Raw genomic sequence first — 115,343 nt, 5'->3', positions numbered from 1 at the left:
AATTATTCAACCGGTTTTTAGGTTTGTAAACCGATCTTCTTAAAATCGCCTAAAGATAAAATAATCGAATGACTTAAGGAACATCGCAATGTTATTTATAGCTTGAATAAAGCTTAAATGTTAAAAATATAGTTACATTTTTTATCTTAGTTTAAGAACAATTTAAAACAAAGCCATTTACTTTGAAAACGCTCAATTACAAACTTCCTGAAAGATTAGAAAAAACACTCACAAGTGATGATTATTATGAAGACGGGGGAATGGTTATTTCTCAGCTGAATTATCAGGATAAAGATCTTAATATAATTTTTAACCTCTATCCTAGTTCTGACAGACAAGCAAAGCAGACATGGGAATTAAAAATTATAAATATAGCATTCGAAAATTTTTCAAGAGCATGGACATCTCATTTCTCATTCTATTCTGACCATTTTTTACTTTATGAATTAACAGATGCTAAAGGAGACCTTTATTATAATGGAAAAGCAAAAAACTCAGAAAAACTGTTCATAGACCTATATAAAACCCATTTAAAAAACTATTACGGCGATTTTCCTTTTGCCTATGGCATAAATGCCGCTATGGATATTTTTAAATTGTGTAAGGATGGTTCAGGGATGTTTGCTCGTGGTCCAAAACAGGTTTTAGAGAAATATCAGATATGCCTGGCCAAGCACAACATTCAATCAAATTTTGTAGGAAGCTCACCTAAACCTGAAAATAAACTAAAACTCTTAATCTTTGGTGAAAGTTATTTTATTGGGGAAGAGTTTTTATTTACAGAAGTATAAAATAATTGGTTCTATCAATATCGCTGTAAGTTTTAAGTAAGGTTTTTAGAATAGCAATATTTTTTTTGGAGCGCAATGCCATTTGCTATTTTTAATTTAGTCTTGCTCTCTACTTTATCACGATAGAAACCTGTGAAACAAGCAGGCACACAATAAAACAATAAAGAATAGTGCTAAATCGGGATGCCCGTTCCGATCAGGGCTAGAAACTTAGGCCTGTAGCACGGAAAACCGATATAGTAGCAGAAAAATGACCAAACTAAACCTGACCGAACGGTCCCGGTTTTTCATCGGGAAGGTAGAGCAGGAAGAAATTAACCGATGGAATACTGCAATTGCTTTCCAAAAAAAATAAACGACTATAACACACATTGTTTTATATTCAGGTTTATTGCGGCATTACAGATATTTTTATTGAATCGGATGACGAACTTTTCTATTCAAAAACATTGTCTAATAAAATTTTAGTTATAAATTTATTTTTAAGAACTTTCCTGGTCAGAAAATCTAAATTTGACCAGGATATTCGACATTAACGCTCACACAAATGAAAAGTAACCCTAAAATCAAACTTCAATTATCTACCTTTCTCTTTCTTTCCATCTTTATATATGCCTGTTCGCCAAAACTGTATCTGGATGAAACCAAACGTTATCAGGCAGGGACATTAACTGATGCCCAGATGGATTCGTTGTATACTTTCTTGAAACAAAACGAAAGGCTTAAGCTAAAAGATACCATTATCATCAAATACGATTTCAATAAAGACGACTGTTGGAAAGACCTTAACTATCAGAACGCAGAATTCCTGAACAATGTAAGATGGGCCTTTCAAAAAAACATTCTTGAAAAAGCCGAAGCCAGACCAAAAGTTGCCATTTACCAATATCGTGAGGATGGAAAAAGTTTCAGTCCGATTAAATCAAAAGGTTTAGAAATAGAAACCGATTCGGGTTTTCTTAGAAAATTATTATTTAAAGAGGCTACTTCCTGTGGCACCTCGGCAATTATCCTTCCCAACGGTAAATTTTTACTGGTAAAATCAGACCCGCAATTCTCTGCGCTGATATTAAACGCAAAAGACATCGAGAAAAAATTACAGGATAATCTGGTTAAATAAGACCAGAAACTATCCAGGTTTGAGTTAGAAACGATTTAACAAAATTTAACTAAAAAATTAGGTATAATACTGTAATTTAGTTTTAGTTAATCGCTTTCAAATTAACAACTGGAAATTTATGCTCAAATTCCTTTGCTCCACGCCCATAACCCTAAAAACGGATCATCTTTTCGGTGATCAGATTTTTGTTGCTCAATCAATATCTCAATTTTAAAAGATTATATAATAAAAGTACTTCCTTGTTAACACAGCATTGAACCAGGGAAAATAATATGCGCTCTCCAGGAAGGTACTCCAGGGTACTTTCCTTTTAATCTGAGTTCGATAATTAAATACTGATTTGATTATCTAAGCTCAGTTTTGGGTTAAGTCGGTCGTCACCCTGACCTGTAGCGCAGCGGAAAGCTACGCAGTAAATTTATTTCAGGGTCTTTCCTGCCAAAAAAGATGCTGAAACAAGTTCAGCATGACGATAAGATTAGAAATAAGCCTTGTCTGATAGTTATTTTTACAATTTAATAATCGAACTCAGGTTCATAGGTTGTTCTTTTGGCTGTTAGCCTCTTTTAACAGGTAAAAAACAGGAGACGAAATCAATAATAGTTTACAAAATAGCCACAGGTTAACAGAATATGCGCTAAATTTATCTGCCAATCTGTGGCTAAACCATCAATTATCATTCTATTGAAACAGAACCTTACTTTACTCTTGACTTTATTTTCCTTTACCGGTTTAGCGCAAACAATAAAAACCGATTCAACCAAAAAACTCGAAGAAGTTACCGTTAAAGGCTATTACAATTCACATTCATTATTAAGATCGGTATCAGCCGTAACTTTGATTGATAGCAATTTAATCGGAAATCAGCAGAGCAGTTCCTTAGTGAGTACTTTAAATACTATTCCTGGTGTAAGAATGGAAGAACGTTCGCCAGGTAGCTATCGTTTATCGCTTCGTGGCAGTTTACTCCGATCTCCTTTTGGCATTCGAAATATTAAAATTTACATTGATGATTTCCCGTTAACTGATGCAGGTGGAAATACCTACCTTAATGCCTTAGATGTTTCTGCGGTAGGGATGATGGAGATTTATAAGGGACCAGAAGCCAGTATTTTTGGTGCAAACACAGGTGGTGCTATTTTGATTAATCCCCCCGCCATAAACCACAATGAAATTAATATTTCAGCAATTGGAGGTTCTTATGGTCTTTTGCATCAAACGGCATCAATCAAACAACAATATAAAAAGTATAGTTTCAGTTTCAGCGAAGGATATCAGAGAAGCGATGGGTATCGACAAAACAGTGCAATGGGTAGAAAATATTTTCAAACGCTGCAGCAATGGAATTATAGCAACGCTGGCAGTTTAAAGGCTTTTGCTTTTTACAGCGATTTAAATTACGAAACACCAGGTGGATTAACGGCTACACAATTAGATCAAAACCCTAAACTGGCCCGTCCGGCAACATCAACACTACCTGGCGCCATTTCACAGCAAGCTGCCATTTACAATAAAACCATTTTCGGGGGAATATCCAATTCGTACCAGATCAATAAATACCTAAAGCATGTTATTGCTTTGTTTACCTCGTATACCGACTTCAAGAACCCGTTTATAACTAATTACGAACAGCGCTACGAAAGTACGCTTGGACTAAGAACATTTTTAGAATACGCTCAGGCAAAAGAAGACATTAAATTTAATGCTCAAATAGGATTAGAAAGTTCTGCTACCAAAAGTCAGATTAAAAACTTTAATAATAATAGTGGGGAAGCTAGCTCAATGCAAGCTTCAGACCGCTTAAAAGCCAGCCAGGATTTTGCTTACTTCAGATTAAACTTCGACATTAACAATAAATTTCTGATCGAACTTGCATCGAGTTTAAACTTTTTTAGCTACAACTATGAAAGTTACTTCCCTGTAACAATTGCAACAAAAGAGCGCAAGTTTAATACGCAATTTATGCCGAAGGCCACCTTATCTTACTTAATCGCAAATGACATCTCTGTCAGGGTCTCTGTAAGTAAAGGTTATTCAACGCCTACTATCGCAGAAGTGAGGTCGTCTGATAACAACATCAATAATGACCTGCAAGCAGAGTCAGGCTGGAACTATGAACTGGGCTTAAGGTATAAAACGGGTAATAACCGTTTTTACGCCAACGGAAATGTATTCCATTACGAGTTAAAAAATGCTATTGTAAGAAGGCTAAATCAAAACGACGCTGAATATTTCATAAATGCAGGCGGAACAAAACAAGAAGGAATTGAGCTGGAAACAGCCTTGTGGATTATCAAAAACAATACTTCATGGTTAACAGGATTACAACTAAGAAGCAATTATACCTGGAGCCGATTTAAATTTGAAGATTTTGTAAGCGGCACTAGCAATTATGCGGGTAACCAACTTACCGGAGTTCCAAAAAACATATGGGTTAATAGTCTCGAATTTAACTTTAAGAAAGAACTTTATTTCTTTGCTCAACACAACTACACCTCAGCCATTCCGCTAAATGATGCCAATACCACCTTCTCTAAAAGATACCATCTGCTTGAAGTAAAAGCAGGAATAAAAAACCTAAGGTTAAGCAGAACCCGTCTTGATTTATTTGCAGGCTTAAACAATCTACTAAACGTTGATTACAGCTTAGGCAATGATTTAAACGCCGCAAATGGGAGGTATTTTAACCCAGCCCCAGGAATTAATTTTTATACTGGCCTTTCTATTAAATTGTAATCTTTAAATCGCATCATATAAATCAAACATTTACATGATGCGATTATGCTACAGGCTAAAAAGCCTCCTGTTTTTCATTTTCTCTAATTATCACATCGCTAACGACTACGTCTACCCCATAACGCTTTTTCCCATCTTTACTGTCGTAACTATTTGCCTGTAACCTGCCCTCTACCCTTAAGCCTGTACCCTTTTTAACCTGAGCTTCGGCAATTTCGGCTTTTGCATTCCAGAAAGTTAAATTGAACCATTGTACTTTTTTTATGTCCTCTCCTGCAGCATTTCTATAGCTTTCGTTTATGGCCAGGTTAACTCTTGCTAATTTCTGATTTCCAAAAGTTTTAATCTCTGCATCTGCTCCTGCAAATCCGCTCAATACTACTTTGTTAATTGCACTTTCCATGATCTTTAAATTTTAAGTTTCTAAATGTTTAACGAACAGTCATCACCTCGATAACCGACAGGACAAAAGTGCCAAGATGATCAAAAATTAGTCGGTTCGTAAACATTTATAGTCGTTTATAAACGTTTATACACGGAAAACATGCATTTAAAGCTTCAATGAGGATGTTTTATATTTTTTTTATTCCACCATTTTATTTTATAAATTAGGTCATCATCCCATAATAAAAAAAAGAAATTATTATGGAACGTTTATGTTTAGACTGCGGAACCCTGATTAGAGGAAGGGCCGACAAAAAATACTGCGATGATTCTTGTCGTAACAATTACAACAATCGTTTAAAGATTGAGGATAATCTCGTGATTAAAAGGGTAAATAGCATACTAAGAAAGAATCGTGCTATCCTTGCTGCTCTTAATCCAAATGGCAAAACCAAGGTTACCGGTAAAAAGCTAATTTCGGCAGGCTTTAATTTTGAATACCATACTTATAGTTATGAAACCCAGAACAGCAACACATACATTTTCTGCTATGAATACGGTTATTTGGTTTTAGGTGATGACAGGTATCTGCTGGTAAAAAGGGAAGAAAAGCTTTGGTTGGCCTAGTTTAAAACGCTTTGATTTGCTAGTGTTATTTCCAGCATAAAAAGACGCATATAATCTCCCGCAAATTTCGCAGAAAGCGCTGATTTGTAATTTACTCAGCGTTAATCTGTGTGATCAGCGAGAAATTAATAACCATTATACAATTAACTTATCACTGGATTTAAACACCTAAAATTTGTAGCAGGCTAATCTTATGATTTTTTTATTCAGGAGGAGATAGTTAGTTTTATCAACTTATGATAAACTATAACAACAAGCTTTTTAAACCCACAAGCAATACAGAAAATGGAGAAACGTCAAACGAAACCATTTTTAGATATAAACAAACAGGAAATATCCTTACTGCTGAATATACAGGTGGAAAAATTATTTTTGGTCATTTGATTGGCTTAGTTGATGAAAACGGCAACATCGAAATGCGCTATCACCAGGTAAATAATCAAGGGGAACTCATGACCGGAATCTGCCATTCAAAGCCAGAACAATTAGCAAATGGCAAAATCAGACTTCATGAAACCTGGCAGTGGACATCGGGAGATAAATCAAAAGGACAATCAATTATCGAAGAACAATAAAGGTCTGGTTGATCAACAAGCTGAAACCGTTGCGGTAAATTAAATACAAGCCCCATTTTTGTCCAATTTCTTTCATCTCCAGTTTTATTAGCCAATATGCCTCCAAAAGAAAGTCCAATTAATCGAATACCGTTTATATTACGAACCGCATTCAATTTAGTTTACAGCCCGCTTAATTATCAAATAAATAACCTGCAAATAGAAGGTGAAAGTCGGGAATATGCAGCCTGTACTTTTGAATTAAACGGTCTAAAAATCAAGCACCGCCTTTCTAAAATTACCCCAACCAAGACTGGTCAATTTGTAACCATATGGAAGCGGAATGAAGCAGGAATTACTACTCCGTTTAATGATCAGGATGAATTTGACCTCCTAATAATATCTGCTAATAATGCTGACCTATGTGGCCAGTTCATTTTTCCAAAAGCCATATTGGTACAACATAAAATTATTACCAAAAATGGAATAGAAGGTAAAAGAGGGATTAGGATTTATCCTCCCTGGGATACAGTAACAAATAAACAGGCTGAGAAAACCCAACAGTGGCAAGCACCTTATTTTCTCCAGATTGACCTCAATGAAAATATCGATCTTGCAAGGGCAAAGAAATTAATTGGCAATGGAATTAAACAAACAGGATTTTAAAATCCCGGTCAAACTTAGCAAGTTTCGGGTAGTTTACCGTTTCTTTCCAAACTACTTTTGGATATAAATTATTCAAGACCATGAAAGCACAAGAAGAAATCAATTTCAACCGGATAGCCGAAGCCATAAGCTATATCAAGGCGAATTTTAAAACACAGCCTGGTTTAGAAGAAATTGCAGAGAAAGTAAATTTAAGCCCTTTTCATTTCCAAAGATTATTTAGCGAATGGGCCGGCACTACCCCTAAGCGTTTTTTGCAATACATTAGCATTGGTTATGCCAAAGAAATGTTGAAAGAAAACCAAAGTTTATTCGATACCGCATTAGAAACCGGCTTATCGGGAACCAGCAGGTTGCACGATCTTTTTGTAAACATTGAAGGGATGACACCGGGAGAATACAAAAACGGCGGCGAAAATCTCCACATCAATTATAGTTTTGCAGAAAGTCCGTTCGGTAATATCATTGTAGCCAGCACCTCAAAAGGAATTTGCCATATCGCTTTTTATGACGACGAAAATATTGCTTTGGCAAATTTGCAACGCCAATTCCCAGCAGCTCAATATCAGCAGATACTGGATAAAGAACAACAGAATGCATTATTTATTTTCAGTCACGATTGGAGCAAATTGCACCAGATTAAACTACATTTAAAAGGCACTGATTTCCAGTTAAAAGTTTGGGAAGCTTTGTTAAAAATCCCTATGGGTAAATTGGCCACTTATGGTAACATTGCCAAACAATTACAAAATCCTAATGCATCCAGAGCAGTGGGTACAGCGATTGGCGATAATCCGGTAGCCTTTCTCATTCCTTGTCACCGGGTAATACAATCAAGCGGTGCTTTGGGCGGTTACCATTGGGGAGTGAACAGAAAAACAGCCATGATTGGTTGGGAGGCCGCAAAAACTAATGTCTAACCCTGTATGATCAAACATGCAGATATTTCAACGGAAGAACTCAAAAAACATTTAAAAAACAAAGATATTTGCCTTGGCGGAAATGCCCGGTTGAAGATTTACGGATTACTTAAATGCAGATCGGGAAAGCGGATGAAGAAAGAAAACCGTGTATTTTTCCGTTCTGTAGATGAAGCGCTTCAACATGGTTACCGCCCTTGCGGGCATTGCTTAAACACAGCATATAAACAATGGATTTATTCAACACTACAATAGATGTTAACCAAAATCTGCTCCCATACGATGGAACAGTAAATTATTATGGAAAATTATTTCCGATACAAGAAGCTGATCATTATTTCGATGTGCTGATGAATACTATTGAATGGAAGAATGACGAAGCTTTTATTATGGGCAAACACATCATCACCAAAAGAAAAGTAGCCTGGTACGGAGATGAAGCCTATTCTTATACCTACTCCAATAAATCGAAAATGGCCTTACCATGGACAAAGGAGTTACTGGAGCTAAAAAAAATATCAGAGGAACAAACAGGTACCGCATTTAACTCTTGTTTACTTAATTTATACCACAACGGTGATGAAGGAATGGCTTATCATAGCGATGACGAGAAGGCCTTAGCTAAAGATTCTGCCATTGCATCATTAAGTTTCGGCGCTGAGCGAAGATTTCTTTTCAAACACAAAAAAACTAAAGAAACGGTAACCTTATTTTTAGAAAATGGAAGTTTATTGGTGATGAAAGATGAAACACAAACCAATTGGCTGCACCGCCTTCCACCAACCAAAAAAGTAAGTAAACCAAGGATAAACCTCACCTTTAGAACAATGGTGGTTTAGCTTAAATTGGACTTATTTAGGGGGAAAAATATTGTCATCCTGAAGGGTAATTTATTATATAAAAATCAATGTGAGTGACGTTTAATTAATTTCTTTTGCCCTAAGGCGCGGTCTTGCCTCGGCTCGCCGCCACCGAAAGGCTCTTTCTTTTTGGCATCAAAAAGAAACAAAAAATGCCGGCTGAAAATTTTTCTTTCGAAGCTAGGGCGTTGGCTTGAGGAGTGCGGCCCGAAAAATTTGTTAGGCCGGGTCTAAGTAGAACGGTGATACGGTGCTACGGCCTAGTTGGGCGGAAATACAAATCCGGCATAAATCGTTCATATTTATATTATTACCAAATAACATCAAAGGTAGCCTGCCGAAGGACAAATATTTTGTTTCGACTAAAAAAGCCCTTCGACAGGCTCAAATTAGCAGGATCCAATAGAAAGATCGTCATCTCGACCGAAGCACAGCGGAGTGGAGAGATCTTTGAGCTATGTTATTGAAATCGAAGTTAAAGATTTCTCCTCCGAAGGAGTTCCTTTGGAACACTACGGTTGAAATGACGATACTTCTAATCGACTCATCTCTTGTAATTTATATTGGTGTTGATACAATAAATTATCCCTCAAACTGACAACAATTCTAATTGAGTTAAAACATAGTATAGCCCCAACCAATAAAACTTCACAAAATCTTAGTGCTTAAACTCCTTAATATCTACAATGCGGTCATCATCAGCATTTTTCTTTAAGAAAGATGTTCCATTTGCATTCGCTACCCAGGTATAATCTCTTTGAATATTTCCAACAAGGGTTTCAGTTTCATTTATTAATGCTGCTGGCAATGGCAGGTTAAAAGTTTCGCCCGTTGCCGTATTTACCTGGTACAAAGAATTGGCGGTTAAAAAGGCTAGTGTGGTTTTATCACTAGAGTACATAAAAAATTTCCCCTGGATACGTTCGTCAGGATTTTGTCTCTTAATAGGATAAACCCTTGAATTTATAGTTGTGATAAAAAAATCGTTATTCACCAAAATATTACTACGTGTTAATTCTTCTAAACCGTTTGTATATTTTTTATCTTCAGCACCTTTTGATGGTTTATTCAAGCTCACCACTTCGGTTTTTCCATCATTAACAGAAATGATATAAAAAGGAGCCATTTTACCTGTTTCATTGGCTACCTGTACTAAAACAGCTGTTTTTTGTGTGTTGATGAATGATGCAACAATAAATTTCTGCGCAGCGGCATTTGGAGCATCGTCAACAATTATAGTGGTGTCTTTATATTGAATGGCAAAGCGATCGGCTGCTGCCATAGCACCAGAATCTGTTTTTACGATAGTAAGTACATTTTTCTTCGATTTCGGGAAAACATTAAAATCGTCACTGGCAGCAAACGATCTTGCCTTGTAGGCTTTTTCAGATTTACCGCAGCCAATTAAAACAACGGAAAGTAAGAGTGCATAAAGCGTAATTTTCATAGGTATTGTTATTTATTTTTTTGCTAATTTATAATCTTTATTGCGCTTATTTTATCAAAGTCACCAGAAAATTACCGCATCTGCTTAAAAAGTGCAACAGATCGTGTTTTATGTCTGTATTTCCCTGTCTATTAATTATAAAGACCACAACCTCTGGCATTTGCTTCTCCTTCAGATTCAAACGCCTTACTTTCTGTATTTAGATGGTAGAATTTGACTACTTCAGACTAAATTCCTTATTTTTGATTAACAGATAACCAATGGCAAACACATCGAATTTTCTCGCTAAAAATAAAAGCGTAATCTTATATGGGGTTTTCCTGGCTGCACTACTGTTTTTACTGAAATGGCTTGAACTTCGTTTCATTATCATCAACCATGCGTTCGAAATTTATGCTGGTTCGATAGCTGTTATTTTTACAGCTTTAGGCATTTGGCTTGCGCTTAAATTAACCAGGCCCAAAACCATACTGATCGAAAAAGAAGTTTTTACCGGGAAGCCTGAAGCATTTATCCTCAACGAAAAAGAACTGACCAAACTCAATATCAGCAAAAGAGAGCTGGAGGTTTTGCAGCTCATGTCTGTAGGTTTAAGCAACCAGGAAATTGCGTTAAAGTTATTTGTTTCCTTAAACACCATAAAAACACACAACGCCAGGCTTTTCGAGAAACTGGAAGTTAAACGCAGAACACAGGCCATAGAAACAGCCAAAAGACTCTGTATTATCCCTTAGTGCACTGACGCATTGGTATTAAAAAGCAATCAATCTGAAAAATCACCCTAAAGTATGAGGGTTAAAAAAAATAATCGAAGCAATTTTGTGGTGTAAACCTCTTAAATTATAAACAGATGAAAAAGAACGTAATTGTATTTGGATTAATCGCCGGCTTAATTGTATCAACCTTGATGGTGCTCTCTATGGCGAGATGTTATAGCGACCCGAATCTTGAACACAGCATGCTTATCGGTTATGCCTCAATGGTATTGGCTTTTTCCTTTATTTTTGTCGGCATCAAAAACTACCGCGATAAATACAACGATGGATTAATCACTTTCGGCAAAGCATTTAAAATCGGGGCATTGATCAGTTTGGTAGCTTCTACCATATATGTTATTGTCTGGTTGATTGATTATTATGTATTTATGCCTGATTTTATGGATAAATATGTTGCCCAGGCACTTAGAGAAGCCAAAGCAGATGGTGCATCGGCAGCTGAGCTGGCAACTAAGACAAAAGAACTGGCTTCCAGTCAGGAAATGTACAAAAACCCAGTCATGGTAGTTCTATTTACTTATATGGAAATACTGCCTGTAGGAATATTGATCTCATTGGTAGCAGCACTCATTCTGAAAAGAAAACCAAGCACTCCGTTAAGTGTAAAAACCGCTTAAGATACCTGTTAATCTGATCTCCTTTTATTAATTTTAAGCCACTAAAAAACAGCTATGTATACGATACCCTTTACCAATATAGATTGGAGCCAGATAGAAAAAGTAGAATACCCTGGCGAAACAGGCACAGCAACATGGCAAACCTTAAACCTGGATGGCTTAAGGATCAGGATTGTAACCTACTCTGCGGGCTACCTTGCCGATCATTGGTGTCAGAAAGGCCATATTGTACATTGTTTGGCAGGTAGCTTTGTAAGTGAAATGGAGGATGGAGCAACATTCGCGCTTAGCGCGGGGATGACGTATGTGGTTTCTGACGATTTAAGTTCACACCGGTCAGTATCACAGGAAAGCGTGAAACTTTTAATCATTGATGGCAGTTTTTTAAAACCAAAAGACACTTAAGGTGATTTATTAATTATCACCCCATTTCGCAGTTATTATAAAAGATAAAATGATGCTGGTTAAATCACTTTTGGGTGAATTTCTTCATGAAGCAGAAAACACCCGCAAACTTTTAAATGCAATACCAAACAGTGCTTTGGATTTTATACCCTCAGCACACTCCTGGACTACGGCCCAGTTGGCATCGCACATTGCTGAAATCTACGATTGGTATCCAGGAACTTTTCACGGCAACGAATTTAACATGGATACCTATAAGCGTGACGAGGTAGATATCAGCGATATCGAAAACATTATAGGCAAATTTGAACGGGCCTTTAAAAGGGCCAAAGAAAGTATCGAATCGGCCACAGACAAAAGCATGTTCGAAGACTGGAAAATGACCGCTGGAGGTAAAACGGTTCTCCAGCCCATGCCAAGGATCCAGGTAATACGGGGCTTTTTAATGAACCATATTTATCACCACCGTGGCGAAATGATTGTATACCTGCGTTCAACAGGGAATAAGGTACCAAGTATGTATGGGCCCATTTACGAAGACAGTCTTAGATAAGGTTCACAAATTATTATCTTAATTTTGAACAAAAGATTATAAATGAAGATTTTTGCCGAAACCGAACGTTTAATTTTGCGTGAATTGCTACCTACAGATGCTGAGGGCATGTTTGAAATGGATGGTGATCCTGAAGTGCACCTTTACCTGGGCAATAATCCTGTAAAATCAATCGAACAAAGTATCGCAGAAATAGAATTTATCAGAAAACAATATATCGAAAACGGTATTGGCAGATGGGCTGTTATCGAAAAAGCAACAGGCAATTTTGTAGGTTGGTCGGGCTTAAAACTAATTAAAGAATCTACCAATAACCATATTAATTATTATGATCTGGGGTATCGGTTCAGTAAACGGTTTTGGGGCAAGGGCTATGCTACAGAAGCTGCAGTGGCGACACGAGACTATGGTTTTAATGAACTAAATCTGCATGAAATTATTGGCATAGCAGATATCGATAACCTGGGATCTATCCATGTTCTGGAAAAAGCGGGTTTAAAACGGATCTCTATTTTCGATTACCATGACATAAAACATCACTGGATGAAGATTGAAAAACCAATTTAGCGCTTTCAAAAAGCAATTTTGTCTTTTTATGGTTTAGTTTTTGATGTTAAAAAGGAAAATCATTTAAACCTTACATTATGAAACACCTAATCTTCTGTGGAATGCTGCTCTTATTATTGAGTTCTTGTAAAGAAAAATTAGATCCAGCGAGCTTTAACAATACCAAGTGGGAGTTAACAGCGCTGCCAGGTTTAACTTTACCTACAACAGCAAAAGCAACGCTAAACTTTGCCGACAGCCTTAAAATCAGTGGAAAATCATTTTGTAACAATTACGGTGGCCAGGGAGAAATTGCAGATAATAAAATAACCGTTAAAAATGTTTTTGGCACAAAAATGTTCTGTCAGGAAACTGATGCAGCCGAACGTGCTTACTTACATGCCCTTAATCAGGTTAATGGTGCTAAAATAACTGATAATAAGTTACATTTGCTGGATGGCGATAAAACCTTGCTGGTTTTCACCAAAACAAACTAGAATCTTTACATGCATAAAAAAGGCTGAATAAAGTATTTTTACTATTTTCGGCCTTTTGAGTTTAACGCAGGAGTGATGCCATCGATAACAGAAGATCTGAAGTTTTTTTTCTCAACCATAAGAAAAGCATTTAATTTATTTCAACAGAATGATCCCTTACGCCTGGCCGGTGCTACTGCTTTTTTCACCAATTTCGCCTTACCCCCGATATTAATTATCCTCATCAGGCTGTTTGGTATGTTTACCGATAGGCGCTTATTGGCTACACATCTTTTCGAACGGCTGGCCAGTATTCTCGACAATGAGAGTATTTTACAGATCAGAACAACCCTAAGAAATATCCGTGGTATCGATCAGGCCTGGTATGTTACTTTGGTCAGTTTTATATTTTTCCTTTTTGTAGCTACCACCCTATTCAATGTGATTAAAAACTCTTTAGAGCAGATTTGGAATATAGGCCAAAAAGATAAAAAAGGGATTGTTAATACCCTTAAATCGAGGGCTATATCCGTTACGATTATCTTATTTGCCGGCATATTATTTTTTATAGGCTTGCTGGCCGATAGTGTGCAGGCTTATATTGGCGCCTATCTAAAAAACGGTTCTCCTTCTTTCGGATTGGTCTTAACTTCGATCATCAACCAATTGGTTTTTGTAATCATCGTAACCACCTGGTTTACCATACTTTTCAGGTATTTAACCAATGGTCGTCCTACATGGCGGGCAGCAATTTCTGGAGGTCTGTTAACCGGATGCCTTTTTACAGCAGGAAAGTATATTTTAAGGATTTTATTGCCATTGAGTAACATCAGCAACATTTATGGATCAGCAGGTTCGATTATTGTAATTATGCTTTTCGTATTCTACTCTTCGTTGATATTTTATTTTGGCGCATCTTTTATTAAAGCGTTAAGTGTCGGTCGGGCTACTCCGATTGTACCAAAAAACGGATCGTTTGCTTATGAGTTAACAGAAATTGAACCAGAAAAAGAGGATTAATAAGAAAGGGAGATAAAATTAATTTTATCTCCCTTTCTTATATTAGCTAGGTTCACTTAACTAGTATCGTCATGCTGAACTTGTTTCAGCCATCTATCACACTAAAAAAGACCCTGAAATAAATTCATGGTGACGATTCGCAAGGAGCTGTTACAAAATCCTATAACCTAAGCCAACTGTAAATAAGTTTAACTTAGTACCAGGATAACCTGCTTTATTGATTTTTGATAAGCCAAGTTCGTAACGTGCATCGAAGCTTAATTTTTTAAGGTCTAAGCCCGCTCCAAACTGCCATGCCAAGGCCTGATTTTTAAAGTCGGCTCTGAAAACGCTTCCTGCAGCCTGACCAAAACTCTGATTTTCATCTAATATTAACGAAAACATCGGTCCGGTGTTTAAACGGAGGCCAATACCAGCAGCACCAAACTTAGTACCTACCAATAATGGCACATCTAAACTTGTAAAACGCACTTTATTTACTTCTCCCGTTGACTCACTTACTAAATCTGCTTTTTTGCCCGACACATAAAGCTCTGGCTGGAAGTAAACGCCTGCAGCACCTACCCTGGCCCAAAGGCCACCATAAAAACCTGCGCGGTTGTTACTGTTAAAAGTGTTTTCACTATCAAATTTCGAAAAATTTGCACCAGCTTTAATGCCCAGCTGGAAAGATGGCAATACCTGTGCGCTGGCAAATAAGCCAACAAGCAAAAAGGCAACGGTTAAAGATAAAAATTTCATATGCGATTAATTTTAGCTGGTGGCGTTGTTAATGGCTTCCTGTTCTTTTAAAGCATCAACATTGTTTTTATCACCAAAGTTTTGTGTTTTACCTGCAAAGTAATCTAAAATTCCTGAGATAGTATCTAAGTTATCAGCTAAATTTTGATGAATATCCGGTAAATCTTTTTCCAGGCGATTATCGCCCAATTCGATATTATCTACTTCAATTTTACCAATTTTCTGAATAAGTGCCTGCTGAGAGTTTTGTAAGTCTTCTAATTCACGCACAATCTTTTCCATTAATTCAAACTTCTTTAAAGTGTTCATAGGTTCTTATTTTTAGTTAACTATTCCTTATAAACCCCTTAGCGCTGGTTTTGTTTTATTTCGCCAATCTTTTAACAAAACAGATTTGGAAATATCGAAAACAACTAATAAATTAGTTTAAAATTATCTGTCATGAAACCATCATGATTTTTCAAATTGTTAAAATGTAGCAGATAAATCATGATAGCTTCATTGCCACTAAAAAAACAATTTTATACAAATGAAAAAGCTCCTTACATTATTGGCCTTAGTTGGTTTAAGTTTAGCTGGTTATGCGCAAAATACAAGCGCTGTCGATAAGGAGAAACTTTTCGATTTCTATCAGACCCAGCGTTATGCCGATGCTGCTCAATACCTCAAAGGCATTTATGGAGAAGAAGTAAACGATTTTAAAACCCTCAGCCAGATCGGCTATTGCTTCTTAATGGCAGGCAACAATGTTGAAGCAGAAAAATTTTATAGCAAAGCTTATACGCTGCAGCCACAAAACCTGCCTATTCTTTTCAGTCTTGGCAGTATCAATAACAAAAGGGGAAATACTGAAAAAGCCAAGCTGTACTATGGCGAAATTGTAAAAATAGATAGCAATAATTTTAATGTGCACAAACTGCTGGCTAATTTGTATAGTTCTCCAAAGGACGATTCACTTAAACTCATCTACCTCTTGAAGGCTAATCTGATCAATCCGTTAGAGGGTGATGTTGCTACCGATCTGGCTGAGGTGCATGCTGCTTATCAGCAATATGAAAAAGCTTATGATGTACTTAATATTGCCATTAAGGGCGATAGTGATAACCTGGTGCTGCAAAGGGCTAAACTTCCTATTGCCAACCAGCTTAAAAAGTACAGCGAAGTAATTGCATCGGGAGAGAAACTGTTGAAAGATGGTGCTGATGCGGGGGTGATAAAAGATGTTGCAAAAGCTTATTACTATACAAAGAAGTACCAAAAGGCAATTGATCTTTTTAAACAATTGGAGGTGGCAGCGATGGAAAATGAAGCTACCTTGTATTATACTTCACTCAGTTACCGCGCTTTAAAAAATTATTCGCAGGCGGCTATATATACCAGAAAAACCATCGATGAGGCCATTTCGCCCAATACTTCCAGTTATTATTCTTTATTGGGACTGGTTTATGAAGAAAGTAATCAACTGGCTTTGGCAAGCGCAGCCTATAAAAAAGGTTTGCAATTTAAAGCAACAGCAACTTTATATTATCGTTTGGCGGTATTTTACGATACCCGTTTAAAGCAGGAAAAAAATGCGCTTAAATATTATAACCTCTATTTAAAAAGCAAGCCCAGCTTAACCGATGACAAAGAAGAAATTAAATTTTCAAAGGATAGAATTGCGCAGCTAAACCTTACTGATTAAACCAGATCCTCGAAAACAGGTTTTACATTGTCCCAAAATTCATCTAAGGCAATTATTCTGGGTTTAAAAAAGGAGATTAACGTAGGCCAGTGCTGTTGATTAAAAATGCTCACTCCGGTAATGCTTATCGAAATCTGTGATACCGTTTTACCGAAATCATCGGTTGCATCTTTAATCCAGTCCCATTCTTCATTTACGGTATTAGCAAACATGAGCTTAAACTCTTCAAATTGTTCAAAAATGAGATGCCTGATATCGGTATCGGGATGCGACAGCTGAATGCTGATAAAGGCTTTTTTACCATCAACATCCATTTTAAAGAAGATATTCTTCACACCCGTTTTGTAATTTGTCCAGTTTACGGTAGAACCGCTTGCTGAAGGGACGGGTTTCATATATTGCCCGAAACTGATCCAAAACTGTTGGCGCAGGCGAGCTGCTTCTTCTTTACTGTACATTTATTTTTTACTGCATCTGATAGAGACTTTATCATATTTCGACTAAACCGTCATTCCCGCGCAGGCGGGAATCTTAAAGCTAATTGCATTAAGATTCCCAATCAAGTTGGGAATGACGACCCGTTGAAAATTTATAATAGTGATATAATCTCTTTTAACGAAGCTGCAATTATAAGCGATTAATATTTATATTCAAAATGGTAGCTACCTGAGCCTATTTCTTCTTTTTTATCGGTTTTCGGCAATACTACCGTTGCGGTTGCATTGGCAGGAACAGTTACATCGAGCTTAAAAACACCATCTGCAATCGTCCACGATGATTTAACAGTGCCGTACACCGTCTCCAGCTCTGCCGACGCGCTGGTTAATTTCCCTCCTGGTCTTGGTGCAATTAAAATGGTTTTGTAACCTGGTTGTGCTGATACCGGATTAATGCCAGCGATATTTTTATACATCCAATCGCCAATGGCTCCATAAGCATAATGATTAAAAGAATTCATATCTGCCGTTTGGAAAGATCCATCCTGTTTAATACCGTCCCAACGCTCCCAAATGGTGGTTGCCCCCATTTTAACCGGATATAACCACGAAGGGTAACTCTCCTGTAGCAACAGGTCGTAAGCTACATCCTCGTGCCCAAAGCGGCTCAATACATGACAAAGGTAAGGAGTGCCCAAAAAACCTGTAGTCAGGTGGTTTCCGTAATCTTTTACATTGTCTACCAATCTTTGTGCAGCCTGTGCACGTAAGTTTTCAGGCAACATATCAAACTGTAAGGCCAATACATACGCAGTTTGGGTGTTAGAGATCAGCTTTCCATTCGGCGTCATATTTTCTTTGATATAAGCCGCTTTAATCTGCTCCAATAGTGCAGTATATTTGGTTACATCATCTGTTTTGCCCAATACCTTTGCTGCATTTATAAGCAACTGTGTAGAATGCGCATAAAATGTTTGGGCAATCATGTACTTGTCCGTCACCGCTGCGCGGCCATCATTATCATCATTAGGACGATAAAACAACCAATCGCCAAAGTGAAAACCGGTGTTCCAAAGGTTATTTTTAGCCACTGAAGAAATATAATCAACCCACTTTTTCATACTTCCATACTGCGCTTCCAGTATGCCTTTATCTCCATACGAAACATACATATCCCAAGGGATAATAGTGGCAACATCGGCCCAACCTGCAGAACCTGCGTCATTTTGGTTCAGCACATTTGGCACTACAAAAGGAACACTGCCATTAGGAAGCTGATCTGCAGAAACATCTTTTAGCCATTTGGTAAAAAAGCCCGATATATCCATGTTATATGCAGCCGTTGTGGCAAATGCCTGTGCATCGCCTGTCCAGCCCAAACGTTCATCTCTTTGCGGACAATCTGTCGGCAYATCAACAAAATTTCCTTTCTGTCCCCATGAAATGTTATGTTGCAATTGGTTTAGCAAAGGATTTGAAGTCGTGAATTTTCCGCTGGTTTTCATATCCGAATAAACAGCTACAGCGGTAAGGTTTTCCAGTTTCAGTTCGCCGGGGTATCCATCTATTTTGACGTACCTAAACCCCTGAAAAGAAAAATGAGGTTCAAATACCTGTTCGGTTCCGCCTTTTAAAATATAATTGTTCTGTTGCTTTGCCGACCGGAGATTAGTGGTATAAAAATTTCCTTCTTTGGTTAATACCTCAGCATGGCTAATGGTAATTTTGGTACCTGCCGCACCTTTGGCTTTTAACATTACCCAGCCCACTAAGTTCTGTCCAAAATCAACCACGGTTTCACCTTTTGGGGTTTTAAATATTTTTAAGGCTTTAAACGTTTCATGTTTGGTCACCTGCGGTCCGCTCATCCCAACCAGCTTTTCCGGGCCCTTGGCGAGTTCCTGCACAGGTTTCCAGTAAGTGTTTTCTTTAAAACCAATATTATTCCAGCCTTGGAGCTCTAAACGGGCATCGTAGGTTTCTCCGTCATAAATATTGGAAGCAAGTATTGGCCCATAACCTGTTCTCCAACTGTTATCGCTTATAATGGTTTCTGTGGTTCCATCAGCATATTCCAATTCCAGTTGCAGCAATAAAGCCCTGGTATCGCCATAAAATTGTTTTTGATTATTAAACCCGATACGTCCCTTGTACCAGCCATCGCCTAGTGAAACGCCAATTACATTGGCCCCTTTCTTTAGCGATTGCTTAACATCGTAAACCTGGTATTGAATATGATCTTTATAACTTGTCCACCCTGGTGCAAAATAAGTATCGCTAACCCGCCCGCCGTTAATATTGGCCTCATACAAACCCTTGGCAGTAATGTAAGCCATTGCAGATTTTACCTCTTTTTTCAGGTTAAATTCTTTTCTGAATAGTGGACTGGCCAGAGAAGTATCTTCTCCTGCTACTGCGATCCACTTTGCGCTCCAGTCTTCAGGTTTTAAACCTGTTTGAAAGAACTGAACCGGCGACCATGCAGATGTATTTCCGTGGTTATCTTTTACCCTAACCTGCCAGTAATATTTGGTTTTTGACGATAACCCAGGGCCATCATAGGCAATCAATACCGATTGATCATCTTTTACCGCAGCTTTCCACAAAACTTTATCAATATTTGCTGTTGTACCCAGTCTGATTTCGTAATTGCGCTGTTTGGTATTTTTTAAATCCGAAATGATTTTCCAGCTAAATCTGGGTTTTGGATTATCAATACTAAAAGGATTTACTAAATGCTCAACGGTGAAATCTTTTACCGAGATTTTCTGTGCTAAAACATTCGTTGTAAATAAAAGCAATAAGGCAAGGGCAGTTATTGTGCCTGAGGTACGGGAATTCCTGTTCATATTGGTTAGCGTTAATTTTTTAATCTTAACTGTACGATAATCAGAAATATTATTTAACCAACCATCCTGTACTGTTATGAAAAATTAAGCGTTAGCACAACGACAATAATTTAATAAAGCACCACTTATCAACACTAAAAACAACAAGCGAGCAGCAAAAATACGGATTATCGATTCATTAACCGGGCAACGTATTTGCCAATAATATCGAATTCTAAATTTACGGTATCGCCAACTTGAACTTCCTGTAAATTGGTATGTTCGAAGGTATAGGGGATGATAAATACCGAAAACTCGTCTGGCTCAGAATTTACAACAGTTAAGCTGATACCGTTTACACAGGCAGAACCTTTTTCTACGGTTACATTTCCGGCCGAAGCATCATATTTAAAGCGGTACTCCCAGCTACCGTCCAGTGCTTCACGTTTCACGCAAACAGCAGTCTGGTCTACATGGCCCTGCACAATATGACCATCTAAACGGGCATTCATCTGCATGCAGCGCTCAAGGTTAACTTTACTGCCTACTTTTAAACCATCGAGATTGGTTTTGTTTAGCGTTTCATCTATAGCGGTAACGGTATGTGTCCCATCATTTAAGGCTACCACTGTCAGGCACACCCCATTATGGGCTACACTTTGATCGATTTTCAGCTCATGGCTAATTGCAGAAGCTATGGTAAAGTGAATATTGGTATGGTCGTTTTTAATGGCAGTAACTTCGCCGAGTGTTTCTATAATTCCTGTGAACATTTTTTTATTTATTAAAATATCAGGTTAAAACTTAACCTATTTTTCGCTTTATGCTTTTCCGCCCAACTAAGCCATAGCACCATATCCTCGTTCTACTTAAATCCGGCCTAACAAATTTTTCGGACTGCACTGCCCAAGCCAACCTACTCGCTTCGAAAGAAAAATTTTCAGCCGGTGTTTTTTGTTTTTTCATGAGCTTTATGTTTTCATCGGCATTCAAGCTAGCTACGCTGGTCTTTTTGACATCAAAAAGAAAGAGCCCATCGGCGGCGGCGAGCCGAAGCCAGACTGTGCCCATGGGGAAAAAACAATTAACTATTAAACGATGAATTAAAACTCGAAATGACGATTATCGCAATAACGGATTTTATTATTTATTAGCAAGAAAGATACTGAAACAAGTTCAGCATGACGATCTCATTAAAAGTATATTAATACTTCAATCTATTTTTTCTCCAATCGGAGCTATTTTTAACTGCTGCACCACTCAACTTCACCTCTTTTTTATCAAACAGTTTTGCAGCAATTACCGCAGCAATTAAGGCTTCTGTTTCATCCTGTACCTTTAAGCTTTCTGGCTTAAAGTATTTACCTACAAAATGCGTATCGAAATTACCCGTTTTAAAAGCCTCGTGCTGCATCACAAATTTACCAAAACCCAAAGTAGTTTCTATCCCTGTAATATCATATTCTTCAATTGCTCTCACCATTCGTTCAATCGCTTCTTCCCTATCTTTCCCAAAAGTGATCAGTTTGGCAATCATCGGATCATAATAAATCGGGATTTCCATGCCCTGCTCAAAGCCATCATCAACCCTTACCCCATTGCCTTTAGGTGTACTGTAAGTCTGCAAGGTGCCAATATCAGGCAGGAAATTATTGGCCGGGTCTTCGGCATAAACGCGAAGTTCTATAGCATGCCCGCTGATTTTTAAGTCCTCTTGTTTAAAACTAAGTCTTTCGCCTGAGGCTATTTTTAGCTGTTCTTTTACCAGATCTATACCTGTAATTAATTCGGTTACAGGATGTTCTACCTGCAATCGGGTATTCATTTCCAGGAAAAAGAAATCGAGGTTCTCATCCAAAATAAACTCAACGGTACCTGCGCCGGTATAATTTACCGAACGGGCCACATCTACCGCACACTTACCCATTTGCTTCCTGATTTCTTCAGTTAAAACCGACGAGGGTGCTTCTTCTACTACTTTTTGGTGACGACGCTGTACAGAGCATTCCCGTTCAAAAAGATGAACAATATTGCCATGGGTATCACCCAAAACCTGTATTTCGATGTGCCTTGGCGAGGTAACATAACGTTCGATAAAAACAGCCCCGTCGCCAAAAGCTGAGGTAGCTTCACTTACCGCAAGCTGCATCTGTTCTTCAAAATCTTCAGCCCGCTCTACAATACGCATACCCTTGCCCCCGCCACCTGCAGCAGCTTTGATCAATATGGGGAAACCAACTTCGATGGCGCGTTGTTTTGCCTCATTTACATCCTGTATAGCTTCTTCCGTTCCCGGCACCATCGGGATATTATATTTTAAAGCCGCTGCCTTTGCAGATAATTTGTTACCCATGGTTTCCATGGCCTGCGGTGAAGGACCAACCAGAATAAGTCCGGCATCGGCAACTTTTTGCGCGAAACCGGCATTTTCAGACAAGAAACCATAGCCTGGGTGAATGGCCTCTGCACCAGTTAATTTACAGGCTTCGATAATCTTCTCGCCCACCAGGTAACTTTGATTAGATGGAGCTGGCCCAATACAAACCGCTTCATCGGCATAACGTACATGCAGCGCATTACGGTCTGCTTCAGAAAAAACAGCTACTGTTTTGATGCCCATTTCCTTCGCAGAACGCATAATACGCAAAGCGATTTCGCCACGGTTCGCGATAAGCAGTTTGGAGATTGGGATTAAGGGTTTGGAGTTGTTAGACATATTATTTTATTTCCACCACTTTTCAGATTCTTTTCTATTGGCAATTTTGTATGAGTCAGAATTATTGCTACCACCATAAGCTAATCTATAAGTTTCCCAACCACTCTTAAGATATTTATCATTTACGCTAAATTCACCTGCACCTATATCAAGATCGCCACAGCTTGGGATTCTGAAATCCCCCCAGTTACATTTTTTAGCAACTTTAGTTTTATAACTCGTCCAGATTCCTTCAAATGTATTATTTGAAAAACCATCTGCAACAAAATTTACAGAATCATAAAACATATTTCCTTTTATATCTAAAACAAAATTTGTTTTCATTTTCCCCTTTATCGTGCCTGAAGAAATTATATTCTGATCTTCAAAAAACACAATATCAACAATAATACTGCCTCGTTTAAATTTAGGATTATCGCTTTCTTTTCCGAACTGTGCACTGGTAATCTTAATTTTTCCCTGAAAGGCACATAAATTATTTTTTACCTTGGTTTTTCCATAAGCAAAGTATTCATTTGGATTTTCCATATCCTTTACAACAGAAACCAAATGAATATAAAATCTCTGGTAATTATCTCCAATAAAGCCGATAGGTTCTGGAGTTTTAATTTTTTTATTTTCATTTTCATTTTCTACATATAGGTCGGCAATGCTATCCCTGACCCATATTTTCGAAAAATCATATTTTGCACTTTGATCTAAAAAATTTGTTTGAATAACTTCTTGAGCCTTAATCTTCGCTGAAAATGCAACCAACAAAAATATCCCTAAAAACTTTATTGTTTTCATATATTGTTTTTGATATTTGATTATAGAGGTAAAATATGAGTTTCCCCTTAAAGGTGCAAAATTATTTCAATAGCTTGATCGATCATTACAGGAGTAAGGTCTAAATGGGTAACCAACCTTATGGTACTGGCACTGGTGGTATTGCAATGCAGTCCTTTTTCTTTCAATTGGTGTACAATTTTCTCTGCCGATCCTTTTTCTACTTCAAAAATAACAATATTGGTCTCAACTGGCATTACCGATTTTACATATTTTGCCCTGGCCAGTGCATTTGCCAGAGCCTGCGCATGGGCATGATCGTCTTTTAAGCGTGTTACGTGATGATCGAGCGCATAAATGCCAGCAGCAGCCAAAAAACCTGCCTGACGCATGCCTCCACCGAAAGCTTTTCTAATTTTTCGGGCTTTATGAATCATTTGCTTGCTGCCCAATAGCACAGAGCCAACTGGTGCACCAAGTCCTTTGGATAGGCAGACCGAAATCCCATCAAAATATTTGCCATACTCGCCCGCCTCATCCCCTGTTGCCACAAGTGCATTAAAAATACGCGCACCATCTAAATGCAGTTTCAATCCTTTTATATTACAGAGGTGATGGATCGGGGCAATCTGTGATAAGGTATAACAGCTTCCGCCACCTTTATTTACTGTATTTTCTAAAACAACCAAACTTGAGTTGGGGTAGTGGATGTTATCTTCATTGATTTCGGGTTCAATCAGCTCTGGAGTCAGAATTCCGCGTTCGCCATGCAACAACCTTACCGATGCGCCAGAGTGATAGGCAATGCCTCCAATTTCGTAGCGGTAAACATGTGCGGTCTGATCGCAGATCACCTCGTCCATGGGCTGGGTAAAACACTTGATCGCAATCTGGTTGGTCATCGTTCCTGACGGGCAAAATAATCCGGCTTCCATATTAAAGGTCGAAGCCAGTTTTGTCTCCAACGCATGCACCGTTTCGTCCTCACCAAAAACGTCGTCGCCCACTTTTGCATTCATCATGGCATCTAACATTCCGGCAGAAGGTTTGGTTACCGTATCACTCCTGAAATCTAAAAATCTGTTGTTCATTTCGCTATCTGGTTGTAAAATATTGTTGAGGTTAAAAAAAAAGACCAATGCCCTTTCTGGTATAATTTTAAGGTTTTTCGGCGATTAAACGCCCTATATAGTGTATTTTTTACACACTTAATTTTCGACAACAACAAATTGTTAAAAAATTATTAAAAAAAAGGATACAAAATATAAGACTTTTTATACTTTTATCGTGCTAAAACCAAAAATAAATAAAATGATAGTAATTGCAGACGGCGGATCTACCAAAACAAATTGGTGTTTGATTAACGAGGCCGGCAGAAAAATTTACTTTAACACCGAAGGTTACAATCCATATTTTTCAAAAGGAGAGTACATTGTAAAGTCTTTGAATGAGTCTCTTCCAGACCACTTGGAAAGAGAGAAATTAACAGCAGTTTATTACTACGGTGCCGGCTGTTCTACACCTGCAAATGTTAAGATTGTGGCCGATGCCATGCAACAGATCTTCACCAATGCAACCATTTTTGTAGGCCATGATTTACTTGCTTCATCTAGAGCACTCCTTGGAAACGAGCCAGGATTTGCTGCTATTTTAGGCACAGGTACAAATTCATGCCTTTATGATGGATCTGAAATTACCATGAACATCGATTCATTGGGGTATTTCCTGGGTGATGAAGGTAGCGGTTCGTACATCGGTAAACGCATTTTAAGCGATTACATGAAAGGTTACATGCCGAAAGGGCTACGTGAAGCTTTTTACGACAACTACGCATTAACCAACGAAGATATTTTCGATAATATTTATAATAAGCCCCTGCCAAACCGTTTCTGCGCAAGCTTTAGTAAATTCTTATACGATTTTAAAGATAACTACGAAGATTATGCTTTTGCTACCATTGATTATGCTTTTACTGCGTTTTTCGAAGCATTGGTAATCCACTACCCTAACTACAAAGACCACAAATTAAACTGTGTGGGTTCTGTAGGTTATAGTTTCCGTGATATTTTAAGTATAGTAGCCGACCGTTACGAAATGGGCGTGGGCAAGATTATCCGCTCACCTATAGATGATCTGGTACATTATCACCTGGAGTTAGCGCCGAAGGCTTAGTCCATAATCCTAAGTCTGGAGTTCTTAGTCCGGAGTCGGATTACAACCATATAAAAATCCCCGATTTGAAATTCAAATCGGGGATTTTTATATCTATCTAAAAGTATCTTTCCTGCTCTTCATCTTGTGTCTCACGTCTCAGATCTAATGTCTCACATCTAAAAAGAGATCTCCTTACCAAAAAGCTTCGCATATTTACGCTTATCAAAACGGTACAAAGTAGCCGCGCGATAAGAAACACCTTTTTGTTTTTCATCAAGCTCTTTTAGTACACCAAAACTCACAATCTTTTTTCTAAAGTTCCTTTTATCGAGTTTTTTGCCCAAAACCAGTTCATAAACATGCTGCAACTGCGTTAAAGTAAATTTCTCTGGCAAGAGTTCGAAAGCAATTGGCTGGTGTTTAATCCGGCGTTTTATTTTTTCTAATCCTTTATCGTAAATTTTCTGGTGATCGAAAGCCAGTTTAGGTAGATCGGTAATCGGCAGCCAATTGGCCCGTTTGGCATAAGTACTGATCGGGCGTAGCTCTTTATCTCCGCCCAAACGGATCAAAGCATAATAAGCCAAAGTAATTACCCTTCCTTGCGGGTGCCTGTGCGGATCGCCAAAAGCATAATACTGCTCCATATAAATACCGCGCAAACCGGTAAGTTCGTACAAAATGCGGGAGGCTGATTGATCTAAACTCTCATCAGGACCAACAATGTTACCGGGCAGTGCCCACCAATCTTTAAACGGTTCTTCATTCCTTTCGATCAGTAGGATTTTTAATTCCTTACCATCAAATCCAAACAAAACGCAATCTATCGAGAATACAGAATCTAAATGAGGTAAAATTTGTTCCAAAGTAAAATTTAGTTATTTTAAGCAGATAAAGGTATGACTTTCAATATTAAGTAAAAAAAATAAAATAAATTACTTAGTGTAAAAAATACACACTATATTCGTATTATAAAGATGGAGCCAAATATAAAAAATATAGCCGTATTAACTTCTGGAGGCGATGCCCCTGGAATGAATGCTGCAATCAGAGCTGTTGTACGTACCGGAATTTACCATGGCATTAACATGTTTGGTGTAATGCAAGGTTACCAGGGTTTAATTACCGACAACATAAAACCAATGGACGCCCGTTCTGTAAGTAATATTTTACACTTGGGCGGTACCATATTAAAAACTGCACGCTGTTTAGAGTTTAAAACAGACGAAGGTCAACAGATTGCTTACAATAACTTAAAGAAGAACGGTATTGATGGACTAGTGGTAATCGGTGGCGACGGAACCTTCACCGGAGCGAAACGTTTTTCGGAAACTTTTGGAGTTAAGGTAATCGGTATACCAGGTACAATTGATAACGACTTAGTTGGATCTGATTTTACCCTGGGTTACGATACTGCTATTAATACAGTAATCGAAGCGATTGATAAAATCAGGGATACTGCCGATGCGCATGACCGTTTGTTCTTTATAGAAGTAATGGGCCGCGATTCGGGATGTATTGCATTAAGAAGTTCGATTGCCAGTGGTGCAGAAGCTGTTTTGTTACCTGAAAGAGAAACCAGCGTTAACGAATTGATTAATAAACTGGCCTTAGGCGCAGCTACAAAAAAATCATCGAGTATTGTTATCGTGGCTGAAGGTCATAAACAGGGTGGCGCTTACGATATTGCTAAGAAGGTAAAAGAAACTTTTGATCATTACGATACCAAAGTAACCATACTTGGCCACCTTCAACGTGGTGGCAGCCCAAGCAGTTTCGACAGAATTTTGGGCAGTCGTTTAGGTTTTGCCGCGGTAAATGCGTTAATTGCAGGCGAAACGGAGCAAATGGTAGGCTTAAAGGGAAATGAAATAAAATTAACCAGCATAAGAGAGGCTTTAACCGCTCATTCTTTTAAACTCGAGCCCGATTTAATGGAAATGACAGAGGTACTTTCAATATAATATGATAGCAGTTGTTTATAGCGGATCGAAAACAGCATTTTGGAAAATAACACAAAATGGACAGGTAGTGGCACATTGCAATACTACTGGCTTAAACCCTTGCTTTGTTGATCCAAAAACAATCTTACAGATTTTAAACAAAAAAGTTGCTTTGGTTAATAATGCAGAAAACATAAAGAAAATTTATTTCTTTGCAGCCGGAGCATCATCAGCAGACAGAAAAGAGGAATTGGCCAAAACCCTTGCATCATTTTTCAAATACAGCAAAATTGTAGTAGAAAATGATTTATTCGGTGCCGCCAAAGCCGCCTGTTATGATCAGCCAGGGATCGTTGGYATGCTGGGCAGTGGCGCACATTGTGCTTACTTTGATGGAAAAAAGCCAATAAACAATAACTTTGGACTGGGTTATATCTTAGGCGACGAGGGTTCTTCAAATTACTTTGGAAAAATACTCCTAAGGGAATTTCTGAGCCTTAAAATGCCTAAAGACATTGAAACCAAATTCACATTAACCTACAATCTAGACCGCCCGCAAATATTAGAACGTATTTACAATAAGCCACAGGCAAATATATTTTTAACTTCATTTTTCGATTTCTTTACCCAAAACAGTAAACACGAATATATCCGTAAGCTGATTGATGGAGGATTTGAAAAATATATCGAAACTTATGTTTTGCCTATGGCAGAAAAATACAACGACCGGGAGATACATATTGTAGGTAAGGTAGGTGCCGAGCTCGAAGACCGGTTAAGGTTGGTAGCGGGCAGATACGACATAAAAATTAAAAGCATTATTAAAGAACCAATACAAAATTTATTAAAACATTACATTAATTAACAGAACAATGAGCAAAATTGGAATAAACGGCTTTGGCCGTATTGGCCGACTGGTTTTCAGAGCCGCATTAAAAAGAGGATTAGATATTGTAGCGATTAACGATTTGATCGAGCCAGATTATATGGCATACATGTTAAAATATGATACTACACATGGCAAATTTGATGGCACTATTGAAGTTGTTGATGGTAATTTAGTGGTTAATGGTAAAACAATCCGCGTAACCGCAGAAAGAAATCCAGCTGATTTAAAATGGGATGCTGTAGGTGTTGAAGTAGTGATCGAATCTACAGGTTTATTCTTAACCCGTGCCGATGCTGAGAAACACATCGCTGCCGGTGCTAAAAAAGTAGTTTTCTCTGCTCCTGCTAAAGATGGCGATATCCCTACTTATGTAATGGGCGTAAACCACCATAAATTAACTGCAGATCAAACTATTGTTTCTAATGCATCTTGTACTACAAACTGTTTAGCGCCAATTGCTAAAGTTTTAAACGATAACTTTGGTATTGTTGAAGGTTTAATGAGCACAATCCATGCTGTAACTGCAACTCAAAAAACAGTTGATGGTCCTTCTGCTAAAGACTGGAGAGGTGGCCGTGGCGGTTTCTCTAACATTATCCCTTCTTCTACTGGTGCTGCTAAAGCAGTAGGTATGGTTTTACCTGAATTAAAAGGTAAATTAACTGGTATGTCTTTCCGTGTTCCTGTGGCTGACGTTTCTGTTGTAGATTTAACTGCACGTTTAGAAAAACCAGCTACTTATGAGCAAATTAAAGCAGCTATGAAAGCAGCTTCTGAAGGCGAATTAAAAGGTGTATTGGCTTATACTGAAGACGAAGTTGTTTCTTCTGACTTTATTGGCGATGACCACGCGTCTATTTTTGATGCAAAAGCAGGTATCTCATTAAATGATAATTTCGTTAAAGTGGTATCTTGGTACGATAACGAATGGGGATATTCTTCTGCACTAGCTAAATTTGTAGAATATTACGCAAGTTTGTAACAAAAAAGTGCTTTAAGCGCTTTACAAGGCTATATAAAAGGCAACATTATTCATTTAATGTTGCCTTTTTGTTTTAAACACAATTTTCACCTATAAAATTCAATTTCAAAACCATATCTAAAATTGTTTTTATTCAATATTCACATCAAAAATTCACTTAATATCTTACAAAGACCAAAAAATTGCCAATAAATTTCATAAAATTGACTTTTTACCAAGAATTAAACAAACGTTTGACTAAATCGTACCATAAATTGACAATATTTAACAATTACTTAACATATTTTTCTGCTATATTTGCAACATAGTCGTTTTAAACACCAAAATCCCTTACAAAAGGGTCGGTAAATAAAAAATGACAAAAAAAATACTTAAATTTTTCTTAGTGTATTTTTTACACTATCAAATTTTTTACTATATTTGTAGAGTAATAAACGGAACGATGTTTATCACCACAAAAAAAGATAAATCATTTTCTTGAAAAACCCCGGTTTAGATAGAAGATTAAAGACAAAGCCTGGCTCATAACAGGTTTATATTTGGTTAGAAAAAAGAGACAAGTCTGGATAGATTGTCTCTTTTCTTATTTAAGGGGTATTTGCACCTGATTTATCTTCAAATTGCTTACTTCAGGCTTCCATCTGGATATTTATAAAACTTTTCATCTAACACACTCATCTTCTGACTTATTTTTTCATCGTAAAGTTCTTCAACGTTATTTTGCCTCAGCTTTTCGACGAATTCAGTTTCCCTTATGTTTCTTGGGTTTATCAGAGAGATTGCTTCTTCCAAGATAGCTGCCGTATTTGTTTTACCTGTTTTCTTTAAGAGTCTGAGTGTTTCGTAGCAGTTCTGCCCAGATGAATTGACGAAATATTGGTTTAAGCCTCCATTATTTACTTCCGTTTCAAATTCATCAATATTAGCTACCGGTATTATTTTATCCCGCTCAATTCTTTTCACTTGTTGCTTAACATTTTCATGCGAATCGACCTTGCTTTGAGTATTACAACTAGAGAATGCCGTAATGAATAATAATGCTTTAGTTATTGAAGTAAATTTCATGTTTTAGATAAAAAAATGTAATTAAACTGAAAGGCCTGAAGGTGAACTTTTTAACCCCTCTATTTTCATAAAAAAATTATCATACTGCAGGCATATTCTTTTTTCTGAGCAACAAATAACCAAATCCTGTAATTAAAACAAATACGATCAAAGAATTAATATGCAAAAAAGACGACTCATAAGCCATTCTCCAGGAAGAAACAGAATCTTTTTGGAGGCCGCTAATCCACAGCATTATATCACTAATAAATGTTGAGGATAATAACAATAACCCAAAAGCTAAACGCCAATACCTCGATTTCTGGAAATAGGTGAACCAAAGACTTTGTGTGGAAAGTAAATACACCAATAGCGGAAACACTGCCGGGAACCAATAAGGTCCGGTAAAGCGGTTTACGAACTCATATTGAACATAATCCCCACTTAGCCAGTCAGCACAGAAAATTACCGGGAATTGCAAAAAATATATAATACCAACAACTCTGATCAACCAAATAACAGACCTATCAAACTGCCCGATAAATTTATTTTTTCTAAAAAAGAATATTACGATACTCCAGCAAGCATAAATAAACATTTGCTCCTGCAAAATATAGCGCGGCAAAATAGAGTCAATCATTAATGAGCGTTAAATTTAGATAACACAAATTAAGTTATTTATTTGGTATTGATTAATATACGAGTATTTAAACTACTTCAATTCCCAAATGCTTATAAGGCTTCAGGATTGCATTATCAGAATCTGTTTCAGTAATAATTACATCTACATCGGTAACCGGGCAAACATAGTAAGACTCTACAGTATTTATTTTCTCGAGTGCGGATAGCGCGATGGTTTTTTGCGCCTGGTTAATCATGATGTTGTTAAGTTGGGCATCTTCATATATAATGGAGGTAATACCCATACTATAGTGCAAACTACAGATACCAAGCATACAAACATCGGCCCTGACCTTTCTAAAAGTATCGATAGTTTCTTGCCCCATGGTGGTAAATGCCGTTTTATGCAACCTTCCGCCGGCAAATATCACTTCGGCATTGGGGTGGTCTTCCAAAATATTGGCAACAGGAAAGCTATTGGTAATAATGGTGATTTTTAAATCTTTAGGCAATGCGGCAGCCAGTGCTACTACCGAGGTGCCACCATCGAAAAACACTACCTGACCATCTTTCAAAAACGCTAAGGCTTTGTTTGCAATAATCTGTTTGTGCTGCTGATTGTACTTTTCCCTATCCCGGTAATGCTGTGGAATAGGCGAATGGGCAATTGCGCCACCCCTAACCGCCCTGAGCAGCCCTTGCATATCGAGCTCCTTAATATCACGGCGAACCGTATCTTCTGATACGTTTAACAATGTGCTCAATTCGTTCAACCGCACCTTGGTGTCTTTTTCCAGGGTATTAATAATGATCTGTAGACGCTCTTCTTTTACCATACTACTGCAATATATTGCAAATATATAAATTTACTAGGATTATAATTTGCAATATATTGCAATATTAAATATTTTTGTTGCAAAATATAGCAAATCATGAGAAAAATAATAGGCATTGATATGGACGGCGTTCTCGCCGACATAGAAGACCATATACTTCAGACCTACCAGGCAGAAACAGGCATTTCGCTTACCCGCAACGATATAAAAGGCAAATCGGAAGAAGAACTTTTTCCGGATAGGGCTATGGTAATGAAGATCTGCAATAGAACAGGCTTTTTCAGAAACCTGCCGGTAATGGAAGGCGCTGTTGAAGCCGTAAAAAAATTAATGGAAGACTACGAGATCTATATCGTTTCAGCCGCCATGGAATTCCCCTTATCGCTCTTCGAAAAACGCGAGTGGCTTGCAGAGCACTTCCCTTTTATCAGCTGGAAGAATATCATCTTTTGTGGCGATAAGAGTATAATAGATACCGATTATTTAATTGACGACCATTGTAAAAACCTTGATTTTTGTAAGGGAAAAGCCTTAATGTTTACAGCATTTCACAATGTAGAAAAAGATCATCACCAAAGGATAAATCACTGGAACGAGGTATCAGCATTATTGAAGGAACTTGAAGAGACAAAACTTGAAATTGTCTAGTCAAACATTTAGCCTCTTCATATCCACATGCCAGGGATAAAAAAAGGATGTAGCCACTGGCTACATCCTCTATCTAAATTAACGCTCTCAACTAGAAGTTGATATAAGGCTCTCACCCCTTATGCCTACAATATTACGGCAGAAAGATTAAGATTTGATGAAGATTTTAATTTAAAGCAACAAAAATTATTAGTCACCTCCACAGCCACCGCAGCTACCGCAAGAACTTCCGCAGGATGAACCACAAGAACTGGCTCCGCCGCCGTATCCCCCTCTAACTGGTATATAAGCACTGGCAGGCTGAAACAAAATAAGCCTCCCTAAAAAGAGAGGCTTACGAATGTAATCTAAATCGTCCCGTTGATTTAATTTTTACTTACCCAAATTTAAATACAAATATGATGTTTAGTATATGCAATTTAAGGTTGTACATCAATATGTAAAAAGTGTATAATGTTATGTAAACATAGCGTTTAAAATGAGTATTCTTCGCACAGATCGACCTAACCCATTATGATCAACCGTTAACTACACCAGCTCTCTTACCAACTTACTGCGTATGCGGCTAAGGGTTTCCAAACGCATACCTAAATAACTGGCTATACACCTTAATGGTACTCTAGATATATCAAAAGAGTTTAGTTCCAAAAATTTCTCATAACGCCTTTCTGCCGAAGGGATTCTAGCTATTATGGCCCGTTCTGAGGCGGCATGATACTGGAGCGCTAAAATCTTTCTACCAATAACATTCGTTTCCTGATAACTAGCGTAAAGCTTATCAATCAATAAGTGTGGAATGGCAACCAATTCTGAATTTTCCAATGCCTGCAAATATTCAATTGAGGGCTGAACGTTTTCATCGGGATGTTGAATCGCTCCAATAAATTCGTTCCCTAAACTGATCCAAGTGGTAATCTCTTTATTACCATCTTTAATAAAACCTCTTACCAAGCCTGATACTACGAAAAAAACATAATCATTATTATCAATGGGAGATAAAATGTATTTATTTTTCTTGATCAGAAGAGTATCTACATTTTTTTCTATTTCCTGGATAAATCCAGAGGTTATAGGGCATAAACTGCTGAAATAATTTAATACAGCGTTTACTAAAAATACCTTTCGGGATTCGAGCATACACAAATAGGGATAGACTTAAGACCCTTAATTATAGCGTTTTTTAACGGAATATAAAAATAAAGTAGATTATTAAGGCAATTATGATGTTTAAACACCTTTATAATGAGGATTTCTTAATATTTTGAAACACAAACTGATTTATCCGGGTAAAAATGCGGAGTTTAGTCTTATTAAACAACGAATAGAATATGCATGGCAGAGGCTGACAATCTTAAAAAAGAACGTAACAAATAAAACGAAACGTTTTTACAACATTCATTTCGTTCATCTTTTTCACAAAAAAAGCAAATGCGCGCAGACCACATGCAGAATAATAGACACTCAGTAAAAAAGAAAGTCCGGGTGGAAGGCACCCGATTATTAGAAGTAACATTTTGGCCTTCTGCTTTTTGCAGTTTGCAGATAATACCCAATAGATATTTCGTGTGAGCCATAATCATAGCTGCCGAATTTATTTAAACTATAATCGTAACCATAGCCAATCCGGAGGTTTTCGCGGACAAAAAACTCAGTAATCAACCCGATGGCACTCCTTGCCCTTAAATCGCTTTGTAATGCTGGCTTAGGATAAAATTTTACGGAGGTTCTATATGCAGCACCTAACCAAAGTTTTTCTTTGATCATTAAAAAAGCATTAAGATCCAATGAGGTTGGCCCGTTCAAATCATCTTTGATCAAAAAAGTAGGTTTGAACATAAAATCATTGTTCATTGGAAATACCATTCCCGCCGTTAAATAAAAATGCGGCTTAGAAGTAATACTTAAAAGATTATTATCCCTAAAAACAGGAAGGTATTGTGTAAGCAGGTTATTGGCAGAGAAACCGATAAAAAATTTTTCGTTCGAATAATGTACACCAGCCCTAATATCGGGTACAATTCGGCTTTCATATCCTGTCGGAATCTTATTGTCGCTGGTTTCATTTGGATCTAATAAACTTCCGTTAAGCCCCATCTGCATTACTCCCACTCCAACGCCAAAAGCAAGTACATTGGTTTCGGTACGGTCTAGCTTAATGCGGTAAGCAAAATTCCCTGATAGGTTTAACGAGTTCTGTGCGCCAATTTTATCTTTCGACACCAATAAACCCAAACCTAAACTTTCTTCCTTAACCGCTTCATCTACCGATATGGAAAGCGTTTGGGGAGCGCCCTGAATACCTGTCCATTGCGCCCGCACAAAGGCCTGCATATACAGTTCTTCTTTATAGCCTGCGTAAGCGGGATTGATGTATAAACCATTGAACATATATTGTCCAAACTGGGCATTCTGTTGCGCGAACAGGCACAGGCCGATTAAATTAAACAATACCGTTAAAATTATCTTTTTCATATCCTCACATTTTAGTTCCATTTACCTGATAACTGTAACATAACCTTTAAATTCCTGCCATTTGGAAGTTGTGGTTTTTACTTTAAGCACATAGAAATACGTTCCATCTACCAAACCATTCGCGGTCCAATCGTTTAAATAGCCGTCTTTCTCATAAACCGTGCTTCCCCAGCGGTTAATAATGGTAAGCTGGTTTTCGCTATAGCGGTCTAAGCGTTCAATAAAAAAGGTTTCATTTTTTCCATCGCCGTTTGGCGTAAACACATTAGGTATTTTAAGTCCTGTAATTTCTTTGGTATCAACTGATATATTGTTAGATGGATCGGGATCTATTTCATTGATGGTAACCCTGGCACTATTAACAACATTACCAGGTTTCATTGCTCTTACATTAATGATCAGCTCAACAAAACTGCCATTGGCAAGTGACGGGATCGCCCAGGAAACTGTCTTGGTTTGATCGTTATAACTTGCGGTACCCACAATAGTTGGATCAACACTTACGAAGGTTAAATTTTCTGGAAGGTCATCCTTTACCTGTATGTTGGTAGCCTCACCGATCCCGTTGTTGCGCACTAATAAATTGTATTTAAATACCTCGGTATTGATTACCTGTCTGCTTTCAGATCTTTTAACTATGGAAACATCTGCTGATATGGCTGTCTCCATCACCACTTCCATTTCTTCTGACAGATCGGAGCTACAGCCACCTAAGCTAAAAGTAATAACGGTATATTTCCCTGCAGTATTTACAACATAATCTTGCTCAGTAGCTCCCAAAATGGCGTTTCCATTTCTGAACCATTGATAAGAGGTAGCACCTGTGCCATTGGCCCTCAGTTTAACAGTAACGCCTGGTTTAAGGTTAAGCGTATTCGGATTGCCAGATTGCGCAAAGCATGCTGCTGCAGAAAGCAGCAGCACACCGAACACAATTATCCTTAACCTATTAAACATCATAATGGTTAAACCTTATGGCGCTACAGCGATAGTTGCTTTACCTGGTTTAACAGTAACAGTGATTGCTTTGCCGGCAGTTGCAGTACAAGTTGTTGCAGGTACAATCTGAACACCACCTGTAGCATAACTTCCGATAGCTGTGAAAACATACGCGCCTGGAGCCACGCCAGCCTTAAGTGTAAAAGTATCTCCAGAAGCAGAAGCTGCACCTAAAGTTGTAATATCAGCCACTGCGGTACCGCCGAGAGTTGCAGACCAAACATAAGTCATGGTTACACCAGTTGGCAATGTTATTGAAGCATCCTTGCTCGCCGTAATTACTGTGGCGGCTGTTTGATCGGTACAATAAACACTTCCGGGAGCTGCAACAGCGATAATAGGCGTAGGTAATTTTTCTACAACGGTATTATCAGAGGCATCACTAGGACAGAGATTCGCATCTGCTGGCTGAACCTGAACAGAATAAGTATGGTTTCCCACTGCTAATCCTGTTGCGATCTGATAAAAAGCATTTGAACCATTATATACTACCGTAGCTTCTGCAGTTCCGTCAACGGTCCATACAATTTTATCGCCATTAACAGGTGTATAACCGGTGAAAGTTGGATTCAATTTTACTGTACCTGTTCCGCACAGGTATACATTTGGCGTTTGTGCAAAGGCACCCAGCGGCAATAAGAACATTAAGAATACAAAGATTCTTAGATTGCGTTTTGTAGATTTTTTTGTCATAATGTTAATTTGTTAGGGATGAATAATTTATTTTCTTTTTTAATTAATAGATACTGTAGGTTTATGTGGCACAAGCTTTACCCTAAAACTAAAAGGGATAGCCCGTTCGCAGCCGTTTGCATTTTTAATGGTTAATACCCCTTGATATACTGCTACCGGTGTATTTGATGGAACATTGATCGTAATTTCATTTGCTGGCAAAGTTTGATCTGAAACGGCAGGAAGTAAATTTCCGGCCCAGGAGATGCTATAACTAATGGGGTCGAAAACCGGATTAGTGTAAGCAATTTTGGTTGTAGTAAGTCCTTCACAAATACCAGGATTTGGTTCAAAGGTCAAATTCGGTAATGGATTTAAAATAACATCTACAGGCTCTCGACTTGCATTTTTACAACCTGTTAATTGATTAACGGCCTCTACATAGTAAGTAGTATTTGTACTAAGAGCAGGGGTAGTATAGCTATTTCCTGTTTTTAGTGTTGTCCCTCCTGACACCACTGAATACCAGTTGTAGGTGAAGCCAGCATCAGGTGTTGTAACCGAAAGTATTGCTGAAGATCCGCTGCAAATAGTTGTGCCAGGAACGCTTAAAGTTGGTAGTGGATTTACTTTAAGTGTAACCTTTAGGGGATCCGAAATTTCGGTTGAACAATACGTTTTAACTCCCCTCACATAATAATCGTATGAACCAGCAGTAAGTGTTGTTGGCGGCGCAAAGGTTGAACCAGATCCGACCTCATTCCCTCCGGTTTCAGCATCGTACCATTTATATGTGGTACAGGCCTGCAAATTGTTAAGCGTAAAGGTAGCCGTTGAACCTTGACACACTTCTTGCTCATACTTATTATTTACGATACCTGCGCTTATAGGCTTAGCGGGCTTGCGTATTATTTCATGCACCCTTATAGCGTCAAGAGCACCAAGAACGCCTCCCGCAGAAATCTCCAAACGATCATAAGAAGTGCTTACTGGAAAAGTCATTACATACTTATCGGTACTTCCGGTTAACAGATCAATACTCAGAAAAGTACCCGTTTTCTTAAACGGCGGACCAGCTTTTACCCCATTGAGATAAGGCTGAACAGTAAACCCGGTCAATAGATCAGCCTCAAGAAGAGCTGAAGGGCTAGAAAGAATAATAGTCACCTCATCTCCAGGTTGCGAAGGATTGCTGTAGATTGGAGATAAAAAAACCTTATTAAGAACAGAAACCCCCGTATTCAACGCCGCGAAGGTCTCTACATCTCCATCAATTGCGCGCTCGGGCTTATCAACAAAATCAGTAACATTAAGAACTCCGCCCACTACCGTTGGAATCACACCAGAAAGCACATCAACTACCTCATTACAAGCTAGTGGCGTAGTGGTATTTTCCATAACATAAGCATGGAATACCTTAATGGAAGAACCTAAGGCCACTATGCTGGAAAGCTTTACATACACCCCGTTAAATGCTTGATGTGGTGTTAAGGCAATCTCGATTTCCCCTGTTCCACTTATAACTTCCGCAATATTTACAGAATTATAAATAGGTGTTTTTACAGCATCCTGCCCTGCAAAATTCCCCAAACCAATAAGTGGCCAAGAGGCAGAAACATCATGCATATTTGTAAAGGAACCGATCTCTACTCCTGTTAAAACCCCCACTAACTGACTGGGAACAGATATTTTGACTATCACTGAAGTATTAGCTGCAAATGTACTTGTCAGTCCTCCATCTTTAAATTCCAAAAATTGAGTTGTTGCAGCAGCATTTAGGAGCCCTAAACCTACTTTTAGCGTCGATGCATCGGTAACCACACCATTTACTGCGTTGTCGGCATTTTCAATCTCCCCGTAAAATAGTGCAGGACCACCTAGTATACCTAGTCCTTCTCTGAGATAACCCTGATGGCTTGCATAAGTTCGTTTCGGTTTTAAACACTGCGCACGTAAAAACACAGGTAAAAAAACGCACACAAACACCAGGAAAGATAGACAAGAGCGCCTTTTCAATGTAAGTTTGGGATGACGTAAAAATTAAATTTTGTTTGTTTGCTTGTGATACAAAAGTACTACGGGCCAATGCCACATTATCCGTTCACTTTATTCATTAAAGCCTTTACCAAAACGTAAAAACCTGTTTTGTTGATATTTATCAACAAAAACAAAGTCATCCGAACCTGATTTGTATAGCTGCTTCCAGAACAAAAATTTTAGCCTATCTGTTAAGCCTTAAACATCCTGCCGATCTCTTGCATCACCTGAGGTGGTATGCCCGAATTTGGCTATTGCTGTACGAAAAGAAAAGAAACTTTAAAATGAGTTAGGAAGGCCATTTTGTAGATGATCAATATATCTATAATAACCAAAAAACTAACCCATTTTAGGGAATTTGGTTTTATGACAGCGAAAGTTTTAGAAAAAATTTCGGTATTTATTAATGCGGGGAATTTCAGCGGTACCAGACAGAGCAGGCACCAAAGTGTGATTAACAGCTCGCACCTTAACCCAAGCTTCGATAATATTTGAGCCCACACCGATGGAAGAGATTTTAAAGCCAGAATTAAGCTTAAACACTAACCAACAATACTTTACAACAATGTTTTATACAAATATTTTTAGCTTAAAAATTATTTAAAAAATAATACTTGCAAGAAACAATGGTTATTGTATCTTTGCACCCTCTCTGGAAGCTTCCACTCCAGAGTTTAAGAAAGCCTTCCAGCAATGGGAGGCTTTTCTTATTTTAAGGCATTTTAGAAAAAATTGAAGTTTTGGCGTGATATAGTAGCAAACAATCTTTTATTTGCTCTTAAAAATCACTACCGCCAAGGGTGGCAAATCGACAATTATTGAATATTCCTGTCCGTTATAACCCTCTGGGTCAGGAACAATGTCCCCGCGATTATTAATGCCGCCTCCATAATAAACAATATCATCAGTATTAAAAATTTCTGTCCATTTGGTTTTAAAAGGAACACCAATTCTATAATTTTCACGCACCACCGGCGTTAAGTTTATTGCAACAACCAAAGTATCTTTTGCTTTTGGTCCTTTGCGCATAAATGTGAAGACAGATTCGTTTGCATTATCGGCATCGAGCCATTGAAAGCCTTCATAACTAAAATTGAAATGATACAATGCGGGTTCTTTACGGTACAGAAAGTTTAAAGCCTTAACGGTTTCCTGCATGCCCTTGTGCGGCGCGTATTGAAGCAAATGCCAATCTAGCGATTGCGTAAAGTTCCATTCGTTGGTTTCGCCAAACTCATTCCCCATAAACAGCAGTTTTGCTCCCGGATGGGTGAACATATAACCATAAAGCGCCCTTAAATTTGCAAATTTCTGCCAGTCATCTCCAGGCATTTTATACAACATTGGCGATTTACCGTGTACGACTTCATCATGAGAGAAAGGCAACATGAAATTTTCGGTAAAGGCATAAGTCATGCTAAAGCTCAACTGATGATGGTGGTGTTTCCGGCCGAGGGTTTCTACTTTAAAATACTTTAAGGTATCGTTCATCCAGCCCATCATCCATTTCATGCCAAAACCCAATCCGCCAGCATGTACCGGATGGGTTACACCAGGGTAAGTACTGCTTTCTTCGGCAATGGTCTGTACACCCTCAAAATTTCCATAAACGGCAACATTCAGGTCCTGCAAAAACTGTATGGCCCCAAAGTTTTCACTTCCACCATATTCGTTTGTTGCGGCATCTCCATCTTCTCTGGAGAAATTGAAATATAACATCGATGCTACGGCATCTACCCTTAGGCCATCTGCATGATATTGGTCAATCCAAAACAACGCATTACTAATCAAAAAAGAGCGTACTTCGTTTCGATCATAATTGAAAATGTATGATTTCCAGTCTGGATGGAAGCCTTTCCGCATATCGGCGTGTTCGTACAGATGTGTTCCATCAAACTCATATAAACCATGTCTATCGCCTGGAAAATGAGAAGGAACCCAATCCAATATTACCGCAATATCTGCTTTATGGAGCTCGTTAATCAGATACATTAAATCCTGTGGAGAACCATAACGCGAACTTGCACCAAAATAACCTGTAATCTGATAACCCCAGCTAGGGAAATACGGAAACTCCATTACAGGCATCAGTTCTACGTGCGTAAAACCCATTTCCTTTACATAAGGCACTAGCCTGCCAGCAACTTCCCTGCAGTTCAAAACACGTTCTGGATTATCCGGATCGCGCTCCCAAGAACCTAGATGTATCTCATATACCGAGATGGGTTGATCCAAAGCATTTATTTTTGCTCTTTTTTTAAGCCAGGCTTTATCTTTCCAGGTATAATCGGTATCCCAAACAATGCAAGCTGTTTGTGGCGGATGTTCCCATCTTCTGGCATAAGGATCGCCTTTTAAATGCTCAGATTCATCAAAACCTTTAACAAAATATTTATAAACTTCGCCCTTTGCAATTCCGGGGATAAAACCTTCCCAGATACCCGATTTATCCCACCGCACGCTCAGCGGATGTGAAGCGTTGTCCCAATCGTTAAAATTACCCACTACACTTACACGGATGGCATTTGGAGCCCAAACCGAAAAATAAGTTCCAGCGGTTCCATCAACGGTAATTAAATGTGAGCCCATTTTCTCATAAAGCCTAAAATGCTTTCCTACAAGAAAAAGATCAATATCGTAATCGGTAAATAAACTGTGTATCCAAACGGATTTCTGTTGATCAGTTTTTGGTTGGGATGATTTTTTTACAAGAACTTTTTTTGCTGCTGGCATAGGTATTTTGGTTAGATTAGATGAAACCCCAAATACCAAACAGCATTTGGGGCTCAATGTTTACAGACTCAAGATCTGTATTTCTAAGAAGTTCTTATTGCATTTAAAATGCAGGATATTCTGATCATCGGTATAAAAGTCTTTCACCTCTTTATTGTCGATAATGATCTTTTTGACCTGGAATTTTACGCCAATAACATTGCAAACATAAAATTCATAATTAGGCGTATACAATCCTTCATTACGCTGATTCACTTTAATGGCCTGAGTATCGCCTTTTACAGTGAATTTCTTTTCCAGATAAATATCCTGCTCGTAAGCAAAAGTATCGCCATGATCTTCGTACATGTATGAATTAACCTCGTAATCGCTGTGATAAATATTCAATACCACTTCGGTAATAGATTTTTCATCAACATATTGCATTACCGGATATTCTGGCAAAACTGTACCTGCCCTTACAAACATTGGCATACTATCTATCTTTGCATCAACCGTATATTCGTTACCGCCATCCAGGATTTCGTTGGTCCAGAAATTATACCAGGTACCTTTTGGGAGGTAAACTTTTCTAGATATTGCACCCTGTTCTAAAACCGGGCATATCAATAGTTTATCACCATAGCAAAATTCATCCTGACGGAAACTGTTGCTGATATTTTCTTGCTCAAGCATCACTAAAGGCCTTAAAATAGGAAAGCCATAACGATGATGCTCCCAGAAAACTGAATATAGATAAGGCATTAAACGATATCTTAATTCGATAAACTTACGGTTGATATCTTCGAAAAACTGGCCAAAGCTCCAAGGTTCCCGTTCAGCGGTATCGCCGGCAGAGTGTGCACGCATGAAAGGAGAAAATGTACCTAGCTGGATCCAACGGGTAAACAATTCGCCATCTGGCTCACCACTAAATCCGCCGATATCTGTTCCACAGAAAGGCACACCAGAAACTGATAAACGCTGGCACTGTATATTTCCGATCTTTAAATGCTCCCAGGTTGCGATATTATCGCCGGTCCAAACACTTGCATAACGCTGCATGCCCGCATAACCAGCCCTTGTAATGGTAAACGGACGTTTATTGCGCATCAGTTTTTTTAAGCCCTCGTAGGTAGAACGCACCATCTGCATGCCATAAACATTGTGTGCCTTACGGTGTGAGCCGCGGTAACCATCATAATTATGGCGGACATCGTTGGGGAAAGTTCCTGAACCGAAAACAGCTGGTTCGTTCATATCGTTCCAGAAACCTGCAACGCCCATATCTACCAGCTCTTTATATAAATTACCCCACCAGCTCCGTACTTTTGGATTGGTGAAATCGGGAAACTGACAGCGTCCTGGCCAAACATGCCCTTCCATATAATAATCGTCGCTGCGGCGACAGAAAAATCTTTTCTCTTTGCCTTCTTTAAAAACCCAGTAATCGTCATCTACCTTAATTCCAGGATCGATCATTACAACGGTTTTAAAACCATCATCAGATAGCTCTTTGATCATTCTTCGCGGATCTGGAAAGTATTTTTTATTCCAGGTAAAACAACGGTAGCCATCCATGTAATCGATATCCAGATAAATGGCATCGCAAGGGATTTTACGTTCCCTGAACTGTTTGGCTATTTCTTTAACTTTTGTTTCAGGGTAATAACTCCAGCGGCACTGCTGATAACCCAAAGTCCATTTTGGTGGCATCGGGTGTGTTCCCGTTAAAGTTGCATAACGTTTAACAACATCCATAATATGCGGGCCATGGATATAATAGTATTGCAGTTCTCCGCCATCGGCCCAGAAACTGGTTTTATTTACATCCTCCGACCCGAAATCGAAATACGATTTAAAGGTATTATCGAAAAAGATACCATAGGCGGCCTGATTGTGCAAACCGATATAAAAAGGTATGGTACGATAAAGTGGGTCCTGGTTCCAACCGAAAGAGTAAGCATCGGTATTCCAGTTTTCGAAACGGCGCCCCCGCAGGTTAAAATTACCAGATTTATCGCCCAAACCGAAGAAATTTTCTTCAGGGTGGCATTTTTTGGTTGCGTAGATATAATAACCGCCAAAATCTACATTTTCTTCCCAGTGCATAGAATTGGCTTCATCAACCATTACTACATTGGTAATATTATCAGAAAAAGAAATATGGAAGTTTGCTTTTTCTATTTTACAGGTTACCGCATGGGTAGAGATCGTGAAATGATCATCATGTTCCTGCATTTTAAAAACAGACACTTTTTGATCTACTTCGGGTACGGCATAAGAAAAATCCTCTAAGAAAACGCCATGAGGAGCCAGGCGAACGCGGATAATATCGTCGCTTACCACCCGAATTTCTACTCTTGCATCGCCATCAGAAAAATAAAAACGGTTGCCCTCCTTTTTTACTTTTTTAACTGCACCGAGGTATTGTTTAACAATTGGCTTTACCGATATATCAACTGGATTGTTTAAATGCTGTATTTCTTGCTCCTTTTCGACCAGGTCACTTGTCTCGTTAGGTTTGTCGTTTTGCGCTTCCATCCTTATTTATTCAAAATTTTAAATTCATGGTTCTTAAACCGGGATGTGCTTAAGAAAGTACTATAATACAAATATTTTACAAAAGGGATGTAGCTTTTTATGAAAAGATTGTTTTCAATAGTGTGATTTTTACACTAAGCCATGTTATTTCACAATTTTGCCATAAGATTTAGTATCGTCCTTTGTTTGATAGAAAGCTAGATTGTAAATTATTTATAAACATAAATTTATAAACAATTTTGTTTATTTTTGAATATGGAAAAATTGATCAATAAGTTTAAAGGTATCCACCCCGGCCTTATACTGGAACGTGAGCTTAAAAAAAGGAGGCTTAAAAAGGGCCCATTGGCGCTTTCCTTAAACGAATATCCTCAGACCTTAAATGATATTACAAAAGGTAAGAGAGGAGTTACAGCTTCACTTTCCATTAAGCTAGATCAAATTTTGGGTTTAGAAGAGGGCACCATGCTGATACTCCAGGCTTACTATGAGATACAGAAAGAAAAAGATAAACGGAATGCAGCCGATAAACCTGATTTATCAATTCTCAGAAAGATACTTTTTTGGGATACAGATTTTGATAAAATAAACTGGAAAAGCCAATATAAATCTGTTATTCAAAGGGTATTGGAGCGGGGAAATAGTGATGAAAAAAATGAACTAATTAGATATTACGGACAAGATTTAGTGAATAAAGTAGCCATTAATAGTATTGACCAAACCGGTCGAGATATCTAAAAATCAAATTATGTATTGGAATACCGTTAACGAACTTTTAAAAAGCTGCTTGCTTGAACTTATGCAAGCAAAGGAGCTATCTAAGTTTCGGCTGGTTGGTGGAACAGCGCTTAGTCTTTATCTCGGTCACCGTTTATCGGTCGACATTGATCTTTTTACAGATGCAGAATATGGATCAATAGACTTTGATCGAATTGAGAAGTTACTCAGGAATAAGTTTGCCTTCGTTCAAGGTAATTTTGGTCAATTTGCAGGTCTAGGAAAGTCCTATCTTATTGGTACGCATAAAGAGAACATTGTTAAGCTGGATCTCTTTTACAGCATGGACCCCTTTTTTGAAGATCATGCGGATCATGATAGTGTGCGTATGGCAACCATACCTGAAATCATTGCAATGAAGATGGATATTGTACAAAGAGGTGGCAGAAAGAAAGATTTTTGGGACTTACATGAATTGCTAGATAATTATAGTGTAAGTGATATGATTGAACTTCATAAAAAACGTTTCGAATGGACTCACGATGAAGAAATGATCAGAAAAAACTTCACTAACTTTCTTACAGCTGACGATGACTTCGATCCAATATGTTTAAAAGGGAAAATATGGGAGTTCGTTAAAGAAGATTTAACAGAGGCGATTGATAGCAGCAACAAGGATAAACCAGTCGTATAGTGGCACAAAAAAGCCCTCTATACTTTTAGCGTAGAAGGCCCTTAAAACTCAATTAACTGGTTATGGATTAAAACTAATGGCTACGTAATAGATAGCGCCTGCCGATGGATTTCCGTAAGAAGTAAAATAATATTTGTTCAGCACGTTAGAACCGCCAAGTTTAATGATTGATTGTACTGAAGGGATCCGTAAACTCACCTGCGCATCTAAAGAGCTGTATGCAGGTACCTGACCTGAGGCAAAAGAAGAATTCCAGTAGAATTGGTCTTGCCAACGATACGCCAAATTAAAACCAAAGTTTTTAATAATTTCTTTATTGCCAAAACCCAGGTTGTAACGAATTTTTGGAGTATTGAAATCGTTAATGTAATTAACTGGTAAATCGCCGATTTCGTTATAGGAAACGTTACCGCTGATGGTATATTTACCCACTAAATAATCTAAACCTAAAGCTGCACCATAAGAGGTTACTTTACCTTCTGCATTAACTGGAACACCGAATTTCACAAAACTTCCGTTAACATTCTGATAAACATCTACTGCTGTGATAAAATCTTTATAAATGTTATAATAACCATAAGCATCAACCAATAAATTTGGAAGAAGCAATCCTTTATAACCTAACTCATAAGATTGAACACTCTCTGGACGGACACCTTTTGAATCAAAAGTATATTGTTGCAACAATGCAGGGTTAGGTGTTCCTGTTGCCGCTGCCGAGGCTAAGAACGCGCGGTAACTTACGTCGGTATAAGGCTTATTACTATCAAGATGGTATTTAGAAAACATAATTTCTGGCAAACCGCCAATCAATCTTTGAGAACCTCCACCTACCGAAAGGTCGATGTATTGATTTTGTGTGGTTGGGTTACGGTAACCTGTTTGGTAAGAAACCCTGATGTTGTTATTTTTGGCAACAGTGAACACACCGGTTACCCTTGGTGTAAACCGGCCTTCAAAATTCTGGCTTTTATCATAACGACCTGCAAAAGTAAATTTAACCTTATCGTTAAAAAGTTTTTTACCGATCTGTGCAAACGCACCATATTCTTTAATATCGATGGAATTTGTCAAGTCATTAAAAATTGTTCCAGCCGAATTTAAGTCATATAAACGGTATGATGCACCAACCTGAAATTCTACCACTTTATCAAAAAGATTGGTAAAGTTGTACATTCCCTCATAATGGTAAAGGTTAGATTTATCATCGAATTTTGCACCATAAATACCTTTACTAGGGTCTGAGGCACTGATGGTGGTATTCATAATCTGATCCTTAGCCTGTATAAACTGCGGAGAACCAGGTGCGAAACGCCCCTGATCGGCAACACTTCTGGCAAAAGCCTGTGCTTGTACATCAGTTTGACCTGCCGCTCTTGCACCTACATAATTACCAATATATTGTGGAAACCAGCTTGTTGATGGTTTTGATAATTCATTAATATAACTGCCCAAAATAGAAGAAATATAAGAATCACCCGAACGTTCCTGCGTAGTATAGGCTTTAAGGAAGAAATCTTCACCTTTTAATTCTAATTTATATTGCCCGATATTAAAATTGCGGAGCGAATAACGGTCAGAACCGGTATATACCGAAGTTCCTGTTCCCCAATTGGCCTGTCCAACTATTTGTACTGTATTGCTGATGTTGTAATATAATGCACCAGATGCTTTTAACGATTTGGTACTATAATCAACCAGGTTTTCTTCATTATAACCAGTTCTTGAAATATTTTGATTAGGGATTAAACCTGCTTTCAAACCAACATAAAAAGGAAAATAATTCTGTACCGGACCACGCAATGCAGATGGTAATCCCGCCAAAAACCCCGCTTGCTGGGCTGCATTTGGAATGGCGGTACCAAAAGTCCCGTCCATTAATGTTTTAATGTTTGGTATTAAACCACCAGACCCTGCATTAATTCCGGCAATAGTTGCATTTTGAACACTTAGCGCCACATTACGCATATTTTGGCTTACCTCATCACCGTAAACGTTGATTCCGTCGTAATTTGGATCGCTGTTTCTATCGCCAGATTTTGCAGTTCTTGCTACCCTATCGAAGTTTGAATAATTATTTCCGTACCAATCTTTAGCCTGAAGGAACGAAAATGCCGCTTTTACGCCAAACTTATTGTTCCATGATTTTGCCATGCGCACATCCAACTGATTGAAAGGCTGCACACTGCTATTGTCATCATTTACATGGTTTACCCCTGTTTTATACTGAAAGCTTGCGCCTGGATATTTAAAAGGATCTTTTGAGGTCATCAATAGTGTACCATTAATACCACCTGCACCATAAAGAGCAGATGAAGCACCTGGCAGAAGTTCAACATTATCTACATCGAGCTCAGTTATACCCACAATATTACCCACTGAGAAGTTTAATCCAGGGGCCTGGTTATCCATTCCATCTATATATTGATTAAAACGGGTATTACCATTTGAATTGAAACCACGCGTGTTAATCGACTTGAAAGTTAAACTCTGCATACTGCTTTCTACACCTTTCATATTGTTCAAAGCATCGTAAAATGATGGTGCGGCAATTTCCCTGATAGAAGCAGCACTCATCCGCTCGATAGAAACCGGTGATTCTAAAATACGCTCAGGAGTACGCGATGCTGAAACAACCACATCCCCTCCCAAAACCACTGCCGTTTCCAGTTCCAGGTTAATTCCCGTAGCATTCCCGGTAATCTGCTGTTCTACTGTACCATAGCCCACGTAAGACGCCACAAGCGTAAAGGGAACTTTAGCTGTTGTTGTAAATGTAAAACTACCGTTGCTTGTGGAGGCTGTACCGCCAGAATGGCCTTTGATGGTTAAACTCACGCCAGCTAGGCCTTCTTTCGATTGCTTGTCTTTTACGGTACCGCTCACCGTAATACTCTGTGCCTGTGCCGCAATATTACCTGCGTACACAAATAATAACACATAGAAGATCTGTGTAAAAATTCTGCTCATAAACGATTGTTAATTTGGTTGTTTGTATTATTAGTTATATAAACTTAAATTCTTTTTTTGAATTAAACAAATTATGTTAGCATAATAATTTCAATTCGAATTATAATTTTGATTGATATACAGTTTGTTGTATTTTGCATTAAACATAAACCGTCATTTTGCCCTATCTTAGCGAAAGACTTGTTAGCTAACCATTATGAATAAAATTAAAGCCGTATTCTGCATCATTATTCCGATAGCATTAGCTTTTTTATTTAACACCAAATTAGGTAGTACACCTCCACTGCTAAAATTCCTAGATCCGTTTATGGGTTTCTGGCAAAATGCAGAGAACAATCATTTTATGTTTAATCATAAAGCGAAAATCAAAGGGGCAATAGATAAAATCGAAATCGTTTTTGACGACCGCATGATTCCACATATTTTTGCACAGAATGATCACGATCTGTATCTGGCACAAGGTTATGTAACTGCCATGCACCGCCTTTGGCAAATGGATTTCCAGACTCGTTTTGCAGCGGGTAGAATTAGTGAAGTAGTTGGCGATAAAGCGATAGAGGTAGACCGTTATCAACGCCGGATGGGCATGGTTTATGGCGCAGAAAACTCGTTAAAAGGTATGATGGCAGATCCTAAGGCAAAAGAAATGATCTTAGCTTATACCGAAGGGATCAATGCATATATCAAAACGCTTTCTAAAGCCAATTATCCTTTAGAATACAAAATACTCGATTTTAAGCCTGAAAACTGGACGCCTGTAAAATGTGCGCTGCTCCTAAAACAGATGTCGGCGGTATTAGCCATGGGTTCTGACGAATTTTACATGACAAACATCTTGAAAAAATTCGGCCCCGAGGTGACCAAAAATCTTTTCCCGGATTATCCGTTCCGCGAAGACCCGATCATTCCTGTTGGCACCAAATGGGACTTTTCTCCCTTACCGATACCTAAAACACCAGAAAGCTTTACCCAGGCTCAAACCGGAGAGGTTAAAACAACCGAAAAAATAGAGGGCATCGGCAGTAATAACTGGGCTTTATCTGGAGCCAAAACTGCATCAGGATACCCGATTTTGGCAAACGATCCACATTTGGATTTAACACTTCCTTCAATCTGGTACCAGATCCAACTACATGCACCTGGCGTAAATACTTATGGCGTTTCATTGCCCGGCGCTCCGGGCGTAATTATAGGTTTTAACCAGAAAATAGCCTGGGGCGTGACCAATGTTGCCGCCGATGTACTGGATTTTTATCAGATCAAGTTTAAAGATTCCAGCCACAACGAATATTGGTACAACAATAAATGGAAAGCCACAACAAAGAGATTGGAAACGATTAAAATCCGTGGTGGAAAAGATGAAATAGATACCGTTTACTACACGCATCACGGGCCCGTGGTATATTTCCAGAAACCAAAATACGGCAGGGCAGATAATGTGCCTGTTGGCGACGCTTTGAGGTGGATCGCACATGATGAGTCGAACGAGCTCATGACTTTTTATTACCTGAACCGTGGGAAAAACTATAACGACTACCGTAAGGCTTTAACTTATTATACCGCACCTGCACAGAACTTTGTTTTCGCCAGTATTGATAACGATATTGCCATCACACCAAATGGTAAATTCCCCCTAAAGTGGAAGGATCAGGGCAAGTTTATTCTCGATGGTACCGACCCCGCTTACGATTGGCATGGCTGGATCCCAAATGCACAAAATCCAACAGTTAAGAATCCGCCACGTGGTTTTGTAAGCTCTGCCAACCAGTCTTCTACCGATACTACTTACCCATATTACATCAACTGGGAATTTTCGCCTTACGAGCGTGGCAAAAGGATCAACGACCGCTTATCGGCCATGAACAAGGCTACATTGGATAGCATCCGTTTGATGCAGACCGATAATTATAGCATTATGGCACAAAACCTGGTTCCTGCTTTGTTGCCCTTATTGAATAATGAGCAATTAAACGCAACACAAAAAGAAGCATTGGCTTACCTGAACAAATGGAACAAACGTTACGATGCCCATGAAATTGCAGCCAGCGTATTTGAGATATGGACCAAACGCTTATCACATGATATCTGGGCGGACGAATTCGAGGTTAAAGGCATTCCGATGCGTTACCCTTCTAGAGACCGTACGGTGGAAATGATCTTGAAAGAACCCAATGCAACATGGTATGATAATATCAATACCAGCAAAAAAGAAACATTATCTGACCTGGTTAACGAAGCTTTTAAATATAGTTGCGATAGTTTGGAAAGACGCTTTGGGCCGATAAACAAAGATTGGGACTGGGCAAATGTAAAACAGACCAATGTGCCACACCTGGCCAAAATACCAGGATTCGGCTCGAAAGTTTTACAGATTGGTGGCGCGAAAACTGCCATTAATGCTTTGAGCGAAGCCAACGGACCTTCATGGCGGATGGTGATCGAACTGGGTAAAACGCCAAAAGGACATGGGGTTTATCCAGGCGGCCAATCAGGCAATCCCGGAAGCAAATTTTATGATAATATGATCGATACCTGGGCAAATGGCAAATTGTACGATCTGTTTTATATGCAAAGTCCTGATGATAAATCGGGTACGATTATTTCTCGTTTAAAAATTTCTAAATAGGCTAAAATGGTTTTCATTGTTATATTAATAATCTGTTTCCTTTTACAAATGATTGCCCCCTGGTGGATCATTATTGTAATTTCATTTGCTACCTGCGGCATTATTGGCAAAACAGGAAAAATAGCCTTTTGGCAGTCTTTTCTTGCTGTTTTCTTACTTTGGATCGGATATGCTTTATTTAAAAGCTTGCCTAATGATAACGTCCTTGCTGGCCGTGTGGCCGTGATGACTGGTGTAAAATTGTGGTGGGCACTGCTGTTGGTTACGGGAATTTTAAGTGGCCTGGTTGCCGGTATTAGCGGTTACTGTGGTTATCAGTTCCGCATGGCGATGTTGGCAAAAAAAACTGACGAGAAAATAGCATAATGCTTTGTACTTTTGCCTTGTGAATTTAACAGCTAACGATATATTTTCTGTAAAAAGTACCGATGCGTTTAACGCCCTTGCCTTAAGCGTTTTTAAGTTACAGGCGCAAAACTGCAATGTTTACCGTGAATATATCTTTCATTTAGGTGTTGATGCTGATGAAGTGAGCGAAATTGCACAGATCCCTTTTTTACCCATCAGTTTTTTTAAAAGCCATTCCATTCTCAGCAGTACCGATCCTGTCGAAATTACTTTCAGCAGTTCAGGCACAACGGGTATGGTACAGAGCAGCCATCATGTAACCAATGTGAAATTATATGAACAGAGCTATCTACAGGCTTTTGCACAATTTTACGGGGATATTACTGAATATTGCTTTTTGGCTCTGCTCCCATCCTACCAACAGCGAGCTGGTTCATCATTAATCTACATGGTGAACGATCTGATCGAAAAGAGCAAACACCCACAAAGTGGTTACTTTTTATACAACCATGATGAACTGCTGAAAACCCTCCTGGATCTTAAATCAAAAAAACAGAAAACCGTTTTAATTGGTGTTACTTATGCCCTGCTCGATTTTATAGAACAGTTTGAAATCGATTTCCCCGAGCTGATTGTAATGGAAACGGGAGGAATGAAAGGGAAACGTAAAGAAATGGTTCGGGAAGAACTTCATGAACAATTGACCAAAGGGTTCGGCGTAAGTGCGATCCATAGCGAATATGGAATGACCGAGCTACTTTCTCAGGCTTATTCTTTGGGTGAAGGTATCTTTAACTGCCCCAGCTGGATGAAGGTTTTGATCCGCGACACCAACGATCCTTTAAGTTTGATGGCGAATGGCAGGACTGGTGGTATCAATGTAATCGATCTGGCCAATCTCAATTCTTGTTCATTTATTGCTACGCAGGATTTGGGCAGAATAAATCCTGATCAAAGTTTTGAAGTATTGGGCAGGTTTGACAATGCCGATATCAGGGGTTGTAATCTTTTGGTGCAGTAAACTTTAATTTACCTTATCCGAACAGCTTGCGCATAAACCGGTAGCAATCAGGTTAAGGTGTTCTACTTTAAATCCTGCCGGAACTTTTAATGCCGGAATTTTAACGGTATCCAAACAGTAAATTTTATGACAGTTATCGCAGTTAAAATGCACATGTTCATCATGGTGTTCGTGTGCACTGCAGCCATCAGAACAGATGGCATAATTGGCTGTGCCCTGCTGATCTAAAACCTTATGTATAATCCCTTTTTCTTCAAAAGCCTGCAAAACACGGTATAAAGTAACCCGGTCAGCATTCTTGCCCATCACCTGCTCCAAGTAAGGCTGAGATGTTGCAGAATCTCTTCCACTCAAAATCTCCAGCACCTGCAAACGTGGGGCAGTTCTTTTTAGTCCGTTTTTAACCAAAAGTTTTTCGAAACGTGCTGTTTTGTTTTCCATAGCAATACAAAAATAAGCAATTAATTAATCAGTTTGGCATGCTTGATGCTTATTGGGGGTGCATAGCTCGCATCTTTTTGCTCTAATTTCAAAACCCCTCTAACCCGGATAGGTTTTTCACTATACGGTACTGCATTTTCCATCTCTATCATAATCATTACCGGAATACCATTTTGCCCACAAAAATAACATTGGTTAATGGGCAGGGTTGCCAAAAGAAATTTTTGTTGTTTCTGTCCGCTTTTTATAGGGATCAGGTAACCTGTTAAATCAAACTCCCTATTCTCAAAACGTCTGATCGATTCAGTAAACAGGGGCAAAAGTTCGTTCTTTTCGGTGAGTTCAAATTTCACCGAGCCGATTACATCCCAGTTCAAAGATCGCAACTGATCTTTTGGGTTGTGCTTTTGCGTTTGTGCACTAACTGAGCAAACGGAAAACAGAAAGAAAATAAAATGCAAATATCTCATCGTTTTATAGCATCTAAAAGAAAAAAAGTAGATCGGCTATCACCAGAATCGTTGATTATAAATTTGCCTTTCAGGGTAATGGGCTCTTCGGTCCAGGTAATCGGTTTTAAAGTCTTCACTTCTATCATCGAAGGGATATCGCCCGTGCCGCAATACGGGCAGGAGGCAATGGGCACAATAGAAAACATAAACTCGCTGAAGCTATTGCCAACTTTAGTAGGGATAATATACCCAGGGATTTCAATGATCTTGTTGTTGATTGCCTTTAATGCAGGTGGAAAAACAGCCTGCCAAACCAATGGTTTTACCTGCTTATCGTACTTTAAGCCAATCAGGTTCCAGGTGGGCGTGCGCATATCGGTATGTACATTTACCTGCGCAACAGCTGTAAAAGAGATCAATGTCAATAAAACCGTTATATATTTTTTCATCATAACTGTTTTGCATTTAAAAGAAAAAACTCGCTCCTATCATCACCCGAATCGTTAATAACGAATATCCCTTTCAGTTTGATCGGTTTTTCGGTAATGGGAATAGCCGTTAACATTTTCACCTGCACCATTGATGGAATATCGCCCGAGCCGCAGTACGGACAGGAGGCAATGGGTACAATAGAGAACATAAATTCGCTAAATTTCGACCCTACCTTTGTGGGAATGATGTAACCAGGCAGCTCAATAACCTTATTGTGTAATGCCTTTAATGCAGGTGGAAAAACGCTTCCCCATTTCTTCGGAGCAATTTCGGCATCATACCTTAAACCGATCAGGTTCCAGGTAGGCGTGCGCATGTCGGTATGTACCTTAACCTGCGCCGCTACTACGTGGATAACTAAACATGAAACAACCAATAAAAGCAATTTCTTCATCGTATTAACCTCAACCGGGTTAGCTGTTTTTGGTTAAAGTTTCGGCAATATCAACCTTGTAAATCTGCATAGCAGGAATAAGCGAGGCTAAAGCGCCGATAAACAGCCCGATCCAGATTAAATATACTTCCTGTGGAATTGCAGTAAGCCCTGTTAATTTTGCCTGAGAAGATTCCTGATAGGCACCGATTACCTCAAGGGCAACATGCCCGATCAACAAACCCAAACAGGCGCCGATAAATGTAACCAAAACCCCTTCAAACATGACCAGGAAAAAGAGTTTCGATTTTGATGCACCAAGACAGCGCATAATGGCCAGGTCGTATTTCCGTTCTTTCATGGCGTTATAAAGGCTGATAAAAATACTCAGGGCAGCAATCCCCATAATAAATATGGCGAACCATTGTAACGTATCAATCCCAACACCGATCAGTGAAAACAACCTTGCACTTTCCATCGCCGGAGAGGCCGCCTGCATGTTTGTACTTTGGTTAACCATCCGCGGGAAAAGAATCACCGACATTGGCGATTTATACTGGATCAGCAAGGCTGTAATCTGTTTATCGTTAATCTCTTTGGCTTCTCCTCCAGAAACGTGGCTATGGCCCTCAACATGCTTCTCTTCATGCATTTTATAAACACTGCCAATATTAGTGAGGATCAGATTATCGGTTATATTTCCTTGTGGTTTTAAAATCCCTTTTACCTGATAAGCATGTTGTTTATGAACATCACCATTCCCGGTTAAACCATGTGCGCCGAAAAAAAAACCGCCAATCTTGAGCCCTGATGTTAATGCAACAGTGCTACCAAGGGTTACTTCTAAATCTTTATGCCAAAAACTGCCCTTTTGGATAGATAAACCGTAAAGATTGGAGAAAGTACTATCAGTGCCAACAATCCGGTAGCCGTTATAATTATCGCCCAATGCCAATGGAACAGCCCTTTTAACCATAGGGTTCTGCATTAATTTGTAGGCATCTTTAGCCGGAATATTTCCCGTTGGGTAATCGATATGGTAAACGCTACTTAATATCAACTGTAAGGGGCTTCCTTTTGCCCCCACAACCAGATCGATATCCTTGGCATTTTTTTCCAGTTTGTTACTAATCTGTGTAGAAGCCAAAAAGAGAATAGACAGGATGCTTACACCAAAGGCAACTAAAATAATATTCAAAATTGTTGTTAGCTTATTCCTGACGAGGTTTTTGCTACTGATTTTAAAGATATTCATTAGAGTAGATAGGTTTTAGTAATGTGGTCCCGAACCCTTCGGTCGTGCGTGGCGATGATCAGTGCAGCTCCATTATCTTTAGCCTGGGTAGTCAGTAGCTGGATTACCTGATTGGCATTTTCATCATCTAAGCTAGATGTAGGCTCATCAGCAATCAGCAGATCAGGTTTGTTTACCAATGCACGCGCCACCGAAACCCTTTGCAACTGCCCCTGACTTAATTGGTCAGGATAATTTTTAGCCAGCTCAGCAATACCCAGATCGTGCAAAAGTGAAAGATTCCGTTCATGATCTACAGGTAGCCCAGCCATTACCGCAGCGAGCGCTAAGTTATCGAGCACATCAAGTGAACGAATAAGATGTGGCCTTTGAAAAATGATTCCGATATGTCTTCCCCTGAACCTATCCCGCCCTCTTGCAGGCAGCGTATATAAATCGGTTCCATTAATTAAAACCTCACCCTGGCTTGGCTCCAAAAGACCAGAAATAATATTGAGCAGTGTGCTTTTCCCACTACCAGATGCACCGAGTAAAAGCCATTGCTCCATATCTGCGATTGCCCAGTCAGGAAATTTTAATCTTCTCCCCTTCTCATAAACATGTACCAGTGAACTGATCTTAATCATGATGTAACACCTTTTGCACTTTTTTTACTGCCAGATTTTTGATGGCATAACGCCTGTACAGTTCTATTCCATCATTTGCACCGTGCTTACAGGCAGGGTTTAACATGGTGATGAACAACAACGCCGGGATAAACAGGATTTTATAATTCTTTGACATATTAGTTAATAAGGATAAATTTTTAGTACTGGTGATCGATGGGACAAGACTTGAGCATTCTTAAATTGATATAATGGGCAGTCGCAATGGTAAATCCACCAAGCGGAATCAAAATCGGTTCCAGCAGCTCAATTCCCGAAAAATGCCCGAATGCAATGCAGGCAAAGCCTGAAATAAGTACCAGGATTGGCATAATACGGTGATGTTGTTTCCGGTAGGCAGCACTTAAGCTCCAGATACCAATAATCAATGAAACTGCAATCATCGTAATTTCAACTGCTTCATTGGCCAGGAACCCCATACCCCACATCGGCAAAACAGTGATCAGGAATGGTAATGCCGCGCAATGTATGGCACAAAGTGTTGAGGCGGTAATGCCGATCCGGTCGAGGTTGATTTTATAGCTCCGTAGTTTCATTAAAATAAATTTAGTCTGCAAATATAAAAGCAATATAGTTGCATTTAAAATAATCAGAACTATATTTGCAACATAATTGCATTAACATGATAAAGAAATTACCTGTAACCGTATTGAGCGGTTTCTTGGGCAGTGGTAAAACGACACTGCTCAATGCTATATTGAGGAATAAGCAAGATTTAAAAGTGGCCGTTATTGTGAACGATATGAGCGAGGTAAATATCGATGCCGCTATGGTTAAAGATCAGCATGCCTTATCTAAAACCGATGAAAAACTGGTAGAGATGAGCAACGGCTGCATCTGCTGTACCCTGCGGGAAGACCTGATGATCGAAGTGGAAAAACTGGCAAAAGAAAACCGCTTTGATTATCTTTTGATCGAAAGCACGGGAATATCTGAACCCATTCCTGTTGCACAAACATTTTCTTTTATTGATGAAGCTTCGGGTATTGACCTGAGCAGATTTAGCCAGTTAGATACAATGGTAACTGTTGTAGATGCTTATAATTTTTACAGGGATTTTGGTTCGGCAGATAAACTTGCTGACCGCAACATGGTTGATAATGTGGCTGATAAACGCACTATTGTAAACCTACTTACCGACCAGATTGAATTTGCCAATGTAATTTTATTGAACAAGACCGATCTGGTAAGTGATACCGATATTAAGGTCCTCAGGGCACTAATTTCCAAACTGAACCCAAACGCCAAGATTTATCAGACGCTTTTTGGAGAAATAGATCCTGCCTTAATTTTAAACACCAGACTGTTCGATTTTGAATCCGCATCTGAAGGAGCAGGATGGAAAAAAGAATTAGAAGAAATCCATCAGCCCGAAACCGAAGAATATGGAATAAGTTCTACCGTGTTCCGTTCTAAAAAGCCTTTTCACCCTGAAAGATTATGGAATTACATCAATAAGGAATTTCCGCAGAATATTATCCGATCAAAAGGTATATTCTATCTTGCTGCCATGCCAGAGCAAGCAATTAATTTTTCGCAGGCAGGCGGTTCCTTACGCATCGACCCTGCAGGGGTTTGGTGGGCAAGCATGCAGCAGCATGAACGTGAACAATACGTGGACTACCTGGAAAACAGAACTGAAATTGATGCAGATTGGGATAATGATTTTGGAGACCGTAAAAATGAACTTGTTTTTATTGGACAGGAAATGAACAACGATGAGTTAAAAAAATCGCTAGAATATTGTCTTTTAACTGATACAGAAGTTAAAAATTACAAAACAAAAAACACCTTTAAGAACCCTTTCGAGCGTGTTTTACCTTAAAATGAAATAATAGTCGATGAAATGAACAAAATGGTAGTTTTTCGGTGCTATTCTTAGGTTTTATTTTGCGTAAATTTGATTTACCCAACCAAACTTACGCTTATTATGGAACCCACAGAAGAATTAACTTTAGTTAAAACCCGCTTATCTTGTCCGAAGTGTAAAAATTTCGAAACCTACAGGGTACCCAGGGGTTTTCTCTTTAAAACGCTTATGCCATGGATTTCAGTTAAGAGGTACAAATGTTATAAGTGTTTTAATAAGTTTTACGTATTTAATTAGCATCTATAAGTTAGCATCTCATTTAAGCCACGGAAGTGGCTTTTTTTGTTTCAGGATGAAATGTTCTGCTAAAAGCAGATCGCATTATTTAAGCGCGGTATGCTGCAGTTTTTTAAACACATATTCCTTATAACTTGCACCAATGGGCAATTCTTTTGTGCCAATTTCAATGTCGTAAGCGGTAAAAGCGGTTATTTTTTTCAGGTTAACTATAAAGGAGCGGTGTATACGCAAAAAAGCCTTGTCCTGGAGCTCAGTTTCCAAATCGCCGATCTTATATTTCGCTGTGATTTTTTTATCCGTACAATGAATTACTATGTAATCTTTTAAACTCTCCACGTACAATACCTCTTCCTTATTCAGGTTATGGAACTTACCTCCCGCTTTTATGTAAATAGATTGCTGCGCGGTAAGGGGTGAAAACACCTCAGATTTAACGTTTGGGCGCCTTAATCTTAAATAACGGTCTACAGCTTTAAAAAAACGGTCGAAAGTAATGGGTTTTAGCAGATAATCGATCAGATCGAGGTCGTAACCTTCTATTGCATATTCGCGATAAGCCGTTGTGATAATTACGGCAGGTGGATTTTTTAAGGTTTTAAGAAAATCAATCCCGGTAATCTGGGGCATTTTAATATCCAGGAACATCAGATCAACGGGCACAGTTCTGAGCATCTCTAATGCTTTGATTGCATTTGAGCAGGTACCCACAACCTCAAAAGTATCTAGCTGGTCAATGTGATTTTGTATCAACTGAATGGCCAGGGGCTCATCATCAACTAAAAGACACCTTACTTTCATAGATCTTATCTTTTTTACTTGTATTGTTTTTTAGGTTTATATGTAGTAAAACTACAAAGATATTATCGTGGGTAGTAATGCTCAAATCGTATTGTTTAGGATAAAGCAGCTGAAGCTGTTTGGTTATGTTATTTATCCCGATCCTATTTTCTTCTTTCTGCCTTCCCGGCATAAAACTGTTTGAAACCATAAAACGGAAACGGTTTTCGTTCAGTTTTAAATCTATATTGATTACAGGCAGGCCAATATCTTCGCCAGCACCATGTTTAAAAGCATTTTCGACCAGGGAGAGCAAAATTAAAGGAGCAATAGTGGCATCATCGTCTATCTTATGTGTAAAATTGACCGCTAAACGGCCACCATACCTTAGTTTTTCGAGTTCTATGTAATTTTCAATCAGCGTAATTTCTGCTGATAAAGGAACATACATACTGTTACACCTGTACAGTACATGATCGAGTATTTCAGATAAACCTGCAATTGATTTTGAAGTAATTGGAGAGTTAACCAATGAAAGCGAGTAAATATTGTTCAGTGTATTGAAAAGAAAATGTGGGTTTAATTGTGCCTTCAAGGCCTTTAACTCTGTTTCGGCCCGTTCCTTTTCTAAAGAGAGTTTATGTTGTTGTATAACATATTGTTCTTTGATTAATTTAATAAAGGCAAAAATCCAGGCGGCAGAAAACGTTAACGGAAAGTAGTGTGTAATAAGCTTGGGTACGTCCATTGCGATTTCAAGGATAGTCTCCTGGCCAAATGGTGGTGTTCTTAAGAAAGGTTCGAGCACATGCACCACCACTATTCTCGAACAAACACAGATGATATAACTTCCTACCAGAAAGTAAATGGCAACCACATAATAGGTTTTGGCCGTAATTAACCTTGGAATGATCAGGTAGGTTAAAAAATAGGAAGCAATAATGGTGAAGGAAATGTAGTAGGCATGCCGGATCAGGATTTTATGAAAATCATTGTATTCATCAATATCATAGCGGTTAAGAAACACAATAGAGGTAACCAGCCAAAAAATTATATGGCTAAGAAACCGGTGTGTGGAACTGAACTTGGCTATCCTCTCAATTAATGGCATCAACACAAATATACAATTCTTACCTATCCGAATTTGCACCGTCGACGAACACAACAAAAATGCATACGGATACATCCAAATGGATGCTGAAATGAGTTAAGGTCCAAAATACCTCTTTTTGGATGCCATACTTACCTATACGCCTTCAAACGGGTTTTTGCTTTGTGCTAACATCCATATTGCAGGAAATTTAAAACAAACCATGAACCAGATTAAGCGATTGTGTTTCCTACTCCTTTTATTATCAGCCCTGAAAAGCGTTGCGCAAACCGAAGTTAAACTTACCGGAAGGGTTATAGATGAAAAAACCTTAAAACCGCTCGAAAACGCGGGCGTCAAACTTTTATCGGTAGCTGATCAAAAAATTATAAAAAGCACAGTTACAGATAGCAAAGGTGAATTTACACTCCTCACCCAACCGGGCAGGTTTCACATTAAAATCGAATTTGTTGCCTATAAAACACAACTGCTCGAAAACAGAGAAATAACCCAGAACCTTAAACTTGGAGACATTATCCTGAAAGAAGATGTTCAGTTGTTGAAATCGGTCGATGTAACAGCAGAAAAAACTACGGTAGAATTAAGTTTAGACAAAAAAGTATTTAACGTAGGTAAAGATCTAATTTCAAAAGGTGGCTCTGCCAATGATATTTTAAACAATGTGCCTTCCGTAAATGTAGATGCCAATGGCGCCATAAGTTTACGTGGAAATGGAAGTGTACAGGTACTCATCAACGGCAAGCCATCTATGCTGACCAATAACAATGGTTTAGAGCAGATACCCGCCAGCAATATCGAAAAGGTGGAGGTAATTACCAATCCATCTTCGAGGTACGAAGCCCAGGGCGGAGGGGGTATTATCAACATCGTATTAAAAAAGAATACTTTGAGTGGCTTTAACGGCTCAGTGCAGGTAGGTGTAGGCGATCCGGCAAATTACAACGGCAATTTAAATCTGAGCTATAAAACCGAAAAAATCAACCTTTTTAGTAACATCGGTTATCGGTACCGGAACCTCTATGGATCGGAGCAACGATACCAAAGCGTGTTAAACAATGGGATACAGACTATACTAAAACAAAATAACGAGCAGGGAAGAAATGATGATCTTTACAATGTGTACCTCGGAATGGACTATTACATCAATTCCAAAAACACCTTAACCGGAAGTTTTTATCATGATTTGCTGGTGAATAAAGATACCACCAATTACCTGTACAATTATTATAATAAAAACAATATACTCGATAGTACAATTAACCGTTTCGAGAATTACAGAGAGCCACAAAAATACAATCAGCTCGAACTGAATTATGTAAAAACCTTTGATAACAAGGATCAAAAGTGGAATACGAGTTTACAATATGTTTTTTGGAATGATGATGAAAACCAGGACATCACCCAGCAAAAAACTTTCCCAGTTTTAACGAACACAAGCCGTTTAACATCAAGAGATATTGAAAGCAGCGATGCGATATTTATTCAAAGTGACTTTGTAGGCACTTTCTCTGGCGATTCAAAATTCGAAGCCGGGGTAAGGGCGAATATCAGGTCCATCCGAAGTGACTATTGGGCCAAAGCGGACGATGTACTGCTCCCAGCCTATGACAATAAGCTCAAGTACAATGAGAACATTTATGGTGCTTATTTTCAGTATGAGAACAAATTCAAAAAGTTTAACTACCTGCTGGGTTTAAGGGCTGAACTGTCGGATATCGGTATTTCAGACCGACAGGGCTCCTTCCAGGCTTTAAAAGATTATATCGATCTATTCCCTACCGCAAATATCACCTATAAGCTGCAAAAGAGTACCGATCTGCGTTTAAGCTATAGCAGACGTATAAACAGGCCACAGTTCTGGCAGTTAAATCCGTTTTCAGGCTTATCGGATACCAGAAACTTAACAGTGGGCAACCCCGATCTAAACCCCATGTACACCAATTCGTTCGAACTGGGCATCCTGCAAAGATGGGGGAAACTCACTTTCAACCCATCGCTTTATTATAAACATGCTACCAATTACTTCGAATTTATACTCAAGCAATCTGTTAATGGTTTTGTAAACACTCCTGTTAACCTGGATTACGAAGACCGTTATGGGCTAGAAATTTCAACTACCTACAACCCGCTATCCTGGTGGCGGTTATCGTGGGATTTTAACTATTACGCTTTTAAGCAACAGGGTACCTTTGAGAATAAAGAATATGGATCCGAAGACCATACCTGGTTTACCCGCATCAACTCGCGGATGAAGTTTCCGAAGAGTTTTTCCATAGAATACAGTTTTAACTACAGGGCCAAAAACACCGATATTCAATCGGTCAATAAAGCGCAGTATCGTGCTAATATCGCCCTCAGTAAAGACCTGTTTAAAGATAAAGTTTCAGTTACCTTAGCGGTAAACAACATTTTCGATTCGTTTATCGATAAGCAGATTACCACAACAGCTACCTATTATTTAGAATCGAGTTTTAAGGGTATCGGAAGATTAACCACCGCAACATTGGTTTACCGCTTTAACCGCAAGAAGGATGAAAAGGACAGGTTGCCAGATCAGGAGTAGGTATAGAAAGCATGGAGCAGATTAAATTGCAATCAATTTATCTCCTGTCGAGTAACATCGTTAAAAATTTCGTGCATTTTATTTTTGGTATCGATTGCCCTTTGAGTATTGAGCACGCAAAAAATAAGTGCAAAGGGAAAAATCATATAATTAATACCTAAAAACATTCCAACCATAGCAAAAATCATCAAAATTGGCCCAAATATGGATACCGAAAACAGAAATTTTAGACTTTGCCTTTTGCTGGTCTCGATGATTTCGAAACTTCCGCTATTCACCCTATCCCAAAAGTAATATGTAGAAACAAGTTGGTCATTACTTCTTTCTTTAAACAGGATCTTTTCATGAGCCCCTTCAACTACTTCATAATCCAGCGCTTCCAACTCCTGGGTTATTCGATCGAATAAAACCTGATGCGGAAGATCAACTTCCCGTTCAATTTTAAATTCGAGTCCAATGAATAGATCTTTTATTATCAGTTTCATTGGGCTCGAAATATTATTCGGCGATTAAAAGGAAGTAATTTTTCTTTCCTTTTTGTACCACGACGAATTTATCGTTTATCAGATGATCTGCATTAAAGACTTGGGCCATTTCAGCTACCTTTTCTTTATTTACCGAAACACCTCCACCCTGAATGGTTTTTTTAGCCTCTCCCTTAGATGGAAAAACAGTAGCCTTTTCTGCAAGTAAGGTAGCCGCATCGATCCCCTCTGTTAGTTCAGATTTAGAAATGTTAAACTGTGGAATGCCCTCAAACATTTCTAACACCTGGCTTTCTGACAAACTCTTCAAAAATTCTAACGATCCGTTACCGAATAAAAACTCAGATGTTTTAATAGCAGTTTCCAAAGCTTCCTCCGAGTGGGTTTTTATGGTGATGTCTTGAGCTAAAGCTTTTTGCAGGATACGCAGATGCGGAGCGGCATCATGCTCCTTTTCCAAGGCTTCTATTTCATCTTTATTTTTAAGGGTAAAAATGCGGATCCATTTTTTCACATCATCATCTGATGCATTTAACCAAAATTGGTAGAATTTATATGGAGAAGTTTTCTCTGGATCCAGCCAAACCGCACCACTTTCGGTTTTACCAAATTTAGTTCCATCTGCCTTTTTAATCAACTGTGTAGTAATGGCATAAGCTGTACCAGCATCTTTTCTTCTGATCAGCTCCGTACCGGTAACAATATTGCCCCATTGATCAGATCCGCCCATCTGTACCAAACAGTTTTCATTTTTCCATAAATGATAAAAATCGTAACCCTGAATCAACTGGTAACAGAACTCGGTAAAAGATAGGCCAGAATCACCTTCCAAACGTCTTTTAACACTATCCTTTGCCATCATGTAGTTCACGGTAATGTGTTTACCTACATCCCTGATAAAGGTAAAAAGATTCATATCCTTAAACCAATCGGCATTGTTAACCATTACAGCGCCATTTCCACCTTCTTCAAATTTTAAGAATTTAGATAATTGCTTTTTCATCCCTTTCAGGTTATGCTCAATCATTTCAGGTGTCTGAAGATTACGTTCATCAGATTTTCCCGATGGATCGCCTACCATACCTGTAGCACCACCAACCAAAGCAAACGGTTTGTGACCAGCATTTTGAAAATGAATCAGTGTCATGATCTGCGTTAAGTGTCCAACGTGCAACGAATCTGCAGTAGGGTCGAAACCGATATAACCAGAAGTCATACCCTCGTTTAACTTTTCCTCAGTATTCGGCATAATATCATGCAACATGCCACGCCATCTTAACTCTTCAACAAAATTCGTCATTGTACAAACACTTTAATAATGTGCGTGCAAAGATAAAATTTTAGCTTAGTTTAAAGCAAATTAGTTGGTTTTGTAAATGAGTTATCGCAATTGCGCTTTGCAGCCCCGTAACCTTACCAATATTTTACCATTGGCTCTTTACAACCATATAAGAAAACATTACCTTGCAAAATGAACTTTTTATCCCATTATTATTTCGACCGGACAAATAATGATGCCAATGTGGTAATGGGAACGGTTTTGCCAGATCTGATTAAAAATGCTGCAAAAGAGGCAAATCTATACCCACAGAAGAATGAATTCCTGTTTAAAGGAAATCCTGATGAAGAAAACCTGCTTTTTGGCTGGAAAAGACATTTAGCGGTCGACCTGCTTTTTCATTCCTCTAATTTTTTCCTTGAGAAAACCACCGAGCTTAAGCAGCTCATTAAGCCCATTGTAGAAAATACTGCAGTCCGCCCCTCATTCCTCGCACACATTGGCTTAGAACTTTTATTGGATCATTTATTGGTAACACATAATCTGGTTCAGGTAAATCATTTTTATGATAAACTCGAAGCGGTAAAAAAAGAATCCTTGAGCGATTTTCTGGAGCACTGTAACCTGAAAGATCCGGAGGTATTTTTCAATTTTCTAGAAAAGTTCATCAGCAGTAAATACCTGTTGAGTTACCAAAAACTCGAAAATATCAGTTATGCCCTTAACAGGATCTGTATGCGTTTGTGGCCGGAAACGTTAAATGAAAAGCAGTTGCAGCAGCTGACTTTTGAACTTGGGATTTTTAAAACCGTTCTGGAAAAAGATTACATGGATATTTTTAAAGAGATTGAGAAAAAACTGGTTTGATTATTTTGATATATTTGGGCAAAAACCAAATAACTAAATGAAAATTAAACTAATTCTCTCCCTATTAATCATCGTTTTGCAGTTCAACACCTTCGCTCAACAGCAGATTAATGTTATCAAAAAACCAACCTGGAACATCCGAGCCTCTTATGATAGCAGGTACGGTACAAAAGTAGATTTATCCGGTAACGCCATCGCCATGATTGTTGACGTACCTAAAGCTGACTTTGCAGTGGTTACCGTTGATGATAAGCTCAGTCAGAAATGGCTTACAACACTTACTGGTTTTCCAATGGCAATTGGAAAATTTAAAAGCAACATTATGGTTGTTGCCTCCACAGACCGTAGCTACTTTAAAAGTTTTACCAATCAATTTATCGCTTATCTGTTGGAAGAAAAGACTGGCAAAATACTTTCTCAAAAGATAATTTATGATGGAAGTAAGGATTTTGTGGAAACACCAGAATTCTTTTTTTCTGAGGATGGCGCTTATTTTAAGATGGCGACAAGGCTAACAGCATTAAAACGCAAGGTGCATATAGGCTTACCGGTGGTTGGTTTTTTAACTGCCCTTAAAATGGATAAGGATTTTAATGAATCTCAGAGCTACACCGTAATCGATTTTAATGATAAGCTGGAACAAATACAAAAAATGGAACCCGACATGCCGGATGGAGATACCTGGAAGGCATCTTGTGGCGATGATGGCAGTTTTATTATCAGTACGGTAGATGCTTCGAAGGGAAAATGTAACGTTGCAATTTATTTGAGCAGTAACCCCAGCCCACTTAAAACCGTGAGCATTCCTTTGGATGCTTTTAACCAGGATGAAATATCGTCGATAAGTTTTGCAAGTAGTAAAAAGCCCCTGGTAAATTACATTGGCATATTCTACAAAAATACGAACAAAGAACGCTCTACGTTAATTGCAAGAATCGATTTCAATAACGGTACCTATACCTCAACAAAGGAAGTTTTTGATAAAGCCCATGTTAAAGAACTGCAAAAGTCTTTTGTACCGGCCAACAAAAAATTCAACGATCTGACTTTCTCAGATATTAAATACATGAATATCAGACATATTGCAGAATACAACAATACGCTTCTCGTTACTATTTCCCCAAGGTTCTCTGTTACGAGCAGCCATGGTTCTATTACATCTGAGGGATCACTTCTGATGAATGCCTATGATGTTCAAATGAAACCACTTTATCATCAATTCTTGCCCCGTGATTATACAAGTAGTATCGCGGGAGAGGGATCAGAGGTTTCCTTCAACCTGGCAGAGAAAACCCTTCGAATCTTAGCTAACCAAAAAGATGGTCTTACTGCAGTTGCTACCGTATATGCTGAAATGAACCTGGAATCAGGTACAATAAACAAAATCAATCTGATATCTAAGGACGACATCAAAAATTCTTATTATGCCAATACCGAGTCCATCAGCTGGCTAAATGGTAGTTTTATTATTCCATTCGTTGAGCGTATGGGCATTTTTAGCAAGAAAGTAGATTTACAGCTTTTACAACTAAAATATTAATCACTCTGCTCCTTTTTCTATATTTGTCTTATGTCGCTAACTGCAATAAAAGAAGAAATGGATGCCCTGGTGGCCGAATTAAACCAGCACAATTATAACTATTATGTGTTGGCTATGCCTACTATTGGCGATTATGAGTTTGATAAAAAATTAAAGCACCTCGCCGAACTCGAAAAAGCAAATCCTGATTTTGCCGATCCAAATTCGCCTACGCAGCGTGTTGGTGGAGATATTACCAAAAATTTCATTACCGTAAACCACAAATACCCCATGTTATCGTTGGGGAATACCTACAATGAGCAGGATCTCCGCGATTTTGATGAACGTATCCGTAAAGCGATTGGCGATAATTTTGAATACGTTTGCGAATTAAAATTTGATGGCCTATCCATTAGCCTTACTTATGAAAACGGCAAACTTTTACGTGCAGTTACCCGCGGCGACGGCACCAAAGGTGATGATGTAACCAATAACGTAAAAACCATTCATACCATCCCACACCAGATCAAATCGGCGATTGCGCCCGAACATTTCGAAATCCGTGGGGAAATTTTTATGCACAAAGCGGCCTTTTTACGCTTAAATGCTGCCCGTGAAGAACTTGGTGAAATCCCTTATGCAAACCCTAGAAATTTTGCTTCGGGCACTATAAAAATGCAGGATAGCAAAGAAGTGGCCAAACGGCCCTTAGATGGTTTTATTTATTTCTTATACACCGATAAAAATGAATTTAAAACCCATTGGGAAAGTTTAAATGCCGTAAAAGATTGGGGTTTCCATGTTTGCGAACATAACCGACTAGTTTCTAACATCGATGCAGTACTGGAATTTATCCACCATTGGGAAAACGAGCGTTTTAAACTAAGTTATGATATCGATGGTATTGTAATTAAGGTGAACAGTTATGCACAACAGCAAGAATTGGGTTTCACCTCCAAATCTCCACGTTGGGCCATTTCATACAAATACAAAGCAGCAGAGGTTGAAACTGTATTAGAAAAAGTAACCTATCAGGTAGGGAGAACAGGTGCAGTTACGCCGGTTGCCAATTTAAAACCTGTTTTATTGGCCGGCACCACGGTTAAACGCGCTACATTGCATAATGCAAACGAAATAGATCGTTTAGATTTACATGAAGGCGATACCGTTTATGTAGAAAAAGGTGGTGAGATTATTCCAAAAATTATCAAGGTAAATTTAGATAAGCGATTGCCTGGCGCTACAAAGGTTCAATATTTACACAACTGCCCCGAATGTGGAACAGAATTAATCAGAAGAGAAGGAGAAGCAGTTCATTATTGCCTTAACGATGAGGGTTGCCCGCCGCAGATTGTTGGAAAAATTCAGCATTTCATTTCACGCAAGGCCATGAACATTGATGGGCTCGGTGATGAAACTATTGAAACCTTTTATAAGCATGGCCTTGTAAGGCACATCAGCGATTTATATACCCTGTACCAAAAATCAGATCAACTGAAAACCTTAGACCGTTTCGGAGAACGATCGATCGAGAACATGCTTGCAGGAATTGAAAAGTCGAAGGAAATGCCTTTTGAGAAAGTACTTTTTGGCTTGGGTATCCGATATGTTGGTGAAACAGTTGCAAAGAAAACTGCCGCTGGCGTAAAGAATATCGACAACCTTTCTAAAGCTACTGTAGAGGAATTAATTGCCATTGATGAGATCGGCCAGCGAATTGCAGAGAGTATTGTTGAGTATTTTGGAAAATCTGAGCATTTACAGCAGGTAGAATTATTAAAATTAGCCGGATTACAGTTTGAAATTGAAGAAAAAGTAATTACGCTTGATAGTGATAGACTTATTGGAAAAACATTCGTAATTTCGGGCGTTTTTGAAAAATTTAGTCGCGATGAACTAAAAGATATGATTGAGGCTAATGGAGGCAAGATGCTGAGTGGTATTTCGGGCAAATTGAATTACCTGGTAGCAGGCGACAATATGGGTCCATCGAAATTAGAAAAAGCGAATAAACTAAACGTTCCGATCATCAGCGATGCCGAACTTTTAGAGATGATAAAATAAAATGAGAGAGTGATTGAATTAGTGAATGATAGAATGTCCAAGGCATTCATTCAATCTCTCATTCAAAATTCAATAATTATAAATTAAAATGAACAAATTTCAGGGTACTGGGGTAGCATTAGTTACACCTTTCAACACAGATGGATCAGTTGATTATAACGGCTTAAAAAACCTGATTAATCATTTGGTAGACGGAGGGATAGATTACCTCGTTTCTTTAGGTACAACCGGCGAAACCGCTACAATGACCAAGGACGAGAAGAAGAAGGTGTGGGCCTATACTGCTGAAATTAATAACAATAGATTACCGCTAGTTGCCGGCATAGGTGGCAATAACACTTTGGCCGTTGCTGAAGATATTAAATCTTTCGATGCTAACGGATACAGCGCCATTTTATCGGTTAGTCCATATTACAATAAACCTACGCAGGAAGGAATTTATCAGCACTATAAATACTTAGCAGAAATTTCTCCTTTAGATTTGATTTTATACAACGTACCTGGCCGTACCGGAAGCAACATGAGCCCGGAAACTACCTGCAGACTGGCGTATGATTTTAAAAACATCATCGCGACCAAAGAAGCTTCAGGAAGTTTTGATCAGTTTAACCAGATTATGAGAGATAAACCTGCAGATTTTCTTTTAATCTCTGGTGATGACCCGGTTACCTTGCCAATGATCGCTTTAGGTGCAGCAGGGATTATTTCTGTAATCGGGAATGCTTTACCTAAGCAATTTTCTGATATGGTGAAACTTTGTTTAGCTGGCGATTATAAAGCGGCCTTGCCTGCTCATTTAAGCTTAATAGAATTTACCCGTTTGGCTTTTGCCGAGGGCAATCCGGCAGGAATAAAGGCGGCATTAAAACATTTAGGTGTTTGTGGCGATACAGTAAGGTTGCCATTGGTTAAAGCTTCTGTAGCGTTAGAAAAATCGATTATTGCAGAGATAGAAAAACTAAGCGAGGTGGCTTAAACACTACCCCAATTAATATTTTTAGAACAGATTGTTTGATTTTGCTGAAAAGTAAATGAAGACAATCTGTTTTTTTGTGTGTAAATAAAAAATTACGCAAATAAATCAACTGACAATCAACAACTTAAAAAAAAATTAAAAAACTATAACGCTACAAAAGTTTCAGGTGTATTAAAGGCACCATTATTGAATTGGCTTCGATACACACAAATTAAACACACAATGAAAAATGTATTATGTATTGCCATGTTGGCCGTAATGGTCAGCGGCTGCGCCTTACGCGCTAAGCTGAGCAGTGAATCATCCAATATCCATGTTGGAATGAACGAAAATGATTTTAAAGATTCTCATCGCCGGGCCACTTTAGTTTACCTGGCCAATGATTCGACAATCTACGAAGTTTTTAAAGGTTCGGGAGAAAGATCAACGTTTTCTGATTTCTATTATTTTGCACAAAAAAAACTATACAAATTTGAGCAAAAAACGCATTACTTCAATAACACAACCGTGAAAATAGAAGAATCAAAAGCTAATCAGAAATAAGGGAGATAACCATGAAAAAAATATTGTTAATTGCTTTTGTGGCAGTAATGGCCATGGGGTGCAAAAGCAGGTCGTATGTTGAATCTTCAATAGTAATTGGGATGCCCGAAAATGATTTTAAAAAGGCTAATCGTTCCGCAGAACTGATGTTGGCCAATGATGATGGCACAAATGTTTACCGCATGACCTCAAACTCATTTATCCCAAAACCCGAACCTTTTACTTTCTTTTATTTTTATCAGGGTAAACTTACGCGCTTCGTGAAGTCAGACCGTTTAGATGACTATAAATTTATCCATTAGGTAAAAAGAGAGATTGAATACAATATAGATTTGTCATCCTGAGCTTGTCGAAGGACTTGTTTAATGGTGTTTCGACAGGCTCAACATGACAGAATCTGAAGAGAAATTGTCTTTATAATACAAGCACTTTTTTTAAGATGCTAAGCAATCAATTTATTTCTTCTTTCCATCAGCAGGTTATCCTGCCAAACGCCTTTTGCCTTTCCTATTTTTTCGCGATAGCCCACTACCCTGAACCCCGCTTTTTCATAGATTTTCAATATGGCCGAATTTTGCAAAAATATCCCGGCCTGAAGCATCCAAATACCTTTATTTTCACTCTCTTTAACAAGTGCGTCTAACAGTAAAGAGCCTATTCCCTGGCCTTTATAGCCATGTTTAACATACACTTCTGTCTCACCTACCCTACCAACATCATAATTCGCCGACACTGGCAAAAGCGCGCTCCAACCTATAATTCCTTTACCTTTACAGGCCACAAACCTACAAGCCTTAAGGTGTGACGAATCCCAGTTTTCCCAGGAAATATCAGGGGTCCTAAAACTCGCAGTACCAGTATCGATTCCTTCCTGATAAATGGCACTAACCTCACCCCAGTCTGCTGCACGCATTATTCTTATCATAGTTTTAATCAATTTTGGCCAATATCAGCCTATGAAATCTAACAGTTTATGTTTGTTGCACGAAATTAGCCAAACATGCACCTTATAGCACATAATACAGAAGCAAGTTTGTCCTGTATTATAAATCAACACAACTATACAATAAAAAGTACCTTAAGAGTGCCTTTCTGTAACAGAAACGTTAAGCTGAAGTTTTTTCTTGATCGAGGGTTTTCGAATATTCAACAGGACTCATTCCTACCAGTTTTTTAAAGGAGCTATAAAAAGCACTCCGTGAAGAAAAACCTGCGCTGTAAGCGAGTGCCTCTAGCGTAAAGTTCTGCATGATATCAGGGTTCCGGATGCTTCCTTTAATCCAATTTACACGATATTGATTGATATAATCAATAAAGCTCTTATTGAAATAGCTGTTTAAGACAATAGAAAGTTTATGACTGCTTAAACCAATCTCTTTAGAAAGAGATTGAAGCCTGACATCTTTATGCCTGAATGATTGATGTTTATTGATATGCAATTCTAATTTTTGTCCCCACTCTTCCAATTCCTTATTTTTATCTTTCCCTGAAAAATTTTTCTTGATGGATAAAAGTGTTGAAGCTTTAACATTTAGCAGCGAGGCAACCAGCTCTAATGGCAAGCGGTCTAAATAGCCTGGATTCGTTTTGGCAAAATACAGATACCTTTCTTTTGCGTTTCCTACCCGTATAATGTGCGCTCTTTGCTGCGCATCTTTATAATATTTTTCTAAAACAACCCTGAAAATATAATTCAGTTCGAAATGATGTGAAAAAAGACGGTTGAGTTCATCATTACGCATGGCCAGCAAATGGGTATCTTCAACGGCCACTACATACTCCTGCGAATAACCCGACCCATGAAGACCTGATATGGAACTAACAAAATCATTTTCAACTGAAATGTAGGTTGTTATTTTTTGCTTGTTGTGCGTAGTACAACCCATTAAGGCCCCTTTAACGATAAAATATATGTATTCACACACTTCATTCTCATTAAAAAGTATCTGGTCTTTGCTTATTCTTAGCTGCAGGAGGTGCTTTTCGAACTCCTCAGTCAATTTACTATCTATTGGATGAACAGCGCCCATGATATTCAGGACATGACTGACATCTTCACTAGCTGGCCGAGTATATTGCAAATATTTTGACACCATAAACAGTTAATAACGTTAGCATTTGACACCCAAAGTTACCTTACTCTGGTACCAAATAAATATCATATAATTTAGCACATAAATTCAGTGTTTAATTGTTCTCCTTGCATTTAAACAGTTTACTAATATATCGGCAAAGGTTGCAATACCAACCCTTCAGGGCAATATCTGATCACTTATAAAGGAACACAAGCGCTAAAGTATGAAAGCTAAGGAAACTTAAGGATGAAGGATAATTTGTCTTATATATTTTACAGTAATAAAAATATTTGACAGATTGATTAAAAATAATGAATGGTTATAACAAAAAAAGCCTCTAATGAGGCTTTTTTTGTTATAATATTTAGATCGCTTAAGCTTTGTTTTTAGTTTCCTGAACTTCTAAACGGATGGCCTGAGCTAAATTTTTCAAATCCTGCATACCTTTACGTATACGGGTTCCAGCTGCGCTGTTACCTTTATTATAAAATTTGTCTGCATCAGCTTCTAAAGCCGCCACTAAACTTTTTACTTCTTCGAATTTTTTCATTTTTAATTACTCCTATGGTTCTTTAAGGTTTTAGTTTTAATTATCTTACTCTAATTTAAAGGGTTTGGTGAAATAAAAAAATTTTTAGAACAATAAAAAACAGCCCTCTACGCCATTTTTTTCCACATTCTATTCTTTTATAAACATATTCTCCACAAAAGAATTACATCAAGTAACTGAAATACAGATTTTTACAGAAACAATTTCAACAAAAAAGCCCTTTAAACGCATTTAAAGGGCTTTGTAAAATTTATATAGACCTTAAACGGTAGCGAAAAGATTCTCTTTATAATATCCGTTTTCTAATTTTTCAGCTACTTCACTAAAAGCATCTAAAGTACGTTGTACATCTTCTAGTGTATGAACAGCTGTAGGAATTAAACGGAGTTCGATCATACCTTTTGGAATTACCGGATAAACAACGATTGAGCAAAAGATGCTATAGTTCTCGCGTAAATCGTAAGTAATTGCAGTAGCATCAGAAAGTTCGCCTTTTAAGAAAACCGGTGTAACTACCGAATCGGTAACACCTAAATCGAATCCGCGCTCACGTAATCCTTTTTGCAGGGTCATTGCAATTTCCCAAAGTTTATCCTTCAGCTCAGGTTGGCTTTTTAGCAACTCTAAGCGTTTTAACAAACCGATTACCATTGGCATTGGTAATGCCTTGGCAAAAGTCTGAGAACGCATGTTATACCTTAAAAAATTAGTGATCTGTTCTGTTGAAGCAACAAAAGCACCAATACCTGCCATAGATTTGGCGAAGGTTCCAAAATAAACATCGATTCCATCAATACAGTCTTGTGCTTCGTGTGTACCTGCACCGGTTTTACCCATTGTACCGAAACCATGTGCATCATCAACCAGGATACGGAAGTTGAAATCTTTTTTAAGATCAACAATTTCCTTCAATTTACCCTGAGCTCCGCTCATTCCAAAAACACCTTCGGTAATTAAAAGAATACCACCACCAGTTTCTTCAACCAGTTTGGTAGCACGCTCTAACTGCTTACGGGCACTTTCAATATCATTATGTTTGTAAACAAATCGTTTACCCATGTGCAAACGTAATCCATCTACAATACAGGCATGCGATTCTGCATCATACACCACAACATCATTCCTGTCAACCAGAGTATCGATAATAGATACCATACCCTGATAACCGTAGTTTAATAAAAATGCATCTGGTTTGCCCACAAACGCTGCAAGTTCTTGCTCCAGCTGTTCATGATAGCTTGAATTACCGCTCATCATACGGGCACCCATAGGGTAAGCCATACCAAATTTTGCCGCAGCTTCTTCATCTGCCTTTCTAACTTCCGGGTGATTGGCTAAGCCTAAGTAGTTGTTTAAACTCCAAACCAAATGCTCTTTTCCACGAAACTGCATGTGAGGTGCAATTTCTCCCTCTAATTTTGGAAATGAGAAATACCCATGAGACCATTTCTGGTGTTGCCCTAGTGGCCCCATGTGCTTTGCTATCTTATCAAATATATCCAATGTATTATGTGTTTTTTATAATAAAATTTTGCGAATTTAAGCTTTATTCGTCTTAAAATCAACCTAATGATCTTTTAGGTGTTAATTAAGATTTTTAACACTCCAATTTTATGCCAAAAAAGCCCCGATTTTACTTCGGGGCTTTAAAATTATATTTGGTTTGTTTTAATCAACGTTATCGTGCAAGAAAGAATTGTTAGGTCTGATCTCAGTACCACCATCCTGATCGTTGCTTAAAGTAAACCTACTCACCTGCGATTCAGAAGAATGCTGAACTTGTTGCAACTGCATTTGCTTGCGTTTATAAGCAGGTTCGTTTTCCAGTTCCTGTAAACCATTGGTAGTACGCAATTTCATGCTTAAATCTTTTAAACGTAAAATACGTTCTTTAGATTTTTTCAATTGCTCTTCCATCGATTCATCACTTTTGTCATCATCTAAACCTACAACCGGCATTTCAATTTCCGGCTCAGGCATTGGCGGCATTTGGGCAGCCGGTGTTTCGAACACAAAATTAGTTTCAGCTAATTTTACCTCAAACTCAAAGCCGGTTTCCTGTGCTTCTTCTACCTGAGGTTCTTCTTCCATCAAGGTATGGCGAACCACATTATTTTCTGGCTCCTGAACTTTTTGAGGTTCCGATTTATTGAACATACCACCAAAAAGATCTGCCTGCGAAACTTCTTCCTTCGTTTTTAAAACAGGCTCGTAAGATGGCGTTGTTTTAGGCTGAATGAAAGAGTTTACTGGTTCAACGGGACGAACTAGCGGCGCTTCTTCAGGTGTTAAAAGTGATATTTTCTTTTTATTTTTTTCTTCGTTTACGCGTTCTTCTGATGTTTGGAAACCTGTAGCAATAATGGTTACTGAAAGTTTATCGCTTAAAGATTCGTCGGTACAGTTACCCCAGATCAAATCAGCCGATAAACCAGCTTTTTCCTGAATGTAATCGGTAATGATCGAAACTTCATCCATGGTTACTTCGCGCAGACCAGAACTAATATTCAATAAAATATAACGGGCACCTTCGATTTCATTATCCTTTAACAATGGAGAAGCCAAAGCGCCTTCTACGGCCTGTAACGCACGGTCTTCGCCCTCAGCGGCAAAACTACCCATAATGGCTACGCCACTATCTTTCATTACAGTACGCACATCCTTAAAATCCACGTTGATATAACCTGGAACTGTGATGATCTCTGCAATACCTTTTGCAGCCGTGGTTAAAATATCGTCGGCCTGGCCAAAGGCAGAGCCTAAGGTTAAGTTTCCGAAGATTTCACGCAGGCGATCGTTAGAGATAACTAAGTAAGAATCTACGTATTTTTTCAACTCTTCCATTCCTTCATCTGCCTGCAGTCTACGTCTTTTTCCTTCGAAAGAAAATGGTGTAGTAATGATGGCAACAGTTAAAATATCAAGTTCTTTAGCTGCTTTCGCAATGATTGGAGAAGCTCCTGTTCCGGTACCACCACCCATTCCTGCTGTAATAAAAAGCATTTTGGTCGTACTACCTAACATGGCCTTAATATCATCTATATTCTCTATAGCTGAGTTTTTACCAACCTCAGGAATAGAACCAGCCCCCATCCCTTCGGTTAAGCTAGCACCTAATTGTACCTTGTTAGGTATTGGGCTAGATTCCAAAGCCTGGGCATCTGTATTACAAATAATAAAATCCACACCAGTAATACCAGACAGGTACATATGGTTCACTGCGTTGCCGCCACCGCCTCCAACACCAATTACCTTGATGATTGAAGACTTATCTTTTAACATTTCGAACTGCATATCTTTATGAATCAGTTGTTTAAAAATTTTTAAATTCTGTTCATTACTCAATGTAATATTAACACTTTTTCAACAGACGTTTTCCACAACTGTTGATAATGTGGAAAACTCATCTTTTGTGGAAAAATAATTAACTTTTTAAGTAATCTTCATCGCTTACATTCATGTCATCCTGAATGAAAGTTCTTGTTTTTGCCAGTAATTTATCAAACAAACCTGGTCCGCGTTTCTCTTTTTCTTTGGCTGTTTTTGGTTTTTCTACAAAAACGCCAGGCTGTTTCATTTCTTCAATTAACTCTTCTGCTTTTTGGATTCCTTTGATCAGCAAACCTACACTGGTTGCATACATCGGGCTTTTCAGATCATCATAAATGGTTTTAGGCATATCTTCATATTTAGATAAATGCTCGTTCGGGTAACCAATACGACAATCTAAACCGGTTACATATTCAACTGCCTGAGATAAGTGTTTTAATAAAGCACCACCACCGGTAATTACAATACCACCGATCAGTTTTTTCTCATATCCTGAAGATTTGATCTCGTAATATACGTGCTCAATAATTTCTTCCATACGCGCCTGAATGACGTAAGCCAGGTTTTTAACCGAAATTTCTTTTGGTTCGCGGCCACGTAAGCCAGGAACACAAATAATTTCGTTTTCTTTATTTTCTTCAGCCAATGCCGAACCAAAACGTGTTTTTAATAACTCAGCCTGGTTGCGCATTACAGAGCAGCCCTCTCTGATATCTTCGGTAACACTATTGCCACCAAAAGGGATAACTGCCGTGTGACGGATAATACCTTCGTGGAAAATGGCAATATCTGTAGTACCACCACCAATATCAACCAATGCAATACCAGCTTCTTTTTCTTCCTCGCTCAACACCGATTCAGAAGAGGCCAATGGCTCAAGAATTAAATCCTGAGTTTGCAGACCTGCATTGTTTACACATTTGATGATATTTTTTACAGCCGTAACCTGACCAGAAATGATATGAAAGTTAGCTTCAAGGCGAACCCCTGCCATACCGATCGGATCTTTGATTCCCGGCTCGTTATCGATGGTAAATTCCTGTGGCAATACATGGATGATTTCCTCACCCGGCGGCATTACCAGTTTAAACATATCATCAATCAGCTTATCGATATCTTTTTTACCGATTTCGTTGTTTAATTCTCTTCTTGTTAAAATTCCTCTGTGCTGTAAGCTCTTAATGTGCTGACCAGCAATACCCACATTTACCACCTGTATCTCTACATTGGATTGTCCGCTTGCTACTTCAACTGCTTGAGCAATACCCTGCACGGTTTTTTGAATGTTAGAAACCACTCCACGTGTCACACCCGCCGATTCTGCCTTGCCTATTCCTAAGATTTCTATCTTACCGTGTTGTGTTCTACGACCAACGATAACACAAATTTTTGTAGTACCGATATCCAATCCTACTACGATGGGCGACTGACTGGTAAATTTTGCCTTGTCCATATTCGTTAATTTTGCTGAGTTTTATACTGTTTTTCCAATGCCCTGATTTCTTTCTCTCTTGCTTCTTTCTCTTTCTTCAGTTGGGCCTCAGATTTTGCCGGCTTTGGCTGTGTTGTTACCGTTTGCTTCGGTTTTTCTTTTTTATCCGCTGGCTTTGTTTCCTTCGGTTTGGCGGCCTGCGCAACCGCTGGCTTTTTTACTTCTGTTTTAACTGGTACTGTTTTTTTAGGCGCCTCCTTTTTCACTTCCGCTTTTTTAGGCTCGGGCTTTTTTGGCGCTTCTCTTTTAGGCGTCTCCTTTTCGGCTTCATCTGCCTCTGGCCGGTCATCCATCGCCGCCACAATTGTGCTGTTGATCAGTGAATCGGTTACGTTTCGTTGTATCCTCAAACTATCGGCTGCAGAAATTGTTTTTGCTTTTTTCCCTAATTCTGTCGAATCTCTTTTTTCGCAAACAATCTGGTTGGTATATTTAATATTGATGGTTTTATAAGTATCCCAACCTACCTGCGGCATTGCTTTTTTATAGAACAGCAACAGGTTCTTCATTTTCTTTTCAAGCGAATCGGCATTACCCAAAACAATACGTTGATTACCTACCCTTGGGATCAGTTCGATGTCGTTTTTCTGATCAACCACAATCTGTTCGATCTGAGCATCCCAAAGGGTATCTTGCTTAATATACTGCGCAGTTTTATATAAATCTCTTGCCAATTGCGTATGCAGGGTATCAACTCTGCTTCCAAAAACCTCTGTAATATGCCCTGTAGCCACAAGCACATTGGCCGTGAAGTTTGATGAAATAGGCATTTTCAGTCCATCATTATCAATGTAAAAATCCTGCCCGTTCTCGTTCAATATGCGCAGAATAGGCTGACGTTGTTTTACTTCAATATGCAGTACCCCATCCATATCTACATATACTTTAGCAAAACCGATGTAAGGGTTAGACTGTAGTTTTTTCTCGATCTTATGAATATTGATATTCTCGAGATTACGACCTAAAAGAATACCTTGATCTTCTTTTAAAATGGCATCAATTTCTTCCCGCTCAATAAAGTTATCAGCTCCGGGAATCAGGATCTTAACATCGGTACATTTAACTGTYTGTTTCTTCACATTGATAAAACTCAAAAGCACCACCACCCCTGCCAAGCTGATCAGCCAGGCAAAGCCAGTAAAAATTGCGCTCCAGTTTATCCGTTTAAGCATTGTTTAAAGTATTTTTAAGGGGTTCGATAATCGTGTCGATATCTCCCGCACCTACTGTTAAAATTAATTCAGGTTTTGTGTCCTTAACATGCTGAACCACAAAATCTTTTCCACATATTTTTTTATCTACCAAAGTGATTTTATCCAATAAAAACTGTGCATTTATCCCTTCAAGCGGCAATTCTCTTGCGGGATAAATCTCCAACAGCATCAGTTCATCAGCCGTGCTTAAAACTTTTGCGAATTCATCAGCAAAATCCCTTGTCCGTGTAAAGAGGTGCGGTTGAAAAATCACCGTTAGCTTTTTATCTGGATACAACTGTCTTACCGCATCAAAACAAGCCCTCAGTTCTTCAGGATGATGTGCATAATCATCAATATAAATCTGATTGCCATTATTCACAATATATTCGAAGCGGCGTTTAACACCCTTAAAATTGGCAACCGCTTGTTTTACTTTTTCTGCATCGATACCCAATTGCAGCGCAATGGCAATGGCAACCGTTGTATTTTCGACATTGTGCTTACCGGGAAGCATTAAACTAATGTCTTTGATACTTTGTGTACTATCGGCATAATCGAACACAAATTTCGACCCTTCTACCCTTAAATTTTCTGCCTTTGCAGTTGCCGTTGAACTTGCCGCATAACTGGTGCTTTTTTCAAGTGGCAATCCTTCGTGCGCATAGAGCACACCTTCGGCTTTAAGCTGACCGGCAAACAACCTGAACGATTCTTCGAGATGGCTCTTGTCACCGTAAATATCCAGGTGATCTGCATCCATAGAAGTAACCACGGCTACATCCGGGTGCAAGGTTAGGAAAGAACGGTCGTATTCATCGGCCTCTACCACTACAACGTTGTTCTTACCGAAAAGCACATTACTGTTATAGTTACTGGTTATCCCACCTAAAAAAGCGGTACAATCGTAGCCAGTATCTTTTAAAATATGCGCAACTATAGATGATGTTGTGGTTTTGCCATGTGTACCCGCAACTGCGATACAGAACATTCCTTTACTGATGATCCCTAAAACCTCAGAACGTTTTTTAAGTGCAAAACCTTTATTTATAAAATGGTTTAAAATTTTAGCATCTTTTGGAATCGCTGGAGTGTAAACCACAAGGGTATCATCATGATCATCCAAAAATGCACAGGGCAGTGAAGAGGCTTCATCAAGATACGTAATGAGAATGCCTTCCTGCTCTAAGGTTTCAGTCAGCTTAGTCCTGGTTTTATCATAACCACAAACTACCTGTCCGCGTTTAGCAAAATAACGGGCAAGCGCACTCATGCCGATACCACCGATACCTACAAAGAAAACCCTATTTATTTTACTTAGTTCCATTTTATTTTAAGCTAAAAGTGGAAAGACCAAAGCTTAAAGCTTGCCTTTCTATTGTTTTATTTTTATTTTCTATCGCATTAAGATTGTGCTTCATACCTTGTAATGACAATCTGTCTCTTCTTTGGTCTTTCTACTTTAGTCTTTCCGCTTTATTAGTTTCAGTACTTCGTTCGCTATAATTTCGTCTGCCGCTGGCAATGCCATTTCACCTATGTTTTCTGAAAGTTTTTCACACTGTTCTTTGTTATTTAATAACGCCAGTGCTTCTTTAACCAAAGTATCTTCTGCAGAGCGGTCGTTAATTAATATTGCTGCTCCATTTTTAACCAGGGCCATCGCATTTTTGGTTTGATGGTCTTCTGCAACGTTTGGCGAAGGCACTAATATCACTGGCTTTTTAATCAAACAAAGTTCTGCTATGGTTCCGGCTCCTGCCCGGCTCACAATTACATCTGCTGCTGCATAAGCGAGGTCCATTTTATTTAAAAACTCAAGAATGCGAACATTGGGATGATATGTTAAACCCAATCTTTCAATAATCCCTTTGTAGTAATATTTACCTGTTTGCCAGATCACCTGCACATCTTGAGCAAGGATATCGGGTAAATGTTTTTCAATCGCTTTATTCAGTGTGCCTGCGCCTAAACTTCCACCGGTAACCATAATGGTCTTTTTCAATGGATCGAGCTTTAACAGTTCGGCACCCTGAAAATGTTTTCCTTTAATATCAACTACTTCCTGGCGGACAGGATTTCCTGTTTTTAAAATCCGATCAGCTGGAAAAAACTGATCCATATCATCAAAGGCAACACAGATTTTTGAAGCCTTTTTACCTAACCATTTATTAGTTATTCCGGCATAAGAATTCTGTTCCTGGATGAGGTAAGGAATTCCTTTCAACGAAGCTGCATACAATAGTGGGCCCGAGGCATAACCACCAACACCTACTACGGCATCGGGCTTAAAATCATTGATAATCTGCATGGCTTTGCGAACACTACCGATTACCTTGAACGGGAGCGCGAGATTTTTAATAATCGAGCCGCGTTGCATCCCACTAATATTTAACCCTATAATTTTATATCCGGCTGCAGGAACTTTTTCCATTTCCATGCGGCCTATTGCACCCACAAACAAAATCTCACAGGTTGGCACCATGCGTTTTAGCGCATTGGCTATGGCCACGGCGGGAAAAATATGCCCGCCGGTGCCACCACCTGATATGATAATTTTTGGGGAATTATTCATTTTATATTTAATTATTGAATGATAGAATTTTGAATGAGTGAGTGCTACAGGCAATCCTCCATTCTTTCATTTCAATCATTCGCTCTTTCAATCACTATTTATTATTACTTACTGTTTTTCTTGCTTTAGCTACAATTGCCAAAATTTCATTTACTTCTTTTAATAATGGTTGAGCTTTAACTAAATCCGAAATTCCAGATTCGGTTAAAATTTCAATCCAAAAAGCTGTTTCATCAGCCTCTTCTACAACTATGCTAAGTTTTGCGTAAAACTCAGCTTTTGACCTACTTCTACAAGCTGCTCTATAATTTGATCCAACTGAAGAAGAGGAACGCATAAATTGCCTACCTAATATTCTTGCTTCTTCTGTTTTCGGTAATGCTTGATAGAACTTAATTGAATCTAAAACCAACTTTTTTGTTCTTGCTTTTATCGCTGTTACAAAATCTATTTTACTAACATTCTCCATCATTTATTAATTTTAATTTCAACTTTAAAACTTTGGGATGTTTTATTCAATTTCTAATTCACTCAATTATTAATCATTGCGTAAATTCAATCATTCACTAATTCAATCATTAATTAAGCTATTGCAGGTATTTCACCTATTATTATTTTATTTTTTACTTTCTCTTTTTCTTCTTTTGTTAACGCATTTGCATTTTCTTCTACATCACGGCTTACGCTGAGTATAATCCCGAAGGCCACACTGGTAAAGATCATTGATGTACCACCCATACTTACCAACGGAAGCGGAACCCCTGTTACCGGCCCCAACCCTACCGCTACCGCCATGTTTGCAAAGGCCTGTATGGTCAGACTGAAACTCAGTCCGGCTGCCAGGAGCGCGCCGAAGGCCTTGGGCGCCCGGGTTACGATCTTGATACATCGGTATAAAAGCACCAGGTATAGTATCATAATTACAATTCCTCCCACAGTTCCCCATTCTTCAATAATAATGGCGAAAATAAAATCGGAATACGGGTGTGGTAGGAAATTGCGTTGTGTACTATTACCTGGTCCTTTACCAAAAACACCACCAGTAGCCAAAGCAATTTTTGCCTGGTCTGCCTGGAAAGTTTTATCTGAATGCTGCATTTCAGGATGCATGAACGTATTGATACGCGACATGTACGTTTTTCTTCTTGGGCCCAAAAAGAAAACAAACAACAGGAGCACAAAGCCACCTGCACAAACAATCGCGATCTGTTTAATACTGATCCTACCGATAATTAACAGCAAAATACTTACACCAAACAGCATTAATGCTGTAGATAGGTTGGCCAGTGCGATTAAAACAAACACCACACAAACCGAACCCATAATTGGTATAAATGATTCTTTAACATTTTTAATATTTTCTTGCTTTTTGGTTAGCATCCTGGCCAAAAAGGTGATCAATGCCAGCTTTGCTAAATCAGAAGTTTGAAACGTCAATCCGATTACCGGTATTTTAACCCATCTTGATGCATCGTTCAAATTTGTTCCGAATATTAATGTATAAAACAGCAACGGAATGGTAACGATCATCAATACCTTTGAAATACCCGCATAATAACGGTAATCGAGCAGGTGGGCAATATAGATCATCCCGATACCCATCAGCACAAAAATTAAATGTTTGGTGAGCAAAAGCTTTTCTACCGTTTCTCCTTTTTTATATGCCAAGGTACCTGTTGCACTATACACTGCCATTACAGATATAAGCGAAAGCAGGATGATGATCAGCCAGATCCACCTATCGCCTTTTGTTTTATTAAGTAGTGCTTGGAACATATATTGTACCTCCTATTATAATTCTCTAACTGCCGCTTTAAACTGGTTACCGCGGTCTTCGTAATTTTTGAACAGATCGAAACTGGCACAGGCTGGCGATAACAAAACCGCATCGCCACGTTTAGCCAAATGGAAAGCAATCTGTGCTGCTTCATCTGCCGAAAAAGTATTTACAATTACTTCTACATCATCCTCGAAAGCATCGTGAATACGTTTGTTATCCTTACCCAAACAAACGATAGCCTTAACCTTACTTTTAACCAGATCTTTAAGCATGTTGTAATCGTTTCCCTTATCAACACCGCCCATAATCAATACTACATCACTGGTCATACTCTCTAAAGCATACCAGGTAGAGTTCACATTGGTGGCTTTACTGTCGTTGATAAAATCGATCCCCGAAATTTTGGCCACATGCTCTAACCTGTGCTCAATATTTTTGAAATTGCCCATGCTTTCGCGGATGGTCTCATTTCTTAATTCTAAAACTTTAGACACAATGCCTGAGGCCATAGAATTGTAAATGTTGTGCTTGCCCTGTAAGGCTAAATCTGAAATAGACATGGTTAGTTGGTTATTTGGTTCTGTAAGGATATGTATAGTAGTTTCTTCTAAATAAGCACCCAGTTCTACTTTTTTAGTAATTGAAAAGGGAAAGGCTTTCGCCACAGGCTTAATCAACTCGATGGCTTTTAGGCTCTCTTCGTCATCTGCACAATAAATGAAAATATCTTCTGCTGTCTGGTTTTGAACAATCCGCATTTTAGATGCAGCATAATTCTCCAGTTTATAATCGTAACGATCTAAATGATCCGGTGTAATGTTAAGTAAAACTGCTATATCGGCTTTAAATGCGAACATATCATCAAGCATGAAACTTGAGATTTCCAGTACATAATATTCGTAATCTTCTGTAGCCACCTGTGCTGCAAAACTCTGTCCGATATTACCAGCCAGACCCACATTTAAACCCGCATTTTTTAGGATGTGATAGGTTAATAAACTCGTAGTCGACTTACCGTTTGAACCCGTAATGCAGATGGTTTTTGCATTGGTATATCTTTTGGCAAATTCAATTTCCGAAACCACAGGAACACCTTTTGCGACCAATTTTTTAATAATTGGGGCTGTAGGCGGAATACCCGGACTTTTAATTACCTCTGTTGCATTTAAGATCAGTTCTTCGGTATGTTTTTCAGATTCGAACGGAATGGAAAGTTTTTCTAATGCAGCTTTATATTTGTCGGTAATTACACCGTAATCGGAAACAAAAACATCGAAACCTTTTGCCTGAGCCAATTTTGCAGCGCCAACTCCACTTTCGCCGGCACCAAGAATAACCACACGGCCGTGCCCGGTCATCGCTGACTTAGTATTGCTTGATGTGATATTATTCGTGCTCATTATTATTTTTTAGTATCAAGTGATAAGTATCAAGACCGGATACCATCACATTTTAATTTTTTTACCTTATTTTTTATTTACCACTAAGGGTATTTTAATTATTATTCTATCTTTTGCCTTTCAGCTTTAGTCTTTTGGCTTTTTACCTCAGTTTCAATGTTACAATGGTCATAATTGCCAGCATGATTCCGATAATCCAGAAGCGGGTTACAATTTTGGCTTCATGATATCCTTTTTTCTGGTAATGGTGGTGTAAAGGCGACATCAGGAAAATCCTGCGGCCTTCGCCAAATTTCTTCTTGGTATATTTAAAATAAGACACCTGCATAATTACCGACACCAGTTCTACCAGGAATATTCCACATAAAATCGGAATCAACAGCTCTTTGCGGATCATGATGGCAAATGAGGCGATGATTCCCCCAATGGCCAAACTTCCGGTATCGCCCATAAAAATCTGCGCCGGGTAAGAGTTATACCAAAGAAAACCTACGCAGGAACCCACAAATGCACCTGCAAAAATCATCAGCTCTGCAGAGTTTGGGATATACATAATATTGAGGTAATCGGCCATAATGGTATTACCCGATACATAAGCCAAAATACCCAGGGTGATCCCGATTACTGCCGAAGTTCCTGTAGCTAAACCATCAATCCCATCGGTAATGTTTGCCCCGTTCGACACGGCGGTAATGATAAATACCGTTACGATCAGGAAGATAAAAAATGCATATTTATGGTAATCGGCACCTAAAAACTTTAATACCTTTGCATAATCGAACTCATTGTTCTTATAAAAAGGCATATTGGTTTTAGTCGATTTTACATCTTGTGTATAATAAAAGGTTTCTCCTTTTTGGCGCAGTACCATCGGAACCGTAGAAGTACTTTTTACATCGTCCTGTACAGTTTCCCTTACCACAATATTTGGATGGAAGTACATGGTGCAACCTACAATTAAGCCTAAACCAACCTGACCAACTACTTTAAAACGACCTGCTAAACCTTCTTTATTCTTTTTGAAAACTTTGATATAATCATCTAAAAAGCCTACAGTGCCCATCCAGATTGTGGTGATTATCATTAAAATCACATAGATATTGGAGATATTGGCAAACAACATGGTTGGAATAAGAATGCCCAGCAAAATAATAATACCACCCATTGTCGGTGTACCTTGTTTTTGCATCTGTCCTTCTAAACCTAAATTCCTTACTGTTTCTCCAACCTGTTTTTTATGTAGGTAATCAATCAACCTACGTCCGTAAACGGTGGTAATTACCAATGATAAAATAATAGAGATAGATGCACGGAAAGTGATGTACTGAAACAACCTTAACCCAGGTATATCATAATGCTTATGCAGGTATTCGAATAATAAATATAACATTAGCTGATTGGTTTTAATTGTTCAAGTAAAATTTCTTTATCATCAAAATGGTTCCTTACGCCATTAATTTCCTGATATTTCTCATGCCCTTTACCAGCAACAAGAATAATGTCTCCTGGCTGCGCTAAATGGCAGGCTGTTTTTATTGCTTCTTTTCTATCTAAAATGGATAGGGTTTTACGCTTATTGCTTGGTGACACACCTGCTTCCATTTCGCTGATAATCGTCTGTGGATCTTCCGTTCTGGGATTGTCGGAGGTCAGGATCACTTTATCGCTCCAATCGCATGCTACCTGAGCCATAATAGGGCGTTTGGTTTTATCACGATCTCCCCCGCATCCAATCACTGTGATTACCTGTTCGGTTCCTTTGCGGATATTGGCAATGGTACTCAACACATTCTGAACAGCATCTGGCGTATGCGCGTAATCTACAATACCTATAATCTTATCTGCAGAGGTGATGTAATCAAATCTTCCTTCAGCACCTGATAAACGGCTCAACAAAGTCAGCACCTTTAACTTATCCTGCTCCAACAAAATGGCTGTTCCATACACGGCCAATAAATTGTATGCATTGAAAGACCCTACAAGCTTAAAGTAAACGTCTTCGTTATCGATATCTAAATGCAGGCCACTAAACTGGTTTTCGATAATTTTTGCTTTAAAATCGGCCAGTTGTTTAAGCGCATAGGTTTTTTTATGCGCTTTTGTATTCTGCAGCATCACCACTCCGTTTTTATCGTCGATATTGGTCAATGCAAATGCCGATTTAGGCAGTACATCAAAAAATGCTTTTTTAGCTTTCAGGTAAGCGTCAAAAGTTTTATGAAAATCTAAATGATCATGTGTTAAATTCGAAAATACACCTCCTGAGAAAGTCAAGCCTTCAATCCTGTGCTGAGAAACTGCATGTGAGCTTACTTCCATAAAACAGTAATCGCAACCCGCATCGACCATTTCTCTTAAGAGCTGATTTAATGCGATCGGATTTGGTGTGGTATGCGTTGCCGCCACTACCGTATCATTGATATAATTTTCTACCGTTGATAAAAGCCCGGTTTTGTAACCTAAATCTTTAAATAATTTAAAAAGAATGGTAGCAATGGTGGTTTTTCCGTTGGTTCCTGTTATGCCGATCAGTTTCAGATCTGCCGATGGGTTTCCAAAATAATTCCCGGCAATGATACCCAAAGCCACAGCAGTATTATCTACTTTGATGTAGGTAACAGTAAAATCATCGATCTCTGGCAAATTCTCGCAGATAATTACACCTGCCCCCTGCTCAATGGTCTGCTCAATAAACTGGTGTCCATCAGCTACAGTGCCCACTACGGCAAAAAAGATATCATCTTTACTTACTTTACGCGAATCGAAATTCAGCGCATTGATTTCCCTATCGGTTCTACCAACCAATTCTTTAATCGTTACGCCATAAAGTAAATCCTGTAATTGCATCATATTAATTATTGAATGATTGAATTAGAGAATGATAGAATGTGGATATAGCCTTTAAACATTCACTCATTCAAAATTCTCTCATTTTATCATTCCTTTTAATTCAACTCTATCTGTACACCCAATCCTTTACCCACCTTTGTTCCGGCGATGATGGATTGACTGACCACTTTTCCGGAACCCGAAACCTTTGTTTTCAAACCCGCATTTCCCAAAAGATACAATGCATCTTTCAGTCCCATTCCCGCCACATTTGGCATCACACCTTTACGCTCGTTATTTTCTTGAAAAACTGTTCCCGCACTGGTATCTATAATATTGTAATACTCAGATTTTGAAGCAAAAAGCGGTTTAAAACCAAATGCTTTATACACTTTCTGAGTCGCTTTACTCTGTCCTGCTTTTGTTGGCGGATTACCCGTATTACCTACCAAACGGGTCGGCACATCGTTATACATCTGCATATCGCTGGCATAAATACGGTCGGCGATTTCCCTGAACACAGGGCCCGAAACCGTAGCACCATAATAAGCACCTTTTGGATCGTTAATTACCACGATTAAAGAATACTTAGGCTTATCAGCTGGAAAATACCCTACAAAAGAAGCCTGATATTGTTTTTTCCCTTTATATCCTTTATTTGCATCAGCCACCTGGGCAGTACCGGTTTTACCCGCGATCGGATATAGCGGATTATAAACGATCTGCTTTCCACTACCTTCCGTAACCACACCTTCAAGCATTTTCTTGATCTTGCTGAGGGTAACATCCGAACATATTTTATCGTTAATTACCCTTGCTTTAAACTGCTCGATCGGGTTCCCCAGCCTTCTGATCTCTTTCACAAAAATTGGAGCTACCATTTTACCATTGTTAGCTACCGCATTATACAATGAGAGCATCTTTAACGGTGTCAACATCATTTCGTAACCGTAAGCCATTTGCGGCAGCGTCATGTTTTTGTTCCAGCTTTTGTTCCCTTTAGGATTTTTGATCACCGGCATTGCCTCACCAGGAATCTGCAGTTCCATTTTTTTGTTCAGCCCCCAATCATATAGGTGATCTGTAAATTTCATCGGATCGCTGCCATAATGCGTGTTGATCAGCTTTGCGATTGCAGCATTGGAAGAGGTTTCAAAGGCTTTTTTTGCTGTAACCGTTTCAATTTTTGGATGTGAATCCGTAATCAGTTTTCCAGGGATCTGATAATAACCAGTACCGATCATGGTATTCGTATCGATCAATTTATCTTCTAAAAGCGCCATATAGGAAGCCAGTTTAAAAGTTGATCCCGGATCCTGGTTACCTGCAATGGCATAGTTAAATTTTTCTTTATACACCCCTTCTTCTACCTTAGAGAAATTGGCTACTGCACGGATTTCACCTGTTGCCACTTCCATCAGGATTACTGTACCATGATCGGCCTGCGATTTGATCAACTGCTTTTCCAACGCACTCTGGGCCAGATCCTGCATGTTCACATCAATGGTCGAAATAATATCAGCACCGTCTTTTGGCGCTACTTCAGCCTCCTCGTTTACCGGGATATAAACACCCCCAGCGATGCGCTGCATCAACCTTTTCCCGGTTTCGCCGTTGATATACTCTTTATAGGCACCCTCTAAACCCACACCGTTTTTAACATTTTCGTTTTTATACCCAATGGTACGGGCAGCCAAAGCCTGAAAAGGAAGAATCCGTTTATTCTGTTGAACGGCAATTAAACCGCCACTAAACTTACCGATGTTATATAATGGGAAAGTCCTGATGGTTTTAAGATCAGCATAACCTACTTTTCGGTGAATCAGCAAATAGCGCGAGCTGTCCTGACGGCCTTTACGCAGGTATCTAGCATATTCCTTAGCTGTTTTATCCTGAAAAATCTGCGAGAGTTTATAACCTAAAGAATCAACTTTTTCATTGAACACATCTTTATCAGCAATGCCACCGGCGAACATATCCATGCGCAGTTCGTATTCCGGTATCGAAGTAGCCAGTAAACTACCATCGTTAGAATAGATATTCCCACGGGTAGCCTCCACATTTACATATCGTGTAGAAAGACTATCTGCCATAGCTTTCCATTTTTTCCCTTGCACATACTGTACCTGACCAAGGCGTAAAAACACCGCGAAAGCAAAAAGCACAATTAAGCCAAATGCCAGATATACACGAAGCAAGATGTTTGCTCTAATATTCATCGCTTTTAACAATTATTTTTTTTGGTGGTTCAATCAGTTCTTTTATCCCAAGGGTATCTACCTTTTTGGCAACCTCTGTTAGTTTACTCTTGAACATCAGGTCGGCCTTAAGGGATTTATACTCCCATCTTAATTCTTTTACTTCTTTATTTAATTTATCAATCCGGCGAACATTGTTTACCGCAAAATGGCTGTTGGCAATGTAAATCATCCCCAAAAGCGCCAGGAAACACAAATAAGGCAAAGCATCAGTTGCCGCCTCTTTACTTACTAGTCCATCATTAAAAAGCTTGCTGATAAATGAATTGCTATCCATTTTTTCTTCAGCAGTTTTTGGCCTTTTGGGCGCAGCTTTTAACTCTGGTTCAGGCCCAACTTCCTCCTCCTCTATCTCTTCCCTAAACCTGTTCATATCTTTTCTGCTATTCTTAGTTTCGCACTGCGGGCCCTATTGTTTTGAGCAATCTCCTCATCAGTGGCAATTATCGCTTTGCGTGTAATTACATTAAATGGTTTCTGCTGATTTCCAAAAAAATCCTTTTCTACCTCACCCTGAAATTTGCCTTTCGCCATAAAGTTTTTAACCGGCCTATCTTCTAAAGAATGATAAGACATCACTACTAAATGACCGCCCGGCTTCAACACATCAGCAGCCTGCAACAAAAAATCTTCAAGCACCTGAATTTCAGCATTCACCTCTATGCGCAACGCCTGAAACACCTGCGCCAAATATTTATTCTCTTTTCCTTTCGGGATATAACCGGCAATTGCCGACTTCAAACTGTCGATATCGGTAAAAGGCTGCTCTAAACGCGAAGTCACGATGGCACGGGCCAGCGATTTAGCATTCTTCACCTCTCCATAAATCCCAAAGATTTTATGCAGCTTATCCTCTGTATAGGTATTCAATATTTCGGCAGCCGTTAAATCGCGATGCTGATCCATACGCATATCCAGATCGGCATTATGGCGGATAGAGAAGCCACGCTGTGGCACATCAAACTGATGCGAGGAAACCCCAAGATCAGCCAGAATACCATCAACCTGCTTAAAACCTTTTAAGCGGAGATTATTTTTCAAAAAACCGAAGTTCTGGTCGATAAAAATAAAACGATCGTCATCAGGAACATTCGCCTGGGCATCAGGATCCTGATCAAATGCGATCAATCTTCCTTTCGGTCCAAGATGTTTCAAAATCTCTCTCGAATGACCACCACCACCAAAGGTTACATCAACATAAACACCATCAGGTTTAATATTCAAGCCATCAATACAAGGCTGCAACATTACAGGAATGTGGTAATTATTCGCCATCTGCCCCTCCTTTCTTATTGCCCATTACTTTTTGGGCAAGGCTTGCAAAATTGGCCGGAACATCATCAAAAATATCTTCGTATGCTTTTTTATCCCACACCTCGATACGATCCAACTGGCAGGCCAGAACAAGGTCACTACCGATACCCGCATATTCTACCAAAGATTTCGGCAAAAGCACACGGCCGGCAGCATCAAGCGAAAGCTCGGTTGCCCCACGCGTAAAAGCCCGCACAAAGGCCCTATTTTCCTGATCGTAAATATTAAGCTTGGCAAGATCGGCAACAACGGCATCCCATACATTTTTAGGATAGATCACCAGGTTTTTCTCAAAACCACGGTTAATGATCAACCCTTCTTTCTCAGATTCAGGCAATTGTTTCTTAAGCGCAGCAGGTACCATAAGGCGGCCCTTTGCGTCAAGTTTACAATCGAATTCTCCTAAAAGTTGGGTCATAGTGGTATCTACACTTTATATCTAGTGTAAAAGTAAATAGTTCTACCACTTTTTACCACTTTTTACCACAAAAAAGTTTTCCACATCTCTTTTGTTACAATAATGGTCTCACAATATAGTTAGAATAAGACTATCAGCACAAGCAAAAAGCCATTAACAACTGATAATAAGCGGGTTAAAAATATATTACCCAAAAGTGTCACCTCCGCCCAATTTTTCCCATAAATTTAAAGGACGCTAGTAATGAACTCCTTAACAGAGGCCAAAATTTATTCAGATAGCGACCGTCCCTATACTCCAAAAAATCATACCTTTCATTAGACAGCAGCGTGGGTAATACGTTAAAAAAGCAGGGATGGCAGAAAATATCTGTGTTCCCAGGGCAGGGACTTTACCGCAGGTTTCCTTCAGGTTTCACCTCGCGATGGACATTGTTGTTATAAGCTAATAGTTGGCGATTACATACTCCATAAAGAACCCGCATCCAATGTTATTAAGTTAATCGTTTTTAATCACAGATGCACACAGATAAACACGGATTCTATATCCGCATGCATTCTTTCTGCCTGTAGTTCAAACTCTTACATCCGGATAAAAGGTTTTTGGAAATGTATAGTTCAGTACCTGTGGAGGAAGCAGCCCCGCCCCCGCTTCTGCCCCAATTGAAAAAATTGTGGCATCCCGCTAAGGTCGGGTTTAAATCACACCTGTTATTGCTAAATGAGGGGTTTTCCGTGCAACAGGCCTAACCAATTTAGCCCTTGGCAAAGCGGTACCCTGCAATGTCAATAAACTAAGCGTTTTTTAATTACAGATAAGCACGGATTTTCATATCTGTGTGCATCCTTTCTATCTGTGGTTTAATTTATTTTTACTTGTGCCGAATGGCTTAACTTAATGACATTACACTCACACCGTCAAGTTTATCAAATGTATAACACAAAAAAAGAGGCTGTATCATAAAGACAATTTCAACTCAGATACTGTCATATTGAGCCTGTCGAAACATCTTAAAGAGTATTTAAACAGGCCCTTCGACAGGCTCAGGGTGACAAATCTGTATTTATGATACAACCTCTACTAACGTTGTACAAGAGACCTTAATTAATTAACCTTTTTCGCCAAAATTAATTGTGCGCTATGTGGTAGCAAATCATTAATCACATATTCTTTTTCGAAAACGCCGATTTCCTTACCGGTCCATTTATTGCTTAAAGTATATTTTCCGGCAGGTAATTTTATTTTACGGCTAACCGGAGCATCACTTGCGTTAAACACTGTGTATTCAATGTGATCTTTAAAATTAATAATACCTACTTCAAATTTTTCGTTTTCGAACCTGGCCGACTTTCCTGTTGGGGGAATCATCTTTTTAAGAATTGCCAGTCTTTCTGGCTTAATTGTAGTCAGGTCATCACCACTCAATAACATGCCGCCCGAGGCATACACTGTTGTAGCATGGTATAAAAATTCATTTTCTGGCAACACAACTTTCTTTGCTGTAGCTGCATTACCTCCCTGATCCATTACATCTTCGGCACCATTATCAGTTAAGAGAATACAATCCGGATCGTTCCACCATAACCGTCCATTCTGCCAGCCCCTGAGTAGGTTTTCTCTTCCTATATTCCGGAACGATTTCCAGTCACGCCAGGTATCCATAGAACTTCTCGAACCATGAATTAAACCCAGCGAGCCCCATATTGGATGGTTACAACCCAGTATAAAGGCATCTCCAGAACCTTTAAGTATGGCTTCCATACCCCGGCGATAAGCTTCGATTCTGGTCGCCTTTTTATCGTAATGTACACCACCATGCATAGCGCCCCAATAATTGGCATCAAGCTTAAAATAAGTAACGCCCCATTTTTGACGCATGGTTTTAAAAAGTTCGGTATAATATTGCTGAACTGCCGGGTGTGTACCATCTAATACATACCATGGCCCTAAGCGCCAACCTCCAAAACCTATTTTATCAGAACGTAGCGGTTTGCCAGTTTCATCCTTAACAAACCAATCGGGGTGGTTTTTGAATAATTCGGATTGTGGACTGGCCACAAATGGCGCTACCCAAATGGCAGGTTCTAAACCTTTATTTTTAATATCGTGCAGTACCTGCGCAACATCGCCTCCAAAAGCTTTTCCTTTTTCGAGCCAATCGCCCATCCAGGGCTGGTAACCATCATCAATTTGTATGTATTTTAGCTGTGGCAGGTTTTTGGCAATCCAATTGGTATTATCTGATACATTTTTGGCTGTAACCGCCGGGCCAAAGCAATACCATGAACACCAGCCCATTGGCACCGGATCGTGCTTTAACCGTGGGTGATGTTTAGAAATAGCTTCGGTTAAACGATCGTAATTTTTTTCCCGGTCGTTACTTGTTGTTACCAAAAACTCTTCCAGGCTCCAGGTTTCGCCAGGCTGCAGCACCAGGTTTTCGCAATCGAGCGAAATACGGAGGCGTTTGGCATCGAAAGAAAATCTGGATATAAATCTTTTACAAGATGTTGTAGCCAATAACACCCTGTTATTTTCGGGGAGTTGCAAGGTCAACATGCCGTATGCCGTCCGCAAATTTTCAGGTTCCGGTATTTTATAATGACTTCTGTCGGGGTAGGTACCCCAATCTTCGGGTTTGCCCAGCGTGCCGCCTATCTGTCCCAGTTTTTGAAAAGCTTCTCCATAAATTTTGGTAGTATCGGCCAATTGATGTTGTAGATCGAATACCACTACTTCTTTTACCTGTACGGCTTTAGCTGAAGTATTTTTAACTGAAAGTGCACATAAATCGCTACTCCATTTCCTGCCTACTATGAGTGCCTCTGCCGCAGCGCCATTAGTTAGGATAACTTTGGCTGGTGCATCTTTTAAACGCTGTACAAATCCGTCTGCCAATCCGTTGTTATCAACACTACATGACAGACTAATTACCCCTAAAGCAGTGAAAAGCATGAGGCTTACCAGGTATTTTTTCATTCGGTAATAATTTAATTTTTTATTGCAAAATACGATTTAATCCAAATATTTTATTCAACCCGCACCCCATGTATTGCTATTTACAGGTATTGTAAATCAATTAATGCAAGTGGCCGTTCAATTTGTGTGGTAATAGATCACGCAACTACACTTAAAACCCTCTAGGCATACATATTTTGATAAATCTTCAAAGAAGGGTACTTCAAAATCTGCAAGTGGTACTTAATATCCCCCTGCAATATCTCTGTTTAAGCTGATAGTAGTTTTTCTTTCTCCGTTGACAATTGAATATAGTTTCCATTTATTATTATCAACCTGTTCCAGTTGCCAGCTATTTGCAGGGTCTGCCAGCTGCATTTTTACACTTCTGGGAAAGGCATTGGCAGCTCTTGCATTTTCCCAGGTTCTTATTACTTTAAAAATAACATCTTTCTGCGGGCAGCTTTCAACATCCTTTTGATTTACTTTTAAACTGTATGTCGTACCAACCCCCACTGAAATCGCCTGTATATGCTCATACTCTTCAACCTTAGATTTAGCGTTGATCGGGAAGTTGCCGCCCATGCCCACCGGGAAATAATTAGCATAACATACATCGCGAAGATCTTTTCCCTGGCTAGTCGTACTGCCCCATTCGCGGGTTTCAGCGTCGTATAGATTTTTCCCGCCACCAACATTCCAGATGCTCTGATAATGCCATGACCCTTCGGATAAGGTAGCACCCGTGAAACGGATGTAAGGAACACCCAACTGCGCAGCTTTTTCGAACATTTTACCAAAAAAACGTTTAGCCGAATAATAACCGTGGCCATTATTGAACAAAAACTCCTGTCCATCAAAGTCATAATAAGCAAGGCCGTTAATTTTACAGATTTCAGCAAAGTGTTCGGCTATTTTGTCCTGAAGTTGCATGTTTGGGATGAGCCCGTCATAACCATAATTAACCGTTACCTGAAGTTTATAAATAGTATCCCCGTCGGCGTGGTTTGAGGCGGTGGTTTTCCAATATCCGCGCTTCACATTCAAAAGCCTATAGGGTTTTTCTTTGGAAACGCCCATATAATGGATAAGTTCTTTACCGATTTTGACCATATTTAAGTTGGCGCAATGACCTTCCCAGCTGGCAATCTCATCCATGTAAGCCGGGTTGTCGACCAAAATTACTGTGTCTGTTGGACTGATACTTTTTACCAGCAGGCGTTTTTGCTGATAACACAGGCTATCGCTCGGGATTGGACTCGCATCCATAGTGCCAGGGGCCAATGCAGTGGTAATAGGTGTTCTGCCTATACTGATACCCTGTTTGGCCGCCATATCAGAAAATTCCTTATGGGAAACATTTCCGTTTGTTAATTTTATCGGCTTTTTCTCAAAGTTCCTTCCGTCAATGTAACCGTTATTGCCACGATCCGCTCTTAAGAAACCCTGATCATATAAGCTTATGGTTTTAAAACCCAATCTTGATGCATAAGAGATCGTGCTGTCATTTAAATTACCACTGGTTAGAAGGTCAGGAACAAAAGCAGCCGGGTCTTTTATCCATTTCCCGTTAATGGTCGGATGCGGGAGTTTTTCTGCTAAGACAATTTTCTGAATCACATCCAGCAAAGCTGTACTGTCCGGACTTCCCCATAAGGCTACGGATGATCCGATATAATCTACACCTGGTAATGGCTGCACCTGCAAATGGTTTGGGGTGTTGGCAGCCATATTGGGAATGAGCGAAAAATAAACCTCTCTTTCAAAACCACGGTCCCTTGATTGATAAGAGAGCGATATTCTTCCATTTTTATCCACATTAGCTGCATTGCCATACATTATCCGGTACCAGGGTTCTTTGTGTGCATAAAAAGCAACATCGCTGATACCATTCCCACCCAATGTAAATATCTGACCTTCATGAAGGTTGGAAGGTAAGGGAAACCGTTTAGTATCGGGACTGTGAACAACATATTGAAACGGCGCTGCATCGCCGATTGTTTCTGCTTTTCCGCCCAGGGTATTATCGTTTAAGGCCATCATACCGATGGAGTAGTTTACGGCAGCACTTGTATCTCTTGCCACACCGATGATTTCTCCAAACAGATTGTTGATGCTGGTATGTACCGGCCCCCATTCGATCACATCAATCCCTTTCCGGTTGGTAAGCGACAACAGGGTTAATTTGAAATATTTCGCTTTGGCTTCCAGTTTAACAGTAGCCACCGAACCATTGGCATAATATAACGAGAGTGTTTTTTTATTTTTTATATAAACCGCTTTTGTGGGTTCGAAGTATTTTTTTTTAGTATCACTATATAAACTCAGTAAAGGCGAGGGCTTTTCTGTTAGACTAAATTCCTTGTATGGTGCCTTAGTCTTGTTTTTCATACTGGTGACAAAACCTTTGTTATCGACCCTGATCTTGAAATAATCCGTAGAAAAATCGGTCTGGCTATAACCTTTTACCGAAAACCAACAGGTGACTGCCATTAGCAGAACAATGGCTTTTAGGGTGGTATTAAAAAAACTATTTTGCATTTCAGGTATTTATTTCTGTGTGTGTGGTTTGTGTGTTGTAACTTGTTAAAGTTACTTAAAAATAAAAGCAGGTGGATCTGGTCATATCCACCTGCTTGATTATTGGTATTTTATTGCAGTGGATCAAAAGAACCACCCCATTCTTTATTTTGTGGCAATTGGTCAGGCTCAATAGAAATCTGTGCCGGATTTAAAGAGTTAAACCAGTAACTAGTGCTTAAGTTATAACTTTGATTGGTAGCGGCTGTTTTATCCAAGTTCTCCATAATAACTGCAGAGAAATTGGCTCTTACAGCAGCAGTCATAATGTTGTCTGTGTTGCTAGGTAATGTCGCACCTTTATTTAACATTAATAATAAAGTTTTCCTGGTACTTTGGCTATTTAAGATATCGTAACGTTTCCATCTTCTTAAATCATTAAACCTAAAGCCTTCAAAAGCAAACTCTACCTGGCGCTCATTCATAATCGCAGTACGAAGATCGGTTTGAGAAACTGCTGTAATACCATAATTAGAACCAGCACCAGCAGCAATACCAGCACGTTGACGAATGGCATACAAAGCAGTTAACGCCTCGTTACTTTTGCCTATTTCATTTGCGCATTCGGCAAGGTTTAAAAGTAACTCGGCATAACGCATTGGCGAGAACCAACTTTTAGCACCAGAAGCTACACCTACTAAAGCATTTCTGTCTATAAGTGTATCTAAACCTTTACGTTGAAAAAATCCTGTTGCACAGTTTTCATCTCCATTTTGGATAAGTGGCGAAATACCTTGGAATAAAGTATTATCTCTTGACGGAACCGTAGTACTTGGTGTTGCAGTATCTTTCCATGTCCAGGCCAGCCAGTATGTACGAGATCTTGGATTTGTCATACCTATTGTATTTATATCTGGCGTAGGGTACACGGTACCACCACAATATATGGTTGCATAAAAACGATCATCTCGTTTGGTATAAAAATCTGTTAAAAACTGCTGATTATACGCAGCATTAGATAATTGATTTTTATCATATTGCATCGGGCTTCCATCACGTTTTGGATAAGCAAGCAATAATGATAATATTGGTTGATTGTTATTTGTGCTTCCGTTTGTAAATGGAAGGGGTCTAATAGCAGCAAAGTTAATATAAGCGTCAGGATAGTAATATTGCCTAGTCATAATTTGCTCTTTATTTGCCGAGTACCAAATTAACTTGTAGTTTGGAAACAGACCAAAACCTCCGGCATCTGCAGCTTGTACCGCAGTTTTAGCCGCGTTGTAAGCATTTGTCCACCTCGTTTGGTCGTTTGCAGGGTTAAATAATGGGCTTGCATACCATAAAAGCACTCTTGCTTTAAAACCAAGTGCGGCTACACGGTTAATTCTACCGTAATCAATCCCAGTGTAATTGGGTGGTAAAGCAGCAGCGGCTTCGTCCAAATCTTTTATAATTTGCGTAACACATTCAGATGTTTTACTACGTGCTACTTTCAACGAGTTTGGATCGTCAGGATTTTGTGTTTTTAAGATTAATGGCACACCACCAATAGATCTTACCATTTCCCAATAAGCCCAAGCCCGCCAAAATTTGGCCTCGCCTGTTAACCTGCTTTTGGTACTTGCACTGAGTACCGATGCGGGTAAACCAGCCAATTGATCCATAAAATAATTGGTTTTGTCGATATAGGTGTAGTTTAAATTAGTGAAGTTTTTTGTTACATCAACTATACCCATCTGAAAATTGGTTAAGTTTCCTCCGGTTCCGTTAATACCTTCGTCAGCATCTGCGCCACCGCTCAGTTCCCATCTGGGCATAAGGCCACCATATACATCGTTTAAATAAGCCTTAATTAAAACAGAGTCTGTCCATACATTACTTGGATTTATAGTTGCCGTATTTTGATAATCCAATCCTTTTTTACAAGACGAGCCTAATAGAATTAGGGCGATGTACAGGATAAATTTATTTTTATTTAGATATTTCATTTTGATTTCCTTTTAATGTTAAAATTTAGAAAGTTACACTAACACCAGCATTGTATGATTTGACAATTGGGAAAGACGTGCCAGTCTGCATTTCAGGATCATAGAATTTTTTATTGAATTTACTGATTACAAAAAGGTTAGATCCGGATACATAAAAACGGATGTTGTTTACGTATTTTTTATACAATTTTTGAGGAACATTATATGCAACATTTAAAAACTTTAAGCGTAAAAAGCTTGCATCTGCCAACCAAAAATCACTACCTGCAGTATTAACCGCCCATGCTTCATCATTTACACTGTATCGAGCAGGTAACCAAGAGCTATTAGGGTTATTTGGGGTCCATGATTGATCGTACCATGGTTGCCACATCCTGTTCCATTCTACCCCCCCAGACAAATCACGGTAAGATTTTTTGTAACCAAATGCACCATTAAAATTAGCCGTAATGCTTAATCCTTTCCACTCCGCATTTAAGGTTACACCCAATACTTTTGCATTATTGCTTTTGTTTAGTACTGTTATGTCTTGGTCGTTAATGGTATTGTCTCCATTAAAGTCTTTATATGCAAACTGTCCGGGTTTAGGTACACGGCCATTGAAATTATACCCCGGATGAGCAGCCAATAATGCATCAACATCAGCTTGCGATCTAAGCATGTGATCAACCGTGTAGCCAGTAATATAATTGGCAGAACGACCATTGCCTATCCAATTTTGATAATCGTAAGTTATATTTTGATCCCTTATAACATACCAAGAATCGCCATAAGTAAAGTTTAAGCCTACATTGTAATTAACTTCACCAGCTTTATTATTGTAATTTAAACTTAAATCAATACCATTTGCTTTCATTTTGCCATAATTTACTGATGGTAAAGGGCGACTAAAAGTTGGGGGTGTAGATTGAATTTTAGTGCTTAAAATATCATAGGTAAGCGTATGCCAATATTCTGCTGTAGCCGTAAAGTGTTTTAAGAAACTGATATCAACACCAAAATTTTTGTTCAAGTATTTTTCCCAGGTAATGTTTGGATTCGGATATACACTATATTGTATACCTGGATAAAGTGAAGGCGAGTCGCCAAAAATTGCACTGTTGCCAGCTGCGTATTTATCTTCATATTGCCAGCGTAAAGCATTAAAATCATCCCTAGCCCCATTTGGGTCTATTGGCACAAAATCGTTACCTGTTTGCCCAACTGAAGCTCTTATTTTTAAGGCTTCAATTCCTTTTACATTTTTAAAGAAATTTTCTTTAGAAATTACCCAAGCTGTAGATACAGAAGGGAAGAAACCCCAACGTTTATCTTTAGGGAAATATACTGAACCATCATAGCGATAAGCAAAAGTAGCAATATACTTGTCTGCGTAATCATAAGCAAATTGCCCGATAAACGATTTACGACCTGTTGTTGGCAGAAAACCATACATGTTACTAATTTGTTTTGTAGCTGTGCCATTTACAACACCTCCGCCACCAGTAGAAGCCCACCATTGGTCGGTAGTATAAATAGGGAAACCATTAATGGTGGCATCTATACCGTCGTACTTCCTTTCTTGACGCTCATACACCAATGCCGCATTTACATGATGTTTGCCAAAGTTTCTATCAAAGTTTAATTGAAGATTTAATTGATCCTCTTGATTCCAGGCTGATTTTTTTTGTATACTAGGCGTATGGAAACTAAGGCGCTGCCCTACATTAGAATTTAAATCCCAAATGCCGGGCTCAATTTGTTTCAATTGGTAATAGGTAAAAGGATGTTGGTATATTTTTTGATTGCTATTATTAAAACTTTTTATATAACCAACTTTAGCACTTAATCCTTCTAAAAAGGGCGCTTTGTAGGTTAAATTTAAGTTAGCTATAGAACTCAAGCTTTCTGAATTGTTGTAACCTGCTAATCCATTTGCTTCAGCCGGTTTGTTGGTAATCCAAAAATAATCTACCGGTAAACCCGAGGCAGAAAAAGATGGCATATAAGGTTGCCATACCATGAGTTTAGGATACATATCTCCTGACCAATCGCCTTGGGGGGCAGAAAATTTATTATTGTTTAAGCTAAGGCCGGCAAAAACCGCTACATCTTTGGTAAGGTTAGCTGTTATATTTGCCCTAACATTATATTTTTTCATGTTGGTGTTCTTGATAAATGTTTCTTGATCCACATAAGAACCGCCGATAAAATATTGAAGCTTATCTGTACCGCCAGATGCGCTTAAATTATGTGTAGTAATATAAGGGTTTACGTAAACATCTTTTAAGGCGTTGAAACCATAGCCCTTGCCACCACCAAAATCTGTATCTTTAAAGTAAGCTTGTGCAGCAGGGGTCCAAACGTTGTCTGCCGCTCCTGCAATTCTATGGTAAATATCGCCCCATTCCATAATATTGGTTAGCTTCATGTTATTTCCGCGAACGTCTTTTCCGGTATTTACCGAGTAGTTAACCGTTGCTTTACCTGCTTTACCGCGTTTGGTAGTAACCATTACTACACCGCCACCAGCACGAGAACCATAGACAGCCGTAGTAGCTGCGTCTTTTAAAATGCTTATTTCATCGATATCATTAGGGCTTAAATTATTAAACTCTGCAGCGTCGCTAGTAACTTTTCCGTCAATTACATATAAAGTTGGGGCAGGATTCCATGAACTTGATGTTCTTATGCTTATACTAGGCTGTTCTCCTGGTTTGCCACTTGGTGTAGAAACACTTAAACCAGACATTCTGCCAGCTAATAAATTACCTACTGATGTGGTCGGGATTTCAGTGTCTTTGTCTGTAAATTTAACTGTAGCTACAGATCCGCTTAAAAGCGTTTTCTTTTGCTTTGAATAACCGACAATTACCGTTTCACCTAAATTAATAGCGGTAGAGACCATTTCTATTACCATTCCCGCTTTAGGTGTAACGGTTACAGTTTTATACCCGGTCATTGTAATTTTTAGCAATGCGCCACTGGGTACGGCAATTGTAAATTTACCCGACTCATCCGCCATTACCGAGGATGCAGCTCCCCCTGTAACAGTAATTGTGGCAGCTGCCAATGGAACTTTCCCTTCTGCATCAACTACTTTTCCCGATATTTTTACCTGCGCAAAAACATGATAGGACTGCAGTAAGATGAAAACGATTCCGAGCACCCTTAAGTGCATTTGTAATACCTGTTTCATAATCTTGATCTTTGGTTGGTTAGTTTTTTTGTTTGGTTTTTTCTTGGTTAGTTTAGAGCATAACAAAACAATCCATGCTGTTAGGATAAATCTCAGAAGAATACCTAGCCGCAACTACCACTAATTTGATCGTTTACAATGTTTTTTTTGCCCTTACCCTTGCTGGTGAATAAAATATGCCCTGAAACATCAAATAAACCACATCAGGGCTATCTACGTGAACTTTACCTCCTTCTCTGCCCAGGCATTTACAGTATTGTTGAGGTTTATCGAAGCAAAAAGTATAAAGGATCTATTAGGATGTAGATATAATTTTTTTATTTAAATCATTATTTAGACTTATTAAAAATAATTTGGATAAAAGCAATTAAAACGATTTCTTTGTAGGCATAAACCAATCATACTGCATAAGGGAATGCAACGCTCAAAAATGAAATCAGAACAGAATCCTAAAAGTCTAAACTGGGCAAAACACCAGAAACGGTGGTTTGGCAAATGGCATCTTTATGTTGGTATTATTGCAGGAGCAATTGTAGCTTTTGTAGGTGTTACCGGTAGTATTTTGGTTTTTCAGGATGAGATTGACCGTGCGCTGAATCCTACCCTGTTCGAGGTAATTGCAAAGAAACAAAAAATGCCCGTTGAGGATATTGTACCCTTGATCAGGAAAAACTATCCGGATCTGAAAATAGATTATCTGATGCTCAACAACTTCAAAAACCCCAATGAAGCTTACAGCGTTCTGAATTCAAAAAGTGGCGGAGAAACTTTTATTAATCCATATACCGGAAAAACAACGGGTAAAAGAATCCATACCAGCTCTTTTATCCATGTGGTTACCGAACTTCACCGAACATTGCTTATCCCTGTTGCCGGGCGTTATATCTGCGGACTGGCTTCCCTCTGCCTTTTAATTTTAACCATTTCAGGTTTGCGTTTATGGATCCCAAAGAAATGGAAACAGCTAAAATCGGCACTTAGCGTAAGGTTTAGGGGCTCATTTAAACGCCAGAATTACGATTGGCACAATTCGCTGGGCTTTTACTCGTCGTCTATTGTGGCCATACTAAGTCTCACGGGTTTTTCCATTACTTTCTCCACCCTGGTAATCCCTTTTCTTTTTTTATTAAGCGGAAAATCGCCGCAAGGCGTAGCCCAATTATTAGGCGCTAAATCGGCATGGCATGCACAGGCGGTACCACTTCCCCTTAAACAGATTGTTGCCGCAGCTAAAGAAAAAATGCCTAATGGTTATATTGGCGGGATTGCTTTTCCGGCCGACAAAACAGGAACTTATCGTTTGGATGTAGTGAGCGGAAACCTACCTAAAGTGGGGAAAAGAGAAATGCTCGTTGTTGATCAATATACAGGCAAAGTAATGTTGAACAGCCAGAAGGATTTCCCCAATGTTGGCAATGCTTATCTTAGCTGGTTAACACCAATCCATTATGGGAGCTTTGGTGGCAGGCCAACACAGATTATCGCTATCATCGCCGGTTTAATGCCCCTTGCACTTTTTATTACAGGTTTTATAATCTGGTGGCCCCGTTATAAAAAACAAAAGAAGGGCAAAAAACGAAAAACAAATGAAGCAGCTTTAGATGAGGCATTGGAAGCCCCTGCTGTTGAAAAAGAATTAAAACCAGCGAAAACAAAAACGCCGCTTCCGAAACTCGGCAAGTACTTTCTCTTACAGTTTAAATCGGGATTAAAATATGCTTCGATTATTCTTCCGATTAGTTTTATGATGGGTGCACTCTATGGCCTTCCTTCAGGAATTGTTATCCAGCCAGCCATTTTTGTAGTGGCCTTTAGCTGCGTAATGGTATGCCTGAATTTTATATGTGCATTGTTGTCTGAAATGTTCAATATCTTATTTCTCCTTCCCTTTAAAAAAGGCAGTCATAAGGTAACCCGCTATTTTGCCTTATCGACAGCATTTTTAGTGTGTTACCTGGCTGTGTATATGTTGTTGCTAAATACTGGTTTTGAGGTATTCTAGAGTGATCATATCACAGTAACATCCGACGGTCCCTGTGGCTATTTCTTTTCCATAAAATTTTTCAGCTGCTTTCGAACTTCCCGCTAGGGAACGTTTCATCGCTATCGATAGTAAGGTAAAAGCTTACAACGAAGAAAAACTTGAAATTTGATAATGACAGATTCCAATAGAGTGGTCGTCTTTCCCGCACAGGCGGGAATCTTAAAGCGCTTGCATTACGATTACTTATAAGTTTTCCTTTTTTCAGAGGCATTCATGAGCACTCCGTGGTTCCCAATCAAGTTGGGAATGACGATCCTCATAATCTAACATTTGCAAAAAATCAGTTATTTATATCGATTTTTATACAATAAATTAACCCTCAGGATAACAATGTCTGTATTTATGATACAGCCTCTCCTATAAAAGATAATTATTTCGCCGGTGTAATGACGATTTTCCGGTATTCGATCGGTTCATGATCTCCCTGAAGATAAATAGGCCCGGGCTCTCCCTCATTACTATCCAATGCCCCTCCGGTAATGCCCGGGATTTCCTGGTTACTGATGATGGTTTTACCATTGGCTACCACTGTTACCAAACGGCCAACAAGGGTAATATCGTAACGCTGCCATTCATCCGGGCCAAGCGTAACCATTTCATTGGCGGTTAAAAATCCATAAATGCCACCGAATAGCACGCTGTTAGGATGTGCATCTTTTTTGCTGTCCTCAATCTGCACCTCGTAACGGCCCCTTAAGTATACCCCACTGTTTCCGCCTTTGGCGTATTTGAATTCTACATGAAGCTTAAAATCATTATACTTCTGTTGAGAAATCAGATTTGAGCCCGCTTTCGGACTGGTTAAAATACCGTTTTTAACTATCCATTGGTTTGGTCCATTGGTTTTCCAGCCAGACAGATCCTTGCCATTGAACAAATTGATGGGTTTGCCCCAAGCTGGTGCTGCCGTTCTTTTCAGGTAAGGTGTCTTAACGCCTTTCCAGTTATATTGTTTACCATCGCAATTGGTCATTGTTCCCTGAATCCCTGCATCGCCCACGGTGCCATCGATAACTAAATTCGAAGAACCGCTTTCCCATTGTGGCGGGATTTCGAACCTGAATTTTCCATTATCAAACTTCACTTCCGATACCGGACGCGCACTACCAGCGGTAGATACAAAGTACCCCACTAAAGTTTTATAACCAGATAGTTTTACTTCCATCCAGGCAGGCGCCGGTTTTCCGTTTACATCAACGGTAATGTCCCAACGGCCAATCAATGCTGCAGGCTCAACAGCAAGTTTAATGTTATCGGGTATCGTTACTCTTGCAGCAAATGTTTTTTGAGACAGACCTGCAAGGAACAGACAGCTTATACTAAACAAAAAGATTTTTTTTCTCATAAATGTAATTTGATTATTATGTACCTGATGTTTTATAACCCAGGACCAATAAGTTACAGGCCAAGGTAAATTGCCAGTAAGGTATGATTTATTTGTTTTAAGCACAAGTAGTGCTTCGCTCCTGCACAGCATCGTTACAAGACTGCTGTACCGTTATAACGATAAGTCTTAATAAACAAGTGTGCTAACCCATGTGCAAAACAGCGTAAGTTGAAATCATCTAAAAACAAAGGCCCCTGCAAATTTGATCTGCAAGGGCCCGTTTATATATAAGATTGATATTTATCCATTAATGGCTTTAACACCTGGCAATTCTTTGCCTTCCATATACTCAAGTAAAGCACCACCACCGGTAGAAACGTAACTTACTTCATCTTCCATGCCAAATTTTGCAATTGCGGCTGCTGAATCGCCACCACCGATCAATGAAAATGCTCCGTTATCTTTAGTAGCCGCTACAACTGCTTCTGCAACAGCTTTAGTACCTACCTGGAAACTTTCCATTTCGAAAACGCCCATCGGTCCGTTCCACAACAAGGTTTTAGAATTTTTAATTACATCCTGGAACAGGGCAACCGATTTTGGGCCGATATCCAGTCCCATCCAATCTGCAGGAATCTGACCAGAGTCTACATCCTTCTTATCGGCATCATTTGCAAATTTATCAGCAATTACGGTATCTACAGGTAAAATCAGGTTTACGCCTTTTGCTTTTGCTTTTTCGATCAATTCTAAAGAAAGTGCTTGTTTATCGGCTTCTAACAATGAGGTGCCAATTTCTCCGCCCTGCGCTTTAGCAAAAGTGTAAGCCATACCACCACCAATAATCAGGTTATCTACCTTATCCAGCAATTTCTCGATCAAAAGAATTTTATCAGATACTTTAGCACCTCCCATAATTGCAGTAAAAGGTCTTTCTGCGTGGTTCAATATTTTCTCTGCATTTTCTACTTCCGAGGCCATTAAATAACCGAAGTATTTTGCATCTGGGAAAAACTGGGCAATAATTGAAGTTGAAGCATGTGCCCGGTGAGCAGTACCAAAGGCATCGTTTACATAAACGTCGCCTAATTTTGATAATTTTTCTGCAAAGGCAACATCACCTTTTTCTTCTTCTTTGTAAAAACGAAGATTTTCTAACAATAAAACTTCACCTGGTTTTAAATCAGCTGCCTGTTTTACTGCGCTTTCGCCAATACAATCATCAACAAACTTAACTTCAACACCAACAAGAGCAGATAGATCAGATAAGATGTGCTTTAAAGAATATTTATCGGTAGGGCCATCTTTCGGGCGACCTAAGTGAGACATTAAAATAACCGCACCACCATCTTTTAAGATTTTAGAAATGGTTGGCAAAGCCGCCCTGATTCTTTTATCGTCTGTAATTTTAAATTCGTCATCTAAAGGCACATTAAAATCTACCCTGATTAATGCTTTTTTATCTTTAAAGTCAAACTGGTCAATTGTATTCATGTTTAATTATTTTGATTTAAGTTTAATTTCATTTCGTAATGGAAACCGATGCCAGGGATATCGAACTCTGGCGATTCGGTAGTAAAGCCGATTTTCTTGTAAAAAGCTGCCGCCGTTGAACGGGCATTACACCATAAGTAATCGGTTTTATATTCTTTCAGGTATTCAATGGCAAAAGTAACCAGTGCAGCACCATAACCATTTCCAACTGCATCGGGATGGGTGGCCATGCCCCTAAGCTGATAGCCCTCTCCTTCTTCCGGAAAAAAATCGTTCCGCATAAAGGTGGCAATTGATTTTATTTCTCCATCTTTTAAAAAACCAAGATGAAAGGTATCGTAGGCAAGATCGCCTTCAAAAACGCATGCTTCGAATGGTTTGCCATTGCGCAAAACCAGGCTTCTTAAAGGCAGTACTTCTTCTGGAAGAATAAATTTGACCATATTTTTAATATCAGCTAGCTTACATCAAGTGTGAAGATATTGCTATTGGATGCACTGCAAACGTTTGCAAAGTTAATAAAGCAATTGAAACCCGATAATAATATCGGCCAGAATTTTTAACATTTTAGATCACTGCAAAAAAACGACTCTTTCATCTATTTTGATTTTTATACAAAAAATTATCCCTCACGATGACATCTGTTTGCGATTTATCCCTTAACTTAATAACACTGAGGTAGGAGTCGATCCACCGATTAATTAATCCAGCATCTGGAACTGGGGCTTTGCAATGAATAACCGATTACAGCAGGCAATTAACCATGTACTATTGATTAATAAAGCAATAAACCAGCCCTACATTTTAGCCTTTACCAAGCTGATCAATTTTTTTCACCACATCGATCAAACGGCTACTGTAACCAAATTCGTTATCATACCAGCCCACCACTTTAACCAGATCGCCAACGATAGAGGTTAATAACGAATCGAAAATACAGGAATGTGGGTTGTCGATAATATCGACTGATACAATTGGATCTTCGGTATACTCAATAAGACCTTTCAATTCATTTTGTGCAGCGTGCTTAAAAGCTGCATTGATTTCTTCAATGCTTGTCTTCTTCTTTAGCAGGCAGGTAAAATCGGTTAACGATCCGTTTAAAACCGGAACCCTGATTCCTGCCCCACCTAAACGGCCATCCAGTTCCGGAAAAATATGGGTAATGGCTTTTGCTGCCCCTGTTGTAGTTGGAATAATGGAGGATGAAGCTGCCCTTGCCCTGCGCAGATCTTTATGGTTCGCATCATGCAGATTCTGATCACCTGTCATCGAGTGGATCGTCGTAATATAACCCTCTTCAACACCCCAGTTATCATTCAAAATCTTAATCATAGGGGCAATATTATTCGTTGTACAACTGGCATTTGATAATACAGGGCTACTTAAATCAATCTGATGGTCGTTTACACCTAATACAACCATCGGAATATCATCCGCAGCCGGGGCTGAGATCAACACCTGTTTTGCGCCTGATGTAATGTGTTTTTCTGCTGATGACTTGGTTAGATTTTTACCAGTACAATCGATAACCAGATCTACCCTAAGTGCCGACCAAGGCAATTCATCGGCATCCTTGATAGCGAAAACCGGAATAGAAAGCTGATTGATTACCAGTGCATCAGGTTTTGCAGAAACACTCCCGGCGAAAACACCATGAACAGTATCGTACTTAAATAGGTGAGCCATCGTTTTGGCATCTGCCAGGTCGTTAATCGCCACCACTTCAAATCCCTCAGCCAATGCTAAGCGTAAAAATGTTCTTCCTATTCTACCAAAACCATTTATTGCCAGCCTCATTATTATAAAAATTAGAGCGCAAAATTAGTATTTATTTATCAAAGCAAAGACCTGATTATATAAGATGGAAAAGGTATGATGAAACCTTATTTCAGCAGCTATCTTTTTCGTGCTAAGGTCAAAAATATTCTACTTGGCATTACAAAATGATAGAAGTGGAAAGAGACCATGGCAATCGATGGACAATAAATTTCCGGTGCGCAAAGTCATCCGCTTTAAAAAAATGAGTTCTTTTTTAGGAGCGCAGCGCCTGTATAGCTATGGATGTTTGTTCCCGTTCTTCGCTATATCCCTGCACTGCGCTCCGGGGATGCCGCTGCGACCGGGGCTAGAAACTTCTAATCTGCAAGGAAACCGATACAAAGCTGCCCCTAGTTTTGTCCTACGGGCCTTGGTTAAATAAACCTTATTGTAGCGGCTATCCTTTTTGTTGCAGCAACCAACAACATCTTGCTAACCACCACAAAAAGATAGGAGCGGAAAGAAGGGCTGCCCAAACCGATAGGCACTACACGTGCTTTACTAAAAAAAGTAAAATTTATTTTAAGAGCGCAAAGTCATCCGCTTTAAAAAAATGAGTTCTTTTTTAGGAGCGCAGCGCCTGTATAGCTATGGATGTTTGTTCCCGTTCTTCGCTATATCCCTGCGCTGCGCTCCAGGGATGCCGCTGCGACCGGGGCTAGGTACTTCAAATCTGCAAGGAAACCGATACAAAGCTGCCCCTAGTTTTGTCCTACAGGCCTTGAGTAAAATTTATTTTAAGAGCGCAGGAACATAGGCTATTAACCTGAACTCGATTAATAACATGCCTTTAAAGATCTTCTGTAGATTTTCAACTCACTGTCGTCACCCTGAATTTATTTCAGGGTCTATCTAGTTGGAAGGATGCTGACCACGAAGTAGCTATTAGGCTTTTAAAAACAATAGAAAACAACTAATAAAACAAGTTCAGCATGACGACCGCGTTAGGAAATGAAGCTAAAAATTGATCAATATGTAAATATTAATCGAATTAAGATTACTTATTAAAGTTTACCTGCCTTTCTTTTTAAGCAGGCTTAAGGTAAGCAAGGTATTAAACGCAATGCAGAGACCAATAATGAGCAAAATCAATATAAAATTCCCAAGATGCTGAAGGAAAATGGTGGCTACTATTGTAGCCAGATTAAACCCCGCAGTAGAAATTACGATCCAGCTGGCCTTAAACCCTAACTGCTCTAAACGGTGGTGGATGTGGTTACGGTCTCCCTTAAACGGAGAGCCTCTCTTTAAAATACGGATGGTAAAAACTCTTAATGAGTCGAAAATGGGTACGATCAGTATTGCTACCGCTATTGCTGGCGCAGAATAAAAAGCAGGTTTATTTTCACCTGTAAACTTATTGAGCTCTATAAACTTAATGGCCAGGGCAGCAGAAATAAGCCCGATGATCAGTGCACCTGTATCGCCCATAAATATTTTAGCAGGAAACCAATTGTATTTTAAAAAGCCTGCGATGGCACCCGCAAGGGCAAAGGCTATAAATGCATATGGCACTTGTCCCATCAAAGAAAACAAAATACCGAAAGCCAGGCTTGTTAAAATGCCGATTCCACCTGCCAATCCGTCAATGCCATCTATTAAATTGAATGCATTATTCAGGAAAATAATTAATGCTATCGAAAAAAGGCTTCCCCATAAGGGCGGCATATCTCCTATACCCAATACACCGTACAAACTTGTTAAACGAAAAGCACCGAAAAAAACCAGGATAAAAGCGACTACGATCTGCAAAATAAATTTTGTACTGGTATTGGTGCCATAAACATCGTCTTTTAAACCAAGTGCCGCAAGGATGATGCACGATGCAATTAAAAAATTAGCTTCTTTAAAATTAATAATGGCCGAAAAAAGCAAGATACATACGGTAAAACTACCTACAATGGCCAAGCCACCTAAACGTGAAATATTGCGTTTATGTTTTTTACGGTACAGGTCGTTTTTATCAAAAAGGCCATACTTTAAAGAAGTATAGATTATACTTGGAATACTTATAATTACGGTTGAAAAGGCCAAAATAAATATGGCTATACAGAAATAGTCAGGGCTGGTATTCAGAATATCTTTTAGCAAAACTTATAGGGACTTGCAAGCAAATATAACTATACTAAGATAAACAAAATTGCGATGTAAAATGTTTAACATGACATATATCAAAATAATTGATTTACGTCATACTAAACAGACAACAAAAGTTCCTAACCTTAAACCGAAAAGTAACAAATAGTGCTAAAGTACTGTTTATTAACATTAAAACTGACTGAGTTTGCTTAACTTTTTCTTTAGCAATACCCAAAAAGGCAAGGGCATCTTATTCCTTTTTAAGGCTTTATAATCATTAACAAAGGCAGAGACCCTGCTCATCACAGATTGGTTACTTACCCCTCCCATACGCATATTCACCATTAAGATAGGCAGGTAAACCGCTTCTATTTTATGGGTATAAAAGTAACGTAATATTAATTCGTAATCGGCAGCGGTACCCAGATCTAAGGCATAATCGCCGTTTTTTTCAAACAAAGATCTTTTCAAATACAGTGTAGGATGTGCGGGCATCCAGCCTTTTTTAAGATCCTGAAAGGTGTTTTGCCGTGATTTCCACGTCCTGATAATTTTATGTGTTTTTGGATGGATGTAATTGAGGTCGCCATAAAATCCGTCTATTTTCGGCTGATCGATAAAGGTTTTGGCTACTGATGCCAATACATCGGGGTGTGCAAATAAATCATCGGCATTTAAGATTCCGATTACCTCTCCTGTTGCCCTCTGGATCCCTTTATTAATGGCATCGTATAAACCTTTATCTTTTTCTGAAACAAAATAATCAATATGAGATTGGTTCTCCTGAATAATATTTAACGTTCCGTCTGTCGATCCCCCATCAATCACCAGGTACTCTACATCCGGATAGCTTTGCGCCATTACAGAATTAAAACACTCTTGCAAGAAGGTTTCTCCATTGTAAACGACTGTAATGAGTGATATTTTCATGGTTACCAAACGGGGATTCTTCGACTTTTTTTAAGCTGAAAACTATGGTAAAGATAAAGAATAGCTTTACATATGCCGAATGGTTTCCTATTCGAACAGACAAAGATGATCTATGGTTTGTTTCGTTTTCTAATAATGAATATGCCGAATAACCCTGCTGTAGCTCCCAATAGCCACGAATGGTCATCGAAGTTGCATAAAACCATTGTGAATGACCCCTCCAAACCATATTTAGCTGTTCCAAGACATGGACAGATTCCAGCTACACAAATTCCCAAGCCGGAACAAACACCACATGTAGTTCCTGTATATGATACGGCTGCCCAACTACAATAATTACTGGATAAAGGATATAAGGAATTGGTATAAAGCTTATATCCTCCTGTTAAAACATTTAATGTGGGAGTATCATAAAGTTCAGTCCCGCCGGTGATCAAACATCCATCGGTAGCTTTAGCTAAGGTAGAATAGAGAAATAAAACAATCCATATAGCTAAGCATTTCAAGGAGTTCATAACTGTAGAATTATATCCAAATCAAAACTACACCAAACCTAATGCAGAAACTACATTCGTTTTGTTCAACTGCTTTCAACTATTAAGAGGATTCCACATTTATTACTGATTTCGGTAAACGATTTATTCATCAGGCATGATGCGTCCCGTGGCTGAACCCTGAACAAATGCGTATAAAGTATTTCAAGAAAAGAATAATATGATAACTAATACGCCCCTTCATTCATATCGATACTGACCCCATATAAAATTAGTTTGTCTAACTTATGCATTTGCCGTTCTTTTTGTTCAATATTATGGCAACACTATGGCCCTTAGTGATACAAAATTACCACTATAAGGAATAACAGTATAATGACTTATAGACTAGATGCGAATTGATCCTTTTTTACGAATTATGATAAAACCAAGAAATCCGATGGAGCTTATTAAATACGGCGCATAATCATCTAATGGTAACAGCATACAATTGCTATCAGATGGATTGTAATCCACCAGAACACCCTGATTAGAAACACTTTCCAGAGAAGTACATTTAGATTGAGGATTGCCAGAGCCGCCACTGGCTACCGGATAATTATCTGAGGTAGTTCTTAAAATCCCGCAATTTGGATCTTCAGGCCAGTTTCTTATTGTGATTCGATCAGATGCAGTGTATAGTGGCATAGTGGTCCCTCCGTCAAAATAAGTTCCACTTTGAACTGTATAAATATAATTTCCGGTTTTACAGCCTACTGCTCCGACGGCATTAGAGAAAAATAAAACTGTTGACAAAACAGTTAAAAAGAGATATTTCGACATTATTGTTTGGTACTGGTGGGTGCACATACGTAACTCCCACAATCAGAGATGTTCTGCGACAAAAAAATTATAATAATAACACAACAAAATTTTGGAACCAAGTGATGATATAAACCAACACAATACCAAAATAATCGTAAGATTAATATTACAAAATTAACCAAAAAAGCATAAATAAATTATCGAATGGGGTGAATATGAATGGAGTATGACACGCTGATTTCGCGCTACAATTCGTCAAAAATGGCCCAGAAAGCACCTAAACAAAGAAAAAATAAAAAATTCGCTTAAAGCAAAATCAGAAATCCTTGACAATTGTCATGAACAAAATGAATAAGACTTGTTCAATATTGGCCAAAAGCAGTTTAAGACAAGCTATAATTACTTGTCCCACATACCACTTGTTTTTTGATTATAAAAAAGCCTAGGGCGGCCAGTGCCAATATCATGTAGGGTATATAATCATCTATGGGGCACTGATAAAAGTTTTGAGCGAACACACCCCCGTACCATTGAGTAGAAGTACCTCTTACAACACATTGTCTTGTAGTATTGGGTACTGGATCTCTATAACAGGAGTAACTGACAGCTACACCGGCGCCAAAACCATCATAAACAGGAAGACCTTGAATATCCGCGCTCTCTGTTGTGGGCACCGAAAAACCTGTTAGTGTTGTGTAAACGTTCGGGAATGAAGCAACCGCACCATAAGGGAATACAATTATACATCCTACTGGATTAGTCTGCGCAATAGCCGAAAATGACAATGGCACAAAAATGAAAAGCAATAAATTCTTAGCTTTAAATAACATAAAAATGGGACGCCGCCGGGATGAATACGTTGTACAAATGCAACGAAATAAAACTAATAATACTGTTAAATCTATTCAATAATACAAAATTAACAATTCTATGTACTGATTAATAAGTAATAAAAAGGATTTTGATAAAAATAACCCAAATGGAGGTGTTAAGTTGCGATTGGTGAGCCACCGAGCATGGGGGAGATCTTACACAAATGTGTCTGATTTGGAAAAGAATCAGGCAGAAAGCAGAATGAATAAGAATTTTTTGCCGGAGCGATCAGTAGATATCGGTATTATTGAATAATTTTTTTCTATTTCTAATGAAATATACTCCAAATAATTCCATTGAAAATATTATAGACCAAGCGTATCATCTATCGCACAATCTACAGTGTGGTTATATTGTGTTTAGGTAGGGATAATACAAACAAAAAAGAAAAGTGCTCAGCCGCGTTGGTCGTAATTGATTTTCTAGGAGCACAGTAAAAATTTTAAAAAATCTTAACCATCTTTACCATCTTTACCAATTTGAGCAAATATCATAAAAAGCAATAAAAAAATACCGCAATAAACACAACATAATACATTTTTTTGATGCTAAAGTACGAGTATAAGATGCGTATTTACGGTCGTTTAAATTATTTTAATTAAACAGTAAAAAATAAATAAGGGGTATAAGCTAACCAATCAAGCCAAATACCATTCTGTTTCTTACAAAACCTGCTCCTAAACAGCTTGCGAGTAAAACAAAAAACGGCAAATAGGTATCAATAGGGCATTGAATGTGGTTTTGCAATAGTAATCCCCCATAAATACCGCCTATGGTACATTCTCTTGTTAAAGTACTTGCAGGTTCAGTAGGATAGCAGCCAGCAGGGATACTGACTGGAGTACCTCCATAATTAGGACCAAATATACCGTTACTCCCCAGATAGGTAGGATAATAAATAGCTTCAAATCCTGGTCCGAAATATTTTACGCAACCTGTTTGAGCAGTTACTTTTAAAAAAAACAGACACAAAATAAACGCACACAGAATAGGTACTTTTTTCATAGACAATGAATTGGAATAGACGGGTCAAATATAAAACA

At 38.8% G+C, this 115,343-nt stretch carries 100 protein-coding genes; 36 read left to right on the top strand and 64 right to left on the bottom strand.

Going from position 1 to position 115,343, the window contains the following annotated elements; all coding sequences use genetic code 11:
* The first annotated feature begins 182 nt into the window (after window positions 1–182).
* The 3 genes from AC1DNH_RS14430 to AC1DNH_RS14420 all read left to right on the top strand — a co-directional run bounded on the left by AC1DNH_RS14430 (window position 183) and on the right by AC1DNH_RS14420 (window position 4,647).
* Complete coding sequence (locus AC1DNH_RS14430) at window positions 183–791, top strand: hypothetical protein (RefSeq protein ID WP_477585559.1); 609 nt, start codon at window positions 183–185, stop codon at window positions 789–791.
* Window positions 792–1,338: 547 nt separating this feature from the next.
* Window positions 1,339–1,911 carry a hypothetical protein gene (locus AC1DNH_RS14425; RefSeq protein WP_477585557.1) on the top strand — a complete coding sequence of 191 codons (573 nt, stop codon included), beginning with the start codon at window positions 1,339–1,341 and terminating at the stop codon, window positions 1,909–1,911.
* A gap of 684 nt (window positions 1,912–2,595) precedes the next feature.
* Window positions 2,596–4,647, top strand: coding sequence for a TonB-dependent receptor (locus AC1DNH_RS14420; RefSeq protein ID WP_477608555.1), 2,052 nt, complete (start codon window positions 2,596–2,598; stop codon window positions 4,645–4,647).
* A 55-nt stretch (window positions 4,648–4,702) separates the two neighbouring features.
* Here AC1DNH_RS14420 and AC1DNH_RS14415 read toward each other — a convergent pair whose 3' ends face one another.
* Window positions 4,703–5,050 (bottom strand): single-stranded DNA-binding protein, encoded by a 348-nt coding sequence (locus AC1DNH_RS14415; protein WP_215132117.1) that lies wholly within the window; start codon window positions 5,048–5,050, stop codon window positions 4,703–4,705.
* Between the two features lie 242 nt (window positions 5,051–5,292).
* Here AC1DNH_RS14415 and AC1DNH_RS14410 point away from each other — a divergent pair, with 242 nt between their 5' ends.
* The 6 genes from AC1DNH_RS14410 (at window position 5,293) to AC1DNH_RS14385 (ending at window position 8,637) form a co-directional block, all read left to right on the top strand.
* A complete protein-coding gene (locus AC1DNH_RS14410; RefSeq protein ID WP_477583706.1) occupies window positions 5,293–5,658 on the top strand; it encodes a hypothetical protein in 366 nt (121 codons plus the stop codon).
* A 236-nt stretch (window positions 5,659–5,894) separates the two neighbouring features.
* On the top strand, window positions 5,895–6,233 hold the full coding sequence (locus AC1DNH_RS14405; protein WP_029277439.1) for an avidin-fold protein: 339 nt from the start codon (window positions 5,895–5,897) through the stop codon (window positions 6,231–6,233).
* A 96-nt stretch (window positions 6,234–6,329) separates the two neighbouring features.
* Window positions 6,330–6,878 (top strand): MepB family protein, encoded by a 549-nt coding sequence (locus tag AC1DNH_RS14400; protein WP_477608556.1) that lies wholly within the window; start codon window positions 6,330–6,332, stop codon window positions 6,876–6,878.
* Window positions 6,879–6,958: 80 nt separating this feature from the next.
* Window positions 6,959–7,798, top strand: coding sequence for a methylated-DNA--[protein]-cysteine S-methyltransferase (locus AC1DNH_RS14395; RefSeq protein WP_477608558.1), 840 nt, complete (start codon window positions 6,959–6,961; stop codon window positions 7,796–7,798).
* 6 nt (window positions 7,799–7,804) lie between these two features.
* Complete coding sequence (locus tag AC1DNH_RS14390; protein WP_477583710.1) at window positions 7,805–8,053, top strand: Ada metal-binding domain-containing protein; 249 nt, start codon at window positions 7,805–7,807, stop codon at window positions 8,051–8,053.
* The gene (locus tag AC1DNH_RS14385; RefSeq protein WP_477583712.1) at window positions 8,029–8,637 is read left to right on the top strand and encodes an alpha-ketoglutarate-dependent dioxygenase AlkB family protein; all 609 of its coding nucleotides are present in this window, start codon (window positions 8,029–8,031) and stop codon (window positions 8,635–8,637) included. The genes AC1DNH_RS14390 and AC1DNH_RS14385 overlap by 25 nt, the downstream gene beginning before the upstream one ends.
* Window positions 8,638–9,316: 679 nt before the next feature.
* Here AC1DNH_RS14385 and AC1DNH_RS14380 read toward each other — a convergent pair.
* Window positions 9,317–10,105, bottom strand: a complete 789-nt coding sequence (locus AC1DNH_RS14380) for a hypothetical protein (RefSeq protein ID WP_477583713.1) — start codon at window positions 10,103–10,105, stop codon at window positions 9,317–9,319.
* Window positions 10,106–10,365: 260 nt separating this feature from the next.
* On the opposite strand from AC1DNH_RS14380, the gene AC1DNH_RS14375 reads away from it, so the two are divergent.
* From AC1DNH_RS14375 to AC1DNH_RS14345, 7 genes are all read left to right on the top strand, one after another.
* Window positions 10,366–10,839: a response regulator transcription factor gene (locus AC1DNH_RS14375; protein ID WP_477583715.1), complete on the top strand. Its 474-nt coding sequence runs from the start codon at window positions 10,366–10,368 to the stop codon at window positions 10,837–10,839.
* 116 nt (window positions 10,840–10,955) lie between these two features.
* On the top strand, window positions 10,956–11,498 hold the full coding sequence (locus AC1DNH_RS14370) for a DUF4199 domain-containing protein (RefSeq protein WP_477583717.1): 543 nt from the start codon (window positions 10,956–10,958) through the stop codon (window positions 11,496–11,498).
* A 54-nt stretch (window positions 11,499–11,552) separates the two neighbouring features.
* Window positions 11,553–11,903 (top strand): DHCW motif cupin fold protein, encoded by a 351-nt coding sequence (locus AC1DNH_RS14365; RefSeq protein WP_477583719.1) that lies wholly within the window; start codon window positions 11,553–11,555, stop codon window positions 11,901–11,903.
* 49 nt (window positions 11,904–11,952) lie between these two features.
* Window positions 11,953–12,456 carry a DinB family protein gene (locus AC1DNH_RS14360; protein WP_477625463.1) on the top strand — a complete coding sequence of 168 codons (504 nt, stop codon included), beginning with the start codon at window positions 11,953–11,955 and terminating at the stop codon, window positions 12,454–12,456.
* 42 nt (window positions 12,457–12,498) lie between these two features.
* Window positions 12,499–13,023, top strand: coding sequence for a GNAT family N-acetyltransferase (locus AC1DNH_RS14355; protein WP_477581786.1), 525 nt, complete (start codon window positions 12,499–12,501; stop codon window positions 13,021–13,023).
* Between the two features lie 77 nt (window positions 13,024–13,100).
* Entirely contained in the window at window positions 13,101–13,499 is a 399-nt protein-coding gene (locus tag AC1DNH_RS14350; protein ID WP_477581784.1) for an META domain-containing protein, read from the top strand.
* A gap of 75 nt (window positions 13,500–13,574) precedes the next feature.
* Window positions 13,575–14,498, top strand: a complete 924-nt coding sequence (locus AC1DNH_RS14345; RefSeq protein WP_029277456.1) for a YihY/virulence factor BrkB family protein — start codon at window positions 13,575–13,577, stop codon at window positions 14,496–14,498.
* A 150-nt stretch (window positions 14,499–14,648) separates the two neighbouring features.
* On the opposite strand, the gene AC1DNH_RS14340 is transcribed toward AC1DNH_RS14345, so the two are convergent.
* Together AC1DNH_RS14340 and AC1DNH_RS14335 are read right to left on the bottom strand one after the other, a co-directional pair.
* The gene (locus tag AC1DNH_RS14340; protein WP_057932575.1) at window positions 14,649–15,239 is read right to left on the bottom strand and encodes a porin family protein; all 591 of its coding nucleotides are present in this window, start codon (window positions 15,237–15,239) and stop codon (window positions 14,649–14,651) included.
* Window positions 15,240–15,251: 12 nt separating this feature from the next.
* Window positions 15,252–15,548, bottom strand: a complete 297-nt coding sequence (locus AC1DNH_RS14335; protein ID WP_029277458.1) for a hypothetical protein — start codon at window positions 15,546–15,548, stop codon at window positions 15,252–15,254.
* A 220-nt stretch (window positions 15,549–15,768) separates the two neighbouring features.
* On the opposite strand from AC1DNH_RS14335, the gene AC1DNH_RS14330 reads away from it, so the two are divergent.
* On the top strand, window positions 15,769–16,923 hold the full coding sequence (locus tag AC1DNH_RS14330; RefSeq protein WP_477581781.1) for a tetratricopeptide repeat protein: 1,155 nt from the start codon (window positions 15,769–15,771) through the stop codon (window positions 16,921–16,923).
* Here the strand turns inward: AC1DNH_RS14330 and AC1DNH_RS14325 are convergent.
* From AC1DNH_RS14325 to AC1DNH_RS14300, 6 genes are all read right to left on the bottom strand, one after another.
* Window positions 16,920–17,381 carry a DUF4268 domain-containing protein gene (locus AC1DNH_RS14325; protein WP_477581780.1) on the bottom strand — a complete coding sequence of 154 codons (462 nt, stop codon included), beginning with the start codon at window positions 17,379–17,381 and terminating at the stop codon, window positions 16,920–16,922. The two genes, AC1DNH_RS14330 and AC1DNH_RS14325, sit on opposite strands and share 4 nt — an antisense overlap.
* A 179-nt stretch (window positions 17,382–17,560) precedes the next feature.
* Window positions 17,561–20,209 carry a family 78 glycoside hydrolase catalytic domain gene (locus AC1DNH_RS14320; RefSeq protein ID WP_477625462.1) on the bottom strand — a complete coding sequence of 883 codons (2,649 nt, stop codon included), beginning with the start codon at window positions 20,207–20,209 and terminating at the stop codon, window positions 17,561–17,563.
* A gap of 167 nt (window positions 20,210–20,376) precedes the next feature.
* Window positions 20,377–20,961, bottom strand: coding sequence for a riboflavin synthase (locus tag AC1DNH_RS14315; RefSeq protein WP_477611357.1), 585 nt, complete (start codon window positions 20,959–20,961; stop codon window positions 20,377–20,379).
* Window positions 20,962–21,392: 431 nt separating this feature from the next.
* Window positions 21,393–22,904 carry an acetyl-CoA carboxylase biotin carboxylase subunit gene (accC, locus tag AC1DNH_RS14310; RefSeq protein ID WP_477584096.1) on the bottom strand — a complete coding sequence of 504 codons (1,512 nt, stop codon included), beginning with the start codon at window positions 22,902–22,904 and terminating at the stop codon, window positions 21,393–21,395.
* Window positions 22,905–22,910: 6 nt separating this feature from the next.
* Window positions 22,911–23,693, bottom strand: a complete 783-nt coding sequence (locus AC1DNH_RS14305) for a hypothetical protein (protein ID WP_477584098.1) — start codon at window positions 23,691–23,693, stop codon at window positions 22,911–22,913.
* 47 nt (window positions 23,694–23,740) lie between these two features.
* Window positions 23,741–24,763, bottom strand: a complete 1,023-nt coding sequence (locus tag AC1DNH_RS14300) for a threonine aldolase family protein (protein ID WP_477584100.1) — start codon at window positions 24,761–24,763, stop codon at window positions 23,741–23,743.
* 220 nt (window positions 24,764–24,983) lie between these two features.
* Here AC1DNH_RS14300 and AC1DNH_RS14295 point away from each other — a divergent pair, with 220 nt between their 5' ends.
* Complete coding sequence (locus AC1DNH_RS14295; RefSeq protein WP_029280252.1) at window positions 24,984–25,844, top strand: N-acetylglucosamine kinase; 861 nt, start codon at window positions 24,984–24,986, stop codon at window positions 25,842–25,844.
* A gap of 158 nt (window positions 25,845–26,002) precedes the next feature.
* Here AC1DNH_RS14295 and AC1DNH_RS14290 read toward each other — a convergent pair whose 3' ends face one another.
* Complete coding sequence (locus AC1DNH_RS14290) at window positions 26,003–26,692, bottom strand: NUDIX hydrolase (RefSeq protein WP_051692040.1); 690 nt, start codon at window positions 26,690–26,692, stop codon at window positions 26,003–26,005.
* Window positions 26,693–26,803: 111 nt separating this feature from the next.
* Here AC1DNH_RS14290 and pfkA point away from each other — a divergent pair, with 111 nt between their 5' ends.
* Genes pfkA through gap (AC1DNH_RS14275) form a run of 3 tightly spaced genes read left to right on the top strand, consistent with a single transcriptional unit; the run spans window position 26,804 to window position 29,640 of the window.
* Window positions 26,804–27,790 (top strand): 6-phosphofructokinase, encoded by a 987-nt coding sequence (pfkA, locus tag AC1DNH_RS14285; RefSeq protein WP_108200905.1) that lies wholly within the window; start codon window positions 26,804–26,806, stop codon window positions 27,788–27,790.
* Between the two features lies 1 nt (window position 27,791).
* On the top strand, window positions 27,792–28,634 hold the full coding sequence (locus AC1DNH_RS14280) for a hypothetical protein (protein WP_230145453.1): 843 nt from the start codon (window positions 27,792–27,794) through the stop codon (window positions 28,632–28,634).
* A gap of 7 nt (window positions 28,635–28,641) precedes the next feature.
* Window positions 28,642–29,640: a type I glyceraldehyde-3-phosphate dehydrogenase gene (gap, locus tag AC1DNH_RS14275; RefSeq protein WP_029280245.1), complete on the top strand. Its 999-nt coding sequence runs from the start codon at window positions 28,642–28,644 to the stop codon at window positions 29,638–29,640.
* A 624-nt stretch (window positions 29,641–30,264) separates the two neighbouring features.
* Here the strand turns inward: gap (AC1DNH_RS14275) and AC1DNH_RS14270 are convergent.
* The 3 genes from AC1DNH_RS14270 to AC1DNH_RS14260 form a co-directional block, all read right to left on the bottom strand.
* Window positions 30,265–30,705, bottom strand: a complete 441-nt coding sequence (locus tag AC1DNH_RS14270; RefSeq protein WP_477610815.1) for a DMP19 family protein — start codon at window positions 30,703–30,705, stop codon at window positions 30,265–30,267.
* A 79-nt stretch (window positions 30,706–30,784) separates the two neighbouring features.
* Window positions 30,785–31,324 (bottom strand): hypothetical protein, encoded by a 540-nt coding sequence (locus tag AC1DNH_RS14265; protein ID WP_477586398.1) that lies wholly within the window; start codon window positions 31,322–31,324, stop codon window positions 30,785–30,787.
* Between the two features lie 67 nt (window positions 31,325–31,391).
* Entirely contained in the window at window positions 31,392–32,141 is a 750-nt protein-coding gene (locus tag AC1DNH_RS14260) for a DeoR/GlpR family DNA-binding transcription regulator (RefSeq protein WP_215132066.1), read from the bottom strand.
* Window positions 32,142–32,237: 96 nt separating this feature from the next.
* Here AC1DNH_RS14260 and AC1DNH_RS14255 point away from each other — a divergent pair, with 96 nt between their 5' ends.
* Window positions 32,238–32,789, top strand: a complete 552-nt coding sequence (locus AC1DNH_RS14255) for a 5' nucleotidase, NT5C type (RefSeq protein WP_477610814.1) — start codon at window positions 32,238–32,240, stop codon at window positions 32,787–32,789.
* A gap of 528 nt (window positions 32,790–33,317) precedes the next feature.
* Here AC1DNH_RS14255 and AC1DNH_RS14250 read toward each other — a convergent pair.
* The 7 genes from AC1DNH_RS14250 to AC1DNH_RS14220 all read right to left on the bottom strand — a co-directional run bounded on the left by AC1DNH_RS14250 (window position 33,318) and on the right by AC1DNH_RS14220 (window position 44,225).
* Window positions 33,318–33,926, bottom strand: coding sequence for a Crp/Fnr family transcriptional regulator (locus tag AC1DNH_RS14250; RefSeq protein ID WP_477625461.1), 609 nt, complete (start codon window positions 33,924–33,926; stop codon window positions 33,318–33,320).
* Between the two features lie 363 nt (window positions 33,927–34,289).
* A complete protein-coding gene (locus tag AC1DNH_RS14245; protein ID WP_477625460.1) occupies window positions 34,290–35,261 on the bottom strand; it encodes a PorP/SprF family type IX secretion system membrane protein in 972 nt (323 codons plus the stop codon).
* Window positions 35,262–35,282: 21 nt separating this feature from the next.
* On the bottom strand, window positions 35,283–36,221 hold the full coding sequence (locus tag AC1DNH_RS14240) for a T9SS type B sorting domain-containing protein (protein WP_477578903.1): 939 nt from the start codon (window positions 36,219–36,221) through the stop codon (window positions 35,283–35,285).
* A 12-nt stretch (window positions 36,222–36,233) separates the two neighbouring features.
* Window positions 36,234–36,953: a hypothetical protein gene (locus tag AC1DNH_RS14235; RefSeq protein ID WP_477578904.1), complete on the bottom strand. Its 720-nt coding sequence runs from the start codon at window positions 36,951–36,953 to the stop codon at window positions 36,234–36,236.
* Between the two features lie 39 nt (window positions 36,954–36,992).
* Window positions 36,993–38,912 carry an immunoglobulin domain-containing protein gene (locus AC1DNH_RS14230; RefSeq protein ID WP_477608440.1) on the bottom strand — a complete coding sequence of 640 codons (1,920 nt, stop codon included), beginning with the start codon at window positions 38,910–38,912 and terminating at the stop codon, window positions 36,993–36,995.
* An 825-nt stretch (window positions 38,913–39,737) separates the two neighbouring features.
* Window positions 39,738–41,702: a 1,4-alpha-glucan branching protein GlgB gene (gene glgB / locus AC1DNH_RS14225; RefSeq protein ID WP_477578908.1), complete on the bottom strand. Its 1,965-nt coding sequence runs from the start codon at window positions 41,700–41,702 to the stop codon at window positions 39,738–39,740.
* A gap of 60 nt (window positions 41,703–41,762) precedes the next feature.
* Entirely contained in the window at window positions 41,763–44,225 is a 2,463-nt protein-coding gene (locus tag AC1DNH_RS14220) for a glycoside hydrolase family 31 protein (RefSeq protein WP_477578910.1), read from the bottom strand.
* 255 nt (window positions 44,226–44,480) lie between these two features.
* Between AC1DNH_RS14220 and AC1DNH_RS14215 the strand changes: the two genes are divergently transcribed.
* Window positions 44,481–44,963: a helix-turn-helix transcriptional regulator gene (locus AC1DNH_RS14215; protein ID WP_477578912.1), complete on the top strand. Its 483-nt coding sequence runs from the start codon at window positions 44,481–44,483 to the stop codon at window positions 44,961–44,963.
* Window positions 44,964–44,973: 10 nt separating this feature from the next.
* Window positions 44,974–45,636: a nucleotidyl transferase AbiEii/AbiGii toxin family protein gene (locus AC1DNH_RS14210; protein WP_477625459.1), complete on the top strand. Its 663-nt coding sequence runs from the start codon at window positions 44,974–44,976 to the stop codon at window positions 45,634–45,636.
* A gap of 60 nt (window positions 45,637–45,696) precedes the next feature.
* On the opposite strand, the gene AC1DNH_RS14205 is transcribed toward AC1DNH_RS14210, so the two are convergent.
* Window positions 45,697–48,606 carry a TonB-dependent receptor domain-containing protein gene (locus AC1DNH_RS14205; RefSeq protein ID WP_477578916.1) on the bottom strand — a complete coding sequence of 970 codons (2,910 nt, stop codon included), beginning with the start codon at window positions 48,604–48,606 and terminating at the stop codon, window positions 45,697–45,699.
* Window positions 48,607–48,802: 196 nt separating this feature from the next.
* On the opposite strand from AC1DNH_RS14205, the gene AC1DNH_RS14200 reads away from it, so the two are divergent.
* The 3 genes from AC1DNH_RS14200 to AC1DNH_RS14190 are packed head-to-tail and all read left to right on the top strand — an operon-like array spanning window position 48,803 to window position 52,601.
* Window positions 48,803–51,232 (top strand): penicillin acylase family protein, encoded by a 2,430-nt coding sequence (locus AC1DNH_RS14200; RefSeq protein WP_477625458.1) that lies wholly within the window; start codon window positions 48,803–48,805, stop codon window positions 51,230–51,232.
* Window positions 51,233–51,238: 6 nt separating this feature from the next.
* Window positions 51,239–51,598, top strand: coding sequence for a hypothetical protein (locus tag AC1DNH_RS14195; RefSeq protein ID WP_215132044.1), 360 nt, complete (start codon window positions 51,239–51,241; stop codon window positions 51,596–51,598).
* A gap of 4 nt (window positions 51,599–51,602) precedes the next feature.
* Window positions 51,603–52,601, top strand: coding sequence for a LuxE/PaaK family acyltransferase (locus AC1DNH_RS14190; protein WP_477625457.1), 999 nt, complete (start codon window positions 51,603–51,605; stop codon window positions 52,599–52,601).
* A 3-nt stretch (window positions 52,602–52,604) separates the two neighbouring features.
* Here AC1DNH_RS14190 and AC1DNH_RS14185 read toward each other — a convergent pair whose 3' ends face one another.
* The 8 genes from AC1DNH_RS14185 to AC1DNH_RS14150 are packed head-to-tail and all read right to left on the bottom strand — an operon-like array spanning window position 52,605 to window position 56,815.
* Window positions 52,605–53,042, bottom strand: coding sequence for a Fur family transcriptional regulator (locus AC1DNH_RS14185; protein ID WP_057932600.1), 438 nt, complete (start codon window positions 53,040–53,042; stop codon window positions 52,605–52,607).
* Between the two features lie 20 nt (window positions 53,043–53,062).
* Window positions 53,063–53,512 carry a hypothetical protein gene (locus tag AC1DNH_RS14180; RefSeq protein ID WP_477582124.1) on the bottom strand — a complete coding sequence of 150 codons (450 nt, stop codon included), beginning with the start codon at window positions 53,510–53,512 and terminating at the stop codon, window positions 53,063–53,065.
* Window positions 53,509–53,943 carry a hypothetical protein gene (locus tag AC1DNH_RS14175; RefSeq protein WP_477582126.1) on the bottom strand — a complete coding sequence of 145 codons (435 nt, stop codon included), beginning with the start codon at window positions 53,941–53,943 and terminating at the stop codon, window positions 53,509–53,511. Before AC1DNH_RS14175 ends, AC1DNH_RS14180 begins: the two co-directional genes overlap by 4 nt.
* Complete coding sequence (locus AC1DNH_RS14170) at window positions 53,943–54,380, bottom strand: hypothetical protein (RefSeq protein WP_477582128.1); 438 nt, start codon at window positions 54,378–54,380, stop codon at window positions 53,943–53,945. The genes AC1DNH_RS14175 and AC1DNH_RS14170 overlap by 1 nt, the downstream gene beginning before the upstream one ends.
* 19 nt (window positions 54,381–54,399) lie before the next feature.
* Entirely contained in the window at window positions 54,400–55,614 is a 1,215-nt protein-coding gene (locus AC1DNH_RS14165) for an ABC transporter permease (protein WP_477582130.1), read from the bottom strand.
* The gene (locus AC1DNH_RS14160; RefSeq protein WP_477582132.1) at window positions 55,614–56,240 is read right to left on the bottom strand and encodes an ABC transporter ATP-binding protein; all 627 of its coding nucleotides are present in this window, start codon (window positions 56,238–56,240) and stop codon (window positions 55,614–55,616) included. The genes AC1DNH_RS14165 and AC1DNH_RS14160 overlap by 1 nt, the downstream gene beginning before the upstream one ends.
* Window positions 56,233–56,397 carry a hypothetical protein gene (locus AC1DNH_RS14155; RefSeq protein ID WP_477582134.1) on the bottom strand — a complete coding sequence of 55 codons (165 nt, stop codon included), beginning with the start codon at window positions 56,395–56,397 and terminating at the stop codon, window positions 56,233–56,235. Before AC1DNH_RS14155 ends, AC1DNH_RS14160 begins: the two co-directional genes overlap by 8 nt.
* A 22-nt stretch (window positions 56,398–56,419) precedes the next feature.
* The gene (locus tag AC1DNH_RS14150; RefSeq protein ID WP_057932606.1) at window positions 56,420–56,815 is read right to left on the bottom strand and encodes a MerC domain-containing protein; all 396 of its coding nucleotides are present in this window, start codon (window positions 56,813–56,815) and stop codon (window positions 56,420–56,422) included.
* Between the two features lie 86 nt (window positions 56,816–56,901).
* On the opposite strand from AC1DNH_RS14150, the gene AC1DNH_RS14145 reads away from it, so the two are divergent.
* A complete protein-coding gene (locus AC1DNH_RS14145) occupies window positions 56,902–58,104 on the top strand; it encodes a GTP-binding protein (RefSeq protein ID WP_477582136.1) in 1,203 nt (400 codons plus the stop codon).
* A 366-nt stretch (window positions 58,105–58,470) separates the two neighbouring features.
* Here AC1DNH_RS14145 and AC1DNH_RS14140 read toward each other — a convergent pair whose 3' ends face one another.
* Window positions 58,471–59,187 (bottom strand): LytR/AlgR family response regulator transcription factor, encoded by a 717-nt coding sequence (locus tag AC1DNH_RS14140; protein ID WP_477607686.1) that lies wholly within the window; start codon window positions 59,185–59,187, stop codon window positions 58,471–58,473.
* Entirely contained in the window at window positions 59,162–60,277 is a 1,116-nt protein-coding gene (locus tag AC1DNH_RS14135) for a sensor histidine kinase (RefSeq protein ID WP_477581245.1), read from the bottom strand. The genes AC1DNH_RS14140 and AC1DNH_RS14135 overlap by 26 nt, the downstream gene beginning before the upstream one ends.
* Before the next feature lie 118 nt (window positions 60,278–60,395).
* Between AC1DNH_RS14135 and AC1DNH_RS14130 the strand changes: the two genes are divergently transcribed.
* Window positions 60,396–62,840: a TonB-dependent receptor gene (locus tag AC1DNH_RS14130; RefSeq protein WP_477607688.1), complete on the top strand. Its 2,445-nt coding sequence runs from the start codon at window positions 60,396–60,398 to the stop codon at window positions 62,838–62,840.
* Window positions 62,841–62,872: 32 nt separating this feature from the next.
* On the opposite strand, the gene AC1DNH_RS14125 is transcribed toward AC1DNH_RS14130, so the two are convergent.
* Together AC1DNH_RS14125 and tyrS are read right to left on the bottom strand one after the other, a co-directional pair.
* Entirely contained in the window at window positions 62,873–63,325 is a 453-nt protein-coding gene (locus AC1DNH_RS14125; RefSeq protein ID WP_477581249.1) for a hypothetical protein, read from the bottom strand.
* Between the two features lie 13 nt (window positions 63,326–63,338).
* Window positions 63,339–64,625 (bottom strand): tyrosine--tRNA ligase, encoded by a 1,287-nt coding sequence (tyrS, locus tag AC1DNH_RS14120; protein ID WP_477581250.1) that lies wholly within the window; start codon window positions 64,623–64,625, stop codon window positions 63,339–63,341.
* 171 nt (window positions 64,626–64,796) lie between these two features.
* On the opposite strand from tyrS, the gene AC1DNH_RS14115 reads away from it, so the two are divergent.
* The 6 genes from AC1DNH_RS14115 (at window position 64,797) to AC1DNH_RS14090 (ending at window position 70,875) form a co-directional block, all read left to right on the top strand.
* Window positions 64,797–65,471 (top strand): ACP phosphodiesterase, encoded by a 675-nt coding sequence (locus AC1DNH_RS14115; protein ID WP_477581252.1) that lies wholly within the window; start codon window positions 64,797–64,799, stop codon window positions 65,469–65,471.
* 37 nt (window positions 65,472–65,508) lie between these two features.
* Entirely contained in the window at window positions 65,509–67,011 is a 1,503-nt protein-coding gene (locus AC1DNH_RS14110) for a hypothetical protein (protein WP_477607690.1), read from the top strand.
* A gap of 30 nt (window positions 67,012–67,041) precedes the next feature.
* Complete coding sequence (gene ligA / locus AC1DNH_RS14105) at window positions 67,042–69,054, top strand: NAD-dependent DNA ligase LigA (protein ID WP_477607692.1); 2,013 nt, start codon at window positions 67,042–67,044, stop codon at window positions 69,052–69,054.
* An 88-nt stretch (window positions 69,055–69,142) separates the two neighbouring features.
* Window positions 69,143–70,030 (top strand): 4-hydroxy-tetrahydrodipicolinate synthase, encoded by an 888-nt coding sequence (dapA, locus tag AC1DNH_RS14100; protein ID WP_477581257.1) that lies wholly within the window; start codon window positions 69,143–69,145, stop codon window positions 70,028–70,030.
* A gap of 222 nt (window positions 70,031–70,252) precedes the next feature.
* Window positions 70,253–70,573 (top strand): hypothetical protein, encoded by a 321-nt coding sequence (locus AC1DNH_RS14095; RefSeq protein ID WP_477581259.1) that lies wholly within the window; start codon window positions 70,253–70,255, stop codon window positions 70,571–70,573.
* Window positions 70,574–70,584: 11 nt separating this feature from the next.
* Window positions 70,585–70,875 carry a hypothetical protein gene (locus AC1DNH_RS14090; protein ID WP_477607694.1) on the top strand — a complete coding sequence of 97 codons (291 nt, stop codon included), beginning with the start codon at window positions 70,585–70,587 and terminating at the stop codon, window positions 70,873–70,875.
* 140 nt (window positions 70,876–71,015) lie between these two features.
* On the opposite strand, the gene AC1DNH_RS14085 is transcribed toward AC1DNH_RS14090, so the two are convergent.
* The 22 genes from AC1DNH_RS14085 to AC1DNH_RS13980 form a co-directional block, all read right to left on the bottom strand.
* Complete coding sequence (locus AC1DNH_RS14085) at window positions 71,016–71,498, bottom strand: N-acetyltransferase family protein (protein ID WP_477584682.1); 483 nt, start codon at window positions 71,496–71,498, stop codon at window positions 71,016–71,018.
* Between the two features lie 181 nt (window positions 71,499–71,679).
* Window positions 71,680–72,603: a helix-turn-helix domain-containing protein gene (locus AC1DNH_RS14080; protein WP_477625456.1), complete on the bottom strand. Its 924-nt coding sequence runs from the start codon at window positions 72,601–72,603 to the stop codon at window positions 71,680–71,682.
* A 418-nt stretch (window positions 72,604–73,021) separates the two neighbouring features.
* Window positions 73,022–73,198, bottom strand: a complete 177-nt coding sequence (locus tag AC1DNH_RS14075) for a hypothetical protein (protein WP_029278061.1) — start codon at window positions 73,196–73,198, stop codon at window positions 73,022–73,024.
* A gap of 261 nt (window positions 73,199–73,459) precedes the next feature.
* Window positions 73,460–74,701, bottom strand: coding sequence for an aminotransferase class I/II-fold pyridoxal phosphate-dependent enzyme (locus AC1DNH_RS14070; protein ID WP_477625455.1), 1,242 nt, complete (start codon window positions 74,699–74,701; stop codon window positions 73,460–73,462).
* Between the two features lie 165 nt (window positions 74,702–74,866).
* Window positions 74,867–76,492, bottom strand: a complete 1,626-nt coding sequence (gene ftsZ / locus AC1DNH_RS14065) for a cell division protein FtsZ (RefSeq protein WP_477610385.1) — start codon at window positions 76,490–76,492, stop codon at window positions 74,867–74,869.
* Between the two features lie 130 nt (window positions 76,493–76,622).
* Window positions 76,623–77,981, bottom strand: a complete 1,359-nt coding sequence (ftsA, locus tag AC1DNH_RS14060) for a cell division protein FtsA (protein WP_055915204.1) — start codon at window positions 77,979–77,981, stop codon at window positions 76,623–76,625.
* A gap of 5 nt (window positions 77,982–77,986) precedes the next feature.
* Complete coding sequence (locus AC1DNH_RS14055) at window positions 77,987–79,192, bottom strand: cell division protein FtsQ/DivIB (protein ID WP_477625454.1); 1,206 nt, start codon at window positions 79,190–79,192, stop codon at window positions 77,987–77,989.
* Window positions 79,185–80,540: a UDP-N-acetylmuramate--L-alanine ligase gene (gene murC / locus AC1DNH_RS14050; RefSeq protein ID WP_477625453.1), complete on the bottom strand. Its 1,356-nt coding sequence runs from the start codon at window positions 80,538–80,540 to the stop codon at window positions 79,185–79,187. Before murC ends, AC1DNH_RS14055 begins: the two co-directional genes overlap by 8 nt.
* Before the next feature lie 135 nt (window positions 80,541–80,675).
* Window positions 80,676–81,788, bottom strand: coding sequence for an undecaprenyldiphospho-muramoylpentapeptide beta-N-acetylglucosaminyltransferase (gene murG / locus AC1DNH_RS14045; protein WP_477625452.1), 1,113 nt, complete (start codon window positions 81,786–81,788; stop codon window positions 80,676–80,678).
* A 94-nt stretch (window positions 81,789–81,882) separates the two neighbouring features.
* The gene (locus AC1DNH_RS14040; protein WP_223833553.1) at window positions 81,883–82,260 is read right to left on the bottom strand and encodes a four helix bundle protein; all 378 of its coding nucleotides are present in this window, start codon (window positions 82,258–82,260) and stop codon (window positions 81,883–81,885) included.
* A 110-nt stretch (window positions 82,261–82,370) separates the two neighbouring features.
* Window positions 82,371–83,564 carry an FtsW/RodA/SpoVE family cell cycle protein gene (locus tag AC1DNH_RS14035; RefSeq protein ID WP_215131996.1) on the bottom strand — a complete coding sequence of 398 codons (1,194 nt, stop codon included), beginning with the start codon at window positions 83,562–83,564 and terminating at the stop codon, window positions 82,371–82,373.
* A 15-nt stretch (window positions 83,565–83,579) separates the two neighbouring features.
* Window positions 83,580–84,968 (bottom strand): UDP-N-acetylmuramoyl-L-alanine--D-glutamate ligase, encoded by a 1,389-nt coding sequence (gene murD, locus AC1DNH_RS14030; protein ID WP_477584450.1) that lies wholly within the window; start codon window positions 84,966–84,968, stop codon window positions 83,580–83,582.
* A 142-nt stretch (window positions 84,969–85,110) separates the two neighbouring features.
* Complete coding sequence (gene mraY, locus AC1DNH_RS14025; RefSeq protein WP_477584452.1) at window positions 85,111–86,358, bottom strand: phospho-N-acetylmuramoyl-pentapeptide-transferase; 1,248 nt, start codon at window positions 86,356–86,358, stop codon at window positions 85,111–85,113.
* Window positions 86,358–87,818 (bottom strand): UDP-N-acetylmuramoyl-L-alanyl-D-glutamate--2,6-diaminopimelate ligase, encoded by a 1,461-nt coding sequence (locus AC1DNH_RS14020; RefSeq protein ID WP_477625451.1) that lies wholly within the window; start codon window positions 87,816–87,818, stop codon window positions 86,358–86,360. Before AC1DNH_RS14020 ends, mraY begins: the two co-directional genes overlap by 1 nt.
* 95 nt (window positions 87,819–87,913) lie before the next feature.
* Window positions 87,914–90,016 (bottom strand): penicillin-binding protein, encoded by a 2,103-nt coding sequence (locus AC1DNH_RS14015; RefSeq protein WP_477625450.1) that lies wholly within the window; start codon window positions 90,014–90,016, stop codon window positions 87,914–87,916.
* The gene (locus AC1DNH_RS14010) at window positions 90,006–90,428 is read right to left on the bottom strand and encodes an FtsL-like putative cell division protein (RefSeq protein WP_108199761.1); all 423 of its coding nucleotides are present in this window, start codon (window positions 90,426–90,428) and stop codon (window positions 90,006–90,008) included. The genes AC1DNH_RS14015 and AC1DNH_RS14010 overlap by 11 nt, the downstream gene beginning before the upstream one ends.
* Window positions 90,425–91,330, bottom strand: a complete 906-nt coding sequence (gene rsmH, locus AC1DNH_RS14005) for a 16S rRNA (cytosine(1402)-N(4))-methyltransferase RsmH (protein WP_477580610.1) — start codon at window positions 91,328–91,330, stop codon at window positions 90,425–90,427. The genes AC1DNH_RS14010 and rsmH overlap by 4 nt, the downstream gene beginning before the upstream one ends.
* Window positions 91,320–91,787, bottom strand: coding sequence for a division/cell wall cluster transcriptional repressor MraZ (mraZ, locus tag AC1DNH_RS14000; protein WP_215131986.1), 468 nt, complete (start codon window positions 91,785–91,787; stop codon window positions 91,320–91,322). The genes rsmH and mraZ overlap by 11 nt, the downstream gene beginning before the upstream one ends.
* Window positions 91,788–92,891: 1,104 nt before the next feature.
* A complete protein-coding gene (locus AC1DNH_RS13995) occupies window positions 92,892–94,766 on the bottom strand; it encodes a glycoside hydrolase family 36 protein (RefSeq protein ID WP_477580608.1) in 1,875 nt (624 codons plus the stop codon).
* Window positions 94,767–94,988: 222 nt separating this feature from the next.
* Window positions 94,989–97,286: a hypothetical protein gene (locus tag AC1DNH_RS13990; protein WP_477625449.1), complete on the bottom strand. Its 2,298-nt coding sequence runs from the start codon at window positions 97,284–97,286 to the stop codon at window positions 94,989–94,991.
* 110 nt (window positions 97,287–97,396) lie between these two features.
* Entirely contained in the window at window positions 97,397–99,256 is a 1,860-nt protein-coding gene (locus tag AC1DNH_RS13985) for a RagB/SusD family nutrient uptake outer membrane protein (protein ID WP_477580605.1), read from the bottom strand.
* Between the two features lie 25 nt (window positions 99,257–99,281).
* Window positions 99,282–102,434: a SusC/RagA family TonB-linked outer membrane protein gene (locus AC1DNH_RS13980; protein WP_477625448.1), complete on the bottom strand. Its 3,153-nt coding sequence runs from the start codon at window positions 102,432–102,434 to the stop codon at window positions 99,282–99,284.
* A gap of 430 nt (window positions 102,435–102,864) precedes the next feature.
* Between AC1DNH_RS13980 and AC1DNH_RS13975 the strand changes: the two genes are divergently transcribed.
* Complete coding sequence (locus tag AC1DNH_RS13975; RefSeq protein ID WP_477578831.1) at window positions 102,865–104,436, top strand: PepSY-associated TM helix domain-containing protein; 1,572 nt, start codon at window positions 102,865–102,867, stop codon at window positions 104,434–104,436.
* A gap of 412 nt (window positions 104,437–104,848) precedes the next feature.
* Here AC1DNH_RS13975 and AC1DNH_RS13970 read toward each other — a convergent pair whose 3' ends face one another.
* The 8 genes from AC1DNH_RS13970 to AC1DNH_RS13935 form a co-directional block, all read right to left on the bottom strand.
* The gene (locus AC1DNH_RS13970) at window positions 104,849–105,823 is read right to left on the bottom strand and encodes a 3-keto-disaccharide hydrolase (protein WP_477578829.1); all 975 of its coding nucleotides are present in this window, start codon (window positions 105,821–105,823) and stop codon (window positions 104,849–104,851) included.
* 282 nt (window positions 105,824–106,105) lie between these two features.
* Window positions 106,106–107,299, bottom strand: a complete 1,194-nt coding sequence (locus AC1DNH_RS13965) for a phosphoglycerate kinase (RefSeq protein ID WP_477610461.1) — start codon at window positions 107,297–107,299, stop codon at window positions 106,106–106,108.
* A gap of 2 nt (window positions 107,300–107,301) precedes the next feature.
* On the bottom strand, window positions 107,302–107,742 hold the full coding sequence (locus tag AC1DNH_RS13960) for a GNAT family N-acetyltransferase (protein ID WP_477610460.1): 441 nt from the start codon (window positions 107,740–107,742) through the stop codon (window positions 107,302–107,304).
* A 361-nt stretch (window positions 107,743–108,103) separates the two neighbouring features.
* On the bottom strand, window positions 108,104–109,099 hold the full coding sequence (gap, locus tag AC1DNH_RS13955) for a type I glyceraldehyde-3-phosphate dehydrogenase (protein ID WP_477578824.1): 996 nt from the start codon (window positions 109,097–109,099) through the stop codon (window positions 108,104–108,106).
* A 1,032-nt stretch (window positions 109,100–110,131) separates the two neighbouring features.
* The gene (locus tag AC1DNH_RS13950) at window positions 110,132–111,211 is read right to left on the bottom strand and encodes an MraY family glycosyltransferase (protein ID WP_477625447.1); all 1,080 of its coding nucleotides are present in this window, start codon (window positions 111,209–111,211) and stop codon (window positions 110,132–110,134) included.
* Window positions 111,212–111,388: 177 nt separating this feature from the next.
* Complete coding sequence (locus AC1DNH_RS13945) at window positions 111,389–112,129, bottom strand: glycosyltransferase family 2 protein (protein WP_477578820.1); 741 nt, start codon at window positions 112,127–112,129, stop codon at window positions 111,389–111,391.
* 881 nt (window positions 112,130–113,010) lie between these two features.
* Window positions 113,011–113,445 (bottom strand): hypothetical protein, encoded by a 435-nt coding sequence (locus AC1DNH_RS13940; protein ID WP_477578818.1) that lies wholly within the window; start codon window positions 113,443–113,445, stop codon window positions 113,011–113,013.
* Window positions 113,446–114,930: 1,485 nt separating this feature from the next.
* Window positions 114,931–115,305, bottom strand: a complete 375-nt coding sequence (locus AC1DNH_RS13935) for a hypothetical protein (protein WP_477578816.1) — start codon at window positions 115,303–115,305, stop codon at window positions 114,931–114,933.
* Between the last annotated feature and the right edge of the window lie 38 nt (window positions 115,306–115,343).

The organism is Pedobacter sp. 01N310, assembly GCF_056399805.1.
The sequence above is the reverse complement of the archived record's forward strand: the minus strand, read 5'-3'. Positions and strand labels throughout refer to the sequence as shown.

Bases quoted from the DNA above. Each gene is read 5' to 3' on its own strand.
- AC1DNH_RS14425 (WP_477585557.1), top strand. From the start codon at position 1,339: ATGAAAAGTAACCCTAAAATCAAACTTCAATTATCTACCTTTCTCTTT.
- AC1DNH_RS14415 (WP_215132117.1), bottom strand. From the start codon at position 5,050: ATGGAAAGTGCAATTAACAAAGTAGTATTGAGCGGATTTGCAGGAGCA.
- AC1DNH_RS14410 (WP_477583706.1), top strand. From the start codon at position 5,293: ATGGAACGTTTATGTTTAGACTGCGGAACCCTGATTAGAGGAAGGGCC.
- AC1DNH_RS14405 (WP_029277439.1), top strand. From the start codon at position 5,895: ATGATAAACTATAACAACAAGCTTTTTAAACCCACAAGCAATACAGAA.
- AC1DNH_RS14400 (WP_477608556.1), top strand. From the start codon at position 6,330: ATGCCTCCAAAAGAAAGTCCAATTAATCGAATACCGTTTATATTACGA.
- AC1DNH_RS14395 (WP_477608558.1), top strand. From the start codon at position 6,959: ATGAAAGCACAAGAAGAAATCAATTTCAACCGGATAGCCGAAGCCATA.
- AC1DNH_RS14390 (WP_477583710.1), top strand. From the start codon at position 7,805: ATGATCAAACATGCAGATATTTCAACGGAAGAACTCAAAAAACATTTA.
- AC1DNH_RS14385 (WP_477583712.1), top strand. From the start codon at position 8,029: ATGGATTTATTCAACACTACAATAGATGTTAACCAAAATCTGCTCCCA.
- AC1DNH_RS14380 (WP_477583713.1), bottom strand. From the start codon at position 10,105: ATGAAAATTACGCTTTATGCACTCTTACTTTCCGTTGTTTTAATTGGC.
- AC1DNH_RS14375 (WP_477583715.1), top strand. From the start codon at position 10,366: ATGGCAAACACATCGAATTTTCTCGCTAAAAATAAAAGCGTAATCTTA.
- AC1DNH_RS14370 (WP_477583717.1), top strand. From the start codon at position 10,956: ATGAAAAAGAACGTAATTGTATTTGGATTAATCGCCGGCTTAATTGTA.
- AC1DNH_RS14365 (WP_477583719.1), top strand. From the start codon at position 11,553: ATGTATACGATACCCTTTACCAATATAGATTGGAGCCAGATAGAAAAA.
- AC1DNH_RS14360 (WP_477625463.1), top strand. From the start codon at position 11,953: ATGATGCTGGTTAAATCACTTTTGGGTGAATTTCTTCATGAAGCAGAA.
- AC1DNH_RS14355 (WP_477581786.1), top strand. From the start codon at position 12,499: ATGAAGATTTTTGCCGAAACCGAACGTTTAATTTTGCGTGAATTGCTA.
- AC1DNH_RS14350 (WP_477581784.1), top strand. From the start codon at position 13,101: ATGAAACACCTAATCTTCTGTGGAATGCTGCTCTTATTATTGAGTTCT.
- AC1DNH_RS14345 (WP_029277456.1), top strand. From the start codon at position 13,575: ATGCCATCGATAACAGAAGATCTGAAGTTTTTTTTCTCAACCATAAGA.
- AC1DNH_RS14340 (WP_057932575.1), bottom strand. From the start codon at position 15,239: ATGAAATTTTTATCTTTAACCGTTGCCTTTTTGCTTGTTGGCTTATTT.
- AC1DNH_RS14335 (WP_029277458.1), bottom strand. From the start codon at position 15,548: ATGAACACTTTAAAGAAGTTTGAATTAATGGAAAAGATTGTGCGTGAA.
- AC1DNH_RS14330 (WP_477581781.1), top strand. From the start codon at position 15,769: ATGAAAAAGCTCCTTACATTATTGGCCTTAGTTGGTTTAAGTTTAGCT.
- AC1DNH_RS14325 (WP_477581780.1), bottom strand. From the start codon at position 17,381: ATGTACAGTAAAGAAGAAGCAGCTCGCCTGCGCCAACAGTTTTGGATC.
- AC1DNH_RS14315 (WP_477611357.1), bottom strand. From the start codon at position 20,961: ATGTTCACAGGAATTATAGAAACACTCGGCGAAGTTACTGCCATTAAA.
- accC (WP_477584096.1), bottom strand. From the start codon at position 22,904: ATGTCTAACAACTCCAAACCCTTAATCCCAATCTCCAAACTGCTTATC.
- AC1DNH_RS14305 (WP_477584098.1), bottom strand. From the start codon at position 23,693: ATGAAAACAATAAAGTTTTTAGGGATATTTTTGTTGGTTGCATTTTCA.
- AC1DNH_RS14300 (WP_477584100.1), bottom strand. From the start codon at position 24,763: ATGAACAACAGATTTTTAGATTTCAGGAGTGATACGGTAACCAAACCT.
- AC1DNH_RS14295 (WP_029280252.1), top strand. From the start codon at position 24,984: ATGATAGTAATTGCAGACGGCGGATCTACCAAAACAAATTGGTGTTTG.
- pfkA (WP_108200905.1), top strand. From the start codon at position 26,804: ATGGAGCCAAATATAAAAAATATAGCCGTATTAACTTCTGGAGGCGAT.
- gap (WP_029280245.1), top strand. From the start codon at position 28,642: ATGAGCAAAATTGGAATAAACGGCTTTGGCCGTATTGGCCGACTGGTT.
- AC1DNH_RS14270 (WP_477610815.1), bottom strand. From the start codon at position 30,705: ATGAAATTTACTTCAATAACTAAAGCATTATTATTCATTACGGCATTC.
- AC1DNH_RS14265 (WP_477586398.1), bottom strand. From the start codon at position 31,324: ATGATTGACTCTATTTTGCCGCGCTATATTTTGCAGGAGCAAATGTTT.
- AC1DNH_RS14260 (WP_215132066.1), bottom strand. From the start codon at position 32,141: ATGGTAAAAGAAGAGCGTCTACAGATCATTATTAATACCCTGGAAAAA.
- AC1DNH_RS14255 (WP_477610814.1), top strand. From the start codon at position 32,238: ATGAGAAAAATAATAGGCATTGATATGGACGGCGTTCTCGCCGACATA.
- AC1DNH_RS14250 (WP_477625461.1), bottom strand. From the start codon at position 33,926: ATGCTCGAATCCCGAAAGGTATTTTTAGTAAACGCTGTATTAAATTAT.
- AC1DNH_RS14245 (WP_477625460.1), bottom strand. From the start codon at position 35,261: ATGAAAAAGATAATTTTAACGGTATTGTTTAATTTAATCGGCCTGTGC.
- AC1DNH_RS14240 (WP_477578903.1), bottom strand. From the start codon at position 36,221: ATGATGTTTAATAGGTTAAGGATAATTGTGTTCGGTGTGCTGCTGCTT.
- AC1DNH_RS14235 (WP_477578904.1), bottom strand. From the start codon at position 36,953: ATGACAAAAAAATCTACAAAACGCAATCTAAGAATCTTTGTATTCTTA.
- glgB (WP_477578908.1), bottom strand. From the start codon at position 41,702: ATGCCAGCAGCAAAAAAAGTTCTTGTAAAAAAATCATCCCAACCAAAA.
- AC1DNH_RS14220 (WP_477578910.1), bottom strand. From the start codon at position 44,225: ATGGAAGCGCAAAACGACAAACCTAACGAGACAAGTGACCTGGTCGAA.
- AC1DNH_RS14215 (WP_477578912.1), top strand. From the start codon at position 44,481: ATGGAAAAATTGATCAATAAGTTTAAAGGTATCCACCCCGGCCTTATA.
- AC1DNH_RS14210 (WP_477625459.1), top strand. From the start codon at position 44,974: ATGTATTGGAATACCGTTAACGAACTTTTAAAAAGCTGCTTGCTTGAA.
- AC1DNH_RS14205 (WP_477578916.1), bottom strand. From the start codon at position 48,606: ATGAGCAGAATTTTTACACAGATCTTCTATGTGTTATTATTTGTGTAC.
- AC1DNH_RS14200 (WP_477625458.1), top strand. From the start codon at position 48,803: ATGAATAAAATTAAAGCCGTATTCTGCATCATTATTCCGATAGCATTA.
- AC1DNH_RS14195 (WP_215132044.1), top strand. From the start codon at position 51,239: ATGGTTTTCATTGTTATATTAATAATCTGTTTCCTTTTACAAATGATT.
- AC1DNH_RS14185 (WP_057932600.1), bottom strand. From the start codon at position 53,042: ATGGAAAACAAAACAGCACGTTTCGAAAAACTTTTGGTTAAAAACGGA.
- AC1DNH_RS14180 (WP_477582124.1), bottom strand. From the start codon at position 53,512: ATGAGATATTTGCATTTTATTTTCTTTCTGTTTTCCGTTTGCTCAGTT.
- AC1DNH_RS14175 (WP_477582126.1), bottom strand. From the start codon at position 53,943: ATGAAAAAATATATAACGGTTTTATTGACATTGATCTCTTTTACAGCT.
- AC1DNH_RS14170 (WP_477582128.1), bottom strand. From the start codon at position 54,380: ATGAAGAAATTGCTTTTATTGGTTGTTTCATGTTTAGTTATCCACGTA.
- AC1DNH_RS14165 (WP_477582130.1), bottom strand. From the start codon at position 55,614: ATGAATATCTTTAAAATCAGTAGCAAAAACCTCGTCAGGAATAAGCTA.
- AC1DNH_RS14160 (WP_477582132.1), bottom strand. From the start codon at position 56,240: ATGATTAAGATCAGTTCACTGGTACATGTTTATGAGAAGGGGAGAAGA.
- AC1DNH_RS14155 (WP_477582134.1), bottom strand. From the start codon at position 56,397: ATGTCAAAGAATTATAAAATCCTGTTTATCCCGGCGTTGTTGTTCATC.
- AC1DNH_RS14150 (WP_057932606.1), bottom strand. From the start codon at position 56,815: ATGAAACTACGGAGCTATAAAATCAACCTCGACCGGATCGGCATTACC.
- AC1DNH_RS14145 (WP_477582136.1), top strand. From the start codon at position 56,902: ATGATAAAGAAATTACCTGTAACCGTATTGAGCGGTTTCTTGGGCAGT.
- AC1DNH_RS14140 (WP_477607686.1), bottom strand. From the start codon at position 59,187: ATGAAAGTAAGGTGTCTTTTAGTTGATGATGAGCCCCTGGCCATTCAG.
- AC1DNH_RS14135 (WP_477581245.1), bottom strand. From the start codon at position 60,277: ATGCCATTAATTGAGAGGATAGCCAAGTTCAGTTCCACACACCGGTTT.
- AC1DNH_RS14125 (WP_477581249.1), bottom strand. From the start codon at position 63,325: ATGAAACTGATAATAAAAGATCTATTCATTGGACTCGAATTTAAAATT.
- tyrS (WP_477581250.1), bottom strand. From the start codon at position 64,625: ATGACGAATTTTGTTGAAGAGTTAAGATGGCGTGGCATGTTGCATGAT.
- AC1DNH_RS14115 (WP_477581252.1), top strand. From the start codon at position 64,797: ATGAACTTTTTATCCCATTATTATTTCGACCGGACAAATAATGATGCC.
- AC1DNH_RS14110 (WP_477607690.1), top strand. From the start codon at position 65,509: ATGAAAATTAAACTAATTCTCTCCCTATTAATCATCGTTTTGCAGTTC.
- ligA (WP_477607692.1), top strand. From the start codon at position 67,042: ATGTCGCTAACTGCAATAAAAGAAGAAATGGATGCCCTGGTGGCCGAA.
- dapA (WP_477581257.1), top strand. From the start codon at position 69,143: ATGAACAAATTTCAGGGTACTGGGGTAGCATTAGTTACACCTTTCAAC.
- AC1DNH_RS14095 (WP_477581259.1), top strand. From the start codon at position 70,253: ATGAAAAATGTATTATGTATTGCCATGTTGGCCGTAATGGTCAGCGGC.
- AC1DNH_RS14090 (WP_477607694.1), top strand. From the start codon at position 70,585: ATGAAAAAAATATTGTTAATTGCTTTTGTGGCAGTAATGGCCATGGGG.
- AC1DNH_RS14085 (WP_477584682.1), bottom strand. From the start codon at position 71,498: ATGATAAGAATAATGCGTGCAGCAGACTGGGGTGAGGTTAGTGCCATT.
- AC1DNH_RS14080 (WP_477625456.1), bottom strand. From the start codon at position 72,603: ATGGGCGCTGTTCATCCAATAGATAGTAAATTGACTGAGGAGTTCGAA.
- AC1DNH_RS14075 (WP_029278061.1), bottom strand. From the start codon at position 73,198: ATGAAAAAATTCGAAGAAGTAAAAAGTTTAGTGGCGGCTTTAGAAGCT.
- ftsZ (WP_477610385.1), bottom strand. From the start codon at position 76,492: ATGCAGTTCGAAATGTTAAAAGATAAGTCTTCAATCATCAAGGTAATT.
- ftsA (WP_055915204.1), bottom strand. From the start codon at position 77,981: ATGGACAAGGCAAAATTTACCAGTCAGTCGCCCATCGTAGTAGGATTG.
- murC (WP_477625453.1), bottom strand. From the start codon at position 80,540: ATGGAACTAAGTAAAATAAATAGGGTTTTCTTTGTAGGTATCGGTGGT.
- murG (WP_477625452.1), bottom strand. From the start codon at position 81,788: ATGAATAATTCCCCAAAAATTATCATATCAGGTGGTGGCACCGGCGGG.
- AC1DNH_RS14040 (WP_223833553.1), bottom strand. From the start codon at position 82,260: ATGATGGAGAATGTTAGTAAAATAGATTTTGTAACAGCGATAAAAGCA.
- AC1DNH_RS14035 (WP_215131996.1), bottom strand. From the start codon at position 83,564: ATGTTCCAAGCACTACTTAATAAAACAAAAGGCGATAGGTGGATCTGG.
- murD (WP_477584450.1), bottom strand. From the start codon at position 84,968: ATGAGCACGAATAATATCACATCAAGCAATACTAAGTCAGCGATGACC.
- mraY (WP_477584452.1), bottom strand. From the start codon at position 86,358: ATGTTATATTTATTATTCGAATACCTGCATAAGCATTATGATATACCT.
- AC1DNH_RS14020 (WP_477625451.1), bottom strand. From the start codon at position 87,818: ATGATGCAATTACAGGATTTACTTTATGGCGTAACGATTAAAGAATTG.
- AC1DNH_RS14015 (WP_477625450.1), bottom strand. From the start codon at position 90,016: ATGAATATTAGAGCAAACATCTTGCTTCGTGTATATCTGGCATTTGGC.
- AC1DNH_RS14010 (WP_108199761.1), bottom strand. From the start codon at position 90,428: ATGAACAGGTTTAGGGAAGAGATAGAGGAGGAGGAAGTTGGGCCTGAA.
- rsmH (WP_477580610.1), bottom strand. From the start codon at position 91,330: ATGGCGAATAATTACCACATTCCTGTAATGTTGCAGCCTTGTATTGAT.
- mraZ (WP_215131986.1), bottom strand. From the start codon at position 91,787: ATGACCCAACTTTTAGGAGAATTCGATTGTAAACTTGACGCAAAGGGC.
- AC1DNH_RS13995 (WP_477580608.1), bottom strand. From the start codon at position 94,766: ATGAAAAAATACCTGGTAAGCCTCATGCTTTTCACTGCTTTAGGGGTA.
- AC1DNH_RS13990 (WP_477625449.1), bottom strand. From the start codon at position 97,286: ATGCAAAATAGTTTTTTTAATACCACCCTAAAAGCCATTGTTCTGCTA.
- AC1DNH_RS13985 (WP_477580605.1), bottom strand. From the start codon at position 99,256: ATGAAATATCTAAATAAAAATAAATTTATCCTGTACATCGCCCTAATT.
- AC1DNH_RS13980 (WP_477625448.1), bottom strand. From the start codon at position 102,434: ATGAAACAGGTATTACAAATGCACTTAAGGGTGCTCGGAATCGTTTTC.
- AC1DNH_RS13975 (WP_477578831.1), top strand. From the start codon at position 102,865: ATGAAATCAGAACAGAATCCTAAAAGTCTAAACTGGGCAAAACACCAG.
- AC1DNH_RS13970 (WP_477578829.1), bottom strand. From the start codon at position 105,823: ATGAGAAAAAAAATCTTTTTGTTTAGTATAAGCTGTCTGTTCCTTGCA.
- AC1DNH_RS13965 (WP_477610461.1), bottom strand. From the start codon at position 107,299: ATGAATACAATTGACCAGTTTGACTTTAAAGATAAAAAAGCATTAATC.
- AC1DNH_RS13960 (WP_477610460.1), bottom strand. From the start codon at position 107,742: ATGGTCAAATTTATTCTTCCAGAAGAAGTACTGCCTTTAAGAAGCCTG.
- gap (WP_477578824.1), bottom strand. From the start codon at position 109,099: ATGAGGCTGGCAATAAATGGTTTTGGTAGAATAGGAAGAACATTTTTA.
- AC1DNH_RS13945 (WP_477578820.1), bottom strand. From the start codon at position 112,129: ATGAAAATATCACTCATTACAGTCGTTTACAATGGAGAAACCTTCTTG.
- AC1DNH_RS13940 (WP_477578818.1), bottom strand. From the start codon at position 113,445: ATGTCGAAATATCTCTTTTTAACTGTTTTGTCAACAGTTTTATTTTTC.
- AC1DNH_RS13935 (WP_477578816.1), bottom strand. From the start codon at position 115,305: ATGAAAAAAGTACCTATTCTGTGTGCGTTTATTTTGTGTCTGTTTTTT.